This window comes from Rhodococcus sp. MS13, from assembly GCF_013277835.1.
GTDB lineage: Bacteria > Actinomycetota > Actinomycetes > Mycobacteriales > Mycobacteriaceae > Rhodococcus_F > Rhodococcus_F erythropolis.
This window is the reverse complement of record NZ_VBTL01000002.1, coordinates 287,936-403,278: the sequence shown is the minus strand read 5'-3', so window position 1 is coordinate 403,278 and position 115,343 is coordinate 287,936. Positions and strand designations below refer to the sequence as shown.

109 protein-coding genes and 1 pseudogene (2 of these 110 running past the window's edge) are annotated in these 115,343 nt (G+C 61.8%); 68 read left to right on the top strand and 42 right to left on the bottom strand.

Annotated features, from left to right (window positions below):
* Both FEZ59_RS04325 and FEZ59_RS04320 read left to right on the top strand, forming a co-directional pair.
* A protein-coding gene (locus FEZ59_RS04325) for an FCD domain-containing protein (protein ID WP_024487763.1) crosses the window boundary here: on the top strand, window positions 1-622 show its 3' portion. The gene continues 116 nt to the left of window position 1, outside the view; only the last 622 of its 738 coding nucleotides appear in the window; its start codon lies beyond the left edge, outside the window; it ends in the stop codon at window positions 620-622.
* Between the two features lie 67 nt (window positions 623-689).
* A complete protein-coding gene (locus FEZ59_RS04320) occupies window positions 690-845 on the top strand; it encodes a hypothetical protein (RefSeq protein ID WP_019746984.1) in 156 nt (51 codons plus the stop codon).
* A 55-nt stretch (window positions 846-900) separates the two neighbouring features.
* Here FEZ59_RS04320 and FEZ59_RS04315 read toward each other — a convergent pair whose 3' ends face one another.
* On the bottom strand, window positions 901-2,016 hold the full coding sequence (locus FEZ59_RS04315) for a nitronate monooxygenase (protein ID WP_003945863.1): 1,116 nt from the start codon (window positions 2,014-2,016) through the stop codon (window positions 901-903).
* Window positions 2,016-3,689 (bottom strand): acyl-CoA synthetase, encoded by a 1,674-nt coding sequence (locus FEZ59_RS04310; protein ID WP_060938398.1) that lies wholly within the window; start codon window positions 3,687-3,689, stop codon window positions 2,016-2,018. Before FEZ59_RS04310 ends, FEZ59_RS04315 begins: the two co-directional genes overlap by 1 nt.
* Before the next feature lie 79 nt (window positions 3,690-3,768).
* Between FEZ59_RS04310 and FEZ59_RS04305 the strand changes: the two genes are divergently transcribed.
* On the top strand, window positions 3,769-4,593 hold the full coding sequence (locus FEZ59_RS04305; RefSeq protein WP_070796348.1) for a crotonase/enoyl-CoA hydratase family protein: 825 nt from the start codon (window positions 3,769-3,771) through the stop codon (window positions 4,591-4,593).
* Window positions 4,594-4,719: 126 nt separating this feature from the next.
* Here the strand turns inward: FEZ59_RS04305 and FEZ59_RS04300 are convergent, their stop codons facing one another.
* Window positions 4,720-5,694, bottom strand: coding sequence for a hypothetical protein (locus FEZ59_RS04300; protein WP_134998402.1), 975 nt, complete (start codon window positions 5,692-5,694; stop codon window positions 4,720-4,722).
* 172 nt (window positions 5,695-5,866) lie between these two features.
* Window positions 5,867-6,904: an LLM class F420-dependent oxidoreductase gene (locus FEZ59_RS04295; protein ID WP_019746980.1), complete on the bottom strand. Its 1,038-nt coding sequence runs from the start codon at window positions 6,902-6,904 to the stop codon at window positions 5,867-5,869.
* Window positions 6,905-6,977: 73 nt separating this feature from the next.
* On the opposite strand from FEZ59_RS04295, the gene FEZ59_RS04290 reads away from it, so the two are divergent.
* The 6 genes from FEZ59_RS04290 to FEZ59_RS04265 all read left to right on the top strand — a co-directional run bounded on the left by FEZ59_RS04290 (window position 6,978) and on the right by FEZ59_RS04265 (window position 12,090).
* A complete protein-coding gene (locus tag FEZ59_RS04290; protein ID WP_019746979.1) occupies window positions 6,978-7,955 on the top strand; it encodes an OB-fold nucleic acid binding domain-containing protein in 978 nt (325 codons plus the stop codon).
* 10 nt (window positions 7,956-7,965) lie between these two features.
* Window positions 7,966-9,036 carry a thiolase domain-containing protein gene (locus tag FEZ59_RS04285; RefSeq protein ID WP_003945801.1) on the top strand — a complete coding sequence of 357 codons (1,071 nt, stop codon included), beginning with the start codon at window positions 7,966-7,968 and terminating at the stop codon, window positions 9,034-9,036.
* The gene (locus FEZ59_RS04280; RefSeq protein ID WP_003945946.1) at window positions 9,036-10,217 is read left to right on the top strand and encodes a thiolase domain-containing protein; all 1,182 of its coding nucleotides are present in this window, start codon (window positions 9,036-9,038) and stop codon (window positions 10,215-10,217) included. The genes FEZ59_RS04285 and FEZ59_RS04280 overlap by 1 nt, the downstream gene beginning before the upstream one ends.
* A 35-nt stretch (window positions 10,218-10,252) precedes the next feature.
* A complete protein-coding gene (locus FEZ59_RS04275; RefSeq protein WP_134998403.1) occupies window positions 10,253-11,116 on the top strand; it encodes a TIGR03619 family F420-dependent LLM class oxidoreductase in 864 nt (287 codons plus the stop codon).
* Window positions 11,117-11,125: 9 nt separating this feature from the next.
* Window positions 11,126-11,536 carry a nuclear transport factor 2 family protein gene (locus FEZ59_RS04270; RefSeq protein WP_019746977.1) on the top strand — a complete coding sequence of 137 codons (411 nt, stop codon included), beginning with the start codon at window positions 11,126-11,128 and terminating at the stop codon, window positions 11,534-11,536.
* Window positions 11,537-11,709: 173 nt separating this feature from the next.
* Window positions 11,710-12,090, top strand: a complete 381-nt coding sequence (locus tag FEZ59_RS04265; RefSeq protein WP_020906296.1) for a VOC family protein — start codon at window positions 11,710-11,712, stop codon at window positions 12,088-12,090.
* A 193-nt stretch (window positions 12,091-12,283) separates the two neighbouring features.
* On the opposite strand, the gene FEZ59_RS04260 is transcribed toward FEZ59_RS04265, so the two are convergent.
* A complete protein-coding gene (locus FEZ59_RS04260) occupies window positions 12,284-13,534 on the bottom strand; it encodes a cytochrome P450 (protein WP_003945573.1) in 1,251 nt (416 codons plus the stop codon).
* A gap of 174 nt (window positions 13,535-13,708) precedes the next feature.
* Between FEZ59_RS04260 and FEZ59_RS04255 the strand changes: the two genes are divergently transcribed.
* The 4 genes from FEZ59_RS04255 to FEZ59_RS04240 all read left to right on the top strand — a co-directional run bounded on the left by FEZ59_RS04255 (window position 13,709) and on the right by FEZ59_RS04240 (window position 16,599).
* The gene (locus FEZ59_RS04255) at window positions 13,709-14,872 is read left to right on the top strand and encodes a steroid 3-ketoacyl-CoA thiolase (RefSeq protein ID WP_019746975.1); all 1,164 of its coding nucleotides are present in this window, start codon (window positions 13,709-13,711) and stop codon (window positions 14,870-14,872) included.
* Between the two features lies 1 nt (window position 14,873).
* Window positions 14,874-15,362, top strand: a complete 489-nt coding sequence (locus FEZ59_RS04250) for a nitroreductase family deazaflavin-dependent oxidoreductase (RefSeq protein ID WP_029254509.1) — start codon at window positions 14,874-14,876, stop codon at window positions 15,360-15,362.
* Window positions 15,363-15,419: 57 nt separating this feature from the next.
* Entirely contained in the window at window positions 15,420-15,833 is a 414-nt protein-coding gene (locus FEZ59_RS04245; RefSeq protein ID WP_021342917.1) for a hypothetical protein, read from the top strand.
* Between the two features lie 94 nt (window positions 15,834-15,927).
* Window positions 15,928-16,599 (top strand): hypothetical protein, encoded by a 672-nt coding sequence (locus FEZ59_RS04240; protein WP_019746972.1) that lies wholly within the window; start codon window positions 15,928-15,930, stop codon window positions 16,597-16,599.
* Between the two features lie 67 nt (window positions 16,600-16,666).
* Here FEZ59_RS04240 and FEZ59_RS04235 read toward each other — a convergent pair whose 3' ends face one another.
* Entirely contained in the window at window positions 16,667-17,581 is a 915-nt protein-coding gene (locus FEZ59_RS04235; protein WP_020968488.1) for an SDR family oxidoreductase, read from the bottom strand.
* Window positions 17,582-17,683: 102 nt separating this feature from the next.
* Here FEZ59_RS04235 and echA20 point away from each other — a divergent pair, with 102 nt between their 5' ends.
* The 4 genes from echA20 to FEZ59_RS04215 are packed head-to-tail and all read left to right on the top strand — an operon-like array spanning window position 17,684 to window position 21,186.
* Window positions 17,684-18,460 carry a (7aS)-7a-methyl-1,5-dioxo-2,3,5,6,7,7a-hexahydro-1H-indene-carboxyl-CoA hydrolase gene (gene echA20, locus FEZ59_RS04230; protein ID WP_003945611.1) on the top strand — a complete coding sequence of 259 codons (777 nt, stop codon included), beginning with the start codon at window positions 17,684-17,686 and terminating at the stop codon, window positions 18,458-18,460.
* Window positions 18,461-18,467: 7 nt separating this feature from the next.
* A complete protein-coding gene (gene ipdA, locus FEZ59_RS04225; RefSeq protein ID WP_141487756.1) occupies window positions 18,468-19,376 on the top strand; it encodes a cholesterol ring-cleaving hydrolase subunit IpdA in 909 nt (302 codons plus the stop codon).
* Window positions 19,373-20,128, top strand: a complete 756-nt coding sequence (locus tag FEZ59_RS04220; RefSeq protein ID WP_172932280.1) for a CoA-transferase — start codon at window positions 19,373-19,375, stop codon at window positions 20,126-20,128. The genes ipdA and FEZ59_RS04220 overlap by 4 nt, the downstream gene beginning before the upstream one ends.
* The gene (locus FEZ59_RS04215; RefSeq protein ID WP_003945751.1) at window positions 20,125-21,186 is read left to right on the top strand and encodes a nitronate monooxygenase; all 1,062 of its coding nucleotides are present in this window, start codon (window positions 20,125-20,127) and stop codon (window positions 21,184-21,186) included. The genes FEZ59_RS04220 and FEZ59_RS04215 overlap by 4 nt, the downstream gene beginning before the upstream one ends.
* Before the next feature lie 77 nt (window positions 21,187-21,263).
* Here the strand turns inward: FEZ59_RS04215 and FEZ59_RS04210 are convergent, their stop codons facing one another.
* Window positions 21,264-21,944 carry a helix-turn-helix domain-containing protein gene (locus FEZ59_RS04210; protein ID WP_223257971.1) on the bottom strand — a complete coding sequence of 227 codons (681 nt, stop codon included), beginning with the start codon at window positions 21,942-21,944 and terminating at the stop codon, window positions 21,264-21,266.
* A 323-nt stretch (window positions 21,945-22,267) separates the two neighbouring features.
* On the opposite strand from FEZ59_RS04210, the gene FEZ59_RS04205 reads away from it, so the two are divergent.
* Entirely contained in the window at window positions 22,268-23,377 is a 1,110-nt protein-coding gene (locus tag FEZ59_RS04205; protein ID WP_051295962.1) for a Rieske 2Fe-2S domain-containing protein, read from the top strand.
* 222 nt (window positions 23,378-23,599) lie between these two features.
* On the opposite strand, the gene FEZ59_RS04200 is transcribed toward FEZ59_RS04205, so the two are convergent.
* Entirely contained in the window at window positions 23,600-24,835 is a 1,236-nt protein-coding gene (locus FEZ59_RS04200) for a crosslink repair DNA glycosylase YcaQ family protein (RefSeq protein ID WP_172932279.1), read from the bottom strand.
* A 51-nt stretch (window positions 24,836-24,886) separates the two neighbouring features.
* On the bottom strand, window positions 24,887-26,161 hold the full coding sequence (locus FEZ59_RS30375) for a TetR/AcrR family transcriptional regulator (RefSeq protein ID WP_172932278.1): 1,275 nt from the start codon (window positions 26,159-26,161) through the stop codon (window positions 24,887-24,889).
* A gap of 531 nt (window positions 26,162-26,692) precedes the next feature.
* Between FEZ59_RS30375 and FEZ59_RS04190 the strand changes: the two genes are divergently transcribed.
* From FEZ59_RS04190 to FEZ59_RS04140, 11 genes and pseudogenes are all read left to right on the top strand, one after another.
* Window positions 26,693-27,502, top strand: a complete 810-nt coding sequence (locus FEZ59_RS04190) for an ABC transporter permease (RefSeq protein ID WP_046377962.1) — start codon at window positions 26,693-26,695, stop codon at window positions 27,500-27,502.
* Window positions 27,502-28,359, top strand: coding sequence for an ABC transporter permease (locus tag FEZ59_RS04185; protein ID WP_003945491.1), 858 nt, complete (start codon window positions 27,502-27,504; stop codon window positions 28,357-28,359). Before FEZ59_RS04190 ends, FEZ59_RS04185 begins: the two co-directional genes overlap by 1 nt.
* Window positions 28,360-28,392: 33 nt before the next feature.
* Window positions 28,393-29,586, top strand: coding sequence for an MCE family protein (locus tag FEZ59_RS04180; protein WP_244891407.1), 1,194 nt, complete (start codon window positions 28,393-28,395; stop codon window positions 29,584-29,586).
* A complete protein-coding gene (locus FEZ59_RS04175) occupies window positions 29,583-30,614 on the top strand; it encodes an MCE family protein (protein ID WP_020968483.1) in 1,032 nt (343 codons plus the stop codon). The genes FEZ59_RS04180 and FEZ59_RS04175 overlap by 4 nt, the downstream gene beginning before the upstream one ends.
* The gene (locus tag FEZ59_RS04170) at window positions 30,614-31,669 is read left to right on the top strand and encodes an MCE family protein (RefSeq protein WP_134998507.1); all 1,056 of its coding nucleotides are present in this window, start codon (window positions 30,614-30,616) and stop codon (window positions 31,667-31,669) included. Before FEZ59_RS04175 ends, FEZ59_RS04170 begins: the two co-directional genes overlap by 1 nt.
* Entirely contained in the window at window positions 31,666-32,763 is a 1,098-nt protein-coding gene (locus tag FEZ59_RS04165) for an MCE family protein (protein WP_134998408.1), read from the top strand. The genes FEZ59_RS04170 and FEZ59_RS04165 overlap by 4 nt, the downstream gene beginning before the upstream one ends.
* A complete protein-coding gene (locus FEZ59_RS04160) occupies window positions 32,760-33,824 on the top strand; it encodes an MCE family protein (RefSeq protein ID WP_134998409.1) in 1,065 nt (354 codons plus the stop codon). Before FEZ59_RS04165 ends, FEZ59_RS04160 begins: the two co-directional genes overlap by 4 nt.
* The gene (locus FEZ59_RS04155; protein WP_172932277.1) at window positions 33,821-35,041 is read left to right on the top strand and encodes an MlaD family protein; all 1,221 of its coding nucleotides are present in this window, start codon (window positions 33,821-33,823) and stop codon (window positions 35,039-35,041) included. The genes FEZ59_RS04160 and FEZ59_RS04155 overlap by 4 nt, the downstream gene beginning before the upstream one ends.
* Window positions 35,028-35,585, top strand: a complete 558-nt coding sequence (locus FEZ59_RS04150) for a mce associated protein mas1a (RefSeq protein WP_080908947.1) — start codon at window positions 35,028-35,030, stop codon at window positions 35,583-35,585. Before FEZ59_RS04155 ends, FEZ59_RS04150 begins: the two co-directional genes overlap by 14 nt.
* A 24-nt stretch (window positions 35,586-35,609) precedes the next feature.
* Window positions 35,610-36,515 carry an oxygenase MpaB family protein gene (locus FEZ59_RS04145; protein ID WP_054825135.1) on the top strand — a complete coding sequence of 302 codons (906 nt, stop codon included), beginning with the start codon at window positions 35,610-35,612 and terminating at the stop codon, window positions 36,513-36,515.
* A 484-nt stretch (window positions 36,516-36,999) separates the two neighbouring features.
* Window positions 37,000-37,326: pseudogene (locus tag FEZ59_RS04140) on the top strand (transglycosylase family protein); the annotation flags it as partial.
* A 204-nt stretch (window positions 37,327-37,530) separates the two neighbouring features.
* Here the strand turns inward: FEZ59_RS04140 and FEZ59_RS29930 are convergent.
* Genes FEZ59_RS29930 through FEZ59_RS04125 form a run of 3 tightly spaced genes read right to left on the bottom strand, consistent with a single transcriptional unit; the run spans window position 37,531 to window position 39,764 of the window.
* Window positions 37,531-38,019: an NUDIX hydrolase gene (locus tag FEZ59_RS29930; protein WP_242459715.1), complete on the bottom strand. Its 489-nt coding sequence runs from the start codon at window positions 38,017-38,019 to the stop codon at window positions 37,531-37,533.
* A gap of 45 nt (window positions 38,020-38,064) precedes the next feature.
* The gene (locus tag FEZ59_RS04130) at window positions 38,065-39,486 is read right to left on the bottom strand and encodes an alpha/beta hydrolase (protein ID WP_029254493.1); all 1,422 of its coding nucleotides are present in this window, start codon (window positions 39,484-39,486) and stop codon (window positions 38,065-38,067) included.
* 5 nt (window positions 39,487-39,491) lie between these two features.
* On the bottom strand, window positions 39,492-39,764 hold the full coding sequence (locus tag FEZ59_RS04125) for a DUF2277 domain-containing protein (protein ID WP_003945457.1): 273 nt from the start codon (window positions 39,762-39,764) through the stop codon (window positions 39,492-39,494).
* 132 nt (window positions 39,765-39,896) lie between these two features.
* Here FEZ59_RS04125 and FEZ59_RS04120 point away from each other — a divergent pair, with 132 nt between their 5' ends.
* Together FEZ59_RS04120 and FEZ59_RS04115 are read left to right on the top strand one after the other, a co-directional pair.
* Entirely contained in the window at window positions 39,897-40,775 is an 879-nt protein-coding gene (locus tag FEZ59_RS04120; RefSeq protein WP_020906281.1) for a bile acid:sodium symporter family protein, read from the top strand.
* Between the two features lie 81 nt (window positions 40,776-40,856).
* Window positions 40,857-41,867 carry an ABC transporter substrate-binding protein gene (locus FEZ59_RS04115; RefSeq protein ID WP_172932276.1) on the top strand — a complete coding sequence of 337 codons (1,011 nt, stop codon included), beginning with the start codon at window positions 40,857-40,859 and terminating at the stop codon, window positions 41,865-41,867.
* A gap of 47 nt (window positions 41,868-41,914) precedes the next feature.
* Here FEZ59_RS04115 and FEZ59_RS04110 read toward each other — a convergent pair whose 3' ends face one another.
* Window positions 41,915-42,502: a TetR/AcrR family transcriptional regulator gene (locus FEZ59_RS04110; RefSeq protein WP_020906279.1), complete on the bottom strand. Its 588-nt coding sequence runs from the start codon at window positions 42,500-42,502 to the stop codon at window positions 41,915-41,917.
* Between the two features lie 95 nt (window positions 42,503-42,597).
* Between FEZ59_RS04110 and FEZ59_RS04105 the strand changes: the two genes are divergently transcribed.
* Both FEZ59_RS04105 and FEZ59_RS04100 read left to right on the top strand, forming a co-directional pair.
* Complete coding sequence (locus FEZ59_RS04105; protein ID WP_020906278.1) at window positions 42,598-43,998, top strand: cytochrome P450; 1,401 nt, start codon at window positions 42,598-42,600, stop codon at window positions 43,996-43,998.
* A gap of 97 nt (window positions 43,999-44,095) precedes the next feature.
* Window positions 44,096-44,413 (top strand): DUF4333 domain-containing protein, encoded by a 318-nt coding sequence (locus FEZ59_RS04100; RefSeq protein ID WP_020906277.1) that lies wholly within the window; start codon window positions 44,096-44,098, stop codon window positions 44,411-44,413.
* Window positions 44,414-44,467: 54 nt separating this feature from the next.
* Here FEZ59_RS04100 and FEZ59_RS04095 read toward each other — a convergent pair whose 3' ends face one another.
* The 4 genes from FEZ59_RS04095 to FEZ59_RS04080 all read right to left on the bottom strand — a co-directional run bounded on the left by FEZ59_RS04095 (window position 44,468) and on the right by FEZ59_RS04080 (window position 48,417).
* Complete coding sequence (locus FEZ59_RS04095; RefSeq protein WP_003945727.1) at window positions 44,468-45,616, bottom strand: acetyl-CoA C-acetyltransferase; 1,149 nt, start codon at window positions 45,614-45,616, stop codon at window positions 44,468-44,470.
* An 11-nt stretch (window positions 45,617-45,627) separates the two neighbouring features.
* The gene (locus FEZ59_RS04090; protein WP_020968472.1) at window positions 45,628-46,299 is read right to left on the bottom strand and encodes a TetR/AcrR family transcriptional regulator; all 672 of its coding nucleotides are present in this window, start codon (window positions 46,297-46,299) and stop codon (window positions 45,628-45,630) included.
* A gap of 76 nt (window positions 46,300-46,375) precedes the next feature.
* Window positions 46,376-47,188: an SDR family oxidoreductase gene (locus FEZ59_RS04085; protein WP_003945582.1), complete on the bottom strand. Its 813-nt coding sequence runs from the start codon at window positions 47,186-47,188 to the stop codon at window positions 46,376-46,378.
* Complete coding sequence (locus FEZ59_RS04080; protein WP_172932275.1) at window positions 47,188-48,417, bottom strand: acyl-CoA dehydrogenase family protein; 1,230 nt, start codon at window positions 48,415-48,417, stop codon at window positions 47,188-47,190. The genes FEZ59_RS04085 and FEZ59_RS04080 overlap by 1 nt, the downstream gene beginning before the upstream one ends.
* A gap of 55 nt (window positions 48,418-48,472) precedes the next feature.
* Here FEZ59_RS04080 and FEZ59_RS04075 point away from each other — a divergent pair, with 55 nt between their 5' ends.
* From FEZ59_RS04075 to FEZ59_RS04040, 8 genes are all read left to right on the top strand, one after another.
* Window positions 48,473-50,014: a FadD3 family acyl-CoA ligase gene (locus FEZ59_RS04075; RefSeq protein ID WP_019746946.1), complete on the top strand. Its 1,542-nt coding sequence runs from the start codon at window positions 48,473-48,475 to the stop codon at window positions 50,012-50,014.
* Window positions 50,011-50,883 (top strand): enoyl-CoA hydratase, encoded by an 873-nt coding sequence (locus FEZ59_RS04070; protein WP_172932274.1) that lies wholly within the window; start codon window positions 50,011-50,013, stop codon window positions 50,881-50,883. The genes FEZ59_RS04075 and FEZ59_RS04070 overlap by 4 nt, the downstream gene beginning before the upstream one ends.
* A complete protein-coding gene (locus tag FEZ59_RS04065) occupies window positions 50,883-52,043 on the top strand; it encodes an acyl-CoA dehydrogenase family protein (protein WP_007734181.1) in 1,161 nt (386 codons plus the stop codon). Before FEZ59_RS04070 ends, FEZ59_RS04065 begins: the two co-directional genes overlap by 1 nt.
* Complete coding sequence (locus tag FEZ59_RS04060) at window positions 52,040-53,005, top strand: acyl-CoA dehydrogenase (RefSeq protein ID WP_020906274.1); 966 nt, start codon at window positions 52,040-52,042, stop codon at window positions 53,003-53,005. The genes FEZ59_RS04065 and FEZ59_RS04060 overlap by 4 nt, the downstream gene beginning before the upstream one ends.
* Window positions 53,002-54,054, top strand: a complete 1,053-nt coding sequence (locus tag FEZ59_RS04055; protein WP_003945931.1) for an acyl-CoA dehydrogenase family protein — start codon at window positions 53,002-53,004, stop codon at window positions 54,052-54,054. Before FEZ59_RS04060 ends, FEZ59_RS04055 begins: the two co-directional genes overlap by 4 nt.
* 146 nt (window positions 54,055-54,200) lie before the next feature.
* Window positions 54,201-54,965 carry an SDR family NAD(P)-dependent oxidoreductase gene (locus FEZ59_RS04050; protein WP_003945543.1) on the top strand — a complete coding sequence of 255 codons (765 nt, stop codon included), beginning with the start codon at window positions 54,201-54,203 and terminating at the stop codon, window positions 54,963-54,965.
* A 122-nt stretch (window positions 54,966-55,087) separates the two neighbouring features.
* Entirely contained in the window at window positions 55,088-55,753 is a 666-nt protein-coding gene (locus FEZ59_RS04045; RefSeq protein ID WP_172932273.1) for a hypothetical protein, read from the top strand.
* 225 nt (window positions 55,754-55,978) lie between these two features.
* Window positions 55,979-56,866, top strand: a complete 888-nt coding sequence (locus FEZ59_RS04040; protein ID WP_003945464.1) for an alpha/beta fold hydrolase — start codon at window positions 55,979-55,981, stop codon at window positions 56,864-56,866.
* 1 nt (window position 56,867) lies between these two features.
* Here the strand turns inward: FEZ59_RS04040 and FEZ59_RS04035 are convergent, their stop codons facing one another.
* Both FEZ59_RS04035 and FEZ59_RS04030 read right to left on the bottom strand, forming a co-directional pair.
* A complete protein-coding gene (locus tag FEZ59_RS04035) occupies window positions 56,868-57,686 on the bottom strand; it encodes an HAD family hydrolase (protein WP_060938413.1) in 819 nt (272 codons plus the stop codon).
* A 62-nt stretch (window positions 57,687-57,748) separates the two neighbouring features.
* Window positions 57,749-58,219, bottom strand: a complete 471-nt coding sequence (locus tag FEZ59_RS04030; RefSeq protein WP_172932272.1) for a MarR family transcriptional regulator — start codon at window positions 58,217-58,219, stop codon at window positions 57,749-57,751.
* A gap of 111 nt (window positions 58,220-58,330) precedes the next feature.
* Here FEZ59_RS04030 and FEZ59_RS04025 point away from each other — a divergent pair, with 111 nt between their 5' ends.
* Genes FEZ59_RS04025 through FEZ59_RS04015 form a run of 3 tightly spaced genes read left to right on the top strand, consistent with a single transcriptional unit; the run spans window position 58,331 to window position 60,738 of the window.
* Window positions 58,331-58,846 (top strand): VOC family protein, encoded by a 516-nt coding sequence (locus FEZ59_RS04025; RefSeq protein WP_021342894.1) that lies wholly within the window; start codon window positions 58,331-58,333, stop codon window positions 58,844-58,846.
* Between the two features lie 37 nt (window positions 58,847-58,883).
* Window positions 58,884-59,672, top strand: coding sequence for a pirin-like bicupin family protein (locus tag FEZ59_RS04020; protein ID WP_020906267.1), 789 nt, complete (start codon window positions 58,884-58,886; stop codon window positions 59,670-59,672).
* 1 nt (window position 59,673) lies between these two features.
* Window positions 59,674-60,738 (top strand): maleylacetate reductase, encoded by a 1,065-nt coding sequence (locus FEZ59_RS04015; protein ID WP_172932271.1) that lies wholly within the window; start codon window positions 59,674-59,676, stop codon window positions 60,736-60,738.
* A 7-nt stretch (window positions 60,739-60,745) separates the two neighbouring features.
* Here the strand turns inward: FEZ59_RS04015 and FEZ59_RS04010 are convergent, their stop codons facing one another.
* A complete protein-coding gene (locus tag FEZ59_RS04010; protein ID WP_019746936.1) occupies window positions 60,746-61,267 on the bottom strand; it encodes an Lrp/AsnC family transcriptional regulator in 522 nt (173 codons plus the stop codon).
* 109 nt (window positions 61,268-61,376) lie between these two features.
* Between FEZ59_RS04010 and ald the strand changes: the two genes are divergently transcribed.
* Both ald and FEZ59_RS04000 read left to right on the top strand, forming a co-directional pair.
* A complete protein-coding gene (gene ald, locus FEZ59_RS04005; RefSeq protein WP_019746935.1) occupies window positions 61,377-62,477 on the top strand; it encodes an alanine dehydrogenase in 1,101 nt (366 codons plus the stop codon).
* Between the two features lie 53 nt (window positions 62,478-62,530).
* Window positions 62,531-63,406 (top strand): aldo/keto reductase, encoded by an 876-nt coding sequence (locus FEZ59_RS04000; protein ID WP_019746934.1) that lies wholly within the window; start codon window positions 62,531-62,533, stop codon window positions 63,404-63,406.
* On the opposite strand, the gene FEZ59_RS03995 is transcribed toward FEZ59_RS04000, so the two are convergent.
* From FEZ59_RS03995 to FEZ59_RS03985, 3 genes are all read right to left on the bottom strand, one after another.
* On the bottom strand, window positions 63,407-64,657 hold the full coding sequence (locus FEZ59_RS03995; RefSeq protein WP_172932270.1) for an NADH:flavin oxidoreductase/NADH oxidase family protein: 1,251 nt from the start codon (window positions 64,655-64,657) through the stop codon (window positions 63,407-63,409).
* A gap of 28 nt (window positions 64,658-64,685) precedes the next feature.
* A complete protein-coding gene (locus FEZ59_RS03990; RefSeq protein WP_030534740.1) occupies window positions 64,686-65,189 on the bottom strand; it encodes an SRPBCC family protein in 504 nt (167 codons plus the stop codon).
* 72 nt (window positions 65,190-65,261) lie between these two features.
* Window positions 65,262-65,837, bottom strand: coding sequence for a TetR/AcrR family transcriptional regulator (locus FEZ59_RS03985; protein ID WP_007734151.1), 576 nt, complete (start codon window positions 65,835-65,837; stop codon window positions 65,262-65,264).
* A gap of 85 nt (window positions 65,838-65,922) precedes the next feature.
* Between FEZ59_RS03985 and FEZ59_RS03980 the strand changes: the two genes are divergently transcribed.
* From FEZ59_RS03980 to FEZ59_RS03970, 3 genes are all read left to right on the top strand, one after another.
* Window positions 65,923-66,381, top strand: coding sequence for a PaaI family thioesterase (locus FEZ59_RS03980; protein WP_003945940.1), 459 nt, complete (start codon window positions 65,923-65,925; stop codon window positions 66,379-66,381).
* Window positions 66,382-66,609: 228 nt separating this feature from the next.
* Complete coding sequence (locus FEZ59_RS03975) at window positions 66,610-67,911, top strand: TrpB-like pyridoxal phosphate-dependent enzyme (RefSeq protein WP_003945451.1); 1,302 nt, start codon at window positions 66,610-66,612, stop codon at window positions 67,909-67,911.
* Between the two features lie 142 nt (window positions 67,912-68,053).
* Window positions 68,054-69,478 carry a PQQ-binding-like beta-propeller repeat protein gene (locus FEZ59_RS03970; RefSeq protein ID WP_172932269.1) on the top strand — a complete coding sequence of 475 codons (1,425 nt, stop codon included), beginning with the start codon at window positions 68,054-68,056 and terminating at the stop codon, window positions 69,476-69,478.
* Window positions 69,479-70,119: 641 nt separating this feature from the next.
* On the opposite strand, the gene FEZ59_RS30370 is transcribed toward FEZ59_RS03970, so the two are convergent.
* Entirely contained in the window at window positions 70,120-71,706 is a 1,587-nt protein-coding gene (locus tag FEZ59_RS30370) for a helix-turn-helix domain-containing protein (RefSeq protein WP_346343216.1), read from the bottom strand.
* Between the two features lie 50 nt (window positions 71,707-71,756).
* Between FEZ59_RS30370 and FEZ59_RS03960 the strand changes: the two genes are divergently transcribed.
* Together FEZ59_RS03960 and FEZ59_RS03955 are read left to right on the top strand one after the other, a co-directional pair.
* A complete protein-coding gene (locus FEZ59_RS03960) occupies window positions 71,757-73,097 on the top strand; it encodes an MFS transporter (protein WP_142006519.1) in 1,341 nt (446 codons plus the stop codon).
* Window positions 73,098-73,354: 257 nt separating this feature from the next.
* Window positions 73,355-74,665, top strand: coding sequence for an FAD-dependent oxidoreductase (locus FEZ59_RS03955; RefSeq protein WP_060938419.1), 1,311 nt, complete (start codon window positions 73,355-73,357; stop codon window positions 74,663-74,665).
* 163 nt (window positions 74,666-74,828) lie between these two features.
* On the opposite strand, the gene FEZ59_RS03950 is transcribed toward FEZ59_RS03955, so the two are convergent.
* Window positions 74,829-75,701: an alpha/beta hydrolase-fold protein gene (locus FEZ59_RS03950; protein WP_020968453.1), complete on the bottom strand. Its 873-nt coding sequence runs from the start codon at window positions 75,699-75,701 to the stop codon at window positions 74,829-74,831.
* A complete protein-coding gene (locus FEZ59_RS03945) occupies window positions 75,698-76,924 on the bottom strand; it encodes an amidohydrolase family protein (RefSeq protein ID WP_238076908.1) in 1,227 nt (408 codons plus the stop codon). The genes FEZ59_RS03950 and FEZ59_RS03945 overlap by 4 nt, the downstream gene beginning before the upstream one ends.
* Window positions 76,925-77,023: 99 nt before the next feature.
* Here FEZ59_RS03945 and FEZ59_RS03940 point away from each other — a divergent pair, with 99 nt between their 5' ends.
* Both FEZ59_RS03940 and FEZ59_RS03935 read left to right on the top strand, forming a co-directional pair.
* Window positions 77,024-77,587, top strand: coding sequence for a TetR/AcrR family transcriptional regulator (locus FEZ59_RS03940; protein ID WP_060938463.1), 564 nt, complete (start codon window positions 77,024-77,026; stop codon window positions 77,585-77,587).
* A gap of 245 nt (window positions 77,588-77,832) precedes the next feature.
* Complete coding sequence (locus FEZ59_RS03935) at window positions 77,833-78,201, top strand: cupin domain-containing protein (RefSeq protein ID WP_172932268.1); 369 nt, start codon at window positions 77,833-77,835, stop codon at window positions 78,199-78,201.
* 26 nt (window positions 78,202-78,227) lie between these two features.
* Here the strand turns inward: FEZ59_RS03935 and recD are convergent, their stop codons facing one another.
* The 3 genes from recD to recC are packed head-to-tail and all read right to left on the bottom strand — an operon-like array spanning window position 78,228 to window position 86,695.
* Window positions 78,228-80,096 (bottom strand): exodeoxyribonuclease V subunit alpha, encoded by a 1,869-nt coding sequence (recD, locus tag FEZ59_RS03930; protein WP_172932267.1) that lies wholly within the window; start codon window positions 80,094-80,096, stop codon window positions 78,228-78,230.
* Window positions 80,093-83,410 (bottom strand): UvrD-helicase domain-containing protein, encoded by a 3,318-nt coding sequence (locus FEZ59_RS03925; RefSeq protein WP_172932266.1) that lies wholly within the window; start codon window positions 83,408-83,410, stop codon window positions 80,093-80,095. Before FEZ59_RS03925 ends, recD begins: the two co-directional genes overlap by 4 nt.
* 3 nt (window positions 83,411-83,413) lie before the next feature.
* The gene (gene recC, locus FEZ59_RS03920) at window positions 83,414-86,695 is read right to left on the bottom strand and encodes an exodeoxyribonuclease V subunit gamma (RefSeq protein ID WP_172932265.1); all 3,282 of its coding nucleotides are present in this window, start codon (window positions 86,693-86,695) and stop codon (window positions 83,414-83,416) included.
* Between the two features lie 97 nt (window positions 86,696-86,792).
* Here recC and FEZ59_RS03915 point away from each other — a divergent pair, with 97 nt between their 5' ends.
* The 4 genes from FEZ59_RS03915 to FEZ59_RS03900 all read left to right on the top strand — a co-directional run bounded on the left by FEZ59_RS03915 (window position 86,793) and on the right by FEZ59_RS03900 (window position 90,408).
* Window positions 86,793-87,626: an ABC transporter ATP-binding protein gene (locus tag FEZ59_RS03915; RefSeq protein ID WP_020906250.1), complete on the top strand. Its 834-nt coding sequence runs from the start codon at window positions 86,793-86,795 to the stop codon at window positions 87,624-87,626.
* A complete protein-coding gene (locus FEZ59_RS03910) occupies window positions 87,623-88,453 on the top strand; it encodes an ABC transporter permease subunit (protein WP_003945560.1) in 831 nt (276 codons plus the stop codon). The genes FEZ59_RS03915 and FEZ59_RS03910 overlap by 4 nt, the downstream gene beginning before the upstream one ends.
* Window positions 88,450-89,247, top strand: a complete 798-nt coding sequence (locus tag FEZ59_RS03905) for an ABC transporter permease subunit (RefSeq protein ID WP_172932264.1) — start codon at window positions 88,450-88,452, stop codon at window positions 89,245-89,247. Before FEZ59_RS03910 ends, FEZ59_RS03905 begins: the two co-directional genes overlap by 4 nt.
* Window positions 89,248-89,325: 78 nt before the next feature.
* Entirely contained in the window at window positions 89,326-90,408 is a 1,083-nt protein-coding gene (locus tag FEZ59_RS03900; protein ID WP_070385860.1) for an ABC transporter substrate-binding protein, read from the top strand.
* A gap of 89 nt (window positions 90,409-90,497) precedes the next feature.
* On the opposite strand, the gene FEZ59_RS03895 is transcribed toward FEZ59_RS03900, so the two are convergent.
* Both FEZ59_RS03895 and FEZ59_RS03890 read right to left on the bottom strand, forming a co-directional pair.
* Window positions 90,498-91,511, bottom strand: a complete 1,014-nt coding sequence (locus FEZ59_RS03895; RefSeq protein WP_172932263.1) for a hemolysin family protein — start codon at window positions 91,509-91,511, stop codon at window positions 90,498-90,500.
* Window positions 91,508-92,893: a hemolysin family protein gene (locus FEZ59_RS03890; RefSeq protein ID WP_113682128.1), complete on the bottom strand. Its 1,386-nt coding sequence runs from the start codon at window positions 92,891-92,893 to the stop codon at window positions 91,508-91,510. Before FEZ59_RS03890 ends, FEZ59_RS03895 begins: the two co-directional genes overlap by 4 nt.
* A 466-nt stretch (window positions 92,894-93,359) precedes the next feature.
* On the opposite strand from FEZ59_RS03890, the gene FEZ59_RS03885 reads away from it, so the two are divergent.
* Complete coding sequence (locus tag FEZ59_RS03885) at window positions 93,360-94,694, top strand: lipase family protein (RefSeq protein WP_020968441.1); 1,335 nt, start codon at window positions 93,360-93,362, stop codon at window positions 94,692-94,694.
* Window positions 94,695-94,732: 38 nt separating this feature from the next.
* A complete protein-coding gene (locus FEZ59_RS03880) occupies window positions 94,733-95,956 on the top strand; it encodes a helix-turn-helix domain-containing protein (RefSeq protein WP_080908928.1) in 1,224 nt (407 codons plus the stop codon).
* A 313-nt stretch (window positions 95,957-96,269) separates the two neighbouring features.
* On the opposite strand, the gene FEZ59_RS03875 is transcribed toward FEZ59_RS03880, so the two are convergent.
* Window positions 96,270-96,626 carry a hypothetical protein gene (locus FEZ59_RS03875; RefSeq protein WP_030534753.1) on the bottom strand — a complete coding sequence of 119 codons (357 nt, stop codon included), beginning with the start codon at window positions 96,624-96,626 and terminating at the stop codon, window positions 96,270-96,272.
* A gap of 125 nt (window positions 96,627-96,751) precedes the next feature.
* On the opposite strand from FEZ59_RS03875, the gene FEZ59_RS03870 reads away from it, so the two are divergent.
* Entirely contained in the window at window positions 96,752-97,186 is a 435-nt protein-coding gene (locus tag FEZ59_RS03870) for a cupin (RefSeq protein WP_003945598.1), read from the top strand.
* Here FEZ59_RS03870 and FEZ59_RS03865 read toward each other — a convergent pair.
* Window positions 97,175-98,380 carry a cytochrome P450 gene (locus tag FEZ59_RS03865; protein WP_172932262.1) on the bottom strand — a complete coding sequence of 402 codons (1,206 nt, stop codon included), beginning with the start codon at window positions 98,378-98,380 and terminating at the stop codon, window positions 97,175-97,177. The genes FEZ59_RS03870 and FEZ59_RS03865 overlap by 12 nt on opposite strands.
* A 139-nt stretch (window positions 98,381-98,519) precedes the next feature.
* Here FEZ59_RS03865 and FEZ59_RS03860 point away from each other — a divergent pair, with 139 nt between their 5' ends.
* The 3 genes from FEZ59_RS03860 to FEZ59_RS03850 all read left to right on the top strand — a co-directional run bounded on the left by FEZ59_RS03860 (window position 98,520) and on the right by FEZ59_RS03850 (window position 102,255).
* Window positions 98,520-99,380 (top strand): SDR family oxidoreductase, encoded by an 861-nt coding sequence (locus tag FEZ59_RS03860; RefSeq protein ID WP_172932261.1) that lies wholly within the window; start codon window positions 98,520-98,522, stop codon window positions 99,378-99,380.
* Window positions 99,377-100,105 carry an acetoacetate decarboxylase family protein gene (locus FEZ59_RS03855; RefSeq protein ID WP_007734116.1) on the top strand — a complete coding sequence of 243 codons (729 nt, stop codon included), beginning with the start codon at window positions 99,377-99,379 and terminating at the stop codon, window positions 100,103-100,105. The genes FEZ59_RS03860 and FEZ59_RS03855 overlap by 4 nt, the downstream gene beginning before the upstream one ends.
* Before the next feature lie 95 nt (window positions 100,106-100,200).
* Complete coding sequence (locus FEZ59_RS03850; RefSeq protein ID WP_134998427.1) at window positions 100,201-102,255, top strand: neutral/alkaline ceramidase; 2,055 nt, start codon at window positions 100,201-100,203, stop codon at window positions 102,253-102,255.
* A gap of 81 nt (window positions 102,256-102,336) precedes the next feature.
* Here the strand turns inward: FEZ59_RS03850 and FEZ59_RS03845 are convergent, their stop codons facing one another.
* Complete coding sequence (locus FEZ59_RS03845; protein ID WP_134998428.1) at window positions 102,337-103,533, bottom strand: MFS transporter; 1,197 nt, start codon at window positions 103,531-103,533, stop codon at window positions 102,337-102,339.
* Window positions 103,534-103,676: 143 nt separating this feature from the next.
* Between FEZ59_RS03845 and FEZ59_RS03840 the strand changes: the two genes are divergently transcribed.
* On the top strand, window positions 103,677-104,123 hold the full coding sequence (locus tag FEZ59_RS03840; RefSeq protein WP_003945852.1) for a MarR family transcriptional regulator: 447 nt from the start codon (window positions 103,677-103,679) through the stop codon (window positions 104,121-104,123).
* Here the strand turns inward: FEZ59_RS03840 and thrS are convergent.
* On the bottom strand, window positions 104,120-105,340 hold the full coding sequence (thrS, locus tag FEZ59_RS03835; protein WP_134998429.1) for a threonine--tRNA ligase: 1,221 nt from the start codon (window positions 105,338-105,340) through the stop codon (window positions 104,120-104,122). The two genes, FEZ59_RS03840 and thrS, sit on opposite strands and share 4 nt — an antisense overlap.
* Before the next feature lie 330 nt (window positions 105,341-105,670).
* Here thrS and FEZ59_RS03830 point away from each other — a divergent pair, with 330 nt between their 5' ends.
* Together FEZ59_RS03830 and FEZ59_RS29920 are read left to right on the top strand one after the other, a co-directional pair.
* Window positions 105,671-106,945: a hypothetical protein gene (locus FEZ59_RS03830; protein WP_019746908.1), complete on the top strand. Its 1,275-nt coding sequence runs from the start codon at window positions 105,671-105,673 to the stop codon at window positions 106,943-106,945.
* A 14-nt stretch (window positions 106,946-106,959) separates the two neighbouring features.
* Window positions 106,960-107,784 carry an Abi-alpha family protein gene (locus FEZ59_RS29920; protein ID WP_019746907.1) on the top strand — a complete coding sequence of 275 codons (825 nt, stop codon included), beginning with the start codon at window positions 106,960-106,962 and terminating at the stop codon, window positions 107,782-107,784.
* A gap of 63 nt (window positions 107,785-107,847) precedes the next feature.
* On the opposite strand, the gene hsaB is transcribed toward FEZ59_RS29920, so the two are convergent.
* From hsaB to hsaA, 4 genes are read right to left on the bottom strand one after another with little or no spacing between them, the layout of a single operon-like run.
* A complete protein-coding gene (gene hsaB, locus FEZ59_RS03820; protein ID WP_003945677.1) occupies window positions 107,848-108,432 on the bottom strand; it encodes a 3-hydroxy-9,10-secoandrosta-1,3,5(10)-triene-9,17-dione monooxygenase reductase subunit in 585 nt (194 codons plus the stop codon).
* The gene (hsaC, locus tag FEZ59_RS03815; RefSeq protein ID WP_134998430.1) at window positions 108,429-109,331 is read right to left on the bottom strand and encodes an iron-dependent extradiol dioxygenase HsaC; all 903 of its coding nucleotides are present in this window, start codon (window positions 109,329-109,331) and stop codon (window positions 108,429-108,431) included. The genes hsaB and hsaC overlap by 4 nt, the downstream gene beginning before the upstream one ends.
* Window positions 109,331-110,209, bottom strand: coding sequence for a 4,5:9,10-diseco-3-hydroxy-5,9,17-trioxoandrosta-1(10),2-diene-4-oate hydrolase (gene hsaD / locus FEZ59_RS03810; RefSeq protein WP_019746906.1), 879 nt, complete (start codon window positions 110,207-110,209; stop codon window positions 109,331-109,333). The genes hsaC and hsaD overlap by 1 nt, the downstream gene beginning before the upstream one ends.
* 10 nt (window positions 110,210-110,219) lie before the next feature.
* Window positions 110,220-111,395 carry a 3-hydroxy-9,10-secoandrosta-1,3,5(10)-triene-9,17-dione monooxygenase oxygenase subunit gene (gene hsaA / locus FEZ59_RS03805; RefSeq protein WP_031332838.1) on the bottom strand — a complete coding sequence of 392 codons (1,176 nt, stop codon included), beginning with the start codon at window positions 111,393-111,395 and terminating at the stop codon, window positions 110,220-110,222.
* A gap of 195 nt (window positions 111,396-111,590) precedes the next feature.
* Here hsaA and FEZ59_RS03800 point away from each other — a divergent pair, with 195 nt between their 5' ends.
* Together FEZ59_RS03800 and FEZ59_RS03795 are read left to right on the top strand one after the other, a co-directional pair.
* A complete protein-coding gene (locus FEZ59_RS03800; RefSeq protein ID WP_003945847.1) occupies window positions 111,591-112,751 on the top strand; it encodes a Rieske 2Fe-2S domain-containing protein in 1,161 nt (386 codons plus the stop codon).
* Window positions 112,752-112,753: 2 nt separating this feature from the next.
* Window positions 112,754-113,125 carry a hypothetical protein gene (locus tag FEZ59_RS03795; RefSeq protein WP_007734099.1) on the top strand — a complete coding sequence of 124 codons (372 nt, stop codon included), beginning with the start codon at window positions 112,754-112,756 and terminating at the stop codon, window positions 113,123-113,125.
* 73 nt (window positions 113,126-113,198) lie between these two features.
* Here the strand turns inward: FEZ59_RS03795 and FEZ59_RS03790 are convergent, their stop codons facing one another.
* From FEZ59_RS03790 to FEZ59_RS03780, 3 genes are all read right to left on the bottom strand, one after another.
* Window positions 113,199-114,032 (bottom strand): hypothetical protein, encoded by an 834-nt coding sequence (locus tag FEZ59_RS03790; protein ID WP_031332836.1) that lies wholly within the window; start codon window positions 114,030-114,032, stop codon window positions 113,199-113,201.
* 194 nt (window positions 114,033-114,226) lie between these two features.
* Window positions 114,227-114,853: a TetR/AcrR family transcriptional regulator gene (locus FEZ59_RS03785; protein ID WP_134998431.1), complete on the bottom strand. Its 627-nt coding sequence runs from the start codon at window positions 114,851-114,853 to the stop codon at window positions 114,227-114,229.
* Window positions 114,854-114,927: 74 nt separating this feature from the next.
* Window positions 114,928-115,343 carry the final stretch of an FAD-dependent oxidoreductase gene (locus FEZ59_RS03780; RefSeq protein ID WP_134998432.1) on the bottom strand. It continues 841 nt past the right edge of the window, so only the last 416 of its 1,257 coding nucleotides appear in the window; its start codon lies beyond the right edge, outside the window — the gene reads right to left on this strand; it ends in the stop codon at window positions 114,928-114,930.

The following is a 115,343-nucleotide window of genomic DNA, read 5'->3' as shown; positions in this document are numbered from 1 at the left end:
GATGCCCACCGAGGCCGAACTGTCCGAAGAGTTGGGAATCGGCCGGAACACGCTCCGCGAGGCACTCAAGGTTCTGCAGGCCTTGGGCGTCGTCGAGATCCGTCACGGCTTCGGAATGTTCGTCGCCCCGAGCAACTTCGACGCTCTCGCCGACGGCTTGACCTTCCGTGGCCGGTTGTCGTTGCAGGGCACCGGGCACGAGGCGATGGAACTGGTCGATATTCGTCAGGCACTCGAGACCGGACTGATCGGTGCGGCGATGGCCGAGATGACGTCGGCCGACCACGCCGACCTCGACGAACTCGTCACCGGCATGGAGGTCCGTGCCGCCGCCGGGAAGAACTTCTCCGACATCGACGCGACCTTCCATTCCCGCCTGTACTCCCCGCTCGACAACCAGGTCCTCGCTCAGTTGATGGACGTCTTCTGGCAGGTGTACAGCGAGATCCAGCAGGCTATCGGGCATTCGGACACACCACTGATCGACATCGCGTCGAAGCATCGTGCGATTCTCGACGCGATCCGTACGGGTGATGCCGTCGAGGCGGCGCACACTCTCGATGTGCACTTCGGTGGCCTGCGCGAGCGGATCGCCGGCCTTCATGCTTCCGAAGCGCAGTAGTTTCGAAACGCGTGATTTTGCTCCGCTGTCTCACCATCGCGCCCGTTCTTCCGGCAAAATTACGGGTATGAAGAACCCGAACCTGACGCCTTCGCGCGTTCTCGCAGTTGTCCTCGCTGCCGCCCTGGTCATTTTCGTGATCGCACGTCGCCGCGACGACGGCGCCCTCAGCCGCGGAGAATGGTTGTCGGACAGCGTCGGACCGGACGACCTCGCCGGCTGAAACGACGTATGCCCTCGGCCGAAACTCGGCCGAGGGCATACGTACGTGTCATCTACTACTTCATCGAATCCAGTCGGGTTCGCGCGTCCTCGAACCCCGACACCAGCTCTGCCATGACCTCGGCGACCGGTCGGATCTCGTTCATCCGTCCCACGATCTGACCGACGGGCATTGCCACAACTTCCGGGTTCTCCGATGCAGCGATTCTCTGATGAGCGTCGCTGACCAGCAGGTTCTGCAGCGGCATCGGCAAGGGCGCCGGTGCTCCCGGGTTCGACCAGGCTTCCGTCCACTTGGTCTTGAGCAACCGAGCGGGCTTACCCGAGTAGATGCGCGAACGTACGGTGTCGGCCGACGTCGCGCCCAACAGTGCACGCTGAATAGCGGACGGGCCTTCGCCCGACGCACTGCCGAGTTTGTATTCGGACGTGGTGAGCCAGTACGAGCCCATCCACACTCCGGACGCACCGAGTGCAAGTGCAGCAGCCACCTGACGGCCGCTGCCGATACCGCCGGCAGCCAGTACGGCCGCCGAATCGCCCAGTGCATCAACGATTTCCGGAACGAGAACCATCGACGCAATTTCGCCGGTGTGACCGCCGGCCTCGTAACCCTGCGCGATCACGATGTCGACACCGTTCTCGACGTGACGACGTGCATGCTCGACGGCGCCGGCCAGTGCTGCTACCGGAACGCCTTTCTCGTGAGCTTGATCGATAACGTCCTTCGGCGGCGATCCCAGTGCATTCGCAATCAACGCGATCCGGTGTCCCAGAGCAACATCGACGTGAGACCGCGCCACCGAGTGAAGCCATCCCAGTACGCCGGTCGCATGCTCGACGTCGTCGGAAAGCGGCGGCACACCCAGTTCGTCGAGCGTTCGGTTGACGAAGGCGCGGTGCTCCTCCGGAATCAGCTTGTCGAGATCGACGGCGCCGCCCTCGGTCGGCACCTTTGCCGGCATGACGATGTCGACGCCGTACGGCTTACCGTCGGTGTTCTCGTCCATCCACGTCAGTGCGGCTTCGAGCTCTTCCGGATCGTTGAACCGGACGCAACCGAGCACGCCCAGACCGCCCGCGCGGCTGATCGCGGCCGCGACATGCTCGGAAGGAGTGAATCCGAAAATCGGGTATTCGATGCCGAACTTGTCGGCGAGATCCGAACGCATCAGGCTTCCACGCTTTCGTTTGCGGACGACACAGGAGCGCCGTTTCCGTTGTGATCATCGGCCTCGCGCGATTCCGTTTCGGCCTTCGCCCAGCGGTAGTCGGGCTTGCCGGCCGGATTGCGCTTGATCTGGTCGACGAACCACACACTGCGCGGAACCTTGTATCCGGCAATCTCTTTGCGCGCTGCGGTGGCGATGTCGTGCAACGTCGGCGACGTGCCTTCACGTACCTGAACCACTGCGGCAACCCGCTGACCGAAGCGCTCGTCGGGGATACCGACCACCAGCACGTCGAAGATGTCCGGGTGCGCCTTCAACGCGCCCTCGACCTCTTCCGGGTACACCTTCTCGCCGCCGCTGTTGATGGACACCGAACCGCGGCCGAGCATCGTGACCGTGCCGTCGGCTTCGACCTGAGCGTAGTCGCCGGGGATCGAGTAGCGAACGCCATTGATGGTGCGGAAGGTTTCGGCCGTCTTGACCTCGTCCTTGTAGTAGCCGAGCGGGATGTTGCCCTTGCGCGCGAGCATGCCGCGCTTGCCCGATCCGGGTTCGACCTCGTTGCCGTCGTCGTCGAGAACCGTTGTGGAGGCGTCGATCTTGACCGTCGGACCGCCAGTGTGCTTCTGACCCTTGCTCAGCACGGCCAGTCCGCCGAAGCCGGTCTCGGATGCTCCGATGGAGTCGGTCAGCAGGCGGTTGGGCAACAGTTCGAGGAACTGCTCCTGGATGCTCGGCGAGAAGAGCGCAGCACTGCTGGCCATCACGTAGAGCGTCGAAAGATCGTACGGCTCACCCGTCTTCGGATTGCCGGCGATCAGTGCGTCGAGCATCGGACGGCCCATCGCGTCACCCGTGATGAAGATCAGGTTGACCTTGTGCTTGTCGATGTTCTGCCACACCTCGTGGGCGTCGAATTCCGGGTGCATCAAACAGGTTCCGCCGCCGAAGAGGCTGTGGAACACCGCAGACTGCGAACCACCGTGAATCATCGGGGGAATCGGGTAGCGGATCATGCTCGGGTTGGCTGCGCCGACCTTCGCCATCTCGTACTCGTCCTCGACCGGAACTCCGGTGACGAAGTTGATGCCGCCGCCGAGAACACGCCACCAGTCCTCGTGACGCCACATGACGCCCTTGGGACTTCCGGTGGTGCCGCCGGTGTAGAGCATGAAGATGTCGTCGTTGCTGCGCTCTTCGAAATCACGCTCACCCGAACTCTGCGCGAGTGCGTCCTCGTAGCCGATGCCGAAAGCACTGAAGTCCAGATCGGTGCCGTCCTCGACCACGATGACGGACTTGACCTTGGGAGTGTTCGGCAGGACGTTCGCGACCTTGTCCGAGTAGCGGCGCTCGTGAATGAGCGCAACCATGTCGGAGTTGTCGAAGATGTACTGCAACTCGTTCTCGACGTACCGGTAGTTGATGTTGACCATCACGGCCCGGATTTTGAAAACGGCGACCATGGCCTCGATCGCCTCGATGACGTTCCGGCAGTAGATGCCGACCTTGTCACCCGGCTGAACGCCATGTTCACGCAGGTAGTGACCGAGGCGGTTTGCTCGGTCCTCCAACTGCGCATAAGTCATCTCGCGGTTGTCCGAGACCAGCGCAACGCGGTCCGGAACGAGGTCGATTGCGTGCTCTACGAAGTCTGCGATGTTAAGGGCCACGAGTTCAAAGTAGAACGTGTTACCGTTTCTGGCAAGACCCAATTTGAGAGCCAGCTCACAGACCCGCCAGGAGCCATCAGTGTCCACTTCGACGACCGAAAAATCAGACATTTCGGAAACCGCGCCGCATTGCCTCGTGGAGAAGCGTGGCCACGTTCTCATCGTGACCATGAATCGCCCCGAGCGTAAGAACGCCATCACCGGCGAAATGATGGCGATCATGGTCGACGCCTGGGATCAGGTCGACAACGACCCCGAAATCCGCGTCGCGATCCTCACCGGAGCTGGCGGCGACTTCTGCGCCGGCGCCGACCTCAAGAACATGTCCGCCAAGCCTCCGGGAGATTCCTTCGCGGGCGGCGGCGTCGACATGTCCAAGATCGAAGGTCTACTCAAGGGTCGCCGGTTGACCAAGCCGCTGATCGCTGCGGTCGAGGGTGCAGCCATCGCCGGCGGAACCGAAATCCTGCAGGGCACCGACATCCGCGTCGCGGGCGAGAGCGCCAAGTTCGGCGTCTCCGAAGCCAAGTGGGGGCTCTTCCCGCTCGGCGGTTCCGCGGTGCGTCTCGTTCGACAGATTCCGTACACGATCGCAGCCGACATCCTGCTCACCGGTCGTCACATCAAGGCTCCGGAGGCCAAGGAGATCGGGCTCATCGGCCACGTCGTCCCGGACGGTCAGGCCCTCGACAAGGCGCTGGAGCTCGCGGACCTGATCAGTGCAAACGGCCCCCTCGCCGTGCAGGCGATTCTCAAGACCATCCGCGACACCGAGGGCATGCACGAGGAAGAGGCCTTCCAGATCGACGCGCAGCTGGGCATGAAGGTGTTCATGAGCGCGGACGCCAAGGAGGGCCCGCGAGCCTTCGGTGAGAAGCGGGCGCCCCAGTTCAAGGGCATCTGAGTCAGGGTTGCCTGTCCCACCCCTGTCTGAGCCACCCCCTTTCCCGTCCGCTCTCGGTCCCACCCACCCCCCTTTTCGAGCGAACGTACCTTTCGGCGCCTTCAGTGCGCCGAAAGGCACTTTCGCTCAGCCGGTTTCGTCCAATTTGACCCACCTCGACCTCGCGAACACCTGTGGCCGGGGACGTGACTGCGCCAATCTGTAGTGCGCACGCAGGTCCTCGATCACACGATCAGGGTCCGTTCGCAGTGCACTGGGCACCGTCGGCAACACGATGATTCCCGCATTCTGCATACGCGTCCGACGTTCCACCGTGCGCTTGTAGTCCGTCGGCGCGGCATGCCATTCCAAGGAGTCGATGTCCCACGCGAAGGCAACCGAATCGATCCATCCGTCCGGAATTGCGATGAAGTCTCCGTCAGCATCCCGGATCTCATGGTTGAACAACATTTCCGGCAGCCCGCTCCGCTGCCACAGTTTTCGCGCGTGAACCTCCGGAACCGAGTGGACGTTCGCGTTCACTTCGCGCAACACGACCCGAGGTAGCGCGGAACCCCGACTGCTACCCGCCTCGAGTTCCTTCGCAAGTTCGCGCACCGAGACGTCGCCACGCTGAACGACCTCGGCAATGAGTGCCCGTGTGGGATCGAGGGCCTTGCACCGCCTCGCAGCGTCGAGTAATGCCCGCGGCAGCGGCGCACAGCGCAGTCCGTTGCGAATCTCCGGCTCAGGCAGTCGAACAGTGCGCTCTACCGTGACAAATCCAACTGATTGAACTCGACGGTCGATGGGGATGAGCACCTGCACATCCCCGGCGTGCGTCCGATATCCGTACTCCGACATGGCAGATCGCCCCGTCAGCAGAGACTCGTCACCGCTCAACATGAGCGCAGCGATCGATCGTTGACGTGGCGTCGGTTGACCATTTCGGAGCAGGATCACTCCTGGCAATATGCGCTGCCAGGGTCCGCCCGCTCGACACCGGGTGTGCACGGCGGAGTTGGAGACGCCCAATCGCGCCAACTCGGCCGTTCGGATCACTCCACTTCGACTGACGCGGTAGATCGCGTCCAGATCATCGCCCCACATTCCACGTCGCATGGTTGCAGCATGACTCGAGTAGCAGCGTGGGCCCCGGCGGCGACCTGGGGTTTTGGCGGCCCTGTGGATAACTTTCGGCGAGCGAAAGGCGCGTTGAGCGCCTCAGATGCGCTGAACGTGCCGTTCGCTCGAAAAAAAGGGGGGTCCCGCTCGAAAAAAGGGGGTGCCCCGCTCAACCACCCACCGCGGCCGCGAGCTCTCGCACATGGTCGGCGTCGCGGCAGGTCACCAGCAGCATCGTGACTCCGGCTTCCTCCCAACGCTTCACGTCCGCGCGCACCTCGTCGACGTTGCCGATGATCATGGTCTCGGTGACCATCTCGTCGGGGACGACGGCAGCAGCTTCGTCCTTGCGACCCGACATGAAGAGGCGACCGATCTCGTCGACCTCCTTCTCGTAGCCCATCCGCTTGTAGACCTGCGCGTGAAAGTTCAACTCCGGGGCGCCCATTCCGCCGACGTAGAGGGCGGTCATCGGCTTGAGAGCGGCGATGGCGGCGGCACGATCGTCGGTCACGATGACCTGGCACGTGGCGGCCACCTCGAAGTCTTCGCGGCTACGACGGGCCCCGGCGCGAGCGAAGCCTTCGTCGAGCCACTTGTTGTACATCGGGGCCAGGCGCGGGGTGTAGTAGATCGCCAGCCACCCGTCGGCGATTTCACCGGCGAGCGCGACGTTCTTCGGCCCTTCGGCGCCGAGCCAGATCGGGATGTCCGCACGCAGCGGGTGCGTAATGGGCTTGAGCGGCTTGCCAAGTCCCGAACTGCCCGGTCCCGCATACGGCAGAGGGTAGTGGGGGCCGGGGCTGGTGACGGGCGCTTCACGGGCGAGGACCTGGCGCACGATCGAGACGTATTCGCGGGTGCGCGCGAGCGGCTTCTCGAATGGCTGGCCGTACCAACCTTCGACGACCTGCGGTCCGGATACGCCGAGCCCGAGGATCGTTCGCCCACCGTTGAGGTGATCGAGAGTGAGCGCGTGCATGGCACAGCTGGTCGGTGTTCGCGCCGAAATCTGTACGACGGACGTGCCGAGACGGACGTTCTCGGTCCGAGATCCCCACCAGGCGAGCGGGGTGAATGCGTCCGAGCCCCACGACTCCGCCGCGAAGACCGCGTCGAATCCCGCGCCTTCCGCGGCCTCGATCAGTTCCGGGGCGTTTGCCGGCGGCTGTGCGCCCCAGTATCCGAGTTGCAACCCAAGCTTCATCGCAGGCCTCCACATTGCCGGTGATCAGAAGTGACTCTTGCCACAATCTCTAGAACCTGTTCTACTCGATCTTGTGACCATCGGAAAGAGCGGGGTGGCCGACAAGCCCCTGAGCGCACCATTGAATCTCCATTTCGACTACACCAGATCGACGGGACCGACCATCGGCGCGTTCGTGACTGCCCTGCGTGATCGCAAGGTGATCGGCGCACGTGGGTCGAACGGTCGTGTCTTCGTGCCGCCACCGGAATTCGATCCGGATACGGCCGAACCACTGACCGACTTCGTCGGAGTCTCCGACGGCGGAACGGTCGTGAGTTGGACGTGGATGCCCGAACCCATCGAGGGTCAACCCCTGACGAAGCCTTTCGCGTGGGCCCTGATCAAGCTCGACGGCGCGGACACGTCCATGCTCCACGCGGTCGACGTCGACTCCCCCGACGACATCAGCACCGGCCTGCGGGTTCGTGCTCGCTGGGCGTCGGAGCGGATCGGGCAGATCAAGGACATCGAGTGCTTCGAACCAGGTGAGAGCGAAAATGGAATCGCGACAGTCGATTCCAGCGCAGATCCTGTCACCATGATCACGACGCCTGTCGACCTGCACTTCATGCATTCCGCCTCAGCCGAGGAGAGCTTCTACCTCCGTGGTCTCGCAGAAGGCAAACTGATCGGTGGTCGCAGCGGACCCGAAGACAAGATCTACATCCCACCGCGCGGCGCGAATCCCACCAACGGGAAGCCGACGAGCGAGCAGATCGAACTGCCCGACAAGGGAATTGTCACCACCTTCTGCATCGTCAACGTCCCGTTCCTCGGGCAGCGAATCAAACCGCCCTACGTGGCCGCCTACGTGCTTCTCGACGGAGCCGACATTCCGTTCCTGCACTTGATCCTCGAATGTGATGCCGCGGACGTACGCATGGGCATGCGCGTCGAAGCCAAGTGGAAGCCTCGCGAAGAGTGGGGTTACACCCTCGAGAACATCGAATACTTCCGGCCGACAGGTGAACCCGACGCCGAGTACTCCACCTTCCAACACCACCTGTGAGGCTCCTGAAATGACTTCTGCAGACATCGCAGTCGTGGGCTTTGCTCAGGCACCCCACGTCCGCGAAACCAACGGCACCACCAACGGCGTCGAGATGCTCGTCCCGTGCTTCCAGCAGCTCTACAGCGATCTGGGAATCACCAAGTCCGACATCGGCTTCTGGTGCTCCGGATCTTCCGATTACCTGGCCGGACGAGCGTTTTCCTTCATCTCGGCCATCGACTCCATCGGAGCGGTCCCGCCGATCAACGAATCTCACGTCGAGATGGATGCTGCGTGGGCCTTCTACGAAGCGTGGATCAAGATCTTGACCGGCGAGGTCGAGACCGCGCTGGTGTACGGCTTCGGCAAATCCTCCGCCGGGCACCTGCGCAAGATCCTGTCCATGCAGCTCGATCCGTACCTCGTCACTCCGCTGTGGCCGGACTCCGTCTCGATCGCCGGACTTCAAGCCCGACTCGGACTCGACGCGGGTAAGTGGACGCAAGAGGACATGGCGGAGGTTGCCGCTCGTAGCCGTCGTCACGCGCTGAGTAATCCGAAGGCTCAGCTCGCAGGCGAGGTCGACATCGAGGCACTACTCGCCAGCCCGTTCCTCGCAGATCCGTTGCGCGCACACGATTGTGCGCCCATCACCGATGGTGCGGCAGCAATCGTCCTGGCCTCGGGTAACCGCGCCCGCGATCTCTGCGAGCGGCCGGCGTGGATCACCGGACTCGAACATCGCATCGACTCCCCCAACCTGGGTGCACGTGACCTGACCACGTCGCCGTCCACAACGTCGGCAGCCAAGGCGGCAACAGGCGGCGAGGTCGGCAACATCGACGTCGCCGAGCTGCACGCGCCGTTCACTCACCAGGAATTGATCTTGAAGGAAGCGATCGGCCTGACCGACGCCACCACGATCAACCCGTCCGGCGGTCCACTCAGCGGCAACCCACTGTTCGCCGGTGGTCTGGAACGAATCGGCCACGCCGCCAAGGCAATCTTCGACGGCCAGGCGAATCGCGCTCTGGCCCATGCAACAAGCGGCCCTGTGCTGCAGCAGAACCTGGTAGCAGTCTTGGAGGGACGGAACTGATGGCCGGAACGCCTCAACTCGCGGCCGTGCTCGGCACCGGCCAAACTCACTACGTCGCAAAGCGTCATGATGTCTCGATGGCGGGCTTGGTTCGTGAAGCCATCGACGCCGCGATGCTCGACGCCAACGTCGGCTGGGACGACATCGACGCCGTCGTCATCGGAAAGGCCCCCGACCTGTTCGAGGGTTCGATGATGCCCGAACTCGCCATGTCGGATGCCCTTGGCGCCAACGGAAAGCCGTTGCTGCGTGTTCACACTGCCGGCTCGGTGGGTGGTTCGACGGCTATCGTCGCCTCCAGCCTGGTCAAATCCGGTGTCCACAAGCGGGTTCTGACGGTTTCCTGGGAGAAGCAGTCCGAGTCGAACGCCATGTGGGCGCTGTCCACACCGGTACCGTTCAACATGCCTGTCGGCGCCGGCGCCGGTGGATACTTCGCCCCGCACGTCCGTTCGTACATTCGTCGATCGGGCGCACCGGAGCACATCGGCTACCTCGTCGCGGTGAAAGATCGGCTCAACGGCAGCCTCAATCCGTATGCGCACCTGCGGCAGCCGGACATCACCTTCGAATCGGTGCAGGCATCTCAGATGCTCTGGGATCCGATCCGCTACGACGAGACCTGCCCGTCCTCGGACGGCGCGTGCGCTCTGGTGATCGGCAACGAGGAAGCGGCCGCACAGGTCGAGGCCGAGGGTCGTTCGGTCGCGTGGATCCACGCGACGGCCATGCGCACCGAGCCGACCTTCTATGCCGGACGCGATCAGGTCAATCCGCAGGCCGGCCGTGACGCCGCGGCCGCGCTGTGGAAGTCCGCGGGAATCACCGATCCGCTCAACGAAATCGACTGCGCCGAAATCTATGTCCCGTTCTCGTGGTTCGAGCCGATGTGGCTCGAGAACCTCGGTTTCGCGGAGGAAGGCCAGGGCTGGAAGCTGACCGAGGCCGGCGAAACCGCGATCGGCGGCAAGCTCCCGGTCAATGCCTCGGGCGGTGTTCTCTCTTCCAACCCGATCGGCGCCTCGGGCATGATCCGTTTTGCCGAGTCGGCGATGCAGGTCATGCACCGCGCCGGCGATCACCAGGTGGCCGACGCGCGCAAGGCTCTCGGCCATGCCTACGGCGGTGGCTCGCAGTACTTCTCGATGTGGGTCGTCGGCTCCGAACGTCCCACCACGTAACAGCAGCACACACGCCGATCAGGAAGAGGCCGAAGATGAAGTACACCGTCGGGGTTGCCATGAACCCCTTGGACCAGTTAGCCGGTATCGCCAAAACGGCCGAGGAATGCGGCTTTTCGTCGATCGCTCTCCCCGATTCACTGTTCTTCATGGAAACGCAGGCGGCGGATTACCCGTACACCCCGGACGGGTCTCGGATGTGGAATGCCGAGACCCCCTGGGTCGATCCGCTGATCGCCGCAGCTGCAATGGGCGCGGTGACCGAGAAGATCGAGTTCTACACCCAGGTGCTCAAGCTGGGTAGCCGCAATCCGGTCCTGCTCGCGCGGCAGGTCGGATCTGTAGCGGCATTGACGAACAACCGTTTCGGCTTCGGCGTCGGAATCGGTTGGGCTCCCGAAGAGTTCGAGTGGTGCGGCGCTCCGTACAAGCGTCGCGGCGCCCGAGTGGACGAGATGATCGACGTTCTCAAACTTATTCTCGGCGGCGGGATGGTCGAGTATCACGGCGAGTTCTTCGATTTCGATCGCCTGCAGATGAGTCCAGCTCCCACCAAGCCGGTTCCGTTCTACGTCGGCGGCCACACCGAGGTGGCACTCCAGCGTGCTGCGCGAGTCGGCGACGGTTGGACCTCGGCGATGATCAAGTTCGACGACCTGGTGGGTGTGATCGCACGACTACGCGAACTGCGCGCCGAGTACGGCCGCGAGAACGAGCCGTTCGAAATCCAGACGGTGTGCATCGACCGTTTCGGCAAGGACGGTTACGCAGAACTCGAAGATGCCGGCGTCACGGACATCATCACCGTACCTTGGGTTTTCGACGGAATCGGCTTCGATGCCCCGCTGGAGGCAAAGCAGGATTCGATGCGTAAGTTCGCCGAGCAGTACATCAACTGAGGAGTCGCGATGACTGACGAACACCCCGCCCGCGTCGCGGGTAACGCTTCGCGCGCCGCAGCGAGTGGCAAGAACAAGGAAGCCTGGCTGGACCTCTTCGCCGAGGACGGTTGGGTGGAGGATCCGGTCGGGCCGTCGGGATTCGATCCCGAGGGCAAAGGCCATCACGGACGCGAAGCGATCTCCAAGTTCTACGACATGACGATCGCGACCGCGGACAAGCTCGAGTTTCTGATCGACGATTCACTGGTGTGCGGCAACGAGAACGTCAACATCGGCAAGATCCGGACCACCATCGGCGGCTCGATCATCGACGCCGAGGGCGTGTTCGTCTATCGCGTGAACGACGCAGGCAAGATCGCGTCGCTTCGAGCATTCTGGGAAGTGGACCGTGCGATGAAGACGGCACGCAAAGCCTGAGAACCCACAGTACGAGAGCGGCCCCGGTCATCGACCGGGGCCGCTCTCGTCGTATTCGAATCAGCCTGTCGTACTTGCACCGAGAACCCTGAAATGGTTTCCTGGTTGCCAACGTCGCGTGTCGATGACGGACTGCGTCAGGCATGGAGGCGTCGTACTGCAAGGGGTCACTCATGACCATTTCGTTCAACCACACCATCATCGCCGCAAAAGACCGACAAGAGTCTGCGTGGTTCTTCACTCACATGTTCGGTCTGCCAGGCCCGGTCGAAGCCGGCTACTTTCTCGGCGTCGAACTCGAGCACGGCGTGACACTGGACTTCGCACAGGTGGAAGAGGGCGCCGAGGTTGCGTCTCAGCACTACGCTTTCCTCGTCTCCGAAGATGACTTCGACGGCATCTACCAGCGGATACAGGCGTTGAAACTTGATCACTGGGCCGATCCGCGCCAGTCGAGTACCGGATTCAACACCAACGACGGTGGGCGTGGGGTCTACTTCCTCGACCCGTCGGGACATTTCCTGGAAGCGATCACCAAGCCATACGGCGGCTGAATTAGAGATTGAACTACAAACGGCGGCGCCTACGGGAGATGAGGGATCCCGCAGACGCCGCCGCAGTTCCAGGTTGCCAACTAGTGGCCCCCGGAACGTCTACTGTAGTTCTGCGTGTTCGAGAGTGCAGAGGCAACTCCCGAAAACCTACACAGAACCTACTCGCCGGTTACCAGGTCAGTATATGTCCGGATCAGTGTTTGACCGGGCAGCCCGATGTCTTGTAATCAACCTGAAACTCTTTGATGCCGTTGAGCCAGCCCGAGCGCAGGCGACGGGGATCGCCGAGCCTGGTGATGTCGGGTAGGTGATCGGCGATCGCGTTGAAGATCAGATCGATTTCGAGACGAGCCAAGTTGGCGCCGATGCAGAAGTGCGCACCCGTGCCGCCGAATCCGAGGTGCGGATTGGGGTCACGCATGATGTCGAACTTCGTGGGATTCTCGAAGACGTCTTCGTCGAAGTTGGCCGACGCGTACATCATCACGACGCGATCGCCCTTCTTGATCTTCTGCCCCCCGAGTTCGGTGTCTTCGAGCGCGGTCCGCTGGAAAGAGGTCACCGGGGTGGCCCAACGAACGATCTCGTCGGCCGCAGTCTTCGGGCGTTCCTTCTTGTACAGCTCCCACTGGTCGGGATTGTCGAGGAAGGCAACCATGCCGTGTGTGATGGCATTGCGAGTGGTCTCGTTACCCGCGACCGCAAGCAGAATCACGAAGAAGCCGAATTCCTCTGGGGAGAGCTCATTTCCGTCGATGTCAGCTTCGATGAGCTTGGTGACGATGTCATCGGCGGGACACTTCTTGCGCTGATCCGCCATCTGGTACGCGTATCCCAGAATCTCCATCGACGCCGCCTGCGGATCGATGTCGAACTCGGGGTCGTCGTAGGACGTCATCTGGTTGGACCAGTCGAAGAGCTTCATTCGATCTTCCTGCGGCACACCGAGAAGCTCGGCGATTGCCTGCAGCGGAAGTTCGGACGCGACCTGAACCACGAAGTCTCCGGCACCACCGGCAGCCGCAGTCTTGACGATCTTTTCGGCGCGCTCGGTCAGTTCTTCGCGCAGGCTGTTGATGGCTCGCGGGGTGAATCCACGCGAAACCAGCTTGCGAAGCTTGGTGTGCTCCGGAGCGTCCTTGTTGATGAGGATGAATCGCTGCATCTCGACGTTCTCGCGCGGGATGTCGTCGGCGAAGCGAGGAATCGCAGTGTTCTCGTGGGTCGAGAAGATGTCGCTTCGCTGCGAGACCTCCTTGACCTCTTCATGACGGGTGACCACCCAGAAGCCCTCGTCCTGGAATCCACCGATTTCCGGGGGCTGCGGATTCCACCACACGGGGGCCGTCTTCCGGAGTTCGGCGAACTCCTCGAACGGCATGCGTTCCGCGTAGATGTCGGGGTCCGTGAAGTCGATTCCCTCGGGGAATGCGGGCTGTGCCACTGATGTCTCCTGCCCTAAGCCTTTTCATCACAGGGGTGATGGGGATCCGTGATGTGTAACACGTTCTACTCTCATTGAAACACAAGCCTGCTTACTAGGAAAGGAAACGTCGACAGGTCTTGCTTCCCGCAGAGAACCTGTTCTACTTTTTCATTACAAGGAAAGGAGCCCGCTGTGGGCACACCAGTAATCGTCGAGGCTGTCCGTACACCGATCGGCAAGCGCGGAGGTTGGCTCGCCGGTCTGCACGCCGCCGAGATCCTCGGAGCGGCACAAAAGGGCGTTCTCGACCGGTCGGGAATCGACCCGTTGCTGATCGAGCAGGTGATCGGCGGCTGCGTCACCCAGGCCGGCGCTCAGTCCAACAACATCACGCGCACGGCTTGGCTGCACGCCGGACTTCCGTGGCAGACCGGCGCAACCACCGTGGACTGCCAGTGCGGTTCGGCCCAGCAGGCGAACCATCTGATCGCCGGTCTGATTGCCACCGGCGCCATCGACGCCGGCATCGCCTGCGGCATCGAAGCCATGAGCCAGGTTCCCCTCGGCGCAAACGTCGGCGATCAGGCCGGACCGCGTCGGCCGGCGACGTGGGACATCGACATGCCCAACCAGTTCGAAGCTGCAGAACGCATCGCTCGTCGTCGCGGACTGACCCGTGACGACATCGAAGCCCTCGGCGTCCGCTCGCAGGCGCTGGCCAAGCAGGCCTGGGAGGAAGGGCGTTTCGACCGCGAGGTTCTCGAACTTTCGGCGCCCCAGGTCGACAAGGAAGGAAACCTCACGGGCGAGACGAAGCTCGTCAATCGCGATCAGGGCCTGCGCGATACGACGGCCGAGTCCCTAGCCCGACTGAAGCCCGTCCTCGAAGGCGGGATTCACACGGCCGGAACGTCTTCCCAGATCTCCGACGGCGCGGCCGCAGTCCTGCTCATGGACGAGGACAAGGCTCGCGCACTCGGGTTGAAGCCGCGAGCCCGCATCATCGCCCAGGCACTGGTCGGCTCGGAACCGGAATTCCACCTCGACGGACCGGTGCAGGCAACCAGCCGTGTCCTGGAGAAGAGCGGAATGAAGATCGGCGACCTCGATCTGTTCGAGATCAACGAAGCATTCGCATCCGTCGCACTGTCGTGGGCTCAGGTTCACGAACCTGACTTCGACAACGTCAATGTCAACGGCGGCGCGCTCGCTCTCGGCCATCCGGTCGGCAGTACGGGCTCTCGACTGATCACCACCGCACTGCACGAATTGGAGCGTCGCAACGGCTCGACGGCTCTGATCACGATGTGCGCCGGCGGCGCGCTGGCCACCGGAACCATCATCGAGCGTATCTGAGATGACTACTCCCCCAGCTAAACCCAAGGGACTCGACGCTCCGGCGACGGTCAAGATCATCAAGTGGATGTCGAAGGCAAACGTCGCCATGTATCGCGCCACCGACGGGCGGCTGGGTAGCAAGTGGCGGGTCGGCAGCGCGTTCCCACGCGGGCTGCCGATCTGCCTGCTCACCACCACCGGTCGCAAATCCGGCGAGGAGCGGATCAGTCCGTTGCTGTTCCTCGAGGACGGCGAGAACGTGATTCTGGTGGCGTCGCAAGGTGGTCTTCCGAAGAACCCGATGTGGTACCTCAACATCAAGGCGGACCCGGTGGTGACGGTGCAGATCAAGTCCCGGATCCGATCGATGAAAGCCCGTGTCTCCACCGAGGACGAGCGCGCTCGGCTGTGGCCGATGTTGACGGCGATGTATCCGGATTTCGACAACTATCAGGCCTGGACCGACCGGATCATTCCCGTCATCGTGTGCGAGCCGCTGAAGAAATAAACGGACTGTTTACAACAAAACGTTTACACCGGCCCGGGTTCGTGCCAGCCTGGGTTCATGACCGATGACCAGTTCAGACCGATCGATTCCGGCCGCGAACGCGCACATCGCGAGTACGCCGGACTCTTTCGGATCAGCGAGCGCCACGGCGCGACCCAAAGCCAGCGCGCGCGGCAATCTCATCCGGAGATGCTCGAGCCCTACGGCGCGGTGCGCGTCGTGGCTCGTCTTGCCGGCGGCACCGACACACCGCAGCCGAACGAACCCGAGGTCGACGACGCCGATGTCATGGCTGCGTTGACTCTGATTCCCAAGGCCCGAGCCGAAATGGAACAGCTGGAAGCACTGTTCCTCGGAATTGCCCGCGAACGGGGCATGACCTGGCAAGATATTGCCTTCGGACTCGGGCTCGGCAGCACTCAAGCTGCCCGCCAGCGCTACGAACGGCTCGTTCGCCGCACCGGAGGCTGAACACGTGCCATAACGAGCGAGTTGGAGCACTATTGACTCGTACGGTCCGCACGGCGTTTCGACAGAGCCTCGAACACAGCAAGGAGTCGCATATATGACGACGCATATTCAAGATCAAATCCTGGACCGACGCGAGATCACCTCAGCCCTCGTGCGTGCGCTGGAGCGTCGCCACGAGGTGCTGGACGCAGTGGTCGACAGCAAGGACCACCAGGAGGCACTGACCACCGTCGCGGAACTCCTCGGCACGTCGGAAGCAAATGCCGAAGCAGTTCTGAGCCTCAAGTTCAGTGCACTCACCAAGGCTGCGCGCGACCGCATCCAGGGCGAGCTGGAGAATCTCGACGCCACTCTCGAATGGACGACGCTCGATCGTCCCGCGAGCAGCGGGCAGAACTTCACCTTGCGTCCGTTCAGCGACAGCGCAGAAGACAAGTCGCTGTTCACGATTCGTTCGGGCGAGCAGCTCGGCGAAGACGGCAAGCCGTGGAGCGAGGATCGGATCGAAGCTGAGCGCGTCGGTGGCCTCGGCCGGATCGACGACGAGACCGCTGCCTGGTTCGTCGCCGAGGACGTCTCCGGTGACGGCTCGAAGAGCGTCGGCCTGGTATTCGGCGAACTCGACGGCCAAGAGGTCAACGTGGCGATCTGGATCGCGCCGGAATCTCGCAAGAAGGGCTACGGCACAGCCTGCGTGAAGCATTCGCGGCGCGAGCTCGCCGCAGAGTTCCCCGGCACCGTGTTGGTGGTTCGGGCGCCTGCGTAGGCGGCACACCACCTGTGAGTGGTTAGGGAGTCCCTGCACTCCTTAACCACTCACGGGGCCGGAGGCCCTACGCCCCGTACACCGGCGTCGGAATCTCCGCCTTCTCCAACAGCGTTGCCACGACTGGCCCGATCTCCTTCGGGTCCCAACGGTCACCCTTGTCCTCGCTCGGGCCGTGACGCCAGCCCTCCGCGACGGTGATCTTTCCGCCCTCGACCTCGAACACCCGCCCCGTGACGTCCTTGGACTCGGCGCTACCGAGCCAGACGACCAGCGGCGAGATGTTCTCGGGCGCCATGGCATCGAAGCCCTCTTCGGGAGCTGCCATCGACTCGGCCATCGCCCCACCCGCGCCGACGGTCATGCGCGTGCGCGCAGCAGGCGCGATCGCGTTGACACTGACGCCGTAATTCTTGAGCTCGGCTGCGGCCTGGATGGTCATCTCGGCGATACCGGCCTTCGCGGCAGCGTAGTTACCCTGGCCGATCGAACCTTGCAGTCCTGCACCCGAACTGGTGTTGATGATGCGTGCGTCGACGGTCTTGCCCGCCTTGGACTCAGCGCGCCAGTAGGCAGCAGCGTGACGCAGCGGCGCGAAGTGCCCCTTGAGGTGCACGCGAATCACCGCGTCCCACTCGCCTTCGCTCATGCCGACCAGCATGCGGTCCCGCAGGAAGCCCGCGTTGTTCACGAGTACGTCCAGGCCACCGAAGGTGTCGATCGCGGTCTTGATCAGATTCTCGGCGCCCGCCCAGTCGGCGACGTCGTCTCCGTTGACCACTGCTTGGCCACCGGCGGCGATGATCTCCGCGACAACCTGCTCGGCCGGACTCTCACCGGTCTCGGAACCGTCGGCACCCGCACCGATGTCGTTGACGACGACCTTGGCGCCCTCGGCAGCAAACGCCAAGGCATGCGCACGTCCGATCCCGCGACCAGCCCCGGTGATGATGACTACGCGTCCGTCGACCAATCCACTCATATTTGTCTCCTAATGCACTCTGCTCGGGCTTGTCGGCTCCGCTTGTGTGCTAACTTACCAAGCAATCGCTTGGTTTGGTACACAGACGTAAGGAATCCCGATATGGGCATCAGCACCTCCTCCGACGGAACCGGCATCACCACGGTCACCATCGACTACGCGCCGGTCAATGCAATCCCGTCCAAGGGATGGTTCGAGCTTGCCGACGCCATCCTCGACGCGGGCAAGGATCTCAACACTCACGTGGTGATCCTGCGAGCCGAGGGACGCGGATTCAACGCCGGCGTCGACATCAAGGAGATGCAGGCGACCGAGGGATTCGACGCACTGGTCGCCGCCAACCGCGGTTGCGCCGCGGCCTTCGCAGCCGTCTACGACTGCGCTGTACCCGTCGTCGTGGCCGTCAACGGATTCTGTGTCGGCGGTGGCATCGGACTGGTCGGCAACGCGGACGTGATCGTCGCTTCCGACGACGCGATCTTCTCCCTCCCCGAGGTCGACCGCGGCGCACTCGGCGCTGCCACGCACCTCTCACGTCTGGTGCCGCAACACATGATGCGCACGCTCTACTACACCGCACAGAGCGTCGACGCCCACACACTCAAACAGTTCGGCAGCGTCTACGACGTGGTCCCGCGCGAGAAGCTCGACGAGTGCGCTCGCGAGATCGCCGCGAAGATCGCCGCGAAGGACACCCGCATCATCCGGTGCGCCAAGGAAGCCATCAACGGCATCGACCCGGTCGACGTCAAGGGCAGCTACCGCCTCGAGCAGGGCTACACCTTCGAACTCAACCTCCTCGGTGTGTCCGACGAACACCGCGACGAATTCGTCGCCACCGGCAAGCCGCGCGAGAACGCAACCCAGAAGGAAGGCTGAGACAAACATGGCTAGCAAGCGTGACAAGACGAAGTCGCTCGACGAGGTAGTCGGCGAGCTCCGCAGCGGAATGACGATCGGCTTGGGCGGCTGGGGATCTCGCCGCAAGCCGATGGCCTTCGTGCGTGCGATTCTGCGTTCGGACATCAAGGACCTGACCGTGGTCACTTACGGCGGACCGGATCTCGGGCTGCTGTGCTCGGCCGGCAAGGTCAAGAAGGCGTACTACGGTTTCGTGTCCCTGGACTCCGCACCGTTCTACGATCCGTGGTTTGCCAAGGCGCGCACCGCCGGTGAGATCGAAGTCCGCGAGATGGACGAGGGAATGGTCAAGTGCGGCCTCGAAGCCGCTGCCGCTCGCCTCCCTTTCCTCCCGATCCGCGCAGGCCTGGGTTCGGACGTTCGCAACTTCTGGGGCGACGAACTCAAGACCGTCACCTCCCCGTACCCCGAGGCCGACGGCCGCTCCGAGACCTTGATCGCGATGCCTGCACTCAACCTCGATGCGTCGTTCGTTCACCTCAATCTCGGTGACAAGCACGGCAATGCCGCGTACAACGGTGTCGACCCGTACTTCGACGACCTGTACTGCATGGCCGCCGAAAAGCGTTACGTCTCCGTCGAACGCATCGTCGAGACCGAGGAACTGGTCAAATCCGTTCCACTGCAGAATCTTCTGCTCAACCGCATGATGGTCGACGCCGTCGTCGAGGCCCCGAACGGTGCCCACTTCACGTTGGCCGGCGAAAGCTACGGCCGCGACGAGAAGTTCCAGCGTCACTACGCCGAGGCCGCCAAGACCCCCGAGTCGTGGCAGACGTTCATCGACACCTTCCTCTCCGGCAGCGAAGAGGACTACCAAGCCGCAGTAAAGAAGTTTGCCGATTCATCAAAGGCAGGGGAGCAGGCAAAATGAGCGAATCCACCGTCACCCGCGCAGAGTACGTTGTTCTCGCGTGCGCTGAAATCTTCTCCGGTGCAGGCGAAATCATGGCCAGCCCGATGTCGACGTCGTCCACCATCGGTGCTCGCCTGGCTCGGCTCACCACCGAACCCGACCTGCTGATCACCGATGGTGAAGCCCTCATCCTCGAGGACACTCCGGCCGTCGGAACGAAGGGCCCCATCGAAGGATGGATGCCTTTCCGCAAGGTGTTCGACGTCGTCGCTTCGGGCCGTCGCCACGTAGTCATGGGCGCCAATCAGCTCGATCGCCACGGCAACCAGAACCTCTCCGCCTTCGGCCCGCTTCAGCAGCCGACGCGTCAGATGTTCGGTGTGCGCGGCGCCCCGGGCAACACCATCAACCACGCGACGAGCTACTTCGTCCCCAAGCACTCCAAGCGAGTGTTCGTCGACAAGGTCGACGTGGTGTGCGGTGTCGGCTACGACCAGATCGATCCCGAGAACCCGGCATACAAGTTCCTGAACATCCCCCGCGTTGTCACCAACCTCGGTGTCTTCGACTTCGGTGGACCGGGAAACACCTTCCGCGCGTTGAGCCTCCATCCCGGCGTCACCGCCGAAGAGGTAGCCGAGAACACCTCGTTCGAGGTAGCCGGACTCGCTGAGGCCGGTATCACCCGTGACCCCACCGCCGAAGAACTCCACCTCATTCGCGAGACCCTCGATCCGCGCAACCTCCGGGACCGTGAGGTCTCGGCATGACCCCCACTCTGAAGACAGCACTGACCGAACTGGTCGGTGTCGAGTACCCGATCGTGCAGACGGGCATGGGCTGGGTTTCCGGGCCAGCGCTGACGTCGGCGACGGCCAACGCGGGCGGTCTCGGCATCCTGGCTTCGGCCACGATGACCTACGACGAGCTCGAGCACGCGATCAAGAAGACGAAGCAGCTCACGGACAAGCCGTTCGGCGTCAACATGCGTGCCGACGCCACCGACGCGCCGCAGCGCGCGGACCTGCTGATCCGTGAGGGCGTCAAGGTCGCGTCGTTTGCCTTGGCTCCCAAGAAGGAACTGATCACCAAGCTCAAGGACCACGGCATCGTCGTCGTACCGTCGATCGGTGCCGCGAAGCATGCGGTCAAGGTTGCATCTTGGGGCGCGGACGCCGTCATCGTCCAGGGCGGCGAAGGTGGTGGTCACACCGGCGGTGTGGCAACGACATTGCTTCTTCCCTCGGTTCTCGACGCGGTCGATATTCCGGTCATCGCCGGTGGCGGATTCTTCGACGGCCGCGGGCTGGCCGCAGCGTTGGCGTACGGCGCTGCCGGTGTCGCCATGGGGACGCGTTTCTTGCTCACCAGTGACTCTTCGGTGCCGGACTCCGTCAAGCAGGAATACCTCAAGCGAGGACTGACGGATACGACGGTCTCACGCAAGGTCGACGGCATGCCTCATCGTGTGCTCAACACCGACCTGGTCAACAGCCTCGAAGGTTCCAGCTATGCAACCGGTTTGATCGCTGCTGCCAAGAACGCCACCAAGTTCAAGGCAATGACAGGTATGAAGTGGTCGACGCTCGCCAAGGACGGCCTCGCGATGAAGCGCTCGGGTGACCGCACGCTGATGCAAATCATCATGGCGGCGAATACCCCGATGTTGCTCAAGGCCGGTCTGGTCGAGGGCAATACGGAAGCCGGCGTGCTTGCCTCGGGTCAGGTTGTCGGAATGATCAACGATCTGCCCAGCTGCAAGGAACTGATCGAGAACATCATGGAGGACGCGGCCAAGCGTATCGACGCGCTTGCGGCTCTTCGCTGACGCAGATTCATCCGAGTGCGTCTCCCCCACTGCGCTTTACGCGGAGTCGGAGGAGGCGCACTCTGCGCATTGCCGAGCTAACCGGTCTGCTGGTGACGACCACCCGGCACCTCGAAATACTGGGAGATTGCCACCGCGGCCATCTGTACCGGTGCAACGTGTCGATCGTCGATCTTGCCTCGAACGAGTGGGCCGCTGATCGACAGACCGACTTCCGCTTCGCCCAGCGCACCCACCCGCACACCGATGCAGCCGAGACCCGAAGTACACGTACCGAATACGACACCGTACCGATGGTTGGCTATTGCGGAATGTTGCGCGACCGTCGAACGGCGGCCCGCTGCCAAGAGTGCCTTGCCGATTGCCGAGGATCGCGCCGGGATGCGAGAGCCAACGCCTGTCTGGAGGTCAGGTATCGCCTGGCTGCCGATCTTCTGAAGGTATCGCACGTTGCTTCCCTCGAGGACCCCGAGATGTACGGCCTGATTGGTGACGAGGTGCAGGTTGTACAACAACGGCACCACCACCCTCTCGAACTTGTTTCGATACAACGAGATTGCCCCAAGATCGCCGAGTTTGTCGCCGATTTCGTACTCGAGGCCTTCTCTGCGGAGCCAATCCATCCTCACTAGCTTCAGAAGCATCCTGTGCACGGACGATCGCGGAATCCCGGTTCGACGGGCTACCTCGCCCAGCGTCAACCGCGGCGTGTCACGAAAGCAATCCACCACCATCGCCAACCTGTCGAGGGTTGACATAGGGATGGGCTCTTCTGTGATCGGTCCGACCGACATGGCATCTCCGTTTCGGTGATCCGCCCGTCGAGAGGACAGCGCTGGGCGTGCTCTGCTGACTGCAAATCTGGGCCTTCACCGGACGAACCGCCAGGGCATTTCCCACCGTGCGGGAGACAAACCTGCCTGGCCACTCCACCTGCAGCTATACCGATCACCGGTTACCCCCGTTGAACCTGGACCAACTCCTCACCACAGTGGCCAACACAGATCACTGAACAAAGGACGACGTGTTGACCACAGACGTGACGACCACAACGGACCTCGGCGAAGTCGACGAGATCCGCATGATCGACGAGGGCGCTGCGCCCGAACGTTTTGCCCGCGGATGGCACTGCCTCGGACTTGCAACGGATTTCCACGACGGGAACCCACATCCGATCGAGGCCTTCGGCACCAAGCTTGTCGTATTTGCCGACAGCCAGGGCGAATTGAAGGTCCTCGATGCCTACTGCCGTCACATGGGCGGCGACCTCAGTCAGGGCACGGTCAAGGGCGATTCAGTCGCCTGCCCCTTCCACGACTGGCGTTGGGGCGGCAACGGCAAATGCACCGCGATCCCCTATGCACGCCGCGTTCCACCGCTTGCCAAAACTCGCGCCTGGACCACCCTCGAACAAGACGGACTGCTCTTCGTCTGGCATGACCCCGAAGGCAATCCGCCTCCGGCCGAAGTCGCCATACCGGTAATCAAAACTCCGGACCACGAATGGACCGATTGGGTATGGAAGTCAATCGTCATCGACACCAACTGTCGAGAAATCGTCGACAACGTCGTGGACATGGCGCACTTCTTCTACGTGCACTTTTCGTTTCCCACTTACTTCAAGAACGTCTTCGAGGGGCATGTCGCCATCCAGGAGCAGAGCGGTATCAACCGCGACGACATCGTGACCTGGACGGATCCCGACGTGCCGAAGTTGGTCTCGAACTTCTCGGTGGCCGCCTATCACGGACCGTCGTTCATGATCGATGATCTGGTGTACCAGTACGAAACGTTCAAGGTGGATTCGGTTTTGATCAACTGCCACTATCCGGTCAGCCCGAACAAGTTTGTCCTGATGTACGGCATCACCGTCAAGAAGACCGAGGAACTTCCCGCCGGGATAGCGGACCAAACCGTTGACGCGATGATCGGTTACATCGGCGTCGGATTCGAGCAGGACATCGAGATCTGGAAGAACAAGACCCGCATCGACAACCCACTACTCTGCACCGAGGACGGTCCGGTCTACCAACTGAGGCGGTGGTACGAACAGTTCTACGTCGACGTCGCCGACGTCACGCCCGAGATGATCGATCGCTTCGAATTCGAGATGGATACAAGCAAACCCATCGAGGTGTGGAAACAGGAGGTTGCAGACAACCTCGCACGCCGTGCAGGAGCAGCGCAGTGACCATGGAACCAGTGGACTGCGAGAGGTGTGGAACATATGTCCTCGTCGAGAAGAACAGCTGGCAACATACCTCGACTCAATGGCGATCGGATCCGCACAACGTGTGTTCGGAGTATCGCGAAGACAAGGCGTCGCCGAAAATTCGCACCGGAACTTGTTCGGCATTAAGAGATTCCATCAACCGAGCTGCAGTCGACGGGAGACTCACCGTTCCAGATTGACCTAGCGCGCGCCCACCGCATCCACCTCGTCGCCGGCCATCACAGCGGCCAGCTCTGATGCCAATGTTCCATTGTTCTCCACGACTACGGTGTCGCAGCCTTGCCACATTGCGGTTCTACGAAGGAGCTCAGCCAGACGCGGTGCAGTGTCGGCATCGGCGGTGGGCTCGGCCCAAGCAGCGCGCACGAGTAGCCGACGGTTCTGTCGGTCGTTCTTGAGATCGACTCGCGCGCAGATATTGTCGTCGATCAACACGGGGAGCACATAGTAGCCGTGAACCCGCTTGTGTGCGGGAGTATAGATCTCGATCCGGTAGTGAAAGTCGAAGAGCCGCAACGCTCGATCGCGCGCCCACACTACCGGATCGAAGGGCGACAACAGAGCCTCGGTTCGGATCGACCTTGGACGCTTTGCCTGTGGATCAATCCATACCTCGCGAGGCTTGCCACGACGCTCCCATCCCTCGACGGAAACACTGCGTACATTGCCGGCGTCTTCGATCTCACACAAGGCAATTCGTGCCTCAGCGCTCGGCAGCCGAAAGTAGTCGGCGATATCGTCGAGCGTACCGAGTCCGTGGGCCTTCACACCACGCAGCACCAGCTCACGGATCGCGTCCGATCGATCGATCCTCGCATCGAGGATCTCGGGCGCGAGCATGTGTTCGGCAAGGCCGTATCGACGTTCGAATCCTGCGCGACCCGCGGATACCACTTCGCCCCACCGGAACAGAGTCTCCAGCCCGACTTTCACGTCCGACCACCCCCACCACGGGCCGCGGCGTGTATTCGCTTCGTGCTCGACTTCGCTCGCCGCCATCGGACCGTTTTCACGCAGTTCGTTGCGCAACCAGTCGAGGAAGTCGCGCCGATCAGACGCCCATCCGTTCTTGTCGCTCAACGCTTTGTCACGAAACTGGTCCATGCGCCAACGAAAGAGCGGCCACATGTCCACCGGCAGGAACGTCGCTTCGTGTCCCCAGTATTCGAGGTACCCCGACTCCGGGGAGAAGGTCAGCTGATCAAGCCTGGACTTGTCGTACGCGCCCAGTCGCGCATAAACGGGCAGGTAGTGACTGCGTTCGAAAACGTTGACCGAGTCGATCTGCAAGACCTGCAGCCGGTCCATCACGCTGACCAGATTGCGCCGCGTCACCGTTGCCGGGTGTGATTTGCCGAACCCTTGAGCGGCGAGCGCTGTTCGGCGGGCAGCTGCCAGAGACACGACTTCGCTCATAGCCGACCACACTACGCACGCCGTCCGATAAGTTTCAGGGCGGCGAGAAGTTCAGGGCGGCGGAGCCGGGCGGCCGAAGAGAACTGCTGACATGAACGTCTGAAGTGTGGAGGCGTTTTCTGCTGCAACATCGAACTTCATCAAGCGTCCGATGTCGGGGACGAGGTTCAAAGCAGCGTGAACCAGGAACTTCGCCTCTATCGCCGAAAGGTCCGGACGAATTTCGCGAAGTATCCGCGCCCACTCGACCACGTACAGCTTCTGACGATTCTTCAGATCGCTTCGATGTCCCGGCAGAAGGTTGTTCATCTCGGAAAAATAGACCGACATCAATTCATGTTGTGCAAACGACAACTCCACGTACATCGCCGACAGTGCGCGCAGCGCTTCCTCCGGCGACGTCGCAGACTCGAACACTGCTGCCGTCGCAAGGTCCAGACGGTCTGCCGCTCGATAGAACACCGCCCCGAGAAGTTCCGCTTTGCTCGGAAAGTAGCGGTACATCCCGGAAGCGTTCAAACCCGCAGCGGCTGCGATCTCTTCGATACTGACATCGTGGTAACCGCGAGAATCGAAGAGCCGCACGGCTTCCTGCAGCAGACGTTCACGCTTGTTCGTCGTCACCGGTCGCGTCGACACAGTTTGCTCCGACCGCCGCGATGTAATTGCACTCCCACCGTGTTCGATCGACAGACAAGCGTCGAGAAGAACTTGCTCCATCCGACGTTGGGGCAGTATCAGATTGTGAGCGGTGATGCTGCCGATCACGCTGAACATCGCTGAGGTGAGGATGGTTTCGGCACGAGCACTCGCCGGCGGTTCGGAGCGTGAAAGATGCAGTGCAACTCGGCGATTGACAGCAGCTGCCTGAGCTCGGACCGATTTCCGATCGGCAGCGTCGAGAAACCGACTCTCCCACCGGTAGATCCCGGCTGTGCGCCGATTACGCACCGTCGTTCGGATCACAGCGAGCAAATCCTCGCGTAGGCGCTCCCGGTCAGTTGCATCGGCGGCGACGGAGACCGCATCGAGTGCACTCTCGAGCGCGTCGGTCAATTCCAGTGCCGCGTGGCGGAACATCGCATACTTGTTCGGAAAATGCCGATAGAGTGCCGAACCCGAAATACCGACGGACGACGCAATATCCTCGACGCCTACGGCAGGATATCCCCGTTCGCTGAACGCAATTGCAGCCGCAGCGGCGATCTTCGCCTTGCGGTCCTTCGGACGTCGCTTGACCGACTCCGATCCCGCCGCTCGAAGGATTACACGCGAGGTCTGTTCGTCAACTGTCTGCGCATCGACAGACTGCTGTCTCGGGCTCACTCGTGCACCCCTCTCTCAGCCCCACCAGACATCAAACCAATACTTTTGCGAATGAGCATAATCATAATCGGTGCACGCCATCGGAAACTTTCGAGATTTCCACTGTATCAACGTTCCATATACGCTGCTAGCTGCCCTAACTCCAGGTTGCCATCAACTGCATCGCCCCGATCATCGATGCTGAAGCTCGAGAGAATTCTTGTTAACAAAGCCTTGCCCTGTGGTCGAAACCAGGGGTAGGGTCACCGCTCGAAGCGGCCCCTCCCTCCCCGATCGGGACATCGGACGATGGCTTCCGGAATTTCGATAAACTTAAGCCGAGGACGCCACCCGACAGAACTCATATTGGCACGTCAACGCACTCACCGTCGCTGTTACACCAAAAATTCCCTCGAGAATTTTCGTTCACATAATGCTTGCCACGTCACATATATGTGTGAGATGCTTCACAAGCAGTTCGCTCGACCGCCAGCGTCCGAACAGTTCGACTTTCGTGCTGAACCATGTTGATCTGCAAAGGAATTCAATTAGATGACGTACGAGCTACCAGCCCCGAAAGGCCCGGTACGAGACGTAGCGTTGCAGGGGGGCTATCTGATCGGATTCTCGGTGCAGGCACTGTTCGGCCTGTTCACGGCAATCCTCCGCAGGCGACTCTCGTTGCACGAGACGATCACTCAGACGCTCTTCATCGGTCGCGTCAGCACTGGTCCGTCGCTGCTCCTCATGATTCCGATCGGTGTCTTCATCGCGGTGTCGGTCGGCGAACTGGCCGGCCGCATCGGTGCCGGTGGCTACTCGGGCGCCGTCGTGGCATTCATCATCGTCGGACAGGCCGCAGCACTGGTGTGCGCGTTGATGATGGCCGGTGTTGCCGGGTCGGCGATCTGCACCGATCTTGGTTCGCGAAAGATTCGCGAAGAGATCGATGCCATGGAAGTGATGGGCATCGATGTGATCGAACGCCTGGTAGCTCCGAGATTGGTTGCGGCAGTGATCGTCTCCCTCGCACTGTGCTCGATGGTGACCTTCGGCGGAGTGATCGCGTGCTATCTGTACCACATCTACGTGCAGCATCTTCCGGCCGGAACGTTCATGGCAACGTTCAGCCAATACGGTCGATCGTCCGACTTCGTCATGGCTTTGGTGAAAGCCGCGATCTTCGGCCTCGCTTCGACTTTGGTGGCCACTTTCAAAGGTCTCCATGCAAAAGGCGGCCCCCGCGGCGTTGCCGACGCAGTCAACGAGGCCGTCGTAATTGCGTTCGCGCTCGTCTTCATCGTGAACACAGTGTTGTCCGCGTTGTACACCGTAATCGTCCCGGCAGTCGGTGAATTCTGATGTCGCTCGTCGATCTCCGTGTTCGAGCCCGTCAAGCGAGCAGACCCCTGCGAACCGCAGGTGACGGCCTCGTCTCCCTCGGTCAGCACGTCACTTTCTACGTCCGCACCATCGCATCGATCCCTTTTGCGCTCACCAAGTACCGCAAGCACGTACTCGGTCAGATCAGCGAGGTCAGCTTCGGCACGAACTCCTTGCTGTCCGGCGGCGGCACCATCGGGATCGTCTTCGCGATGTCGCTCGCCGCGGCAATGATGTTGGGCGTCGAGACTCACCGGGGCCTCGAACTCGTCGGGATGACCTCGCTCTCGGGCATGCTGTCTGCGGTCGCGAACACCCGTGAGCTTGCCCCTGTTGTCGTCGCTATCGCGTTGGCTGCCAAGGTCGGAACGGGTTTCACTGCCCAGATCGGGGCTATGCGCATCTCGGACGAGATCGACGCCCTCGACTCGATGGCGATCAGATCCATCCCCTTCCTCGCGGGTACGCGGGTGATCGCTGCCATGATCTGCGTCATCCCGATCTACATGATCGGGCTGCTCGCCAGTTACCTGTCGACCCGACTGGTCGTCGTGTTCTTCAACGGTGCATCGGCAGGTACTTACGACTACTTCTTCCATCTGGCGATCTCGCCGCAGGATCTCCTGTACTCAGGCCTCAAGGCCGTGGTGTTCGCCGCTGTTGTCGCGCTGGTTCACTGCGCATACGGCTACTATGCCTCCGGTGGTCCGGCCGGCGTCGGGCAGGCTGCCGGGCGCGCGCTCCGTACTGCGATCCTCGCGATCGGAATCCTCGACGTACTGATGACTTTCGCGCTGTGGGGCCTCGTGCCCCAGATCCCGGGAATGGGGGTCTGAGCCGTGGACAGACTCACTACACACACAAAGATCGTGTACGCCCTTCGCGGCGCGATCGCCGTAGTGGTAGCCGTCGCCGCCGCTGTGACAATGGTTCTACGCGGTTCGGGAAACCTCGAGCAGAGCACCGATATCTTCGTCGCTGTTCCAGCCACAGCCGGTCTCATCAGCGGTGAAGCTCCGGTTCGGTACCACGGCGTCAACGTCGGCCGAATCGGCGAAATCGAATCAGGCACGGCCGAATCCGTTGTGCAGTTGCAGATTCAGACCGATGACGCGTCGAAGATTCCCGCCGACGTGGTGGCCCGCGTCGTTCCGCGCACGTTCTTCGGCGACATCTACATGCAGCTCGTGGACAGTCCGAATGAGCAGGGCCAGACGACTCTGTCGGACGGAGACGAGATCCACATGGACGACGGTCCCGAAGCCGTTGCGCTCTACGACGTGTACACCAAATTGGTGGGAGTCCTCACGGCGATGCAGCCCGAGAAGTTGCAGACAGCCCTGACTGCGCTGGGCCAGGCACTCGACGGAAACGGAGCCGAGATCGGTACCACGATAGACAATCTCAGTGCCGCGTCCGGCGTACTGACACCCGCCGCACACCAATTCCTCGAATCGACACCCGAATTCAAGTCGGTCGTCGACGCGTTGGACCGCGCGACCCCCGACATTCTCGATACCTTGGCAGCCGCCACAACCGTCTCGAACAACATGGTCGCCAACAGAGCGAATCTCGAGTCCTCGATCGGCGCGGCCGCAGTCTTCGCCGCTACCGTCGACGATTTTGTCGTGGAGAACAACCGAAACATCATCACTGTGATCGATTCCGCCGGAAAGATACTCGCAACCACCGCGGCCAATCCCGGAGGACTGCGTTCCACCCTCGCCAATGCCAGTACGTTCGGCGCCGCGGGCGCGCGGGTCTTCGCCACCGGTAAGTTCGACATCACAGCAGTTGCCACGTTCGCCGAACCGCTCCCATACACGGGCGATGATTGCCCGCAGTACGGGGACTCGCGCGGCGCGCAGTGTTCAGGCTCCAACCTGACGCCTGCACAACCCGTCAGTGCCCCGGTCGTGGGCGGCGAAGCCGAAGCGGCCACGCTGCGCTACCTCGAAGATCAGCTACTGGGCGGATCGCCGGAACGCTCGGACACCCCAAATACGGCAACAACACTGATGTTGGGGCCGATGGTCAGAGGCAATGAGGTGACCGTCCCGTGAAGGTCCGTCCTGGCCAGGTAATTCGGTTGTCACTCTTCTGTCTCACCGGCGTCGCTTGTGCGTCGTTCGTGGCGAACACGTTGTCGGTCCCGGTTCGCGGAAGCACCGATTCGTATTCGTTCGAGTTCACCGATGTCGAAGGCCTCAACCCGGGTAACCCGGTCACGATGTCCGGTGTGCGTATCGGCCGCGTGGACTCGGTTGCGTTTGCCGACAACGGCGGCGGCACGAGCAAGGCGATCGTCGACGTCGAAATCGAGTCGCAATATTCCCTCGAGTCGGATGTCCGTGCCGCCGTGCGCTACGGCGACATGCTCGGTGCTCGATATCTGGCACTGACGCAGGACGACAGCGCGACAACGGTATCCGCACGACAGCTCGAACCAGGTGACACGATACCGCTGGCGCAGACAACACCGCCGATCAACTTGACGGCACTGATGAACGGGTTCAAACCGTTGTTCGCCGCGCTGCAGCCCGAGCAGGTGAACACGCTCACGCGAAGTTTTGTCGAAACCTTCAACGGCCAGGGCCAGGCGATGACCACCCTCCTCGACCAGATCGCGACCATGAGCTCCGGCCTTGTCGACCGTCAGGACGTCTTCGCACAACTACTCACGAACATGAACACTCTTCTCACCTCCGTCGACGAACGCCAACCCGAATTGGTCGGTCTGCTGGACGGTTTGAACGATCTGAGTACTTCCGTCGTCGGGCAGAACGATCAACTGGTCTCGCTCTTGGATCAGGGAAACCGAACTGTCTCGTCGTTGGCTCAGATCATGGCCGGGTCGAACGGCGCATTCGGTCAGACCGTGCAACAACTCGAAAGTGTCACCGGGAGTTGGATTGCGAGCACCGACGAGTTCAACAGACTTCTCGCCAACCTTCCCCAGTTCGCCGACGCCGCCAACCGGATCGGAAGTTACGGAAGTTTCATCAGCCTGTATCTGTGCAATTTCACTCTGAAGGCAGGCGACATGGAAGCCAACATCTTCGGTCCGACACATTCGCCGGTGTGCTCATGATGTTCCTGGTCAAGCTGATCGACGTGTTCGTCGGCATCATGCTCTTCCTGTTCAAAGGGGATCGCCGTCGCAGCGGTAGCGGCACCGCTCTCGCCCTGGGTAGTCTCGGAATCTTCGTTCTGGTGGTGGGACTCGGCGCCGCCTTGGGCATTCCGAAGCTCTGGTACAACGTACGCACGTCGGCATACACAGCGGAGTTGGCCAATGCCAGCGGGCTTTCCGACACCGATCCGGTTTACGTGGCCGGGGTTCCCGCGGGCCGAGTGGATTCGATCGACCTTGCCGGCGACCACGTCGTCGTCAACTTCCGCTTGGACAAGGACCAGCCTTTGGGAAACCAGAGCACGGCGACTGTCAGGCTCAAGACGGTCCTTGGCAAGCGCTACCTGGAGATCGTGCCGGCCGGAGTCGTCGACGACTCCGATGCGCGGGTCATCCCGCTCTCCCGCACAACCGTGCCGTACAGCCTCGACGACGTCAGCAGTGATGCCACCACTGCGGCCACCGGCGTCGACCTACAGGCGATGGAGTCCATGATGAACACCCTTTCGCAGGTGATTCCAACTGATTCCGATCAGGTGGGCCGGGCTCTGGCCGGAATCAGCGGCGCCTCGGCGGCTTTCGCGCAGAACAGTGCACAGATCGACCAGATTCTCATCATGTCCCGCGAGCTGTCGGACATGGCTGCGGCACAAACCGATTCGATAGTCGGTACTGCGGCCAATGCTCAGACGATCGTTCGTACTCTTGCGATGCGCAAGGACGCACTGACTCAGCTGGTCGACAACCTGACAATCATCATCTCGAAGCTCTCCACCACTTTCGTCGATCGTCAGGACGAGTTCGGAGCCATGACCGACAACCTCGTCGAGGTCACCACCACGCTGAAGAACAACGCAGATCAGATCGACCTGCTGTTGACTCGTCTTCCTTCCGCGCTGCGTTCGGTCACCGATTCCACCGGCACCGGCAATTGGACCGACGTCAACGCGCCGGCCGCCGTGATCCCGGACAATCTGCTCTGCGCGCTCGGCATCATGGAGGGCTGCAAGTGAATACACGAAAAGCCGTCACGGCCATGCTGGTCGTGACCCTGGCGATTGCACTCCCCGGTTGGTACATCTTCGGACGAACGGATCAGTCCAAGACCGTCTACGCCGATTTCAGCTACGTCGGCGGAATCTACGAGGGAAGCAAGGTCACCGTCCTCGGAGTCGGCGTCGGGACGGTCACGTCGGTGGAACCTCGCGGAACTTCTGTTCGAGTAGCGATGTCGATGCCCAACTCCGTGGACCTGCCCGCCGACGCCTCGGCCTATGTCCTCAATCCATCGGTGATCAGCGATCGCCACATCGAACTCGGCCCGGCTTACACCGGCGGAGAGACGCTGAAAGACGGCGACCAGATTCCGATCGAACGTGCCCACTCCCCCATAGATTTCGACGGCTTGATGGGAAGCGTCAGCACTTTGGCCGACGCATTTGCCGGGGATGGGGGCAATCTCGGCGATCTCGTGAGCCGCGGCGCTGCCGGATGGCAGGGTCAGGGCGATCAATTCAACACCGCAATTCGCAACCTCAGCACGGCAACCGGAGTTGTCGGCGCTCGGTCGGAAGACATCGGTGCCCTCGTCGACAATCTCAATACCTTGATGAATGCTCTGGACGCGAGGCAGGTCAGCCTCGACGAACTTGTCGGTGACCTCGGCACATTGGGCGATCAGTGGGCGAACCAGAACATGGACATCTCACAGCCTCTGCAGGATCTGCAGGTGGTCTTCGACCAGTTGAACAGTTTCATGACAACTCACGGCGATGATGTCGGTGCCATAACCGACAACGTGCGAGTTCTCGGTGACACTCTGGCTGCCAAACAACCCGGCCTCGCAGAGTTCATGGACCTTGTGCCGTTGATGATGCAGAACCTCTCCCAGACAATCGGTCCTGATCAGCGCGGGCGCATTCGGCTCAACGTCTCGACTGCATTGACTCAGTTCGCGGTTGCGAAACCGCTGTGCGACACCTACAAGTTGCCGATCTGTACCGGAGCCGGGTTCACGAATCCGATTTCCTTCCCCCTCAGCACTTCTGATCCGCTCGGAATCGCCTCCGCGATTTCCGGCGGAGCCGTCCCCGGAGGTGGCAATTGACGCGGCAATCGGTTCGAATAGTCGCCGGTATCGTGATCATCGGTGTGGGTTCTGTGGCCGTGTTCGCCTTCGGCGGCTGTAGCGCAGGCATTCAAGACCTACCCCTGGGTCGTTCGGCCGACGGTGATGCGTACAACGTGGCGCTGCAGCTGGCCGGCGCCGACGGCCTGGTGTTGGGGGCAGACGTCCGCAGCGGCCAGAAAGTCATCGGCCGAGTATCCGCGCTGTCCGCCGACGTCGTCGGAGCCGATGTGACGCTGAGTCTGGACGCCGCGACGCCGTTGCCGGACAACGTCGAAGCATCCGTCGAACTCCCGTCCGCACTGGGCAACCCGTTCATCAGACTATTGGTGCCGGAGGTTCCGTCCGGCTCGATGCTCAGCGACGGCGACACAATTCCGGAGTCTCGCACCGAGATCGGTCCGCAGGTCGAAAGTGCGCTTGCCACGCTCGGTACGGTTCTGACCGGAAGCGGCATCGATCAACTCGACACCGTGGTGCGCGAGCTGAACACCGCGTTTTCCGGGCGCTCCGGTGAAGTTCGTTCTCTGACCGACACCCTGACCTCGCTCATGGCAGAGGCAAGCAGTCACCGCAGCGAGTTCGACGAGGCCGTCGACCTCGCTGCCCGGGTCTCCTCCCAACTGGCCGGCCAACGCGACGTCGTCGACAACTACCTCGATTCCGTTCCACAGGTGGTGTCGATTCTCGTGGGACAGAAGGATCAGATTGCAAGCCTGTTGAACTCGACCGTTCAGCTCGCCACCAACGCAAACACCATCCTCGACTCGTCACCCGACGGCCTCGACGCGATGCTGCACGAGGCGTCGACCGTTGTCGGGACTCTGGATTCGTTCAACTCGGAGATCGGTCAGACACTGGCGAATATGAACGGATTGCTCGAGAACTTCACCAGTGCAGTCCAAGGTGACTACCTCGTTTTCGACGGCGCCCTGGATATTCCGGGAACGATCGACAAGCTCTGGAGCGGCGGGATGGCCGGTCAATCGATCGCACCGGCGGGAACTCTCACCGATCTACTTCAGGGAGGTCTGCGTTGAGTCGCCTTGCGCTTGTTCAACTTGTCCTGTTCGCTCTGATCGCTGCTGTGGTAATCCCTTTCGGAATCGTCTACGTGGTCGGCCCTCAGGGTTTCGGTGGCCAAATCCGGCTGCACGCCAACATGTCCGACGCCTTCGGGCTGACCAAGGGCACGGTCGTCACGTATCGCGGCGTACAGGTGGGGAAAGTGAGTGAAGTCGAACTCGACGCAGGCACCCGCTCGGCTCGGGTGGAACTCTCACTCAACGACAACACCGAGATACCTACCGACAGCGTCGCCAAGGTGACGATGGGGACCGCAGCCGGAATTCAGAATGTCGACATCTATCCCAACACAGACCACGGCCCGTATCTTCGGGACGGCGACGAAATCGCCATGCCCGCGGATCAGCAACCGGTCCAGATGAGCCAGTTGATGCTTCAGGCGTCCGGTGTCCTGGAAGGGATTGATCCGCAAGCGATCAGCGACATCGGGACCGAACTGGGAAATTCGTTCAACGGGCTCGGCCCGAGCTTGGCGACGATGATCGACAACGGTAGGACCATGTCCGCGCAGTTGAACGACCAGTCGGCCGAACTCGCCGCGCTGCTGTCGCGAACCTCCACGTTGGTGGACTCCATGGCGACACAATCGGATTCGTTCGTCCGAGGAATGGCAGCTGCCAAGAACTTCACCGAACAACTCGAATCCAACGCTCCGGTACTGATCTACCTCACCGATCATTCGCCCGCCGCCCTGAACAGCGCTCAACAGTTGTTCGACAAGTACCACAACACTTTCGGAGCGGTCCTGGCCAATCTCGTCACTGTCGCACCGATCATCTCCGACCGCACAGACGCCCTCGAAACCGGACTTGTCACGATTCCTGAAGGTCTCGCCAAACTGGCATCCATCGTCAAAGGCGATCGCGCCGACTTTGCCTTGGTTGCCACACAGGGGCCGGTCTGTACCTACGACACCCCTCGGCGTGAGGTCGGCGATCTGTCTCCCACCAGTCCAAGTCTGGCGATGTACTGTCCCCCCGCCGACGACCTCGTCCAACGCGGAGCACAGAATGCTCCCCGCCCGAACGACCTCGGATTGCAGAACTCGACGGTCCCCGGTACGCCGATCGGACCGCCCGTCGTCGCAGATCCGATTCTCGTCCCGACCGGAGTCGACGCCCTGAACTACTGGAGATTGATGTTGGAAGGACTGGGAAATGGCACACGGTGACAACGCACTACTCGACGAGGCTGAAGCCGAGGTGGCCGAACATCCGACTTCTCCGTCGCTACTTCGCCGCCTCAAGGAGCCACGCAACGCACTGATCTCACTCATAGCGGTAGCGCTGGTCGCAGCATTGGTGGTGCTCGGATTCCAGATGTACTCGGCGAATCAGGAAGACACGCTGCGGCAGGAGGCTTTGGACACCGCGCGGGATTACTCGACCGTCATGTCCTCCTTCGACTATCAGAACCTCGATGCCAACAAAGACAGCATCGCCTCGATGTCGACCGACGAGTTTGCCGGCACCTACCGAACGATGGTCGATTCACTGCGCGAAGTCGTCGCCGGGGGGCAAGGCCAGGCGAGCGCAACGGCGACAGACGTCGGCATCGAATCGCTGGACAATTCGTCGGCCAAGGTGCTCGTGTTCGTCGACCAACAAGCGAAGAATGTCGCAGCGCCAGAGGGAAACACACAGAAGTACCGCATGGTCGTGTCCCTGGTCCGCTCGGACGACCGGTGGCTCGTGAGCAACGTCGAGACCAAGTAACTCACCACGCGCGGAGGAAGATCCATGCCCACTCACTACCTGGATTCGGAAAAGTCCGAGTCGTCTCTTCGGACCGATCAGACACGCATCACCATCACGGCGGAGCGTAGGCGGTGGGCACGTAAACCCGCACACATCACCGACGCACTCGATTTCTGGTCGTTCGCCGGAGCCGCTGCCAACGTCATCCTGCAACTCGGTTGGCCCGAGGTGGCGTACGGCGTCATGGAGAGCAAGGTCGAATCTGGTGCTCTGACAGCGCATCCGTGGAAGCGCGCACGAACCACAACGCAGTACCTGACGGTCGCGATCCTGGGCAACGCGGAAGAGCGAAAGGCCTACCGCGAGGCCGTGAATTCGGTACACCGACATGTGAAGTCGGATGCGAACAGCCCGGTCAAGTACAACGCCTTCAATCGCGAACTCCAATTATGGGTTGCTGCTTGCCTGTTCATCGGTTTCGAAGACAGTCATCAGTTGCTGCACGGCAAGATGTCGGAAGAACAGGCGGAGTCGTTCTATCAGTCCGCATCGACTTTGGGAACGACACTGCAGGTCACCGAAGAGATGTGGCCGGCCACACGCGCAGACTTCGAGCGCTACTGGAACCTCGGTTGCGAACGCGTCGTGATCGACGAACGCACCAAGCAGTATCTGATCGACCTGGTCAATCTACAGATGATCGCTTGGCCGATACGCCTGGTATTCCGAAACTTGTTGCGGTTCCTGACGGTCGGATTCCTTCCACCGATCTACCGCGACCAACTCGACCTCGAGTGGACCGAAGACGACCGCCGCCGGTTCGAACACCTCTTCATTTTCGTGTCGTTCGTCAACAGGTTCATTCCACGCTCCGTTCGTCAGGCCGGCAACACCATTCAGATGCGCGACATCCGTCGTCGGATCAAGGCGAGCAAGAATCTCGTCTGAGCCAGCAGCGCGTAATTCGTTTTCAATTCTGCTGCCCCACAGGTAAATCGGGACGGTCGGTCGACAATAGATCGCGGTTCGACACAGCCTCCTGTGTGACCAGAACTGGGGCCGGAAAATCGACAAAACCGGCCGATCGAGCGCCACATTCGCCACATACCGACGCCATCAAGACGCATTTCCAGTGACTTGCATCACACTTTATCTCGATTATGTAACGCCGAGAGAGGTGGCATATCGCCACGCCACCTGGGAAAACACTCTTTGATGCATTTCTGTTGCACAAACATGCGTCGACACGCCGACCCGTGACCAATCCGTAATCATCTCTTATGGTTGGTGACAGCCCGATCAACCGGGCATTACCGAATCGCCACCGCCCGTCCCACCCCGCGGTTCGGACTCGACAACATTCCTAGTGGTGGGAGCGGAGCTGAGACGGTCACCGTCCTCCGTCGGCGGGACTCGAGAGGATTTACCAAAAATGACCAAGACCACCGTTACCCGTGCCCTTGCCTCTGTCGCCGCAGCCGGAGCCCTCGCAGCCGGAGCCCTCGGACTGAGCGCCGGCACCGCATCCGCAGCCACCCACGACTGGTCGGGTGTCGCAGAATGCGAATCTTCGGGCAACTGGGCCGCGAACACCGGAAACGGCTACTACGGCGGGCTCCAGTTCAGCCAGAGCACGTGGGAAGCCTACGGCGGAGCCGGCAGTGCCGCCAACGCCAGCCAGGCAGAACAGGTCCGCGTCGCGGAAAACGTCCTTGCCGGTCAGGGTGCCGGCGCGTGGCCGGTTTGCGGACAGTACCTCCGCTGAGCCCATCCCAAGTAGTGCGTCGCTGCCCGGTGTTCGTCGAGAATTCGACGGACCCCGGGCAGCGTCGTACTAGCGACCTTCATGCCCCGCCCGATCCAGCCCGTCCGCCGCTGCTGTTGAAAGACATTACGGCGGTACGTGATCCGTCGGGATGACGCGGTGCGAGCGAGGTGTACTGACTCGCCTTCCGATCACGCATCAGCCCTCGGAGAGCCATCCACAGTTTTTGGGCCGTCCTTGCCAACCGGTTGTGAGAACTGACCGGCGCAGCCGTAGACGCGTACGGGATGGGCTCCTTGCGCACGTAGTGCTCCATACCCCCAGCTTAGCCGTGTTTCGATGCCGAAATGCTCGAATACGGCGATGCCTCGCGGCCCTCATGGTGCCCGAACAAACTGTTCCAGCGAACTCGGTGATCCATCCTTGACCAGGCGTGCAAACCGGTCGGGTAAATCGCGTGGCCCGAACACTTCTCGACCATTGTGCGGCCGCTACCGGCACGAGGAAGTAGTCGTTGATCGCACCGTCCCAACCCGGCAATATCGTCGGATCATGGATCTCCTCATGCCACACATGGGTGGCGTCGCCGCAGTCACGCAAGCCGATCTCCTCGTCCAATTCGCGCGCGAGCGCCTCGGGCGGGGTTTCGTCTCCTTCCAAGCCTCCGCCCGGAGGACACCAGACCATCAGCCCGCCCCCGGGTGCGATGAATCGGTAGAGCAAGTCAGCAGGTCAGGCCACAACGGCCAACTCCGGCAGTCCGGCAACCACAACCGCGAGGTTGTAACCCGACATCCGCAGTTCTCCGTTGTCCCCGGTTCTCGCGTACTCCGCATGACCGAAAGCCCGCTCGTGTTTGACACCGTCCGGGGTGATCCCCTCGGCCGTGGACAATCGGTGGAACTCGGTGCGTGTCGGATCGCCACCGAAACGGCCGAACCCCGCGATACTGTCGCCTTCCGCTTTCATGACGTAGACGTGGCGGTCGGCGATACCGAGGTCCGACTCCACCTTGGCCCGCACGCCGGGTGAACCGTAGAACACCACGTCGTCGACCGCTGCGCTTGCCCCGCGTTGCAGCGCAAGAGAAGTCGCAAGCGATCCGTAGGAGTGACCCAACGCGGTGATATGGACTCGGTCGTTGACCGACGCAGCACGAAGACCGTGAAAGAAGCTACCCAATGCGTCGGCGGCTATGCCTGCCTTGGACGATCGACTTACGTCGAAGCTGGCCCGACCGATGTCGAACTTTCCCGGCCCGATCACCTGTGGCGCGTCGTATCCGATCCAGGCGATGGTGGCCACGCTCTCCTTTCGGCCGGCCAGTTCGAGTTGGCGCATCGCCTCGGCTCGTAATCGTGTTGCCTCGCCGACCATTCCGCGCATCGAGTCCTTGACGTTGGTGTTCAGTCCGGGAATCGTCACGGAGATGTGATCCGCTGTGTCCGGATCACCGATCGCGATTGCCGCGAAGCCGCGTTCACCCGAGCGCATGTCCATGAGCAGTAACCGTCGACAAGGTTCGGCGCGAAACAACTCGTCGAGCGCGTCCAGATCCTCGAGTTTGCGTTCGGCGTACCACTGGCCCGCCCCTGTGTTACTCAGCCTGCCGCCGAAGAACTCACGGTGGAGTTCTTGCGAGATTCGGACTGAATCATCTTGCAGCCGTGCTCGTTCCGATTGAATTCGATCGAGATTGGCCGGACTACGAACCGCAGAAGGAATTCCGTCGAGGTTGGCGATCAGGCCGGGTGCATGACGCAACATCTGACGCTGCCGATCAGGGCTGAACGCTCGCCACTCCTCCCCCACACGCACAGCTTTGTCACGGAGGTCGGTGCCGACCTGAGACCGCAGAGACAACGCATGATGAAGATCCGCGCTGACCAGCAGTGCCTCACCGATCAGTTCTCGCACCGCGACCTCGAGCAACTGGGCATGCACGTGGAGCGGGTGGCCGTCGGCGATGGGCGCAACGGCAGAGACCGTTCCGTCCTGACGAATATGCAAGTCGTCGGCGACGGCCTCTTTGCGCAGCGTATCCAGCCGTCGCCGGATGTCGCGGACACGATGAGCGACCAGAACGCCCTCCAGCCCAGCTGACAGCTGATCCAACGGTTCGACGTCCCATACGTCGATATCTGTGAGATCCACTCGGGTCAGGACGAACGAGCAGCGATCCGCGCCTGTACTTCCGGACGACGCAACGGCGGGACGGTCTGAGGTGGCTGTCTGCGAGGCGGCAATGCGCTGAGCAGGCGCGTCGTCGTTTCGGTCACCTCACGCACCGCCTGTTCGAAGGCGTCTCGGTTCGCGTCGGACACCTTGGCTATTCCACTCACCTTACGTACGTATTGGCGAGAGGCGGCCTCGATCTCCTCGGGCGTAGCAGCGGGCTCGAGTCCACGAAGTTCAGTGATGTTTCGGCACATAATTCGACGATAACCCTGCTCACCGACGCCGTCACGGTTCGATACACCAATGTATCCAAACTGCCACGCAGATCCGGGCATCACGGTAGTTTCAGTGAAATTCCCCCAGTGACTGGAAGTAGCCACTAACTCATGGACTCTGCACTCACCTCCGTCGGCCTACCCGCCGCACTCGCCATCATCATGTTCGGCCTCGGGCTTTCCCTGACGGTCGGAGATTTCGCCCGCGTGGCAAAAGCGCCGAAGGCCGTTTCGATCGCCCTGATCTGTCAGTTGTTGTTGCTCCCGGCCGCGGCCTTCGGATTGGTCACGTTGTTCGACCTCGACCCACTGCTCGCGGTCGGCATGATGCTCCTCGCCGCATCACCGGGCGGCACGACGGCAAACCTGTTCAGCCATCTGTTCCGCGGCGATGTTGCTCTCAATGTGACACTGACTGCGGTCAATTCGGTGATAGCGGTGGTCACTCTTCCCCTGATCACCAACTTCGCGTTGGGTTACTTCGAACCCGAGGACGCGGACGGCACTCTCGGGCTTCAGTTCACGAAGGTGCTTCAGGTCTTTGCCGTCGTATTGATTCCTGTCGCCCTCGGAATGTGGGTTCGGTTGCGCTCGAGCGCCTTTGCCGAGCGGATGGACAAGCCCGTCCGCATCGGATCCGCGGTGGTTCTGGCACTGGTGATCGTCGGAACGGTTGTTTCCGAGCGCGAGAACATCGCGGACTATCTCGTCGACATCGGCGTCGTCGCTGCCTTGTTCTGCCTGCTGAGTCTGTCGATCGGTTACATCGTTCCCCGGATATTCGGCATCGAGGATCGTCAGGCAATCGCCAGTTCCATGGAAATCGGCATCCACAACAGCACGTTGGCGATCACCATCGCCGTCAGTCTCCTCGGCAACGTGCAATTGGCAGTGCCGGCTGCGGTGTACGGCGTTCTCATGTTCCCGCTCGCCGCCGCCTTCGGCGCAACGATCACCCGCAAGTCACGAACAATGGCCGAAATCGACTAGTATCAGGCGGTTTTCGATATAGGTGATCTGGTATCGCCGACCCTACGATCGATACGGACTCAGACCGAAGGGTATCGAAAAATGCTGACCACCACACCTACCGTGCTGGACGAACGCGCCTGGCAAGAGCTAGCCGACGCACTGACCCGTCGCCAATTCGGCATCGGAGCCGGGATGGCAGCAGTAGCAACAATTCTGTCGTCCTGCAGTTCCAGTGACGGTTCGGGTACATCTGACGACACTCAAATGCGCACCGTCACCACACCGTTGGGACCTTACGACATACCGACCAACCCCAAGCGGGTCTTGGCCGTCGACGCCCGCACCGACCTCGAGCTCGCCATTGCCCTGGAACTACCGGTCTTCGGATACAACATCTCGCCCGCCACCGAGTGGGTTCCCGTCGACGGCTCGGCCGAATACCTCAGCGACAAGCCCAATCTGGAGCAGATCCTCGGACTCGCACCCGATCTCATCATCTGCGTCAACGCCGACAACGAGTACTGGCCCGCTGCAAAACTCCAAGCCATCGCTCCCGTCCTGACGACCGAATCGAGGCAGACGTGGCGAGAAAATCTCACCCGACTCTCCGATTGGTTGGGCCGAACACCCACCATGGATCGCCTGATCACCGACTATGACGCTCTGATCACCGACATCCGCTCTCGACACGCTTCGGCGATCGCGGGAAAGACCGTCGCGAGTTTGTCCTACAGTCCGGACAAGGCCACGATCTACATCGACAGCCTGCCTGTGTCGGAGGAAACCGGTAAGAAGAATCGCCAGCCCACCGACATGACGCTCGCCGACATCGGTGGAAGAACATTGAACACAACCGGTTTCGACAATCAGGGGCGACTGAGCATCGAGGAGATGGATCGCCTTCGCGATTGCGACGCGTTCATGGTTTCCGTCACCGACAGCAGCGACACCACCTTCGATCAGCTCTCGGACAACAAGTTGTGGCAACGACTTCCGGCTGTGCAGGCCGGGAACGTCACCGTTCTGCGCGGCAGTACGTACTACGGATCCATCTACACCAACATGTACGTAGCCAAGGGCTGGGACGATCTCTATTCGACGCTCGACTGATCAGACTTGTCCGTGGAAATGCCGGCCGCTCCCACGCGGTCGGCATTTCACGTTTCGAGGTCGATGCCCAACGCTCCGGAGAGGGTCCGCAGACAAATCACTCTCAACTCTTCCTGCGGTATGGAAGGTTGATCGAGCCAGTCGAGGCAGACAGCTCGGACGAATGCGATCCATCCCCGAACTGCGACGGCAGCGATCTGTCTTCTTTCACCCTCGAATTCCAGTGCGTCGAGGATTCGAATCTGCTGCTGTTCGAGTTCCCGTTCGACGATCGCTCGGATACCGGCCTCGGCGGAGAGCGTCCCCACGTTGATGGCGCGTACTCCCCTGCTGTGCGACTTCACGTACGCGAAGTAGGCGTCCAACCCGGCTGCCACCTGTTCGCGCACCGGTAGCGTCGCGTCCGGTGCGGTCACCTCGAGCAGGTGCTGCGATTCGCGCTCGACGATTGCGGCGAAGAAGTCTCGCTTGGTCGGAAAGTAGTGGTACATCAACCCGCGCGAGACGCCCGCAATCTCGGCGACCTCTTCGATCCAGACGTCCTCGTACGAACGATCGGCAAAAAGTTGCGCGCCGATGTCGAGCAACTGCGTGCGCCGCTGCTCTCGGTCCAGGCGTTTTCGTGGTGCGACCATAGACAAGTCAGATTACTACTTGACACCGATTCAGTAAGGCGTACTTTGCGTACTAGACACCAATTCAGTAAGCGATCTCACCCGGGGGACACACCATGAGCGTCGACACCACTCCAGAGGCGACGACCGATGCTCGGATTCCGCATCCGGCATGGCGCCTGCCAGTCCTCGGGGACGTCCTCGGGATCAATATCCGGACGCCGCTGCAGAACTCCGTGAGCATCGGGCGCGAACTCGGCCCGATCTTCGAGAGAAATGTCCTGGGAAATCGCTTCGTCTTCGCCTCGGGCGCGGACATGGTGGCAGAACTGTCCGACGAGTCCCGGTTCGCGAAGCACCTTGCGCCTGGAGTCAAAGCACTCCGCGGAATCGGCGGCGACGGACTGTTCACTGCGTACAACCACGAACCCAACTGGGGCAAGGCGCACAATCTCCTGGCCCCGGCGTTCAGCCAGACTGCGATGCGCTCGTACCACCGCACCATGCTCGACGTGGCCGGCGAGCTGGTCGACCATTGGGACAGTCGTGACAGCGACTCCCCCATCGACGTCTCGGCAGACATGACCAAGCTGACGTTGGAGACCATCGGACGCACTGGATTCAGCTACTCGTTCGACTCTTTCGAACGTGAAGAGCAGCACCCGTTCGTCAAGGCGATGGTCGGCGCTCTCTCCCATTCACAACGCACGACGTTCTTGAAGTCGACGGCCCTGGGGCGAGTCCTCGCACGTCGGGCCGATCAACGTGACGAGGTCCGCAAGGCGTACATGGCCGAGGTTGTGGACGAGGTGATCCGTGCCCGGCGGACAAGTACCGAACCGGGGCCGGAAGATCTTCTCGAACTGATGCTGCGGGCGGCACGCGAAAACGATCCCAACCGTATCGACGAACTGAACATCCGCCATCAGGTCGTGACCTTCCTCGTCGCGGGACACGAAACCACCTCCGGCGCGTTGTCGTTCGCGCTGTACTACCTGTCACGAAACCCTGACGTGCTGGCCAAGGCGCAAGCCGAGGTCGACAAGGTCTGGGAGGGCGAGGAGCCCGCCTTCGAGAAGATCGCGAAACTTCGATACGTACGACGCGTCCTCGACGAATCGCTGCGTCTGTGGCCGACCGCTCCCGCCTACGGCCGTGCGGCGCTCGAAGACACCACGCTCGTCGGCAAGTATCCGATGAAGAAGGGCGATTGGATGCTCGTGCTCATCCCGTCACTTCATCGCGATCCCGTGTGGGGCAACGATCCCGAGGCTTTCGATCCGGATCGCTTCCTACCTGCCAACATCAAGGCCAGGCCGGCGCACGTGTACAAGCCGTTCGGAACAGGTGAACGTGCCTGCATCGGAAGACAATTCGCCATTCACGAAGCGGTCCTCGTGTTGGGCACCATCTTGCAGAAATATACGATCGAAGCCGATCCGGACTACGAGTTGAAGGTGGCCGAACGGCTCACCCTGATGCCCGAAGGCTTCAACTTGACGGTCCGCCGACGCTGAGCTCGGCAAACGGCGTCGAGTAAGTCGGTTGAACAGTCCCGAATGCGGTAATCCCCGAGGTGGCAGCAGCGAGCACCGGCGCACCCTGGGAGTTCACATGACAAAGAGGCCTGCAGTTGGAATCGTCTTGCTCTCCGCGGCATTGGCCACGGGAGCGTGCTCGGCAAGCGTCGGGACGCCGCAAGTGGACAAGTCCGAAGTCGCAAGTCAGATCTCCACTCAACTCGCCGAGAAGATCGGCGAGCCACCTGACGACGTGACGTGTCCGGAGAACCTCGACGCAGAAGTCGGCGCATCGATCACGTGCATCCTGACCGAGCAGGGCACCGAATACGACGTCACAGCTACCGTGACCAGCGTTGACGGTGAAAGTGCGAACTTCGACATCAAGGTTGCGGATGTGCCGAACAACTAACTGCTGTGCGCCTTTATTAACCGCCGGCGGTTAATAAAGGCGCACAGCAAGGCGTCAGAGCCGCTCGATAATCGTCGCGTTTGCGGTGCCGCCACCTTCACAGATGGTCAGCAGGCCGTAACGACCGCCGGTGCGCTCGAGTTCGTTGAGCAGGGTCGCCATCAGCTTGGTGCCGGTGGCGCCGAGCGGGTGACCGAGTGCGATCGCGCCGCCGTTGACGTTGACCTTGGCCGGATCTGCGCCGATCTCCTTGATCCAGGCCAGGACGACCGGGGCAAAAGCTTCGTTGATCTCGACGATGTCGATGTCCTCGATGCTCAGACCGGCCTTCGCGAGAGCATGCTTCGTGGCCGGGATCGGCGCACTGAGCATGAAGATCGGGTCGTCGCCGCGGGCGCTGAGGTGATGAATCCGGGCGCGGGGCTTGAGGTTGTACTTCTCCACCGCTTCCGCCGACGCCAGCAGCAGCGCACTCGCACCGTCGGAGATCTGGCTGGCCACCGCTGCGGTCATGCGGCCGTCTTCGACGAGAACCTTGAGCGTCGCCATCTTTTCGAGGCTGGTCTCGCGGGGTCCTTCGTCGACGGTCGCGTCGCCCATGGCAACGATCTCGTTGTCGAAGCGACCCGCGGCGATTGCAGCCTTGGCGCGCTCATGGCTCTGCAGGGCCCACTTCTCGAGCTCTTCGCGGCTGATGTCCCACTTCTCGGCGATCATTTCGGCGCCCTTGAACTGCGAGACTTCCTGGTCACCGTAACGCTCGGTCCAACCGACCGAACCCGAAGTCGGCGTGTCGAATCCGTACTGCTGACCGACGATCATCGCTGCCGAGATCGGAATCTGGCTCATGTTCTGAACGCCGCCGGCAACGATCAGATCCGCGGTGCCCGACAGGATGGCCTGAGCGCCGAAGTGCACTGCCTGCTGGCTCGAACCACACTGACGGTCGACCGTCACACCGGGAACGTGCTCCGGGAATCCCGCTGCGAGCCACGACATACGGGCGATGTTGCCGGCCTGGCCGCCGATGGCGTCGACGCAACCGAAGATCACGTCGTCGACGTCACTGGGGTCGATACCGGTGCGCTCGACCAGTGCCTTGACGACGTGCGCACCGAGATCGATGGGGTGCACGCCGGACAGCGCGCCACCCCTCTTGCCGATCGGTGTGCGAATGGCGTCGACGATGTAAACCTCGGACATAGCGTTAGCTCCTAGTTTCGTTGTGCAGCAATAGTTCTTGAAGTTGATTCAGCAATAGCTTCTGAAGTTGTAGCCGGATCGGAGAGCCCGTCGAGCACGATCGCGAGATATTGAGCCGCGACGGCGTGAGCCGAGAGGGATCCACCCGGGCGGTACCAGCGAACCGCGACCCACACGGTGTCTCGCATGAATCGGAAGACCAACTCGACGTCGATGTCGGAACGGAAGGTCCCGTCCGCGACGCCGGCTTCGAGGACGCCGACCCACAGGTCCCGGAATTCGGTGTTGCGCTCGGCCAGGTAAGCGAAGCGCTCGTTCCCGACGAGGTGCTTGACCTCGTCCTGGTAGATCGCCACAGCCGAATGTGAGGCGTCGATGGCCTCGTAGGAGGTCACCACCAGCGCTTCGAGCGTCGCGCGACTGTCCAACCCCGCCGCGACGATCTCGCGGTATTTTCCGAAGAGTTCGTCGAGGAACTGGTGCAGGATCTCGTCGACCATCGACTCTTTGGAATCGAAATGGTGATACAGGCTGCCGGACAGGATCCCGGCGGCGTCGGCGATGTCGCGGACGGTCGTCGCGCGCACTCCGCGATCGGCGAACAGCCCCGCCGCGATCTCGAGCAGCTCGTCGCGGCGCCCGGACTTGCCGTTTGATTCGTCGGAATTTCGAGGTGGCGTCATGTATTCAATCCTATCCAGGGCCTTCCCCTGTGCGCGGTCAGCGAGTCCGGGGACTCTTTAACCGCGCACGGGGACGCTAGGCCCTCTGCGAAGAAACGGAGACGATCTCGCCGGTCATGTATGTGGAGTAATCGCTGGCGAGCATCGCGATGACCGTTGCGATCTCCCAGACCTCCGCGGCGCGGCCGTAGGCCTCACCGGAAGCCAACTGGTCGAGCAGTTCCTCACTGGTGACCTTCGCCAAAAACGCGTGACGCGCGATGGAGGGCGAGACCGCGTTGATACGGACCCCGTACTCCGCGGCTTCGATAGCGCTGCACCGAGTCAGTGCCATGACGCCCGCCTTGGCTGCGGCGTAGTGAGCCTGGGAATGCTGCGCCCGCCAACCGAGAACGGACGCGTTGTTCACCAGAACACCGCCATGCGGAACGCTCTTGAAGTACCGCAGCGCGGCACGCGTCGAACGGAAGGTGCTGTTGAGGGTGATGTCGAGAACGCGATCCCACTGATCGTCCGTCATGTCGACGACGGGTGTTTCGCCGCCCAGGCCCGCGTTGTTGACGACGATGTCGATACGTCCCAACTTCTCGGCCGCGCCGACGAACAACGCGTCGACCTGCTCGGTGCTGGAGACGTCACAGATGATGGACTCGACCTGCTGGCCGGGAAACTCTGCCTTCAGCTTCTCCACCGTCTCGCCGAGCCGACGCTCGTGGAAGTCGGAGACGAGAACGTCGCCGCCCTCGAGAAGCACCCGGCGCGCGGTAGAGAAGCCGATGCCGGTTCCGGCTGCGGCGGTGATGATCGCCTTCTTGCCCGCGAGCAGTCCGTGGCCCGGGGTTTCCTCGGGCGCAACGGAAAGCGGGGACGCGGCTTTGGTGTCAGACATTAACGAGCCTCTCGGGGAAGACCGAGCACGCGCTCGGAAATGATGTTGCGCTGAATTTCGTTGGAGCCGCCGTAAATCGTGTCGGCGCGGGTGAAGAGGAAGAGGCGCTGCCACTCGTCGAGTTCAAGATGCTCGGGGTCGGTGATGTCCGAGGCATTGCCTTCGGAATCCGCCCACGGTGCAACCAACGACGACGCACCCTGCACGTCCATCGCCAGCTGTCCCAGGTCACGATGCCAGTTGGCCCACAACAGTTTTGCGACGGACGCTTCGCCGCCACCGGTTCCGGCGTCGACCGCGTCGAGAGTACGCATCGCGTGGGCGCGCATCACGCGCAGTCCGACCCAGGCGCGAGCGATCTTTTCGCGAATGTGCGGATCCTGGTTACTGCCATTGGCCTTCGCCAGGTCGACGACGCCCTGGAGCTCGCGAGCGAATCCGATCTGCTGTCCGAGCGTCGATACCCCGCGCTCGAAGGTGAGCAGCCCCATCGCGATCTTCCAGCCCTCGCCAGGTTCCCCCACCACCAGATCGGCGTCGGTGACGGCGTCGTCGAAGAAGACCTCGTTGAACTCCGACGTACCGGTGAGCTGCTGGATGGGCCGAACTGTCACACCAGGCTGATCCAACGGGACCAACAGGAAGCTCAAGCCCTGATGACGCTTGGAGCCCACCTCGGTGCGGCAGACCACGAAGCACCACTGTGCGACGTGAGCCAGTGAGGTCCACACCTTCTGGCCGTTGATGATCCACTTGCCGTCTTCGAGGCGTGCGGTGGTGGAGACGTTCGCGAGGTCTGAACCGGCGCCGGGCTCGGAGTAGCCCTGCGACCACAGTTCGCTGACCGTGTTGATGCCAGGAAGGAATCGGCGCTTCTGCTCGTCGGTTCCGTACGCGATCAGCGTCGGGCCGAGCAACTCTTCACCGATGTGGCTGACGCGAGCGGGCGCACCGGCCTTCGCGTACTCCTGATGGAAGATGACCTGCTGAGAGATGCTTGCTCCCCGCCCGCCGAACTCCTTCGGCCACCCGAGGCACGTCCATCCTGCGGCTGCGAGGTGCTTGTCCCACTCGAGTCGTTGCTCGAAGAACTCGTGCTCACTGCCGGGGCCGCCCTTACCCTTGAGCTGGGCAAATTTGCCCGTCAAGTTCTCGGCCAACCACTGCGCGACCGTGGCCGCAAACTCGTCGTCCGTCATCTGCCCGTCCGGGCTCTCGCTCTGGTCCACATATGTAAGATAACCTACCAAGCACTTGCTAGGTAGCGTGTCAGGTAGGAGTCCAGTGACCGAACAACCGAGAACCATCCCATCAGCCCTCATCCGGGCCGCCGAGGAGTTCGGTGAGCGCGCGGCTATCGCCGATGGCGACACCCGACTGACCTTCGCACAGCTACATCAACGTGTCCGCGATTTCGCCGGCGCGCTGATCAACCGTGGGGTGAAGGCAGGCGATCGCGTCGTCATCTGGTCGCCCAACACGTACCACTGGGTGATCGCCCTGCTCGGCGCTCAATATGCCGGCGCGGCCATCATCCCGATCAACACTCGATACACCGGCACCGAAGCTCTCGACATCATCGAGCGCGTCGACGCCGCGGCCTTGGTGGTCGTCGGCACGTTCCTCAAGGCCGATCGGTATCAGCAGTTGCTCGACGCCAACCCGGACCTGTCGATCCCGACCGTCATCCAGGTACCGATCGACGGGGACGACGACCGTGACGGCGTCATCGAGTTCGAGGACTTCCTCGCGCTCGCCACCGACGCCGCCCGCACCGAAGCCGATGCGCGTGCTGCGAAGGTGCAGCCAGACGACGTCAGCGACATCCTCTTCACCTCCGGCACCACGGGACGCAGCAAGGGTGCGATCACCGCGCATCGTCAGTCCATCGCTGTCGCCAAGTCGTGGGGTGAATGCGCCGAGGTCACCGCCGACGACAACTTCCTCATCATCAGCCCGTTCTTCCACACCTTCGGGTACAAGGCCGGAATCCTGGTCTGCCTGCTGAACGGCGCGACGATCGTGCCGGTGTCCGTCTTCAACATCGACGACACTCTTGCCCTGGTCAACAGCGAAAAGATCAGCATCCTGCCTGGCGCCCCGACGATCTACCAGACCATTCTCGATCACCCCCGCCGCAGCGAATACGACCTGTCCTCGCTCCGCATCGCGATCACCGGCGCAGCACCCGTGCCGGTTGCTCTCGTCGAGCGCATGCAGGCAGAGCTTTTCGACGCCGTCCTCACGGCATACGGTCTGACCGAGGCAGTGGTCGCGACCATGTGCCGCACCGACGACGACCCGGTCACCGTCTCCACCAGTTCCGGCCGCGCGACAGCCGATTTCGAGGTCAAGATCGGCGACCAGGGTGAGATCCTGCTTCGTGGACCGAACGTCATGCTCGGATACCTCGACGACCCCGAATCCACCGCCAAGGCAATCGACGCCGACGGCTGGTTGCACACCGGAGACGTCGGAACCCTCGACGAGCGTGGCTATCTCGACATCACCGACCGCCTGAAAGACATGTACGTCAGCGGCGGATTCAACGTCTACCCCGCCGAGATCGAGGGCATGTTGGCTCGCCTGCCCGGCGTCCACGAGTCTGCTGCCATCGGCATCCCCGATCACCGGATGGGAGAGGTGGGCCGCGTCTACATCGCCCAGCTCGACGGTGCCGGCCTCACCGAAGAGTCGGTGATCGCTTTCCTCAAGGAGAAGATCGCAGGCTTCAAGGTGCCCCGCGAGGTGCGCTTCGTAGATCACCTGCCCCGTAACCCTTCGGGCAAGGTCCTCAAAACGGTTCTGCGCGAGGAACAATCATGACCGTTCCCTTCGAAGCCGACGTCGTGACCTACGAGGTTCGTGACTCGGTCGCCGTCGTGACCTTGAATCGACCCGACTACCGCAACGCCCAGAACTCGGTGGTCACGTACGCCCTCGACGCGGCATTCCAGCGCGCCGTCGAGGACGACGACGTGAAGGTGATCGTCCTGGCAGGCAACGGACCTCACTTCAGCGCCGGACACGACCTGGGAACTCCGGGACGCGACCATCACGTCGAGTACGAGAACAAGGCCACCATGTGGTGGGATCACGTCGACAAGCCAGGCGGTGACCAGCGTTTCGCCCGCGAGATGGAGGTCTACCTGGGCATGTGCCGCCGTTGGCGGGAGATCCCCAAGCCCACCATCGCGATGGTCCAAGGCGCCTGCATTGCCGGTGGGCTCATGCTCGCCTGGGTCTGCGACATGATCGTCGCGGCCGACGACGCCTTCTTCTCCGATCCCGTTGTCCGCATGGGCATCCCCGGCGTCGAATACTTCGCGCACCCGTGGATGGTCGGTTCACGTTTCGCGAAGGAAATGCTCTTCACCGGCGATCGATTCACCGCGCAACGCGCCTACGAAATCGGCATGGTCAATCGCGTCGTCGCCCGCAAGGATCTCGAGAAGGAGACGTTCGAGCTCGCCGGGCGTATCGCCGAGATGCCGCGCTTCGGACTGGCTTTGACCAAAAAGGCCGTCAACCAGTGCGAGGATCAGATGGGGATGCGTAACGGCATCGACTCCGTCTTCGGTCTGCATCACTTCGCTCACGCTCACAACGCCGAGGTCGGCAAAGACTCGCTTGGTGGTCTCGACGCCAAAGCCATGGCTGCCAGTGCTCGCGCACCGCAGGAAGGAACAAAATAGTGGATCTCGTATTCGACGACGCCACAACCGCATTCCGTGACGAGGTCCGCTCGTTCCTGGAGGCGAATGTGCCCGCCACTCCCCTGAAGTCGATGGATACCGCCGAAGGCTTCGAAGAGCACCGTCAGTGGGAGCACACTCTCGCCGACGCCGGCTACGCCGTCGTGTCCTGGCCCAAGGAACTCGGCGGACGCGATGCGTCCCTGCTCGAATGGGTCATCTTCGAGGAGGAGTATTACCGCTCGGGCGCGCCCGGGCGCGTAAGCCAGAACGGCATCTTCTTGTTGGCTCCCACACTGTTCGAGCATGCAAATGCCGAGCAGTTGGCTCGCATCATGCCGCGCATGGCTCGTGCCGACGACATCTGGGCCCAGGCCTGGTCCGAGCCCGAATCCGGTTCCGACCTCGCGAGCCTGCGTTCGAGTGCGAAGAAGGTCGACGGGGGCTGGCTGCTCAACGGTCAGAAGACGTGGAGCTCACGCGCAAGCTACGCCGACTGGGGCTTCGGCTTGTTCCGCTCCGATCCGGATGCGCAGCGCCACAAGGGAATCACGTATTTCATGTTCGACCTGCGCTCGAAGGGCGTCACCGTTCGCCCGATCGATCAACTCGACGGCGAGCCCGGCTTCGCCGAGATCTTCCTCGAAGACGTCTTCGTGCCGGACGACCCGGCCAACCCTGGTGAGTCGGGTGTGATCGGCAACGTCAACGAAGGTTGGCGCGTCGCGATGAGCACCGCGAGCAACGAGCGTGGTCTCTCGCTGCGCAGCCCCGGCCGCTTCCTCGCCACCGTCGACCGACTGCTCGAGCTGTACAAGTCCAGCGGACGAACCGACGACAGCGCTCTGCGTAACCAGGTTGCCGACGCCTGGATCGGCGCTCGCGCCTACCAGCTCAACACATTCGGTACCGTCACCCGTCTCGCCGACGGTGGACAACTCGGCGCCGAGTCCTCGATCAACAAGGTCTTCTGGTCCGAGTGGGATATCGCCACCCACGAGACTGCTCTCGAACTGCAGGGCCCTGAAGCCGAGCTGGCCGACAACTGGATGGACGGATACCTGTTCTCCCTGTCCGGACCGATCTACGCAGGCACCAACGAGATTCAGAAAAACGTCATCGCTGAGCGTCTGCTCGGCCTACCGAAGGCGGACCGATGAGATTCGCGCTCGACTCCTCCCACCAGGACTTCGCTGCAAGCATCGATGCACTGCTGACCAAGTCCGACATGCCCTCCGTCATCCGTTCGTGGAACGACGGTGACACCGAGCCGGGCAAGAAGCTCTGGCAGCGCCTTGCCGAGACCGGCGTCAACGGCCTCGTCATCTCCGAAGAACACGACGGACTCGGCGCCGACGCCGTGGACCTGGTCGTTGCACTCGAACAGCTCGGTCGGCACGCAGTACCCGGACCGGTCGTCGAGACCATCGCAGTAGCACCGACGCTCCTGGCTTCCGTTGCACCGGAACGTCTCTCTGCTCTCGCCGAGGGTTCGCTGGCAACCGTCGCCGCTCCCCCGCGCACACCGTTCGCACTCGACGCCAATGCGGTCGATCTGGTTCTACTCGCGCAGGACGGCACCGTCTCACTCGGCGTCCCTGGCGAAGCCAAGGCATCGGTGGATCTCTCCCGCAAGCTCTACGAGGTTTCCGCCGGCGAATCGCTGGGCTCCGCCGACTTCTCCGCAGCTTTCGACATGGGTGCCCTCGCTACCGCCGCACAGTTGCAAGGTCTCGGCCAGACGCTGCTCGAAGTCACCACCGAATACGCGAAGCAACGCAAGCAGTTCGGCAAGGTCATCGGACAGTTCCAGGCAATGAAGCACCACCTGGCAGAAGTTGCCGTTTCGCTCGAAATGGCTCGCCCCCTGCTCCACGGTGCCGCTCTGTCGGTTCGCGATCAGTCGGCCGACGCCTCGCGTGACATTTCTGCCGCCAAGGTCGCGTGCGGGGATGCTGCTTACAAGGCCGCCCGCGTCGGACTCCAGGTTCACGGCGCCATCGGCTACACGATGGAACACGATCTCTCACTGTGGCTCACCAAGGTACGAGCATTGCTCACCGCCTGGGGCACACCGTCCGAGCATCGTGCGCGCGTCGTCGAAGCGCTGGTTGCATCATGAGCATCGACACCGAAGACCAGGCAGCACTACGTGCGTCGGTACGCGATCTCCTGAGCAAGCATTCCGACTCCGCTGCCGTCCGCGCTGCCATCACCACAGAGATCGGCTACGACGCCGCGTTGTGGAGCAAGCTGTGCGAGCAGATCGGCGTCGCCGCGCTGGCGATTCCGGAGGAGTTCGACGGCGTCGGAGCAGGTTTGGGCGAGGTACATGTGGTCCAGGAGGAACTGGGCCGCACGCTGACCCCCTCACCGATGCTGGGTTCGGCGATTCTTGCCGCACAGGCACTGCTGCTTTCCGGTGACAACGACGCATGCTCGCGACTGCTGCCCGGTGTCGCGTCCGGCGAGAGCACGCTCGCCCTGTGCTGGGCAGGGGCTGCGGGTTGGAGCACCTTCGGCGTCGAGGCAACCGAGGATGCGTTGACCGGCACGGCGTCGTACGTCCTCGACGGACACGTCGCTGACACCCTGCTCGTTCTCACGGCCGACGGCTTCTACGAAGTGGATCCCGCGGCCGAGGGCGTCTCCCGCCGACGCGTCCCCACCATGGATCCGACGCGAACGCTGGCGGAGGTCACGTTCTCCGGTGTTCGTGGTCGGCCACTGGAGTGGTCCGAAGATCTGGTCGATCGCATCCGAACCGTCGTTCTGATCGCGTTGTCCGCTGAACAGGTCGGAGCGGCCGCAGCGATCGTCGAACAGACCGTGGAATACACCAAGTCGCGCAAGCAGTTCGGTCGCGCGATCGGTTCTTTCCAAGCCCTCAAGCACCGGATGGCCGACATGTACACGTTGGTCGAGACGGCGCGGTCGATGACGTACGCCGCCGTGGCGACGCAGTCGGCGGACGACGCGGCAGTGGCGAAGGTCTACTGCTCGGAAGCCTTGCAGCAGATCACCTCCGAAGCAGTTCAGTTGCACGGCGGAATCGCAATCACCTGGGAGCACGACGCTCAGCTGTACTTCAAGCGTGCACACGGCAGCGCTCAGCTCTTCGGACAGCCGAGCACCTACCTGCCGAGCCTCGCTCAGGCCGCGGGTCTCTAAGACACATCGGTGCTTGTTCGCTCGCAATCCCGGGCGAACAAGCACCGATGCTGCCCAGTCAGTGGAATGAACCGCAGATTTATGCGGCTGGATCACGCAGAATCGGTCACCAGACAGCTGTCCATCTCACAGACCGGAGTTTTCTCGTGAATCGATTCGACGACAAGCGCGTCCTCATCAGCGGCGCAGGGTCCGGAATCGGCCAGGCCACCGTTGCCCGCATCCTGGCAGAAGGAGGCACCGTCGTCGCCGCCGACATTTCCGAGACCGGCCTCGAACAGACGCTGAACGCCGCGAAGGACGCCGGCCACTCCGATCGCCTCACCACGGTGAAGGTCGACATCTCCAGCGAAGAGTCTGTTCGCGAACAGGTCGGCGCTGCGATCAAGGCTCTGGGCGGGCTCGACGTGCTGGTCAATGCGGCGGGCATTCTGCGCTCCGCGCACACCCACGAGATGACACTCGATTTCTGGAACACCGTCATCGGGGTCAACCTCACCGGAACATTCCTCATGACGAGGGAATCCCTCCCGGCACTGCTCGAAAGCGGAGCAGGTGTCGTGGTCAACTTCAGTTCCACTTCGGCGACCTTCGCCCACCCGTACATGACGGCATATGCGGCATCGAAGGGTGGAATCCAATCCTTTACGCACGCACTTGCACTCGAGTACAGCAAGCAGGGTCTTCGCGCCGTGGCCGTCGCACCCGGCAGCATCGCGTCGGGCATGACGTCCGATCCCGGTTTCCCGGCCGACATCGACTTCACGCTGCTCGGCAAGCTGGCCCCGGCAATCGGTGAGGGTTTCGCGCCCCCGTCCGCGGTCGCCGGTGTGATCGCGATGCTCGCTTCCGAGGACGGCTCGTTTGTCACCGGAACGGAAATCCGCATCGACGGCGGCACGCATATGTGATCCCCTGCTGTGCGCCTTTATTAACCCCCGGCGGTTAATAAAGGCGCACAGCAGCGAGGCGGCATACTTGTCTAGCCGCCCGGAACTCGTCCGACGGTACGACGTGCGGTGGGGAGCCAGCGGTGAGCGAATCAACAGGCAGTGCAAACCTCGAGCCCGTGCTGATCAGTCCTGTCGTCAGCGGAATGATTCGCACCTGGTCCGAGGACGAGACCCGCTTGTGGAGCGTCGACGATCCCGCCGCGCTCGGCGCACTGCTTGGACGCGGCCTCATAGCTCGTACTGCTCTGCCGGACAACAAGTTCCGAGAAGTTGCGTTTCTGGATACCCAGACCCAGGCCCTCACTGTGCAGCCGCGCTTCGCCACCCCGGACAGCACTGCCCTCGCCGCACCGTTCAAGCTCACCGAGGCGTCGGCCCCGACCGGCGACGCTTGGGAAGATCTCGAATCGGTACTCGCGTCCATCGCGATCTCCGCTGCTGGACGCGGCGAATTCTGGCTCGCGGAACTCGGCGGGTGGGATTCTCCGCACGAGCCGAACTGCCTCTTCACGACCGTCGACGAATCGGGCCTGGCCAACGCAGTCATGGAGGCAAACCCCGCACCCGTGGGCACAGGCGTCTGGCCGGAGGTTCCGAGCGACCAAACCGGCGTTTCGGTGTCGGCACCAGCCTCACAGGACACCATCGAGGCTGCCGGAATCTTCGCGGTTTCAGCGATCGAGACGTGGGGCGTCACACCGTGGGACATCAACCTCACCTTCGGCAAACTGGTCGATTTCACCTGATCAACGGCACCGACACGCGGCGGTGAGTTGTACGTCTCCCCTCAGCCGACGGCTCACGGTTCGTCACAACACGCCCGATGGCCACGACATCGACCCCCTCGATGGGCATACTGAGGGAACTGGGGTTACTCCCGGTCACAAATACCCGTGGATCCGCGTCGGGGCGGGTGCGGTCCGACAACACGCGAGCAGCCACAGACACTGGCGGCTCCGAAAGGTTCAATCATGGCAACCGACCAATTACAGACGGTTGTATTGCACGGCGACCAGCTCAAATACGTCGACCAAGGCAGTGGCCCCGTCGTGGTGCTCATTCACGGCCTGCTGGGCGCGCACTCCAACTGGGAACCGCAGATCGAGACGCTCTCGCGTCATTACCGCGTGATCGCCCCTGATCTCTTCGGACACGGTGCGTCGGACAAGCCTGCCGGCGACTATTCACTCAGTGCTCACGCCGCCACTGTGCGTGACCTCCTCGAAGCCCTCGACATTCCGTCGGCCACCCTGGTCGGCCACTCCCTCGGTGGTGGGATCGCGATGCAGACGCTGTATCTGTTCCCCGACCGGGTGGAGCGGCTGTGCCTGGTAGCCAGCGGTGGACTCGGCCCCGAGGTGAGCCCACTCCTACGCGCGGCGACACTGCCCGGCAGCGAACTGGTACTTCCCGTCCTCGCGTCGAGGACGCTGACCGACGTGACCGACAAAGCGCTCGGACTTTTCAACAAGATCGGCCTGTTCAAGCTCGGTGCCAGCGCGAGCGAGGCTCGTAAGAGCTTCGCTTCGGTATCGGACGCGTCGACACGTCAGGCATTTCTGGCGACGGCACGATCGGTCATCAATTACAACGGTCAAACCGTCAATGCCACTCCGCATTTCGCCAACTTCAAGAATCTGCAGGCACTACTGGTGTGGGGTGAGGAGGACACCATCATCCCCAACGCCCACACCGAGAACGCTCGCGCCGAACTACCGCTGGGGCGGGTGGAGATCTTCAAGCGCGCCGGACATTTCCCGCACCTTGACTACCCGGATCGCTTCGACCGCGTCTTCTCCGAATTCATGACGGACTGCGGAGTCGGTATCGGCACCGGACCCAAGGCCGTCAGCAGCTGAACTAGCGCCCCGCAACCAACTCTTCGAGGTAGCTCGCCACGCCGTCCTCGTCGTTCGTGGGCAAAATTCGGTCGGCGAGCTCAATGACCTCAGTTCTGGCGTTGGCCGGCACCAGAGCCGTTCCAGCCCAGGTCAGCATGGCAACATCGTTGAAGGCGTCACCGGCTGCGGCGACTTCCAACGCGTCGATGCCGTCGATCGCGCACAACTGCGCGAGAGCGCTGGCCTTCGAGACGCCCGCCGCGGCCATTTCCATGTACGGGGCGCCGGAGTGGGTCAACTCCACGCCCTCGATGCCCGCAGCGACCGCTGTTCGGTACAGGTCGGCGCTGGGAACTTCCGCATGCCGGGCCACGATCTTGACCATCGGCTCCACGTCCAGCGGCAGGGTATCGGCGAGCACCATCTCGTGCAGGTGCCGGTGATGGTCCGCGAATTCGCACAGAGCGGCATACTCCGGCTCGGCGAAGAACTGAGTGGGTCCGACGTTCGCGAACACGACGCCCGGAACCAGTGCGCGAACTTGCTCCATCGCCGTTGCAGCCAAGGACATTTCGATCGAGACGGTGTCGACGATCTCCGGAGTCCCGTCGGCGAGGTCGAGAATCACAGCTCCGTTGGCACACACAGCTTTACCGCGAAATCCGCACGAGTTCGCCAATGTGTGTACCGAATGCCGGGCGCGGGCCGTCGCCCACACAACTTCGATTCCGGCGAGCCGCGCGTTCTCCATGGCCTGCGCGGTGCGCGCCGAAATCGTTCGGTCGGAGCGCAGCAGGGTGCCGTCGAGGTCGGTTGCGAACATACGAATGCGGGTCACCGGACCATGATGGCAGTCCGTTCGCAGCCCTCACCAACTACGTGACGTGGACCGTTGCTCTGTCAATTACCTGGCTGGGCATCGAGAAGGTGCCGACGCATCTCGCCGAAGACCACACTCAGCCGCTCGACATCTCGCGGGCTCAGCAGATCGAACATGCTCTCCCGTACTGCGGCTACATGCGCCGGGCTTGCCGACGCCAATTTCTCGACACCCTGGTCGGTCAGCTCCGCATTAGCGCCCCTCTTGTCGTCGACACACTCGACCCTGCGCACCCAACCGGCACCGACCAGCCGATTGACGGCCCTGGTCACACCACTTCGGGTCGCCATCACAGCATCGGCGAGCTCACTCATGCGCAGTTGCCGCCCAGGCGCTTCGGATAGAGCAACCAACAGTTCGAAGTCCGTGAACGAAATGTCGGAGTCTCGCACCAACTGCTGATCGAGAACACGCTGGAGCAGTCGGGTCGAGTCCAGGTAAGCCCGCCAGGCCGTTTGCTCCGTGTCGCTCAACCACCGCGTCGATTCCATGACACCAGCATATCCGAAGTAGTTGACAACGAAATCAAATGATCTATTCTCAATGTAGTTGATCAGTCAACTACCTGTTCGAAGAGAAGGTTCAACCGAGAGGCGGGCGCCATGAGCGACAACAACGCAGTGCAGTTCGACAACGCAGTGCAGTTCGAGGAACGCCGGACCGAGATCAGGGATCGACATCTGATCCCCGCCGACAAACGACCCGCATCGACCGCACGCGGCCTGCACCATACGGCCCTGATCAGCAGTGACGTCGAACGAACCGTGAAGTTCTATCAGGATCTCCTCGGATTCCCACTCACCGAGTTGATCGAGAACCGTGACTACCCCGGGTCGTCGCACTTCTTCTTCGACATCGGCAATGGCAACCTGCTGGCCTTCTTCGACTTCCCGGGTCTCGACGTGGGCCCATATCAAGAGGTGCTCGGCGGTCTCCACCACATCGCGATCAGCGTCGAACCTGCCAAGTGGGCGAAGCTGCGCACCCAACTGACCGAGGCCGGCGTCGAACTGATCGAGCACAGCGAGGTTTCGTTGTACTTCCGCGATCCCGACGGCGCTCGACTCGAGCTGATCGCCGACCCGCTCGGCGAGATGTACGGCAATCACGTCCTCTGAAAACTTGCTCTCCCCCACACCATTCGGAAGGCACACCATGACCTCCACTCTGTCGCAGCCGAACCTCGATATCCGTCGATCCGGGGATCGCTTCAAGTCCAATGCCGGCTGGCTGGACTCGAAGCACTCGTTCTCGTTCAGCAATCACTACGACCCGAAGAACACTCACCACGGTCTTCTCCTGGTCAACAACGACGACATCGTCACGCCCGGAATGGGATTCGACACCCACCCGCACCAGGACATGGAGATCGTCACCTGGGTACTGAGAGGTTCTCTCGTACATCAGGATTCGATGGGGCATTCGGGCGTCATCTACCCCGGTCTCGCCCAGCGGATGAGCGCTGGAACGGGAATCCTGCATTCGGAGAAGAACGATTCGTGGCGACTCGGTGACGTGGCGGGTGCGCATTCCGACAAGCACAGCGATCCGGTTCACTTCATCCAGATGTGGGTCGTCCCCGACGAAGCCGGGATCACACCCGGTTACGAGCAGTTGGAGATCGACGCCGAATTGCTTGCCGGTGGGTTGGTTCCGGTCGCCTCGGGTATGGACGCGTACGCCGATCACTCGGCAATCCGGATCAAGAACAAGTACGCCGCGATGCACGTTGCGCGTCTGCAACCCGGACAACCTGTGACCCTGCCGGACGCACCGTTCCTGCATGTTTTTGTCGCCGACGGTCAGGCCGCCATGGAAGGCGTCGGAGTGCTCGAACAAGGTGACGCGGTACGAGTATCCGGCGGTGGAGGTCAGCAGCTCAGCTCCGATACCGGGGCAGAGGTCATCGTCTGGGAAATGCACGCCACCGTTTCGCAGGGGTGACATGAAGCCCTTCTCGTACGACGCTTCACGGTCTCGAATTGTCTTCGGCCAAGGGATGATCGATACGATCGCCGAAGAAGTGCGGCGGCTCGGCCGTAGCCGAGTGATGGTGCTGGCAAGTCGTCGACTCGACGCGGTTGCCGCCGCCGTGACCGAATCTCTCGGCGACATGGCGGTGGCCCGCTTCGACGGCGCTGTGATGCATACTCCGATCGAAGTCACGACAGCCGCGCTGAGACTTGCCGAGAACCATCACGTCGACACGGTCGTCGCGATCGGCGGCGGTTCGGCAACCGGGTTGTCCAAGGCACTGGCACTACGAGCGGGGTTCGATCAGATCGTCGTTCCGACAACGTACGCGGGATCAGAAGTCACTCCGGTGTTGGGTGAAACAGAGAACGGACGCAAGACAACTCGCTCCTCTCCCCACATCAGACCGGAAACCGTCATCTACGACGTCGACCTCACTCTCGATCTGCCGCTGGATACCACCGTCACCAGCGCCGTCAACGCGATGGCGCATGCGGTTGAAGCGTTGTACTCCATCGAGTCCAACCCGATCACGGACTTGATGGCGATCGAGGCGATCTCCGGGATCGCCCGTGCGCTGCCGAGCATTGTCGATGATCCGAAAAATCTGGAAGGTAGGGCCGAACTACTGCAAGCAGCCTGGTTGGCCGGAACTTGCTTGGGCACGGTCGGTATGGGGCTTCATCACAAGTTGTGCCACACCCTCGGTGGCAGCTTCAGTTTGCCGCATGCTCCCACCCACACCGTTGTCCTCCCCTACGCGATGGCATTCAACGCGCCTGCTGTCCCGGATGTGATGTCGCGAATAGCGACTGCTCTGGGCGCATCCGATGCCGCTACCGGCGTTTTCGACCTCGTCACCGCGTGCGGCGGACCGACCACTCTGCGAGAACTGGGAATGAGTCACGATCAAATCGAAAATGCAGTCGAACTCGCCACCTCCGCCGCGTATCCGAATCCGCGTGAGATCACCCCGCCGGGCCTGAGCGAACTCCTCGAGAACGCCTGGTCCGGGCGTCGACCCGCCATCAGGTGAGAACTAATCAGGCAGTACCGCCTCGAGGCCTGACGTGTTCGAAGATCAGAATCGTCTCGGTCGCAGCAACCGCTGGATGTGCCGAGAGATTGTTGACGACGAAGTCACGCAACTGCGCCGAATCCGTCGTTGCGACGTGCAGCATGTAGTCGTCGACACCGGCAACGAAGTACACGTTGAGCACCGAGTCCAGCTTGGCGAAATCGTCGCCGAGCCGGTTGAGGTGCGACCGTGCGTTGGCCTGCAGTCGAACTGCGATCATTGCCTGCAGATCCATTCCGAGAGCGGCGGGGTCGATGTCCGCGTGAAATCCCCTGATCACGCCGTTGTCCACCAAGGCGCGCACACGGCCGAGGCATGTCGACGGCGCAATTCCCGCGATCGCGGCCAGCGCATTGTTCGGAATCCTCGCGTCTTTCGCCAGCTCTTCGAGCAGAACCCGGTCGACCTCGTCCAACTTCACGGCAGCCCGAACATGCTTCGGCGAGGCGGCCGTCTGAATACCGATTTTTGAACTTTCGCGCACCATGAATACAGCCTAGAGAATTATCTTCACTTCTCTTCACTATCTGACGACGAAACTTCATGCTTGGCACCTGCCATTCGAAGAAACAACAGACTCAGTTCGGAGCCGTGTCATGAAGGTCGGAATCCCCCGCGAAATCAAAAACCACGAGTACCGCGTGGCTATCAGCCCCGCAGGCGTCCACGAACTGGTCGGCCGAGGGCACGAGGTCGTCATCGAAACGGGCGCAGGCGTCGGCTCCTCGTTCAGTGACGAGGATTTCAAGGCCGCGGGCGCGCAGATCCTCGGGTCCGCCGATCAGGTCTGGACAGACGCAGATCTGCTCCTGAAGGTCAAAGAACCTATTGCAGAAGAGTATTCGCGACTCCGTAAGGATCAGGTGCTCTTCACCTACCTGCACCTGGCGGCGTCGAAGGAATGCACCGACGCACTCCTGGCTTCGAAGACCACTTCCATCGCCTACGAAACCGTTGTCGGTTCCGACGGTTCACTGCCCCTTCTCGCACCGATGAGCGAAGTAGCCGGACGCCTTGCGCCGCAGGCCGGCGCCTACCACTTGATGCGTCACGGCGGCGGACGCGGAGTGCTGATGGGCGGCGTCCCCGGAGTGCGCCCCGCCAAGGTCGTGGTGATCGGTGCTGGCGTCTCCGGCAAGAACGCCATCGCCGTGGCCTACGGCATGCAGGCCGACGTCACCGTTCTCGATCTGTCGATCGCGCGCCTGCGGGAAATCGACGAGCTGTACCACGGCCAGGTCAAGACCATCACGTCCAACAGCCTCGAACTGGAACAGGCAGTACTCGACGCCGACCTCGTCATCGGCGCAGTGCTGGTCCCCGGGGCGAAGGCGCCGACTCTCGTCTCCAACAGCCTGGTGGCGCGCATGAAGCCGGGTTCTGTCCTGGTCGACATCGCCATCGACCAGGGCGGCTGCTTCGAGGATTCACACGCGACCACGCACGCCGACCCGACGTACCAGGTTCACGGTTCCGTCTTCTACTGCGTTGCGAACATGCCCGGAGCCGTCCCCCGGACGTCGACGTACGCGCTCACCAACGCGACGCTTCCGTACGTCGTCGCATTGGCAGACAAGGGGTGGAAGGACGCGGTCGCGACAGTTCCCGGCCTGGGGTCAGGACTGAGCACACACGACGGCCTGCTCCTGTCCGACAGTGTTGCAGCGGCGCATGGGTACTCGGCTACGACTCTCTGACCCAGGCGGCTCTGACCCCGGCAAGGAAAGCTCGAGATCGCTAGCCTTGATCCATGAGCAATCCTGACATCACGCTGAATTCCGGAACCACGATCCCGCAACTCGGCCTCGGAGTCTGGCAGGCCACCAACGACGAAACCGAGCATGCAGTGCGGTTCGCTCTCGACGACGCCGGCTACCGGCACATCGACACCGCTGCCGCATATGGGAACGAAGAGGGCGTCGGACGAGGTATCGCCAACTCGTCCGTCGCGCGAGAGGACATATTCCTCACCACGAAGCTGTGGAATGCAGATCAGGGCTACGAGCCGGCGTTGAAGGCTTTCGACAGCAGCATCGACAAGCTGGGCGTCGATTACGTCGATCTGTATCTGATCCACTGGCCACTGCAGGACAACGACCGACTCCTCCGCACTTGGGACGCGCTCGAAAAGATCGCGGAATCGGGCCGCGCCAAGGCAATCGGGGTGTGCAACTTCGAGCCGCATCATCTGCAGCTTCTCGTCGATCGCGGCGGATTGTTGCCGGCAGTCGATCAAGTGGAACTGCATCCGCACCTCACGCAGCACGCGATCCGCGACAAGGCCGCCGAGCACGGGATCAAGGTCGAATCGTGGAGCCCACTCGGCGGTACCAGCAACGCGGGTTGGGGTAAGGCATCGAAGCCCAACACGCTGCTCACCGATCCGATCATCACCCGAATCGGTGACCGCCACAGCAAAACTGCCGCGCAGGTCCTGATCCGCTGGCACCTTCAGAACGGCCTGATCGTCATCCCGAAATCTGTACACGATGCTCGGATCGCTCAGAACATCGACGTATTCGACTTCGAACTCACCGATCTCGATCTGAGCGAAATCGACACGCTCGACGACGGTACCCGCGTCGGAGCGCATCCCGATGAGCTCAACATCGGTGCACCGAACTGATCAAGCCGCTCGTTTGGTGGGGCGAAGCGCATCGATTCCGTTTCGCCTCACCATGGTCCCGAGGGTTTTCCACCACGGCCGAGCCGGATCCGGCTCGTTACCGTCGCCCATTCGATGCAACTGATCGGTGTGCCACTGCAGGTCGAGTGCACCGTCGAGCATCGAGATGTCGACAACCTTCCCCAACAACTTCCGCGCTCCGAACTCCACAGTCGGGACGATCAATCGTTCCCGATTCGATTCCAGGAGAACGGTTGCCGCGTCGGGAATCGTGATCGTCGGCCGGCCGAGACCGATCACGTCGCACGCGCCGGAAGCGAGTGCCTCGACCATCGCCGATCGCGAGCGGAAGCCGCCGGTGACCGCCAAGGGAATGTCGCCGGCAATCGCTCGAACCGTCTCGGCATACTCGAGGAAATATGCCTCTCGATCGCGAGTGCTCTGCTTCTGCGCTTTACCCATCATGGCCGGCGATTCATAACTGCCACCGCTGATCTCGATGAGGTCGACCGACTCTTCGGTCAACGCGCGTACTACTTCTCGCGACTCGTCTTCCGAGAATCCGCCGCGCTGGAAATCAGCCGAGTTGAGTTTGACCGACACCGCAAATCCCGGAGCAACGGTCGAGCGTATGCGCCGAACGATTTCGATCAGAAAGCGTCGTCGACGCTCGGGATCTCCACCCCACTCGTCCGTCCGCTGATTGGACAACGGCGAAAGGAACTGCGCAACAAGATAACCGTGCGCGGCATGTATCTGCACGCCTCCGAATCCGGAGGACTCGGCGACGCGAGCGGTTTCCGCGAACTTGTCGATGATCTCTTCGATCTCAGCAGTCGAGAGTTCTCGCGGCGTCGCCATTCCCGGAATCTTCAGCGCAATCGCGCTCGGTGCGACCGGTCGACCTCTGCTGGCGATCGGGTTGGATTGCCGCCCTGGGTGGTTCAGCTGCATCCAGATCTCGGCGCCGCCGTTCTTGGCAGTCTTGGCCCAGGCAGTCAGCGCTTCGGCATCACGATCGTCGTCGACGACGACGTTGCCCGGTTCGGCGATCTGCGATCGATCAACCATGACATTGCCGGTGATCAGCAAACCGAACCCGCCACTGCCCCAACGACCGTACAGCGTTTCCAAGCGGGTGGACGGTCCATGAGTCCGGTCACCCAGAGCCTCGCTGAGCGCAGCTTTCATCGTGCGATTCCGCAGTATCTGCCCACAGGGCAAAGTCAACGATTCTCCGAGTGTGGTCATGGATACCTCTCGCATGAAGGGAAGAAAGTCAATGGCGTGGCGCAGAACCGAAGTGCCGCTTGGTATCGCGCACGAAGCTCGAGAAGATCAGTGAGTTGACCGGTAGCCCGCCGCGCACCGCGAGCGACAGCTTCGGACGCGGCGAGAATGCAAAATCCCACTGCAATCTCGAACCCACTGCGAGCTCGTCGACGCGGTAGTCCTCCGCGAAGGATTGGAACAGCGGAACATTGGACTGTTCGACGTAAAACGAGTGCCGACGCGTTTCGTCATCCCAGGTGATGAACTTTTCGCGCATCTGCATCGCGCCACCGCCCACCTCCGCGATTCGGCGCGTGCCGACGCCGTAGGGGCGCGGCGAGGTGTAGTGCACTTTTGTGAGCAGTCGGCACCACGACAAAGGCTCGTCGGCGGTCAGACCGGCCCAGACGGCATCAGGTTCGGCGGCGAGGTCGATCGAGTACGTGAAGATATGCGGCGCCGTGTCGAAGAAATCGACACCGACCGGTTCGAGGTCGAACCAATGTGTCATCGCCTACTCCTGCCTAATTAGCCGTTACATGAAGTTACGGATACTTGGCGACCGAAGTCAACCCCCGAAGGCTCAGCGGGACCAAGCCTCAGAACGAGAGAGCCCCTGCAGTGAAGCGATGACCTGTTCGAGCGGCTCGATACTTCGAGTCGTCTGGCACACCGCCACTGCACCTTCGACCGACGTGATCGTCAAGTTTGCCATCGACTTTGCTTGCACTGCAGGATAACCCGCAGTTTCGAGTTGCGATTCGATCAACTTCTGCCATCCCAGCATGACCTCAGCCGATACTTCCGCGACTTCTGGCTCACTGGCGCGTGCCAACCCGCCGGCAATCACCGGGCAGCCGATCGCGAAGTCCGAGCGCGTGAGATTGAGTCGCCAGATGTCTCCGACCGCTTCGATCACGTCGGCAGTGGAACCGGTGGCCGCAGCCGAGCTGATTCGTCTGGTGATGATCGCACCAGCCGCGCGCACGGCTTCGACCATCAGCTCTGTCTTGCCGCCGGGGAAGTGATGGTAAATCGACCCACGGGGCGCGCCGCTGTGCTTGATGACGTCGCTGAAGGACGTCGCATCGACACCGTTGCGGCTGATCAGTTCGACCGCACTACGAATCATGCGATCACGTGAGCTCAGCTCTGCCATGTCACAGATCCTTCGGCCGTCGGTACACCTGTCGACTCATACGCTACGTTATGTATGACGACCTACATAGTGATGGGATGAAACAATGAGTGACGAGACAACCGCAACCGTCGATCCGGCGCAGATGACAGGCCTCGAACTTCTCCGCTGGATGGGAACGCAGGTCAACGACCGACCCAGCATCGGACGCCTCCTCGGCATGGAGATGCGCGAGGTCAACGAGGGATCGGTGAGCTTCGCCCTGACCCCGCGTGCCGATTTCAGCAACCCGCTCGGCACTGTGCACGGCGGCATCTGCGCAACGCTGCTCGACTCGGTCATGGGCTGCGCGGTACACACGATGCTTCCGGCCGGCGTCGGCTACACGACCCTCGAACTCAAGCTCAACTACATCCGCACGGTGCCTCTCGACGGTGACGAACTGACAGCCCACGGCAGCGTCATTCACGTGGGCGGGCGTACCGCGACGGCAGAGGGCAAGGTCTTGGACAAGAACGGCAAGTTGGTTGCGCATGGAACCACGACGTGCATGATTTTTCGCTAAGCCCGACGTGAGCAGGGTGCGAGTACCGATGTACGATCGGCTCGTGACCCTGCTCACTGCGCACCTCTGGTGGCCCGACCCCTGACGGTCAGCCGCAACTGCGTGCTGCCCGGACCGATATCGGGTGGTCCAGCAGGCTCCTCTCCAGGATCCCCGATCCGGCAAATGCCGTACGCGTCGTCGCTACGACCGCCAAGATCAGGTACCGAATCCACGAAGGAGAGTTAGTTGACCACCACCCCACTCAACCGTTCGCTCGAGCCTTTGGGCGTCTCCATCCCGTCGAAAGTGCCGACGCACTGGTACAACCTGGCGGCTGACCTCCCCGAGCCTGTTCCCCCGCACCTGCATCCGGGCACTCGTGAGCCGCTCGGCCCCGAGGACTTGGCGCCGCTGTTCCCGATGAACCTCATCGCGCAGGAAGTCGCAACCGAGCGCTACATCGAGATCCCGGAGACGGTTCGCGAGATCTACGGCATGTGGAGGCCCTCTCCCCTGTTCCGTGCGCACCGACTCGAGCGCGCTCTGGGCACACCTGCTCGCATCTACTACAAGTACGAAGGCGTGAGCCCGGTCGGTTCGCACAAGCCGAATACTGCTGTCGCGCAGGCGTACTACAACGCGATCGAAGGAACCACCAAGCTCACCACCGAAACCGGTGCAGGCCAGTGGGGTGCGTCGCTGTCGTTCGCGGGCGCACTGCTCGGACTCGACGTCGAGGTGTGGCAGGTTCGCTCCTCCTTCGATTCGAAGCCGTACCGACGCATCCAGATGGAGGCGTACGGCGGAATCTGTCACCCGTCGCCTTCCGACCTGACGGAAGCCGGACGCGCACTGTTGAAGTCGCATCCCGACACCACCGGCTCGCTTGGTATGGCGATCAGTGAGGCCGTCGAGGTCGCTGCGCAGGATCCGAACACGCACTACTCACTCGGTAGCGTGCTGAACCACGTCATGCTTCACCAGACCGTGATCGGTCAGGAAGCAATGGTCCAGCTCGAAGAAGCCGGCGACGCCGTCCCCGACACCGTGTTCGGTTGCGCCGGTGGCGGTTCCAACCTCGCCGGACTCACCTTCCCGTTCCTGGGACGAAACCTTCGCGAAGGCACCAAGACTCGTCTGGTCGCCTGCGAGCCTTCGGCATGCCCGTCCCTCACTCAGGGCGAGTACCGCTACGACTTCGGTGACGTCGCCGGGTTGACGCCGCTGCTCAAGATGCACACTCTGGGTAAGGACTTCGTTCCCCCGGCGATCCATGCCGGTGGCCTTCGCTACCACGGTATGTCGCCGATGGTCTCGCATGCGGTCAACCTCGGACTCATGGATGCGATTGCCGTCGATCAGGACGACGCGCTCCAGGCCGGTCTGATTTTCGCCCGCGCCGAAGGGATCATCCCGGCTCCGGAATCAACCCACGCGGTTGCCGGCGCCATCGCTCACGCTCGCGCCGTCACCGAACCCGAGGTGATTGTGATCGGACTGTCGGGCAACGGTCAGTTGGATCTCCCGGCGTACTCGCCTTACGTCTGACGCCGTCGGTGTGGTGGTCTCGTGTGTACGAGGCCACCACACTTCGTCACACCGAGCACGTGGGATCGATTTCGAGGTCGGCATCGAGCCGGCCGTCCGCGAAACGAACCGATCAGTTTGCTCGATCGGTTACGGTCTTTCGATGCAGCTTCGGTTGAAGGAACACTGGAAACTGGTCGCCCTCGGACTGGCGTTGATCGTGGCGATCGCGTTCATCGTCGTATCGGCACTCTCCGACTCCAGTGAGGCGGCCTCGCCGAAGCAGAAGACAGGCGGTCCGATCGTCGAGCAGGGCGTTGTCGACGTGGACCTCTCCGATCCTCCGCAACAAGCCTGGGAACTCGATGTTCGAACGCTCACGGATAACTCCGGCGACGTGCTGCTGTCGATGCCTTCCACGCTCGATAGCTACTACGGCTACGGCAACACGTACCAAGTCGGTGACGTGCTGGTGGCTGCGACTGCTTATCCCCTTCCCAAGACCGACGAGTCTTCGTCGAGTCAGGGAGTCGGTGCCGTCACACTGGTCGGTGTGAATCCCGACGACGGAAGTCCGCTGTGGAAAACGCGAATCGGCGGAGTCATCGGCCAGTGCAGCCAACAGAACGAATCCACGATCATCGCGTGCTGGGGCGATCGACGGATGATCTTTGTCGATACCGCGACCGGAACTCTGTTGTCCGACCTCGGAACCGACTTCGATCTCAATGGCGCCGTCATCACCGGAGACACCGTGTACACGTCCGGCGAAAGGATGGACGGAACGATTCGAACACGAATTCTCGCCAGCGGCAACACAACCAACTTAACGGCCAACTTCGTTCGCACCTTCGAACCAAGTGAGAAGTTCGGGGCCGTCTACACGGTCCCTCACACCGACACTGTCATTGCGATGGAACAGGGCGATGGCGGAGCCCCACAGTACCGCTATCGAATCTACGATCTGGATTCCGGCGCCGAACGATTCAGATTCGAGGGCGATTCGCTTGTCCCGGCCGGGAATGGATTGTTCCTCACCAGTGTCGGAGGCAGATCAGGCTATGTAGGAACCCAAAACCTCTTGGCTTCAAATGGATCCACGATTCGTGCGATACCGATTCCCTCGTACTCATCGTCGTCCTACCCAAGTAAGTCCTCGACGGGCCTGCCGATGTTTCTCGGCGACGGCGCCTACGACCCGAATTCCGGTGACGAACTTTGGCGCAGTTCACAAATCGTCAACACCGCGATGGCCGGGACGGGAAGCGCCATCGCCGCAGTGGTAGGAAAAACAATCCTGGTCACGTCGCCGGAGACGCGCACAATCTCGGGTCTCGACATCGAGAGTGGCCGACAGTTGTGGCAAACGCCCTGGCAAGACGCGTACTGGGTTCGCAGCGGGTTAACCGATGGCGACCACTTCGTCTTCAGCGACTACACCGGCATGCACGCGATCCGGGCTCGCGACGGAAAGATGATGTGGTCGGTTCCCCTTCCCCCAGAAGTTGATCCACGCGGAGTCGTCGTCTCGAATGCCGGCAAAAACGTGTCGTTCTCCTGGCAGAACCATTTCACCGTTTGGCGTTAGGCCGGCAACATCACCGATACCGTGTCGTACTGACCAGCCAGTTCAGCAGCAAGCAAATGGCTAGACGTGCAGCATCAATGGCCACAATCCAGTCTGGCGCGTTTGTTCAATTTCGGGGGAACGATCTCGAACAACTGCATATATCTCCGCGACTCCAATTTCGGAAAGATCAGACCAGACCTGCAGTCAAGGGGTGCGTAAAAAATCGCACCGACTCAGGTATCTGATCCAATCCAACCGTAAAGGGAGCCAACGGGATGGACGCGAAATCCCCTATTTGCAGTCGGCAACAAATTGTCCAGTTTGCGCGCAAACATCTGCGTACCGGGGGACCGAACTCAGACCAAATTCGTCGTCATTTCGGTTTGCAAAAACGCGCGTTCTTCACGCAGCTCGACACTCATCTGGACGATTCTGCACTTTCAATGCCCGAAAAAGTTGCACTCCGCCGCATCTGCCGACAGGAGGATAGAAGGTGCCCGATCAAACGTATGAACGTCTCAGCAGGTCAAGCCAACCCACCCCGGCCGATGTACGACGCGCTTCCTTTCCCACCCCAGAACCATCATGCTTGACGATCGAAAGCCCCGAACTACGTTGAGCCGCTGGATTCTTCCGCAGTCCCCTCTTCTCCGTTGGGATCATCGGAGATCTAACAACCGCGCGACTTTCAGACTTAAATGCAATGCCAACCGGTCGTCGCCGTTTGCCAAGTCTGCGCGTGTTATCTCCTGAATTCGCCGCAAACGATAGTACAAGCTCCCTCGATGCACACAGAGCGCCTCGGACGTTCGCTTTACGTCACCGGCATTGTCCAAAAAACTCTCCAGCGTCGCGAGAAGAGCCTCACTTTTTGAGTCCTCATGGCTGAGCAAGGACTGCAAACCTGAGGGAATACTGTTCTCGAGTCGATCCTCCGACAGTTCGGCCAGAAGTCCGTAGACGCCGAGATCCCGATAACGCACAACATTTCCGAGCACCTTGACGACCTGGGCTACATCTGCGGAGCGTCTGGACTCTTCGTAGGATTCGCGCACGTCTGCAACCGAGGTTCGCGGTTCACCGATACCAACCCAACATTCGATGTTCTGGCGCCCACTTTCAGACAAGACTCGCTCCCGGGCTGCCACGATCAACGAGTCCAGATGGGTTTGAGTCGAGCGTTCGGCCACCGATACGATCAACAGACTGTGGTCGGGGCGGTCGAGTTGGATTGCACTGTTCCGCGGGAGCCTCCGCCGAAGCTGATCGACGCCGACGGCAACACTCAGACGATCTCTTTCGGTCAATGTCGACCGGTGCACGGGACGAAGCAACATAGTGACCGCGACTGCTGGACCCGCAGCCATCAAGCCCTCATCAGCCAATCTGCTTGCCGCGTCCTCGCGCAGCGACCGCTCGCCAGACAGTACGTCTCGAGTAAGTTCCCGCTCCCGACTTCGGGACAACTCGTCCAGCAACTGTTCGCGATGAAGGATCATCGCCGCCGCATCAGCCGTGCGCCTCAAGACCTCGGCTTGATCCTCGTCAACTTCGCCCTCTGAAGTCAACAGCCAGACGAAGCCCAGCAGCGCATTGCGGTACCGGATCGGCATCCCGACCCGGCCAAGGGTCAGCCCTAGTTCTTCGTTGACGGGAACAGTGAAGAGATCGAGGGCTTCACGGCCTCCACTCGCGTAGATGAAGTCCACAATCTCGCGTGAAACATTCCGCTGTAGAACGGAATTCATTCTGACTGAATCGACGGCACTGTCATGCGAGTTGTACGCGAGTAGACGGATCTGTGCATCATCGATCGCAACGGAACGGTCCAGTCGGCGCCCGGTAGTATCCACCAAATGCTGTAGTTCTCCGGCCATGGTCGAACTGTACGAGCCACGCTCGCCGTTTTGCAACATATGACTAAATTCGTCCGCGACAATTTGAACGAATGACAGTGATGCAACTAACTTTCGCGCCATAAGCTCGCTACATGCCGAAGCACATGAGACCCGGAACGTGTTCGCTCGGCCCGCGACCAGGCATACCCAGCAACGACAGGTTGCACGACAGCGACGAGATTCGTTGCAGCCGTGAGATTTGCATTGTGGGCCGAAGCCAGCCGACACGCTCTCGCGTGAGAGAGCGTTGTCCCTGATCCGGAATCGATCGCAACCTCCGTTCGCCAGATCAACGTGGGTCCGGTCGGCCTCTTTCAATTTCGCATGCCTCCGAACGACATCGGCCACCGTGACGTCGCAAAACCGTTGCTATTCAGCATATCCCGAGAGGAATCATCATGACCGGCACAGCAAATGCTCCTGTAGAGCATCAAACCGAGACGTCACCCGGACGTCGATCGGCGCGCCGTAGGGCCCTGATTGCCGGCGCGACAGGCAACATCGTCGAATGGTTCGATTTCACGATCTACGGTTTCACTGCCGCAGTTCTCGCGACAGTGTTCTTCCCTCCGGAGTTCGGCAGTGGCGCACTGCTTGCCACCTTCGCTCTTTACGGAGTCGCATTCTTGGCCAGACCTGCCGGCGGCATATTCTTCGGAAGACTGGGTGACCGCCTCGGCCGACGGAGGTCACTGTCCCTGGCTATTACGCTCATGGGCTGCTCGACAGCGGCTATCGGCCTCCTACCGACCTACGCTTCGATCGGCGTTGCAGCACCGCTGTTGCTGCTGCTCTGTCGCTTGGTTCAAGGATTCTCGGCCGGCGGCGAATACACCGGAGCGGCAACCTTCGTCGTCGAACATGCGCCGTCTCACCGCCGAGGCTTGTACGCAGGGATTATCAGCTCTTCGTCGTTCGTCGGCAGTATCTTGGCCACGGTCACAGTCTTGTCATTCAGCTTGGTCGGCACTGAGTCCTTTGCCGACGGGGGATGGCGTTGGCCGTTCATCATCGGAGGCGTTGTCGCCATGGTGGGACTGTTCATGAGGCTTGCGGTCGAGGAAACTCCGGCTTTCAAGGAAATGAAAGAAAACGATTCCCTTCCAACCCGCCCTCTCACAGATCTGTTCCGCAATCACTGGCGGACTCTGCTCACGTCATTCGTGTATTTCGCCTCGCTCGGTGTCGTTACTCATATGCTGCTCGGCTACATGCCGACATTTCTGATTCTTTCAGCCGACGTTTCGAGCACGGTGGCACTGCTGATGACAACCGGCGCTTTGGTTCTCGCAGTCCCGCTGTTCATCTTCTTCGGCGCCACGGTCGACCGAATCGGCCGGAGACCTCTCGTCAGAATCGGCATGGTGATGTCAGTTTTCGTTTCGGTGCCCAGCTACATGCTCATCGGCACCGGAAACATTTTCGCGATTGCCATTGCACTGGCTGCTCTGGTCATCGCGCTTTCCCTACTCGCGTCCGCTTTGCTCGTAATCCTCGAAATGATGCCGACGCATGCTCGATTCACCGGCACGGCAATCCCCTACAACATCGCATATGCGCTCTTTGCAGGAACTGCGCCGCTGGTGTGCGCAGCACTGGTCAACGCCACTGGAAGCGATCTGTCGCCTGCCTTCTACGCGACCGCCATCGCTTTGATCGCACTTCCCATTCTGTGGCGAGGGATTCCGGAATCGAAAGACTGGTCTGCCACGCGGGACAGCTCGACGAAACATTTCTGACAACGGACGCGCCACGGCTGTGATTTTTTGAGCAGCTGTCGATAGCGTTCCGATGGCCGCCACGAGAGAGTTGAGGACGACGGACACCTCTGGACTTTCAGGTACCAAATCCATTAAGGCAGAGCCGAATCCGAGAAGTCGGGATGCGGGTCTCCAGAGGAAGTCGACGGCGTCGGAATTACCAGAACCCAAGCTCGCCCGATCGAATAGCTGCGCTTTCGATCCGGCGAAGCCATCAGTAGAAAGAGGGGCCGAAAGTGCCTACCGACAAGACCGATGCAGTTGTGGTCGGAGCTGGAGTGATCGGCAGCTCCATCGCCTACGAACTGGCCGCTCGAGGCTACGAAGTCCTGGTCATCGACAAGTCTGGTGGTCCGGGCTACGGCTCGACCAGTGCATCCAGTGCGGTCATCCGGTTCAACTACTCCACATTCGACGGTATGGCTGCGGCTTGGGAGTCGCTGCATTGCTGGCAAAACTGGAACGAGCATCTCAACGCGACAGTCGACGGCGCGCTTGCGAAGTTTCGGCAATGCGGGATGGCACTGCTCGATGTCGACGTCGCACCCCACGCGCGCACGATTGGACTGTTCGAGAAGATCGGAATCGACTACCAACTTTGGGACGCAACGACACTCGTCGAAAAGATTCCCGGTATCGACGCAGGTAAATACTATCCACCGAAGCCAGTCGACTCGGAGTCCTTCTTCGCAGATGCGGAAACCACGCTCGGCGCGCTGTACACACCGCAGGCGGGGTTCGTCGACGACCCGCAACTGGCAGCCGCGAATCTTGCTGCGGCAGCACGTTCGCACGGTGCGGTTTTCGCATACAACACGCGTGTGGTGGCAGTCGAGCAGTTGCCTGACGGCACCTGGCAGCTAGGGCTCGACGACGGGGAAAGTGTGAAATCCAAGATTGTCGTCAACGCCGCCGGCCCCTGGTCAGGAGCGTTCAACAAGCTGTCGAATGTCGGGTCCGACTTCAAGGTTTCGGTTCGGCCCTTGCGTCAGGAAGTCCATCACATCACCGCACCCACTGAGTACAACGACGACGAGATCCTCGGCCCGATGATCGCCGATTTGGATCTCGGAACCTACATGCGAGCCGAACCTGGAAACGGTTTCCTCGTCGGCGGAACCGAACCGGATTGCGATCCGCTCGAGTGGATCGACGATCCTGATACCGCAAACCCGAATCGCACTGTTGCCCGATTCGAAGCGCAGGTTTTCCGCGCCGCCAGGCGTTTCCCCACCCTGGAGGTCCCTTCACAACCGAAAGGTATTGCCGGCGTGTACGACGCAGCGTCTGACTGGACCCCGATCTACGACAAGACAGACAGACAAGGTTTCTACGTCGCCATGGGCACCAGCGGGAACCAATTCAAAAATGCGCCCATCGCTGGGCGCCTCATGTCCAGGATCATCGACGAAGTGGAAGCTGGACACGATCACGACGCTGATCCCCTGACCTATGTCGGGATGCACACCGGGCTCGAAATCGACCTCGGCGCATTCTCCCGCCTTCGGGCACCCAATGCCGAGTCGACCGGGACGGTCATGGGTTAGAAGTCTTGTCCGGCTTGGAGAATCGACAGCCGCGACAACTGAATAGACACGGCTGTGGGTGTCCACCACGTGGTGGACACCCACAGCCGACTTCTCCTTCAACGGCGTCTACGGAAAATCGCCCTAGAACGTGTCAGCGGCACATCGCCTCCGGGACGGAGAGCTAACGTGCATGGCAGGTCTTCAAGTAGCTCAGGAACGATGCCTGCAGCCCGGTTACGTGCGTCTCGTGCAACAACGCGGTCGAAACATCCTGCGACCGTCCCTTGCCATGCAACTGCTCCACGACGGCGAGAACGTTGCGTGACAGTCCGCGATAGATCGGAATGGGTCCAGTCAGTTCGGCTTCGTTCAGCGTGACGTGCAGCTGCGGAACAACTGAGCCCACGCCACGCTCGGGCAGTGCCTCGACCAGTGTGTGGATCTGGCTGTCGGCGTTCACAACTCCGGGACTACCCGCACCGAAGGTCGCGAATGGGGGCGCGTCGCGCAGCCATGCGTAGAGGGCGAAAAGGCCTCCGTACGAGTACCCGAAGAGTCCGTGCCCGGACTCGCTGACACGTAGCTCCGACGAGTACAGGCGAGGGTGGAGTTCGTTGGTCAGGAAGTCGAGGAAGACGTCCCCGTGGGTGTCTGCCAGCTCCTCGAGGTAGGCGTCCACGTACTCCTGGGTCATTGCACCCGAGTCGCGAGCAGCGGCAAGAGTAGCCATCATTTCTTCGCCTACCGGTTCCCCAGGCGGCACGAGATCGCGGTTGCGGAGCCGTGCCCAGTTGGCGGCCTCCTCACCGGCATATCCGACACTGACCTGAATGTACGGGGCGACCGTCAGGTACGGGTCTGCCTGCGTGACGATGAGCGGGGCGGTAAGACCTACAGCCCAGTTGCCGTCCATCACGTAGATCAGCGGTAAGGGATCCGTGGAGTCCGCGTAGCCGGGGGGTGTGGTCACCCAGACGCCGTAGCTGTGCCCCGACTTCGCCGTTATTTCGAAGTACTCCGTGTCTGCAAAACATCCGTGCAGCATTGCGCTCATCGAACGCCTCCCTTGACGATATTGCCGGACTTCACGACGAGAGCAGCCATGTCCGGATCGGCGAACACCTTTGCGTCTCGGAGTGGGTCTTGCTGCCAGGCAACCATGTCCGCCTGCATACCGACGCGGATAGTCCCGACGGTTTCCCCGATACCGAGAATGTCGGCATTGACGCTGGTGGCCGAAACGAGTGCATGCATCGGCGACTCCAACTCCGCGCGCAAGCGCAACTCCTCACCTCGGCGCTTTTGGTGCGGCCCGATGAGGTCCGAGCCCAGGCCGATCCTCAGGCCTGCTGCGCGAGAGGCCTCGAGCGCTCTGGCCATGCGTTGACGCACTCCGGCTGCACGCTCTCGTATTGCCGGGTCCAGGTCCATGCTTTCGGTGTCCGTCAACTGCTCCACCACGGCGAAGGTGGGGACCAGAGCCACGTCGTGCTCGCGCATCAACTGGGCAGTCTCCGCGTCGATGTCGGTGCCGTGTTCCACGCACCGCACTCCCGCCCGCACTGCGTTGCGAATGCCCGCATTGTTGTGCGCGTGGACCGTGACGTAGGTGCCGCGCGACGCTGCTTCTTCCACTGCCACGGAGATTTCCTCGACGGTGAACTGTGTGTCGGTGAGGCGGTCATGGCCTCCGACGACACCGCCGGTGACGCACAGTTTCAGAAATGTTGCGCCTCGGCGGAACGATTCGCGCACGTTGCGTCGTAGCTCGTCGGCATTACCCGACATCAAGGACAAGGCGCAGAGCCCTGGAATGTGGTGCATGTTCCACAGCTCGGTCGGCTCCCATGCGGCCCCGTAGTAGCCGTGTCCGCCGGTCTGGCACTGCACAGGACCACACGAGAGGACACGCGGACCACGCACCTTGCCGCTCGCAATAACGTCGACGACTCCGCCGTCGATGCCACCGACGTCTCGCACCGTGGTGAAGCCAGCGTCGAGGGCATCGCCCGCGGTGGCGAAGATGCCCGCAGCCAGTTCGGCTGCCGAGAGCTCAAACCCGAATTGCCTTCGGATCGGACTCGAAATACCCAGGTGGACATGAGCATCGATCAGCCCCGGAGTCACAAGCATGCCGTCCAAGTCAACTGTCGTCGAACCCGACGGCGCCTGTCCGATCGCGGTGACAATGCCGCCGCTCACGCACACGTCGACTTCGACCGGGTCGGTACCCGATCCATCCGCGACCATGCCGCCGGCAAACCATACGTCAGTCAAACGGACCTCCCGAGCATTAGAAAACCTCTTTCCTAAACACTGGTGAATTCGATATGCGGTACCGTACTCAACAGTGGTGAACCCGTCAATGGAGGTAGCGTGAGATCGCCGGTTGGGGAGGGTCGAGAGCGACTGTTACAGGCACTGTTCGACGAGTTCGGTGAAACCGGCCCAAGTCCGAAGCTGTCGATGCGCCAAGTAGCGGAGCGACTCGGAGTGCACCACACGCTTCTGACCTATCACTTCGGATCACGACCAGGTCTCCTCAGCGCCGTACTGTCGGAAGCGCGCCGCCGTGACAACCTCGTCATCGCCGCGATGGGCAAAGATCTCGGGTTCGCAGCCCTGTGCAGGGCGATCTGGAGCTTCTACTCGAACGCCGAGCATGAAGATCGAAGCCGCACCTTTTTTCACCTGGCCGGACTTGCGGTGTACGAGCACAAAGCATTTCAAGATTTCGCCGCCGACCTCGACGACTTGGCTCACCTCCTCGAAGTGGCAGCACTTCGCGAAGGATTCACAGTGGTGGATGCAAAGCAGCAGAGCATCATCGCAACCGCATGTCTGCGAGGACTGTTGCTGCAGAGGTTGCTCACCCCCGACGCCGAGGTCGACGCGGCAGCCGAGCGCTTCATCACCTCGTTGACAGCGTCCACCACGTAAGGCCGCACAACCGATCACCCTCGTTCGAAATCACCGACGCGGGGCCGTTTGCCATTGGCTCGGTCACGTTTCGGCGCGAGCCGGGTCTCTGAACCCCGGTTGAATGGTGGCCGATCGCACTTTCGACATCTGTACGAGCGAAGTGCCGAAAGATGCGACAAGTGAACCTATCCCGACCCAGCAGACACACGACATCATCGACAAGTCCGATGATTCACATGAGTTTCGAAAGTCAGGATTGAATTGTGACCATTACCTTCCGTGCCGCAGAGTTGAACAGCGCAAGTGGGATCTTCCAGCAAGCACTGCTCGGCCAACCCAGTGCAGAGCCACTCGGCGGAGACATCATCACTCGTGCAGATGTCGAGTTCACCAGTGACGACGGCCGCATTCAATCCGGAGTCTGGGAGAGCGAACCGGGAAAGTCGCGGTGGGAGTTCCTCACCCGCGGCGAGATCATCACTATCGTCTCCGGCGCCATGACCGTCGAGGAGGACGCCGGCGATCCCGTACATCTCGTTGCCGGTACGAGTGCAATCTTCCCAATCGGATGGAAGGGTACGTGGACGGTCACCGAGACCGTACGCAAGGTGTTCGTCGTACACAACGTATGACCAAGAGAATCCGCAACATCCGACTTTCACGGCCCGTCGTACGGACGGATCTCCCGACGCAGCCCACTTGCCCTGAGCACCTGTCGCTGAACTCCCGCCCTCACGGAATCCTCGGTGCCGATTACCCTCACATGGTTTCTGGCGCGAGTGATCGCCGTGTACAACAACTCCCGGGTGAGCAGTGACGACGCCTCGGCCGGCAGCATCACCGATACCGTGTCGTACTGGCTGCCCTGGCTCCGGTGAATCGTCATCGCGTAAACGGTCTGCACCGACGAGAGTTGGCTCGGGTGAATCAGAAACGCATCACTCCCCCGCTGGAATGCAGCAATAGGAACGCCATCCTCACGCTGCACGATCACCCCGGCATCCCCGTTGTAGATCTTGGCCTCGTAGTCGTTGGCCGTCACCAACAGGGGTTGGCCCGGATACCACCTCGTCGGGTCCAGGAATTGCCCTGATGCCGTGCCGACCCACTCCATCGCCTGCTGCGCCCACCGCCCGACACCGTACGGTCCGTCACGGTGCGCGCACAAAAGACGGTGCGATTCCAGTCCTTTCAGGGCGCCGATCGCATCACCCTCCTCGGCCGACCTCGTCACCACCTCTGAACTCACAACGATATCGGCGCGCAATGCGTCAACATCCTCGGGAGAGTGGAAGGAGACGGCGGGATCGCCACTACGCAGGATACGCAGAACCTCAGCGGAATCTCCCGCTCGCACTGCCCTGGCCAACGACGCGATGGTTCCGTCGAAGCGGCGCCCGCGTGAGAGTTGAATAATCCCGCCCCGCAGACGATCCTGCTCGTCCACACTCAGGGACTCTTCGGAACCGGTGGCCGTGAGGTCGTCACCCACCAACTGTGTCAGCGCCGGATTTCCACTGACTTCTACCGGGCGGGCGACAAGATCAGCAAGAACAGCGCCGGCGTCGACTGAGGTCAACTGATCGGGATCGCCGACGAGCAGTAGCCGGGCATCGGGGCGAACCGCTTCGAGCAGGCGCGCCATCAAGGTGAGGGAGACCATCGACGTCTCGTCGACGACGACCACGTCGTATGGAAGTCTGTTGGTCGCATTGTATTTGAAACGGCTCGAACTCCCCCGCTGCCAACCGAGCAGCCGGTGCAGGGTCATGGCCGCGAGTTCTTCGGGAAGGCCAAGGCTCGCGGTCTGCTCACGTACGGACTCTTGCAGACGTGCTGCGGCTTTGCCCGTCGGTGCGGCCAGCCCGATGCGAGCATTCAAACCCAGCTCCTCCGACAGGAGAGCGAGAATACGTGCGACCGTATGGGTTTTGCCGGTTCCGGGCCCACCGGCGATGACCGTCGTCCACTGTGTCGCGGCAAGAGCAGCGGCTATCCGTTGACGATCAGGGCTGGTGGTCGGCCCGTTCTCGTCGACGAACAGCGAATCCAGGCGCGTTCGGACCGCTTTCAGGTCGGCGGGCGGCCACGTGGACGCACGCTCGTCGAGCACTCGCCGAATCGTCTGCTCCTGCAGAAAGTACCGATCGAGGTAGAGAAGCTCACCGTCGTCTGTGTCGACCAACCGGAGGGGCCTGAGCGGTCCGGCGTTGCCGCCGATCACCAGAGGGCTCAGGCGAAGGGCGGCAACGATCTCCGACGGTTCGGGCCACGGCAACGACGTAAGTTCGTCTTCCGTCGCATTGTCGACGCTCACATCGCGCATCCGTCGTAGATCGAGGCACACCGAACCTGATCGCACGGCCCGAACTGCCAACGCCGCGGCCAGCATCACTTCTTCGGAAGTTTCACCGCCCAGGCTGCACACTCTCGTCGCGACATGAACGTCGGCGGCAACCAGAACCCCGGCTTCGTTGAAGATTCGCACGATCCCTTTGGCGCGCTGCGCCAATTGCGCCTCGGTCATCGAATCTTCTCCCCTACTGTGTGGGACGCATCAAGACCGGCCAGCAGATCCGATAGTTCAACCGTCAGCTGAGCAGGCGGTTTCCATTCGAATACACCACATTCCGGCGGACTGTCCGGGCCGAGCATCCCCCGCACGAATTGATACTGCGCGCCTCCGAGATGGTGATGCGGATCGTAGTCGGGCAGTCGCCACCGCAGATATCGATGCAGCGCAACCGAATACAGCAGTGCCTGCAAGGGATAGTGCGAGCGCATCATCTCCGTCGCCATGAGTTCGCGCGTGTAGTTGGCAGCCGTCAGATCGCCGCGGCCCAGCCGATTTGTCTTGTAGTCGACGATCACGAACGACGGGCCCGGGATCCGCAAGACGGCGTCGATACTGCCCGTCAGGAACCCGCGCATCGGTGACGTCTCGACACGGTCAAGATGGTCGGCGTACGACGCCAGAATGTCGTCCGGGGGAAGGTGGCGCCTCAACAGTTCCGACACTCCGCGAAGTGTGACACTCATCGACACCGGATCGTCGCCACCGGCCAGTGGGAGTTCGAAATCGAGTTCGGGAAGACGATCTTTCGGCGCGATCGTGGCCAAGGTTCCGAATCCCAGTGGAGTCTGCATCACCAGCAACAATGCATCCGCGAGTGCTTCGGAGTCGACCTCGGCCGCCCGAACCGAGACCGCCTCGGCGCAGCGTATACGGAGTTCCGCTCTCAGGTCTGAAGCAGCCGTATCCACCACCTCGAGCACTTCATGCACCAGCGTGCCGAATGCGGCGCCCGCCGGAAGACCGTTCATCGGTGAAGGCAACGCCTCCAGCGGCGAGGGGGTGACGGTCCCGACGTCTACGGAATCCTCCGGCTCGTCGTCCTTTTCGGGATCCTCTACCTCACTGTCGGTGCTCGTGACCGCGTGGTGAGCTCCGGCGGTCAGTGCCGAGTACGACGTACGACGCCAGAGAGTGTCCAGGTCTCGATCGAAACGCGCCGCGGCCAGTTCGGTCACGTTCGCGGCTGCACCGGACCACTGGACGGGCGAGGGTGGATGTGGACCAACAGGTTCCACCGAGATCACATCGGAAGCTGCTGCCGGCCACGTCGCGAGTCGTGCTGCGGTTGTACCGTCGTCGAGCACCTTCACTACCCGAGCAGGTTCGGCGATGCCGGGTGTACGTCCGAGCATCAAGCGGTGCAGTGGCGAGCGGGAGGTCCCGTAGCTTGGCGCCCACCAGAGCACTAGTTGGCACTGCGCCCGGGTCAGCGCCACGTACAGCAGCCGCAGTTCTTCGCCTGCTTCTTCAGCCTCCGCAACAGTCTTTCTGGCGTTGTGCCCCGGGCCTTCCTGCCCGCCGACGTCGAGGATGCGGCGCCCATCCGGATCGTGCAACAACTGCGTCGGAGAGTTGAAGCCGCCTACGCTCTCCCAACTGAACGGGACGTAGACGATCGGGAATTCGAGCCCTTTGGTGGCGTGCACGGTTGCGATTTGTACAGCGGCAGCATCGCTGTCGAGGCGACGGCTTCTGTCGGTTGCGCTCCCGGACGTCGGGTCCTTGATCCGATCGGAGAGCCAGCGAACCAATGCGCTCAACCCGAACGCTTCCTCGGTGGCGACGCGGCCGAGAAGTTGTGCGACGTGCCGCAGATCGGTGAAATCTCGTTCGCCGGACGGGGCCGCGAGTACACGCTTCTCCAGATTCGTTTCGGCGGAGATCCTTTCGAACACGGCTGCGAACCCGACGCGTGCGAACAACCCGGAGTATGAGCGCAGTTGACCCGCGAGTTCCGCGACGACGTTGTCGCCGTCGAGGTCCAATTCTTCGGCGGTGCGCCCGAAAATCGGAGAGAGGGCGGTCAACCGGACGCGATCAGACCGGTGCGGCTGCTCGATCGCCTGCAGCAGCCATAGCCACTGTGTTGCGCTGGGTGTCGCGAAAACACTGGAACCGCCGGTCAACACGGACGGTACACCTACGGCATCGAGGGCATCGCGAATCATCGCCACCTGCTTGTGGGTGCGCACCAATACCGCGACGTCTCCCGGCTCGACCGGGCGCGGATCACCGTCGACTGCCAAGCGGGCATCGCTGCCCAGCAGTCCGACCACGTCTGCTGCGACGTCGTCGGCGACGCGACTGCGAAGTCTGCCTACGGCCGGAAATCCCGAACGATTGAGCGGTCCGGCTCCGGTACGCGCCAGATGGCGTACACGCATCGGCACCGGGCCGGACAACCGAGACTTCTTGTGCGAAGCCTCTACTGGATGCGCGACGATGCCCTCGTTACCCAGTGCGGCGCCGCCGTAGAGGTGTTCGAGTGCCGCCAACAACCCTGGATCGCTGCGCCAATTGGTGGTCAACTCCTGGTGCGCATCCGCCTGATTGACCGCATCGAGATAACTCAGGACTTCTGCCCCGCGGAACGCATAGATGGCTTGTTTGGGATCACCGACCAGGACCAGGGTGGTGTGACCGTGGAAGGCCAACCGCAGAATGTCCCACTGCAACGGATCGGTGTCCTGGAACTCGTCGATCAGCACGACCTTGAACTTCTCGCGCACCCGACGGCACGCGACGGGGCCGTATTCCGGATCCGTCAACACGCCGTGCAGCAGCGTCAGGAGATCGTTGAAGTCGCGAATTCCTTTGGTCCGCTTACGTCGTTCAACCTCGAGACGAGCAGCCGCCGCGAACAGGACTCGCTGACCGGGAGCGGTCTCCTCCTCGCCGTCGGGTTCGAGAATTGCCTGGCCATCGCCGACTGCGCTTCGGGCAATGGCCAGCGCGTCCTTCGTGGAAAACGGTGGAGACGAGTCCGTCCGGCTGTAGCGGCTGAGGTACAAATCCGAGACGACCTCACTGATCAGGTCGTCGACCGACTCCACAAAAGTTGTGTCGGGTTCGCGTTCCCCGGCGATGCCGAGTCCGTCGAGCATCCTCTGACAGAATCTGTGGGTGGTCGTGATGGTGCCGGCGTCGAACTCCGCGAGAGCGCGCAGGAGTCGACGACGCCGCACGCCGATCTCCTCGTCGTCAGCTGTCGCGAGGTACGCCACCAGATCATCATCCGACCGCCTCGCCGCCTCCGGGTCGACCAGAGCGGCGGACACTCCGGCAAACCTCTCCCTGGCACGCTCACGAAGTTCCTGAGTGGCGGCCCGGCTGAATGTCACCAGCAGAACTTGCGAAATGTCAGCGAGACCTTCGGCAACACAACGGGTTGCGAGTCCGACGATCGCGTAGGTCTTGCCAGTTCCGGCGCTCGCTTCCAACACCGTGGTGCCGGTCGGTAGTGGCCCCAAAAGGTCGAAGTCCACGGGTTACTCCGCTCTTTCGTTGGTCAGCAACGGATCCCACAGTCGTCGGGCGAGAACTCCGAATCGAGTCGGTTCCTCGGCCCAGACGAATTCGTCGTCCGACGGCGGATCCGCAGCCAACTCCGCCAGTGTTCGAGCTTCTCCGAAAACGTAAGCGTTGCTCGGATCGATCATCTCGCCGTACTGCCCGGTCCACTGGGTGTCCGCACCGTTTGTCGCATCGTCGACCGACTCGCCACCAAAGCGTCGGCGCGCGTATTCGGCTGAAGTAGCGGCCCACATCGGCAACGGACGCTGCAGCCCCCGCTCGCGTAGGTCCACCAGTTGCTGCAGGATCTCGGCCGCATTGCCTGGCGCATCGAGCACCGACCGTGCCGCTGCTATCTTTCCCCGGCCCCGTCCGATGGAGACTGCATCGAGCGCACCGGGCCGTCCGTGTGCTTTCAAGGCGAGCAGGTTGATCCAGGCCGTCATCCGATGTTTAGGCGCCAGTGAGGAATACGACGCCCGCACTACTGAATTGCCGTGCACACCGGTTACCGTTCCGGTGAGACGATGCCCGTCACCGAGGTCGATGTCGACGTCGACAGCCTCGGAGTCGCCCTCGAGGTGTGGCAATGCAAGACCGGCAAGTTGGTCTACCACCCACTCGACGTTGCCCAGAACCGAGGCGCCCAGGTTGTAGGGCGGCAAAGTACCGCGGCGCCACTCGGCTGCACGGAAATCCGCCGAGCTGCGTCCAGCCAAGCGCGAGAGAAGCATCCGGTCACCCAGAGCCCAGGTGGACAGTGGATCGAGCTCGGTTGCCAGCGAATCCGCGATGTCGTCGTCGAGTTCCGGTACCCGGACGCCGAGGCGTTGGCGCAGAAAACCACGGGCGGGGTGTACGAGGAAGTTCACCAGGTCGGCAAGGTTCACTTCCTTCGGATGCACCTCGAGTAGCTTGGCCGACAAGACTGTCGGCAATTCGATCGGCGTTCCGGCAGCAGCCCTGGCACCGGCCAGCGCTGCCGTGTCGAAGCTGAACGGCTGATCCGGCGAGAAGTTTCGATTGTCGAACGACTGCAACGGGTGTCGAGTCAGCACCCCGTTGATCGCTTCCGGGCCCACAGTCGCACTGAGTACGTCGAGGAGGCCACTGAGGGGGATCGCCGGCGGTCTGACGACACCGGTGACCGGATCGGCACCGGTATACAACAGAATCAGATGCTCACCCGCAGACATCACGGCATCGAGAAGCAGTTGCCGGTCTTCACTGCGCAGATCACGCTCCCCCACAACGGGATCACGGGACAAGATGTCGTCGCCGTCGACTCCACCGGTTCGAGGGAACACCTCGTCGTCGAGTCCGATCAGCACGACCACGCGATGCGGTACCGAACGCATCGGAACCATCGTGCACACCGTCAGTTCGCCGGTTCGGAAGTTGGCACGCGTAGGTCTGCCCGCGAGGCTGCGCGAGAGCATCGCGCGAACATCGGCCAGACGTAACACCGTCTCTCCGCCGAATTCGACAGCAGCTACCAGTTCGCGGTGGGCCCCCGCGCTCTGCCAGGAATCGGCGGGCGCAGTGTCGGTCAGTAGATCCAGGGCCCGCATCAGCACACGAAGCCATTCGGCCGGCGAATGTGGGCCGGCAAGATCGCGAAGCGAGACGGCCAGGCGATCGACGAACTCTGCGAAACGTCCAGTCAGGTCGATGTCTGTGCCGTCCACGTCATCGAGTGGTAGCGCGAGATCCAGCCAGGCATTTTCCGATTCGTCCGCGCTGACCCCCAACAAGATTCGGTCCATGGCGGTGTTGAAGGTGTTCTGCGGAAATGCGTCGAGACCGAACGTGGCACGCTGCCGACTACCGATTCCCCAGCGAGCACCCGCTTCCGTCGTCCATTCCCGCAGTCTTTCCAATTCGTCGTCGCCCCACGAAAAACGTGTGCGGACAGGATCAGCCGCTGCCAGGTCGAGAACCTCACTGGCTGTGGCCCGGCCGTCGGCCAAGTCGAGGAGAGAGCCGAGAACGGCCAGGACAGGGTTAGTCTGACGTAATCCGCGGTCTGCCAGCCTTACTCGAAGAAGGTGCCCCGGGTGGCCATGGACGCCTTGCCCGAATGCAGCACGAACCAAGGGTGCGTACGTTTCGACGTCCGGGCACATCACGAGTACGTCGCGCGGCTGCAATGTCGGGTCGTCCTCGAACAATCGGAGCAGACATTCGCGGAGCACCTCGACCTGCCGTGCCGGCCCGTGGCAAGCGTGGACCTGAACTGTCCCATCCGGTTCCGCTGCAACGCTGGGAGCACGATCTGCGATGACATCGGCCTTGACTGTCGCCAGGAGGGATTTCGGGCCGGCTGGTTCGGGAAGATGCACCGACTCGAACTCGGCGGCACCGAGGCTGATCTGAAGTTCACGAACGTCGCGAGCAAGACTCGACAGCAACGGATTGGCGGATATCAGCGCTGACCCGTCTTCCGAACGTCGGATCGTGCTCTCACTTCGAGGCTGCATGCGCGAGCTCATCTTGGTCCACAGCGCGGGGCTGGGATGCGGGAGCCAGATGTGCACGTCTCGATTCGCACTGAGTGCGCTCAAGATCATTCGCTGATCGACCGGCAGCCGGGTCGGTCCGAAGACCGACAGGCGTTCCGGTAGGTCGACCAAGGCCGGGTCCTCGACCAGCGCGCGGCTCACTTGCCCCAGTCGCTCTGCGGGCCCCGGAACGTCGATCTTGTCCGCGACGATGCACCACAGACGTGCCTGCCATTCGAAATCCTCCGACAGCGCCAATCCGTGTCCGTCGGTCAACCGCCCGGCGGCCCAGTCGATCAGCATCTGCGGGCGTTGCGCGGCATAACTGCGGAAGAGTTCGGTGACATGTGTGGCGGAGGCAAACCGTCGACCTTCACGATGGCCTTCGAGATGTTTCGCCAGGACTCCGCACCAGGGCTCGCCGAGGGACTCGTCGATCACGTCGAGAACCGTCCACACCAATCGCGTCGGCGACCATGGGTCGTCGTCAGCCGTGATTCCACTGACCGCGGCCACGGACTCCGCGACCAGGCGCGCGGGTGAAGGAAACGCGATGTTCGCAGAAATTCCGTCCACTGCTGACGGTCCGGACGTGCCTAGCTGGGAGGACAGCCGCTGATTGAGCCAACGCTCGACGCCCTTGGCCGGCACCGCAACAGTTTCCCGGGCGAATGGATCCGACAGCGGTGTACGGAGGAGCGTGGCCAACGCCGAGACCAAGGTGTCCGAACGCTCGGCCCGGTACAACTTCAGCAATCTTCGCTCCCCTCACTCCGTCCAGACGTCCATCTCACCACGGCGCTGTGACAGGAGACGCCGAACCAGCCTCACGCAGCGGTGACGCGCAGGCAACATGACCGCAACCGGACGTTCGTACTGTGCGGGAATGACCAGTCCCGTCACCACACCTCGCCCCGCTGGAACCGGTCTCGACATCTCCGGCCTCGGCAAGACCTTCGAGATGGGTCGTCGGTCGGTGACCGCGCTGACCGACGTGTCCCTTCAAACCAGCGAAGGCTCCTTTCTGTCTCTGCTCGGGCCGTCCGGATGCGGGAAGTCCACCGTTCTCCGCATCCTTGCGGGCCTCGACACTCCGACGTCGGGAACAGCACTTGTCAACGGACAGTCGCCCGCCGAGTTACGCAAGCGCCGCGAACTCGGAATCGCCTTCCAGGATTCGGCTTTGCTGCCGTGGCGGACGGTGACCTCCAACATCAAACTGCCGCTTCAGGTTGCCGGCATCGATCCCGACCCCGACCAGATCGCCGACCTGATCGCTCTCGTCGGCCTCGAAGGATTCGAGAAGGCCAAGCCCGCTCAATTGTCCGGCGGTATGCGTCAGCGTGTGTCGATCGCACGATCGCTCGTGGTCAAGCCGAGTGTCCTCCTACTCGACGAACCCTTCGGCGCGCTGGACGACATGACCCGACAACGACTTAATATCGAATTGCTCAGGATCTGGACCGAGAAACCGGCGACCACGTTGATGGTGACTCACGGAATCGCCGAAGCCGTGTTCCTCTCCGACGTCGTCGCCGTCATGACGCCGAGGCCCGGACGCGTCCTCGAAGTCGTGCCGATCGACCTGCCGCGCCCGCGCACTCCCGAGATGATGCGTACACCCGAGTTCCACGAGATCCACGACTACCTCTCCGGACTGCTCTTCGGAAAAGCAGGCGTCGCATGACAATTACCGATATCGAGAACGTCGCGACCGCGGCCGCGCAGCCATCTGTACCGCGCCGGATCCGATTGAAGCGTCCAACGTGGTTCGGCGGTGCAGTTGGCATCTGCGGACTGATCGCTCTCTGGTGGATTCTGGCGGCGGCCGGTGTTGCGGGAGGTACGATTCCGACGCCGTGGGTGGTTGTTTCGACGATGTTCGACGACGGTTGGTCGCTCTACGGACCCAATTTCACCGTCACGGCTTCCGGTGCGCTGCAGGGCTTTCTCTGGGGAAATCTGCTGGCGATCACGCTTGCCGTGCTTGTCGTCCTCATTCCGCCCATCGAGGGATTGGCCACACAATTGGCGATCCTGAGCTACTGCACACCGCTGTTGGCGCTTGGCCCAATCATCCTGGTCGTCTTCGGCGGCCGGACCCCCACGATCTTTCTCGCCGCGATGTACTGCTTCTTCACCACGATGGTCGGCACACTCGCAGGCCTGAGATCGGCAGACAAGACGAGCCTCGATCTCGTTGCCGCCTACGGCGGTGGGCGTTGGCAGAAGTTCACCAAAGTTCAACTGGTGAGCGCACTTCCGAGCACCTTTGCCGCCCTCAAGATTGCTGCGCCCTCGGCTGTACTCGGAGCCATCCTCGGAGAGTATCTCGGCGGGGTGGACAGCGGGATCGGCGTCGCACTCACGGCCGCTCAGACGTCGTACAACGTCCCGCGAACGTGGGGAATGGCCATCGCCGCCGCATTGCTCGCCGGCCTGGGATACGCCGTCGTCGCAGCGATCGCCCGGCTCGTCACCCCGTGGACGAGCGCTCCGGGAGCACAGAAATGACCGCGGTACGAGGAACATTGAGATTCCTCGCTCCGATTGCCATCGCCTCGGCACTGTTGCTTGTCATCTGGGTGGTCTTCCTCAACGCCTTCCCCCAGGTCGGCCCGCGTGTGGGAAAGACGCCGGCCGACGTCTGGGAGTACCTGTTCTCCGGCCCAAAATCCGCCGACGCTCGTTCGGGCATCATCGACAACCTGTTCATCACTCTGCGCGACGCCGGTGTCGGCTTTGCCGTCGGAATGACTGCCGCGCTCGTGGTGGCATCGATCTTCGTCGTTTCCCGCACTGTCGAACAGACTTTCATGCCCGTTGCAATGCTTCTACGATCTGTTCCTCTCGTTGCGATGACCCCGATCATCGTCCTGATATTCGGCCGCGGAATCGTGGGTGTGACGGTCATGGTTGCGATAGTGGTGTTCTTCCCAGCCCTCGTCATGATCATGGTCGGTCTACGTGCCGCTCCGGCTCAGGCACAAGACCTCATAGCTGCGTACGGTGGGAGTCGTTGGACCGCATTGCGAATGGTGTCCGTACCGTCCGCACTTCCGGCGGTGTTCGCCGCCGCTAGGGTGTCAGTGCCCGGCGCTTTGATCGGAGCACTGATCGGCGAATGGCTCGGTAGCGGTCAAGGCTTGGGTTCGAGCATGATCAAAGCCATTCCGCGCTACCAGTACAACGAATTGTGGGCATCTATCGTGGTGATCACCGTGGTGTCGATCGTCCTCTACGCCGTGGTCGGGGTCTTCGAAAGCATCGCTCTGTCTCGCTTCGGTCCTTCGGCGGGCAAGTCGTGACATCTGTTAACACGACCTCAACAAACTCTCTCTCCCAAGCAAACTGAACGAAACCGACTGGCCCTAGTGTTCCGATTCATGACGCCATTCAAGCCCGTCCGCCAGCTGGACCGCAGGGCCTTCTTCCGCTACTCCGCGCTGACCGGCATCGCAGTCGCCGGTAGTGCGTCATTGCTCGCGTGTAGCAGTGACTCCAGCAGTTCGAGTGGCGGAACCACGGACGACGGTTCCGAATTCGGAACAGTTGCAGTGCAGTTGTCCTGGATCAAGAACATCGAGTTCGCCGGTGAGTACTTCGCTCTCGACAAGGGCTACTACAAGGATGCAGGGTTCGGGAATGTAGACCTGGTGGCAGGTGGCGCAGCCGGTACCGGCGTCGAAGCCGGCTTGGACACCGGCAAGGTGTGGATCGGAATGTCCGCACCGCAGCTCACAGCCCCCGCTGTGCTCGATGGACTGGAGGCAAGGATCGTCGGGGCGACGTTCCAGAAGAATCCGTTTGCGATTGTCAGTTCCGCTGCGGCACCGATCAACTCACCGCAGGACATGATCGGCAAGAAGATCGGCGTCCAGGATTCCAATCAGCTCGTCTTCGGAGCTCTCCTGGCAGCAAACGGCCTGACCGAAAGCCAGATGACGATCGTGCCCGCGCAGTTCGATCCGAGCCCCCTGGCAAACGGCGAGGTGGACGGCTGGGTCTCCTACGTGACCAACGAGCCGATCACACTGGCCGCCAAAGGTTTCCCCAACGCCCACTTCCTCTTCGCGGACTACAACTTGCCGTTGGTCGCCGAATCGTTCACGGTTCTCCAGTCCACCATCGACAACGAGAGGGACAAGCTCAAGGCATTCCTGAAGGCCGAGATCCAGGGATGGAAGGATGCGGTCGCTGATCCGGCAGAGTCGGCACGGCTTGCCGTCGAGGTCTACGGCAAGGACCAGAACCTGGAACTCGAAGAGCAGATCAAGGAAGCCACCGCACAGAACGATCTTGTGGTGTCGGCAGATACCAAAGCAAACGGGTTGTTCACGATGACACCCCAACTGATCGAACAGAACATCGCGGCACTGTCGAAAGCGGGGCTGGAGATTACGGCGGACCAACTGTTCGACATGTCGATCCTCGAAGAGGTGTACGCCGAGAATCCGGAGTTGATCTGAACACCGGTCGTTGGGCACGACGATCTGGTCGTTCCTTTCGAGCATCGCTTCGAGCAACCTGAGATCTGATCGTCGTGCCCAAGCCCGAGTCAGATTGCTGGTTCGGACCGCGGGAACAATCGCGAGAGAACATCGGAGAGAGTGATGATGCCGACCGTTGTTCGTTCGTCTGTGACTACGGCGAGGTGATTTCGGCTCTCCCTCATCGAGGCGAGTGCGAGGTGGACGGGGGTATCGGACGCAAGGGTGAACGCCGGTCGCATGATGTCCTCGGCGCGGGTGTGGTCGGGTTGGAGCAGGGTGTCGCGAACGTGCACGATCCCGAGAGGAACACCGTTGTCGCGAACGAGGATTCGTAGGTGCCCTGATTGTTTCGATACCGATCGAACGTGGTTCATGGTCGCGGATGTGGTGACGGAGGTCGGAGCTTTGTTGCTCGGAAGCAGATCGCGGACGGTCAGGGTCTGCATGTCGAGGGCGCCGGAGAGTTGCGCGGAGTATCCGGCGTCGAGGGCTCCGACGTTGGTGGAGTGCTCGACCAGGTGCCGCAAGGCGTCGGGGTCCTGGCCGCTGCCGACGTGATCGACCGGTTGCACACCGACTTTGACCAGAAGCCAGTTGGCCATCGAGTTCAGCGATTGCAGTAGAGGCCGGGTGATCCACATGAATCCGCGCATCGGGATGGCGAGCAGTGTGGCGGATTTCTCGGGGTGGGCGATCGCCCAGGATTTCGGTGCCATTTCACCGACGACCAGATGCAGGAAAGTCACGATGATCAGCGCGAGAACGAAACCGGCGACGTCGGCGATCCACAGCGGCATACCCCAATTCGAGAAGGCAGGGGTGAGCCAGTGGTGGACGGCGGGTTTGGTGATCGCGCCGAGTGCGAGGGTGCAGACGGTGATGCCGAGTTGGGAGCCGGCGAGGAGCACGGTCAGCTCGGAGGCGCTGCGCAGAGCGGCTCGGGCGGAGCGGCTGTTGGGGGCGGCGTCTTCGAGGCGGTGCCGTTTGGCGGAAATGAGGGCGAATTCGACGGCGACGAAGAAGGCGCTCAATGCGATGAGGCCGACGGTGATCGCAATGACGATCCAGGGATTGCTCATCGGTTCTCCTCCGCGGCTTCAGTCCCGGCCATCTCGGTGGGGTCGAGGCGTAGTCGTAGTGATGCCGGGACGTGCCGCTCGACGGACAGGACATCGATGACCAGTGAATGTCGGGGTTGTTCGCCGTCGGAAATCAGGTCGGCGGGATCAGGTGGCAATTCGACGCGGATTCGGGTCCCTTCGGCCGGAAGTTCGCCATGATGAGCGATGGTGAAGCCGGCGATCGTCTCGTAGTCACCGCTCGGGAGGTCGTGTCCGATGGTGCGTTCGATCTCGTCGAGGTGCACGCCACCGTCGACGGTCCACGATCCGTCCTCGCTGGGTAGTTCGAGTGGCAGATCGGGGTCGTGTTCGTCGGTGATTTCGCCGACGAGTTCTTCGGCGATGTCCTCGAGGGTGATAATTCCGGCGAATCCACCGTATTCGTCGATGACGCAAGCGAGTTGGTTCTTGCTGTCGGTGAGTTCGGCCAGGGCCTTCGGCAGGGGAAGTGTGGTCGGGAAGATCAGGGCGGAGCGGGTGAGTGCGCGCACGGTCAGATCAGTGGTCGGTGTCAGGCCGAGAACATCCTGGAGGTGGATGACGCCGACGATGTCCTCGGAATCTGCTCCCACGACGGGATATCTGGAGTGCCCTCGCCCCATGAGAGTGATGACGTGGTCGAGGGAGTCGTCAGCGCGGACGGTGTCGACATGGGTGCGCGGGATCATCGCGTGCTCCACCGGACGAGTGGGGAAATCGAGAATACGATCGAGCATCGTCGACAACTCGGGCGGCAGAGTCCCAGTTTCGCGGGATTCGGCGACGATGTGCTCGAGGTCGCGGGCGGAGGCGGAGTGTTCGACGTCGTGCACCGGCTCGATCTTCAGGGCACGAAGTAGCAGGTTCGACGCTTGGTCGAAGATCCAGATCAGCCAGCCGAACAGTTTCAGATAGAGGGTGGTCGAGCGAGCTAGCCACCGGGCCACCGGTTCGGGACGGGCGATGGCCAGGTTCTTCGGAAAGAGCTCACCGAAGAGCATCTGGACCAGAGTGGAGAACAGCAAAGCCAGCACGGCACCGATCGCGAGCCCGACGGCGGTGGGAATGCCGATGCCACCGAAGATCGTTCCCAGCGATTCACCGATGAGAGGTTCGGCGACGTAACCGACGAGCAGACCGGTGACGGTGATGCCCAGCTGGGCGCCGGAAAGCATGAACGAGGTGCGTCGCGTCACCGCCAGAGCCCGCTGCGCCCCCAAATCGCCGGCCTGGGCGAGTGAATTGAGCCGGGATCGGTCCACGGCCATGTAGGCGAACTCTTGGGCAACGAAGTAGCCGGTCACTGCGGTGATCAGCAGAACGACCAGCACACCGAGCAGCAGTGTCAGGGCGATCATCATGAGCCGGACACCTCGCCATCACATGCGTTCACGTAGTGCGGTGTGTCCGGCCTGGGTCTGTGGCTGTCCATGGGTCTCTCTGTCGATGCGAAAGAAGCCTTGTTCTTTACTCTACGTTTACCCTGCCGGGAAAGTTCCCACCGGCATACGTTTTCACCGAAAGTATTCGCTGCGAAGAGGGAAACGATGTGGCTACGAATAGAACATCGGTTCCCAGCATTTCCCCCCAGGGGACCGTAGATTGCCCTACTCGATACCGGGGCCTACGCGCATCGCGTCCTTCCTGGAGCGTCCCGCCAGCAATTCCTGTCCAGTCAGATGAAGCGCAGCCGATTCGATTGTGCACATGCACTAATAATTGCAATCACCGCTGGGATCGTGCCGAAGATTTCACACCGCGTCATGCGGTGTTCTTGTTCCAGACGCCTGGAGGCTTTCACCTCATGGCGATGACGCTGGAGGCTAAATGAGTAAGACGTGGTTGCGACACTCGACTGTGGCAATGATATCCGCGGTAGCTGTGCTGGTCGGTGCGAATACTGCGGCGGGTGATCCCACCGATATCGTATTTCCTCCGGACCAGAACCAGCTCCCACAACTGCCGTCCGAACCGCAACTCTACGATCAGCTGCCGATTCCGACCCCCTCGGAAGACCCCTGGTACAACGATCCGGAGGACCTCGCGTCCTATGCACCTGGTCAGATTGTGCGCACTCGGGAGGTGCAGACCCGGTTGGTCGGTATTCCGGTTCCCGTCTACACCAAGCAACTACTCTTCCGATCCAACGATGTCCACGACAATCCGATCGTGACAGCCACGACGGTCATCGTGCCAGGCATTCCGTGGCAGGGAAGTACCCGGCCGGTGGTCTCGTTCCAGGAGGCCATCGACTCCACCGATTCGTCCTGCAATCCGTCGCACACCTTGCAGGTCGGCACGATGAAGGAGTCCCCGCTCGTGGCCGGTTGGCTGGCGCAGGGCTTCGCCATCAACGTCCCCGACTTCGACGGCAAGTTCAACACGTTCAACACCTATGCCGAGGGCAAGATGGTGCTGGACAGCCTGCGCGCGGTGAAGAACGATGAGGGGCTGGGCCTGGCCGATCCCGGCATCGCGTTGTACGGATACTCCGGTGGCGGCTCGGGATCGATGCGCGCTGCCGAACTGCGTGCGACCTACGCGCCCGACGTACGGCTGCTGGGCACGGCCGCGGGCGCCACCCCAGGCAGCCTCACCGGCATCGCACGATATGCAGTGCAGCCGCACCCCGGACTCGCGGGAGCCGGAAATTTCACCATGTGGCTCGGGTTCGTAGCCTTGGCACGGGAATACCCGGACGTGTTCCGGCCTGAGGAATTGCTCACCGAGGAAGGCCAGCAATTGCTGCGCGATTTCCAATCTCGCTGTGTCATCACCATCGCGCCCTCAGGGGCTTACCGCCCACTCAGCGCATATTTCAAGCCAGGTAAATCGTTGGACACCGAACCTGCGGTCATGCAAGTGCTCGAAGAAAACAGTCTCGGCAAGCACATCCCGGACAGCCCGATCCTGTGGTGGCACGGCATCTGGGACGAGATCGTGCCACCCTCGACAGTGCTGCCGACAGTGAACAAGTACTGGGACAGCGGTGCCGACATGCGGTTCATCACCGTACCGTTGCCCGAGCACGGACTCAATGCCGTCACCGGTTGGGCTCCGGCGGTAGCGTGGACCAGCGCCGTACTGCGCGGCTTGTCCCCAGGTCCGAAGTTCAATCTCGGGTCCCCCGCCCCTCTGCCCGCAGGCTTCCCAGGAGCTTGAGCGAATTGGTCGTGGGTACCAGTGACTGAGGAGGCAATATGGCGCATTCCCCCGAACCCGGGCCCGCGCACGACGAGCAATGGCAGCACGTGATCGCCCGGGCGCACGCCCGGGCGGCCGGCTTGGCCACCACTCTAAAGACCGACGACCTGCTGCCGCACTCCATGCTGGACGCAGACTTCGTGCCCAGCGTGCAGCTCAACATCGCATTGTTCTTCCGGTCACTCGTCATGGAACACGAACTGACCAGGGAAGACACCCGCCCGATCGTCGAACGAGCGTTGCGACTGATCCGTGACGGCATGTCCCTCGAGGAGATTCTGACCAACTACCGGGTCGGCACCGCATTCCTATGGAGCGAGTCCATCCTGGCCCTCGAACCAGATGAGTACCCGCTATTGCCCAAACTCGGGCTGTGCCTGACCAACTACCTCAATCTGGTGGTCACACACATCGCCACCACCCTGATCGAGGACAGCCGGCAGCCACGCTGGGACATCCTGGAACGCCAAGGCGAGATCGCCGCCGACCTGCTCGCTGGACGCGAGGTCAGCGGATGGACGGGCGCACCCGAGATCCCCATCGCGGAATCGTTCATCGTTGCCGCGGTACGACTCGGTCAACCGGCGCCCGGCACCCTCACCGCCCTCCGCGACCGGCTCGGGCTGCTCCCGGGCACCTTCCTCTACCGCGACAACGGCGGTTGGATCGCGCTCGTCCCCCTGCGCCCGGGCGACGAACGCGATCCGGCGTCGGCGTTAGCCAGCCGAATCGTACTGTCCAACAGTGCCATTCAGTCTGAATTCTGGATTGGGGTCGCGACCGCACTTACGCGGGCGGACATCCCCGGGGCCTATGCCGAAGCACGGACCGTCGCCGAGACCGCCCGCGCCCTCGGCCGGGCTGAAACGGTCTGCACCCGAAATCGCATGATATTCGAGTATTCCGTGGCTGCGGGCGGACCCACGCTGACGGCTCTGGCAGCGTTACTCGATCCCCTTGCCGATCATCCTGCGCTGCTGGAGACGCTCGATGCGTTCATCGACAGCGAGTTCAACCACAACGTCTCCGCCCAGGCACTGTTCATCCATCGCAACACAGTTACCTACCGGCTCTCCCGCATCGCCGAACTCACCGGCTATGACCCGCTACTGCCCAGCGGCGTCTCCACTCTCATGGCCGCACGGGTCGGCCAGCGCATCGTTACTTACTCTGCTCACACCGCGAATCCTCACCGGCGCCGCTCCGATCCTGCGGTCTGAGTTTTCAGAAGCTATTGGAGCCGAAGCAACTACTTTGGCGGGCTTCGGAGACTCGCCCGAAGCCCACCAAAGTGGCGGCGCACGTCCCGCCAATCTTCGCTGCATCTCGACAGGCCATCGGTGCTGAAGTTCTTTGCCCCGGATACCACCGAAAGAAATGCCGATTCGAGCGGCCACTTGCCGAGAGGCGCAAGACGAGCACCGACGCTGTGAAGCCGCTGGACACCTTTTCGGTGCCGGCGGCTTTGTCCATGCCGTATCGCAATTGCAGGTAGGCGGGACGGGCGCCCACAGAGTTCCCGCTTTTGGCGAACTATTGGCCGAAGTTGAACCTGAGATTCGCATTTATCAAGGTGTTGAGCCGCTTTCGCATCCGCACGACCTCCGCCTCGGACGGTATCGGATCTTCGAGGAAAAGCGTCCAACGCAGCATCGTGCTGTTTCCGACCGCCTCGATGTCGAATCGGATGACGGCGTCGGGGCGGTCCGGCCAGATCGACGACCAGATCACCAGCCCCGGTTCTTCAGCCCTGACGATCTCCGGTGCGATCTCGCTCTCGAGAAGTTCCAGCCAGTGCCGGGCGGGCTGGCGGTACGGATCGATCAATGCCTCGAACATGAAGCGCGCAGGCGGCGGCTGGCTCCGGCGCCTCGTCGCGACTTGCTGCATGGCACGAGCGTAACCGCCTCTCAAGGGCATACCTCTGCCTTCGCAGTGCTGGATCCACGAAAACTGGGATAAACCGGGCATCGACGGAGGACACTCAGGAGCACATCCGTCTGGGAGGGCCGCTCATGCGTAAACGCCATCAGGTTCTGCTTGCAGTGTCCGCAGCGATCGGGCTGTCTCTGACGCCGATCAATGCGTCGGCAACACCGAGCACGGGAGTACACGGTGAAATTCTCGGGCAGGTGACTTTCGACGGCAAGGACTACATCCTGCGTCAGATCACCATCGACCCCGGCGGTTCCACCGGTTGGCACTTCCACGACGGGACGCTCTACGCACTGATCGCGCAGGGCACGTTGAGCCACTACCGATCCGATTGCTCCGTCGACGGGATCTACAGCGCCGGAAATACTTTGATCGAACCGAGCGGTTCAGATCATGTGCACATCGGAAACAACTCGCAGACAACACCATTGGTACTCGAGGTCGTCTACGTCAATCCGGCGGGCAGCCCCCTCTCCGAAGATGCTGCGCCTCCCAACTGCCAACTACCCGGCTGACGGCGCCGAAGCGGTAAACCGCACCGGCATCGATTCGAGACCGGACACGAAGTTGGCGGCACGCCGCTGCAACGGCGCGTCGGTGGCAAGTGCCATTCCCGGCAGCCTGGCGAAGAGTTGCTCGAACATGATCCGTCCCTCGAGCCTGGCCAGCTGATTACCCAGACAGAAATGCGTTCCGAAGCCGAAGGCCACGTGTGGATTCGGTGTGCGGCCGGTATCGAACCGTTCGGCGTTCAGGAACACGGACTCGTCGAAATTCGCCGATTCGAAGAGCAGCAGCATCTTCTCACCTGCCTTCAACTGCGCACCGAAGAAATCGGTATCACGGGTCAGAGTTCGAGCCATGTTCTTGATCGGCGAGGACCACCGCAACATCTCCTCCATTGCCAAGGGAATGGCATCGGGATCGTCGGCCAGCGCTCGATGCTGGTCCGGATGGCGCAGCAGCTGCTCCATGCCGCCGCTCAGGACGTGCCGTGTGGTCTCGTCACCGCCGATGAGTATCAGTAGGGACTCGTTGACGATTTCCTGATCGGAGAGGGCCTCGCCGTCGACCGCACTGTGAATCAATGTGCTCACCAAATCGTCGGCCGGCTCGCTCCTCCGCTCGGCAATGGTTCGCATCATGTACGCGGTGAAGTCGACATACGCAGCCATCATGGCCTGCAGTTGCTCCTGGGAAGCGTTGCTTCCCAATGCCTTCACCAGATCATCCGACCACCGCAGAAACAACGCGCGTTCCTCGGGACGGACACCCAACATGTCGCCGATGACGGCCATGGGAAGTGGTGCGGCCAGGTCTGCGACGAAGTCGGCTTCTCCTTTCTCACAGACGGCGTCGATCAGTTGATCGCAGATCTCCCGGATACGGCCGGCCTTGGCTTCGACCTTCTTACGTGTGAAACCCGCGTTGACCAAGCGTCGACGCGTGAGGTGCTGCGGGTCGTCCATGTCGATCATCTGCGGCAACGGACCCGTTTCGGGGCGGATGCCGCCGGCGTTGGAGAACAGTTCGGGATCCCGCTCGGCTGCGACGACGGCGTCGTAGCTCGCGGCCGCGGTGATTCCGTTGGCGTCGTCTCGGTACACGGGCTCGTGATCACGCATCCAGGCGTATGCGTCGCGCACATTCCCGAGGTCTCCGCTGTAGAAGCGTCCGTCGATCAAATCGAAGGTCGGTCTGGTAGCCATCACTCCACCTCTCGCACAACCCTTGCCTCAATAAGTAGAACCTGTTCCTATATAGCGTGGGGCGTTTTCACCGAAGCCGAACCGGAAAACCTCCAGAATCTGCACGCGAGCCCGCCGGAGCAACGACCAGGAGACACGCATGGACGACGACACCGCCTCAGCGGGCATACCCACTTTCGCCGGCACATCGATACTGGTGACCGGCGGCGGTAGTGGCATCGGCCTGGGCATCGCTCGTTCGCTGGTTGCGTCTGGCGCTCACGTCACGATCTGCGGACGCAACAAGGAGAAACTCGAAGCTTCCGCCGAATCGATCCGTCAGTCGAGTCAGGAAGGATCGGTCAGCGTCTCCCCTACCGATGTCACAATCGAAGCAGACGTCGTCGCCACTGTCGCCGCGGCGGTCTCCGTCACCGGAAAGCTCGACGGAGTGGTGGCCTGCGCCGGCGGGAACGAAACCATCGCCCCGGTCACGCAACTCGACATCGACGCGTGGCGCCGCACCGTCGACCTCAACGTCACGGGGACCATGCTGACGATCAAGCACGGCGCTCGGGCGCTGGTGGCAGGCGGCGGTGGATCCATCGTCGCGATCTCGTCGATCGCCAGCAGCAACACACATCGCTGGTTCGGCGCGTACGGTGTCTCGAAGTCCGGCGTCGACCACCTGGTGCAATTGGCGGCAGACGAACTGGGCGCCAGCAACATTCGTGTCAATGCGATCCGGCCGGGTCTGACCCGAACGGATCTGGTCGCGCTCATCACCGACGGTGGCCCCATCCTGGACGATTACCTGGCCAACACTCCGCTCGAACGCGTCGGCGAGGTCGAGGACGTCGCCGGACTCGCTTCCTTCCTCCTCGGACCGCAGTCCACCTGGATCACCGGGCAGATCATCAACGTTGACGGAGGCCAAATGCTGCGCCGCGGACCGGATTTCCGCTCGATGCTCGAACCCGTCTACGGATCCGACGGGCTCCGCGGGGTGGTCGCGCCATGAGCTACACGATTCTGGGCAAGAAGGTCGAGATGCCCGTCGAAGTTCGCACCGCGTCTGCCTTCATGGCGTTGTACTCGGTACCCAGCGCAACCGCGCAGTCGATCATCGATTACACCGGCTTGACCGTGCTCCAGTACCGTCCCGGCCGGGCGCTGTGCGGCCTGGTTTTTGTCGACTACATCGACGGGGATCTGGGGCCGTACAACGAATTCGGAGTGACGTACATGGTACGCAGCCACACTGCGCCTCCCGAAACCTCGGTGCTGGGAGATCTACGTTCGCTCGCTGCCGGAACTGCAGGGGCACTCATTCACGAGTTGCCGGTGGACGGAGAGTTCACCAAGGCCGCCGGCCGGGAAATCTGGGGATTCCCGAAGGTGCTCGCCGAGTTCGACACCGAGCACGTCGGCTCGGTCAAGCGCGGATCCGTCTCGCGCGACGGCAAACTCATCACACAGTTGAGTGTGAAGTCCGGCGTCAGCGTGCCTGGCGGCGGAGCCAACATGTCGTTGGCCGCGTACTCGCATCTCGACGGCGCAACCAGGTGCACGTCGTGGGACATGGCGCCGACCGGCGTCAAATCGCGCCCTGGTGGAGCAGAGGTTCAGCTGGGTAGTCACCCGATGGCGGCGGAGCTTCGGAAACTGGGACTCCCCCGCCGGGCCCTGATGACCACGACCATCAAAAACCTGGCGATGACGTTCGGGGAGGCGACAACGATCTGAGTGTCGGCCGACGGCACCCCTTTCGGTCACGTGTGACTCGGGCTACACTCCTGGACGGTTGACCAACTCACGTCAGACCGCCCGAAAGGACACTCGTGCAGATCACCCGACGCACCGTACTGGCAGGCGCTGCCGCCGCACCTGCGCTCGCCGCTCTGTCGACGAACCACGCCGTCGCAGCTTCGCCGGCACGCACCGTTTCACCCGCACGTACCGACAAGTCGTCGTCGTTGCAGGTGGGCGTCGGGATCTCCGATGTGACCGGACCGGTCGCCGAGGTCGGCATGATGGGCTACTCGAGCTTCGACCAACGCGCCGAAGGACTGCACCAGCGAATGCGCGCACGCGCCTTCATCTTCGAGTCCGGCGGGTCACGGGTCGCCTACGTGTGCGTCGACAACTGCATGATCTTCCAGTCCGTTCACGACGAGGTCCTACGCCGGCTGGCTGGGAAATTCGGCGACATCTACACCGAACGCAACGTCATGTTGACGGCCATCCATTCACACGCGGCATGTGGCGGGGCCTCGCACAACTACGCGTACAACCTCGCAGTTCTCGGCTTCGAACTGCAGGTGTTCGAAGCCGAGGTCAACGGCATGGTCGAGGCGATCAGCGCTGCCCACGAGAACCTGGCGCCGGGCTCCGTCCGTTTCGGGCGGTCCGATCTCACCGATGCCAGCGTCAACCGATCACGAGTGGCGTTCGACCTCAACCCCGAAGAGGACAAGGCCTACTACCCCGGTGGCAACGATCACCACATGCGTGTCATGCGGATCAGTCGGGGCAGCAAGGACATCGGGGCGATCAACTGGTTCGCCACCCACTGCGCCTCGCTCACGAACGAGAACCATCTCATCTCCGGGGACAACAAGGGCGCCGCGGCGTACTTCTGGGAGCACGACGACCGGGGTGTGCGCTACCTCGACGGCGACACCAGCTTCATTGCCGCTTTTCCGCAGACCAACAGCGGCGACATGTCACCGAACCTCTTCCTCGAGCCCGGACGCGGACCGACCGAGGACGAATTCGAGAATGCACGCATCATCGGGCTGCGCCAGGTTGCGGCGGCTCAAACTGCCTTCGATTCGGCCTCCGAAACCGTCACTGGTGGTGTCGACAGTCGGATCATGTACCTGGACATGGCAAATCAGGTGGTGAGCGGAAGATTCACCCCGGACGGGCGCGAGCACCGCACTGCTCCGGCAGCGATCGGTGCGGCAATGAGCGCCGGAAGCGTCGAGGACGGGCCGGCAATTCCGATCTTCCCCGAAGGCACCCGAAACCCCATGATCGACGCCTTGGGCGGCATGGATGCTCCTGTGCCTCAATGGCTTCAAGATGCACAGGCACCCAAGCTCGTAGTCGTTCCGGTCGGCCTGTTGCCACCGGGCGGATGGGTGCCGAACGTACTGAAGATCCAGATCCTGCGGATCGGCCAGTTCTACATCGTCGGTGGCCCTGCGGAATTCACCATCGTCTCCGGATTACGAGTGCGTCGAACCGTCGCCGAGGAGCTTGGAGTTCCCCTCGAGAACGTCATCTTCCAGGGCTACGCGAACTCGTACTCGAGCTACTGCACCACGCCACAGGAATACGATTCGCAGCAGTACGAGGGCGGCTCGACGATGTTCGGCCGTTACACACTGCCGGCCTATCAACAGGGGTACGCCGCTCTCGCAGCCGCGATGCGCGACGGCACCGAACCTCCTCGCGGCCCCGCGCCGGCCGACCTGTCCGGGTTCCAACCCAGCTTCGGACCTGGCGTCGACTTCGACGAGCCCTTGCCGGGAACACAATTCGGCGATGCGACCGTCCAGCCCGGCGACGGCTCACCGGGTGCACAGGTTGCCGTCGAGTTCGTCACCGGCCACCCCAAGAACGACACTCACCGAAACGGGACCTTCTACGAGATCCAGCGAAATACCGGCGGATCCTGGACACGGGTCGCCGACGACAACGACTGGTCCACCAAACTGCACTGGCGCCGGGTCGGGAGCAACGGTTCGGTCGTTCGCATCACGTGGGATGTTCCGGCCGATACTCCGGCGGGTACGTATCGAGTCCAACACTTCGGTGCGTCGAAGGCTCGGGGTAGCGGCGCGATTTCGCCGTTCTCCGGGGTGACCGCCGAATTCCGCCTCACCTGACCCGCGTGAACGTATCGCTCCCCTTGTTGGACAAGGGGAGCGATACGTTCACGCGATGGGATCAGAGCGCAATGGCCACGTTCAGGCGGCGGTCGGGTGCAGCGAGATGCTCGACGTCGACTGCTCTGACGCTGCCGGGCGGTCGATCTTCGCCGCGACGATCAGGACCAGCAGACCGGCGACGGTGACCGCCGCCCCCATCCAGATCGGGGAGGTGAAGCCGAGTCCCGCGGCGATGGTGATTCCGCCCAGCCATGCCCCGAGCGCGTTGCCGACGTTGAAGGCGGCAATATTTGCACCCGACGCCATGGTCGGTGCGGCCGACGCGTAGTTCATGATCCGCATCTGCAACCCGGGTACCGTCGCAAAACCGAAGGCGCCCATGAAGAACAGTGAGATCACGGTCATGACCTTGCTCTCGGCGGTGGCGGCGAACACGATCAGAACGACGGTCAGGATCGCGAGAATCCAGACCAGCGACTTCGTCAGCGAGCGGTCGGCCGCTTTGGCTCCGAGGAAGTTACCGACGAACAGGCCCGAGCCGAAGAGGATGAGCAGCCACGGAACGCTGGACGTCGCGAAGCCGGTGACCTCGGTGAGGGTGAAGGCGATGTAGGTGAAGGCTCCGAACATTCCGCCGTAGCCGAGGATGGTGATGGCGATCGAGAGCCATACCTGCTTGTTGCGGAATGCCCCCAACTCTCCGCGCAATCCGCCGCCGGTCGTGCTGGCGGGCGTCGTCGGGACGAGTGCTGCAATTCCGATGAGCGCGATGACGCCGATGACGGTGATGGCCCAGAACGTCGAGCGCCATCCGAGTTGCTGGCCCAGCAGAGTGCCGAACGGAACGCCGAGAACGTTGGCGATGGTCAGGCCCGCGAACATCATCGCGATGGCGCCGGCACGCTTGTTGGGCGCCACCATGTCGGCGGCAACCACCGAACCGATCCCGAAGAACGCACCGTGGCACAGTGCCGCGACGATGCGTCCGCCCATCATGACCTCGTAGGAGGGCGCGAGCGCGGACATCAGGTTGCCGATGATGAACAGCAATATGAGCGAGAGAAGGACCTTCTTGCGCTCGAAGCGGGTGACGGCAGCGGTCAGGAGGATCGCGCCGATCGCCACCGACAGTGCGTAGCCCGAGATCAGGTAGCCCGCGACGGACTCGGTGACCTCGAAATCAGCCGAGACCTCGGGCAGGAGGCCCATGATGACAAATTCGGTGAGGCCGATCCCGAACCCGCCCATAGCGAGGGCAATGAGACCCAATGGCATCTCGATGTTCCTTTCACAGATTTACGCGTAAGCCGTTAGCGGGCGTGTGCAGTAGTTGCAGGCGCGCTATAAATAGTTGCACGCGCGCGCTACATGCGCAAGCTGGTAACCTGGAGTCGCAGGAAATGGACAAGGAGAATCACATGGGGATCGCCGACGACGCAGTCGAAATCCGTTCGCAAGGGTGGCGCACGCTCGCAGCACTGCACGGCGCCCTCGACACCGAACTGGAACGCGCGCTCCAGCGTGAGCACAAACTGTCCGTCGTCGAATACACCGTGCTCGACGCACTGAGCCGCCAGGATGGCTGGCACATGCGTATGGCCCAACTGGCTCGCGCTGCCGCACTGAGCAGCAGCGCCACGACGCGCTTGGTCAATCGGCTCGAAGATCGAGGACTACTGACGCGCATCCTGTGCGCCGACGACCGTCGAGGCATCTACACCGAACTGACGCCGGCCGGCCGCGAACTTCTCGAAAGCGCACGGCCGACGCACGACGCCACCCTCGAGGCCGCACTCGACGAGGCATGCAAAACGCCCGAACTCGCGCCACTGGTGCGCGCGCTCCACGAACTACCCGTCGGCTAGAAGCCTGCCGGAAGCAGGGCACGCTCTTCGATGCCCGAGACCACCTGAGCGACAAACACACTCGCATCGACGACCGCCCGCCCACCACGCGCGGGGACCAGAACGTCGACGGTGCCGCCGTGCACCTCGTTGTCCCCGATCACCGCGATGTACGGGTCACGGTGAGTGCGTGCCTCGCGGATGCGACGTCCCAACGATCCGTCAGGCGCGATCGCCACTCGAACATCGCGAGCCTCGAGATCGGCCCGCAAACGCTCGGCCTCAACCTGGTGCCGGTCGCCGACGGGCAGAATCGAGACTTGGTTGGGTGCCAGCCACGGCGGCATCCGCCCTTCGAACCTTTCGATCAAAAGCGCAGTCATGCGTTCCATCGACCCGAGCAAGCCCCGATGGATCATGACGGGGCGAGCCTTGGATCCGTCCTCAGCGGTGTACTCGAGGTCGAACCGCTCCGGTTGATTGAAGTCGAGTTGCACGGTCGAGAGTGTTTCCTCGCGGCCGTGCGCGTCTCGCACCTGGACGTCGATCTTGGGACCGTAGAACGCTGCCTCCCCCTTCGCTTCCACGTACTCGATCGAGCGTGCATTCAGCGCCTCGCGAAGGTGATCCTCGGCGTCCGCCCAGTGCTCGTCGGTGCCGAGGTACTGCCCCTCTCCCCCTCTGATCGAGAGGCGGTACTCCCGTTCGGCAATCCCCAGAGTCGAGTAGCAGCGCTCGATCGCGTCGAGCGCGACGATCACTTCCGCTTGCACTTGTTCACGACTACAGAAGACATGTGCGTCGTCGAGATTGATCTGTCGGACTCGACTCAATCCGCTGAGAACTCCGGAGAGTTCGCTACGGAACATCGAGCCGAGTTCACGAACGCGGAAAGGTAGCTCGCGATAACTACGACCGCGAGCGGCGAATACCTGAGCGTGATGAGGACAGTTAGCCGGACGAAGGAGAAATGACTCTCCGCCTATCTTCATTTCGGGGAACATGTCTTCCGAGAACTTGGACCAATGACCAGATCTCTCGTACAACTCTTTCTTCGCCATAACCGGGGTATAGACACCCTGACAACCGGAGCGCGCTGCTTGTTCGGCGGCGAACTTTTCGAGTTCGTTCCTGATGACGGCGCCGTCCGGTAACCAGAGCGGAAGGCCGGCTCCGACTATGGGGGTGGTGGCGAAAAACTCCAGTTCGCGCCCGAGTTCGCGGTGGTCAACGCTCATGAGAGCTCTCCAAATCGTTCAAGGGGAGACGCACACGGAGCGACGAAACAGGAAAGCCCCGGGGCGATAACTCCCGGGGCTGAAAGGGTTCGGTCAGCAGTTGCTAAACGATGCGCCGGAAGAGAACCGGCGTCGTCGTGTTGTGCGCAATACTGACCATGTACGTGAGGTTACATCAACTTCCTACCCACCTACAGCCCGAATTGTCGGGCCTCTATGCTGACGCAACTGGGAAGGCGCAGCAGTAGCCAACGAAACACCCACGAAGAGCGAAGTTTCGGCAATCATGTCCGAACGTGAGGTTCTCGGATATGAGGAGGATGTGCGACGGTGCCGGACCACTTGCTCGAACAGTTGATCACCATTCCTTTGTTCACCGGAATCATCGGGTACATCACCAATTGGTCGGGCGTCCTGATGCTGTTTGCGCCGATCAACTTCCACGGGATCAAAGTGCCCGGCCTCAAACTGCTCTTCCCGTTCCTCCCCCGACGCGTCCAGGTGATCCCCGCGATCACCAGCGACGGCAGATTCGGTTGGCAAGGCATCGTCCCCTCGCGGGCGGAGAAGATGGCGTCGATCGCCGTCGACAAATCCCTCGCGAAAGTCGGCAGCATCGCCGATTTCTATCGCGTCCTGGACCCGGACAGCATCGCCGAGCACTTGGTGAACATCTCCCGCAGTGAAGTGCGCGGCGTGGTCACCAGAATCATGACGGCCGAGAATCCTCAGCTGTGGCACAACCTTCCGACGTCGGTGAAGGAAGCCGTCTTCCGCAAGGTGGAGGACGATCTGCCGGCCAGCGTGCGCATGATCACCGACCGCATCGAAGAGGACATCGACGAGTTCATCGACGCGAAGCTGATGGTGATCCGCTACCTCTCCTCGCATCCCAAACTGCTCAACGACATCTTCCGCACGATGGGCAACAAAGAGCTCAGGTTCATGCAGAACTTCGGCTTCTACTTCGGGTTCCCGATGGGCTTCGTGCTCGTTGGAATCCTCCATCTGGTTCCGCAGTGGTGGGTGCTTCCCATCGGTGGTGTGATCATCGGATACATCGTGAACTACCTCGGCATCACGATGATCTTCGAGCCGATCACCCCCAGCCGTTGGGTGCCGTGGCGGCAGGGACTTTTCCTGAAACGCCGCACCGAGATCATCGCCGGGTACGCAAAAACCCTGGCCGATCACGTCGTGACGCTCGAGAACATCGGCACCGAACTCCTCGAAGGTCCCCGCTCGGACCGAACGCGGCGGATGCTCGATCAGGTACTGCGCGAATCCGTCGACGACGCCGCCGGCTGGGCAAAGTCGGTGGTCAAGATGACCGTCGGTTCGCAGAGCTACAAGCGTCTGCCCGGCCTGGCCACCACCGAAGTGCTCGATCTGTACCCAAGGGTCTTCGAGGACGCGGAGTTCGCCGAGAGCCAGTCGGAGAAGATTCGTGTCTTCGTCACCGAACGCATGAGCATCCTTTCACCGGAAGATTTCAGTGAACTACTACGCTCAGCCGTCAAACAGGACGAGTGGCTGTTGTTCGTACACGGGGCCGTGCTGGGCTCGTTTGCCGGTTTCCTGCACCTCGCAATATTCGGAGTATGAGTCGGAGTATGAGTATGAGTGAGCACGACCATCGCCTGATCGTCGAAGCGGAATCGTACGACTGGGCTGCGGACATCGCGCCGGTCGAATCCGTCGAAAAGCGTCTGATCCGCAGCCTTGTCGGGCTGACTGCCACGACAACGCTCACGTCGATCAAGCTGACGGGTTGGGCTTTCGGAACGGCGAAGGAGGCGACGCGGCAGATCGTTCAGGCTGCCGCCGAAGCCGCGGCAGAGGCCGCTGAATCGGCCAATGTTCAATCCGAACGTCGGGCCGAGAACTCCAACGGAGACGGCTCGCGGACCGAGAACCTACGGGCAGCAATGGCAACTCGTACCAATCGCAAACAGAGCGTCGAGGCCACTCTCGCGGCGCTGCGGGCACGCGGCGACAGGTTGCTGGACCGTTCCGCGGACGTGACCGATCGCGACGATCTGCACCCGGCCTACGACCGGATCCTCGACGAGATCGCGCCGGACGAAGCTCGAATTCTTCGGTTGCTGGCCACTTCAGGTGCGCAACCGAGCGTGGACGTACGTACGGCGCGGCCGTTCGGCGTCGGCTCGGAGATGATCGACGAGGGGCTGTCGATGATCGGAGAACTGGCGGGATGTCGCCATCTGGACCGCATCAGCGCGTACCTGAACAACCTGCATCGGCTCGGTTTGGTGGCGTTCTCACGAGAGCCCGTCGAGGCCGACCGGTACCAGGTGGTCGAGGTCCAGCCGTCGGTAATCGAGGCGGTCAAGCGAGCCGGACGATCCAACAAGATAGTGCGTCGTAGCATCCTGCTGACGCCGTTCGGTGACGACTTCTGTCATACCTGTTTTTCTCTGTAGGGCCTCCGGCCCCGTGAGTGGTTAAGGAGCCCCTGGACTCCTTAACCACTCACGGGGTTGCCCCTACAGCCAGGTATCTTCTGTCGTGGTCGTCAGGAACGCTTCCAGATCGTCACGCCAGGTAGCCGGAACAGTCTTGTCCGGCTCGATGCCCGTGTACTGCCCGCGATAGAAGAGCAGCGGGCGTTCGGTCTTGATCTCACTCATCGACGACACACGGCCGAAGACGACGTAGTGATCGCCGCCGTCGTGGACGGTTTCCACCGTGCAGTCGATGTGCGCGAGCGACTTGTCGATGATCGGTGACCCCAACGGTGATGGCGTCCAATCGATGCCCGCGAACTTGTCCGGCTCACGCGACCCGAAACGAGCACACACCGCCTGCTGTTCCTCCGCCAACACGTTGACGGCGAACTTCCCGGTCCGCTCGATTGCCGCCCACGACCGAGAACCCTTGGTGGGGCAGAACAACACCAAAGGTGGGTCGAGTGACAGGGCAGCGAAAGACTGACACGCGAACCCGACCGGCTCACCGTCGTCGACTGTCGTGATGATGGTGATACCCGTGCAGAATTGCCCGAGAACCGTGCGGAACTGGCGTGGATCGATCGCCTGCTCCGCACTCACCGACGCGTCGGGCGAACTCACGGCTTCATTCCCACCGTGAAGTCGTGACCCCACAGGCTCACGGCCGTGCTTTCCCTCGCGATCCAGTTTTCGTCCTCGACCTCTAGCCCCTCACAACCGAATTCGATGTCGAACCCGCCTGGAGTCTTCATGTAGAACGAGAGCATCTCGTCGTTGACGTGGCGACCGAGAGTCGCCGACATCTTGACCTTCTTGCGCAGTGCCCGGTCGAGGCACAGTCCGACGTCGTCGGAGTTCTCCACCTCGAGCATCAAATGCACGATGCCCGTCGGGTTGGGCAACGGCAGGAACGCCAAGCTGTGGTGACGCGGGTTGCAGCCGAGGAACCTCAGCCACGCCGGGTCGGCGTCCGCGGGCCGGCCGACCATCTGCGGAGGCAGACGCATCGAATCGCGAAGCTTGAATCCGAGTACGTCGCGGTAGAACCGCAGCGAAGCATCGTCGTCGTCGGTGGTGAGCACGACGTGGCCGAGGCCCTGCTCGCCCGTCACGAACCTGTGCCCGTACGGGCTCACGATCCGGCGGTGTTCGAGAGCAGCGCCGTGGAACACCTCGAGGGAGTTGCCCGAGGTGTCCTCGAACGCGATCATCTCGACGACGCGACGGTCCTTGAGCTGCTCCGCCGTGCCTTCCTTGAACGGAACACCGGCTGCCGACAACCTGTCACGGATATCCTGCAGCTCAGCGGCATTCGCGGTTTCCCAACCCGAGACGAGCAGACGGTCCGTGTCGTTCGGAACGATGACAAGACGCGCCGGGAAGTCGTCCATACGCAGATACAGCGATTCCGCGTCGACGCCCTTGCCCTCGATCATTCCGAGGATCTTGAGTCCGTATTCGCGCCACGCAGCCATGTCTGTGGCCCCGATGCGCATGTACGCCAGAGATCGAATACCCATCATTTACCTCCGTCGAGCAGGAAGTCGGTTGCGAGCCGGTTGAATTCGTCGAACTTCTCGAGCTGCGCCCAGTGACCGCAACCGCCGAAGACGTGGAGTTGCGCGCGCGGGATCATCTTGAGCGCAACCAGTGCGCCGTCGAGGGGGTTGACCCGATCCTCACGGCCCCAGATCAGCAACACACGCTGACGGAGCTTGTACGCCTCGCGCCAGAGCATGCCGAGCTCGAAGTCACCGCTGGAGAAGGACTTACCCATCGCCTTGGCCGCAGCCAGCGACTCGGGAGTGCTGGCGGCAGCAAAGCGTTCGTCGACGAGTTCCGGCGTGATCAGCTTCTGATCGAAGACCATGATCCGCAAGAACGCTTCGAGGTTCTCCCGCGTGGGCTGGTAGCTGAACTTCCCGAGGTTCTTGACGCCCTCGGTGGGGTCCGGCGCAAACAGGTTGACACTCAGACCGCCGGGGCCCATCAGAACGAGTCGACCCGCACGGTCCGGGTAGTCGAGTGCAAAACGAACAGCAGCGCCACCACCGAGCGAATTACCCAGCAGATCAACGCGACCGGTGATCTCGAGCGTATCCAGAAGATCATTGAGCGCCGACGCACTGTGCACGAAGTACTGCGGATGCTCCGTCGGCTTGTCGGACTGCCCGTAACCGGGCTGATCGACGGCGATGACGTGAAAGTTCTTCGCCAACACCGGAATGTTGCGGGCGAAGTTCGACCACGACGACGCGCCTGGGCCACCGCCGTGCAGCAGCACGATGGTCTTGTCGTTTCCGACGCCTGCCTCGTGGAAGTGCAGTTTCAGATCGGGGCGCACTTGCGCGAACCGCGAAGTGGACTCGTAGGTGAGAGCTTCTTCGGTGGTTGTCACTGAGCCTCCTCTAGACCATCGTGTCGGTGATCGGCAGACCGAATTCGCCGGTTCCGAACATGACGTATGCGCGTTCGGGATCGTTCGCGGCGTGGACGCGACCAGCGTGAGCGTCACGCCAGAAACGCTGAATCGGAGTGCCGTTCTGCAGTGCGGTGGCACCAGAGTTCTCGAAAAGCTTGTCGATCGAGGCGATCGCGCGGCCCGTGGCGCGCACCTGGTCGCGTCGAGCGCGCAGCCGCAGTTCCATCGGAACCTCTTCGCCTGCAAGGATCAACGCGTACTCGTCGGCGACGTTGCCGGAGAGCTGACGCCACGCGGCGTCGATGTCACTGGACGCCTCGGCGATACGCACCTTGGCGAACGGATCGTCCTTCGACTTCTCGCCGGCGAACGCAGCGCGAACACGCTTGCCTTGATGCTCGACGTGCGCTTCGTAAGCGCCGTAAGCCATTCCGACGATCGGCGCCGAGATCGTTGTGGGGTGAATGGTTCCCCACGGCATCTTGTAGACCGGTGCGGTGTTCTTCTCGAGGCCCGGGGCGGTCAATTCGCTCATCGCCCGGAAGCTCAGAACGCGATGCTTGGGAACAAAAACATCCTTGACCACAACCGTATTGGAGCCGGTTCCACGCAGGCCGACCACATTCCACACGTCGTCGATCTGGTAGTCCTCGCGAGGAATCAGGTAGCTCACGAAATCGACTGCGCGGCCGTCCTTGAACACCGGACCACCGAGAACGGCCCAGCTGGCATGGTCACAACCCGAGGACCACGCCCACGCACCGTTGACCTTGTATCCGCCCTCGACTACTTCACCCATACCCATCGGAGCGTAAGAGGACGAGATGCGCACGTCAGTGTCGTTGCCCCACACGTCTTCCTGCGCCTGCTGAGAGAAGAGGGCGAGGTGCCAGTTGTGTACGCCGATGATCGAGGAGACCCACCCGGTGGAACCGCACGCGCTGGCGATCTTCTTGACTGCGGAGTAGAACAACACCGGATCGGCTTCGTACCCGCCCCACTGCTTCGGCTGCAGCAAGCGGAAGAAGCCCGTTTCCTGGAGCCCCTTGATGGACTCGTCGGGGATACGACGCAGATCCTCGGTCTCCTGTGCGCGCTCGCGCAGTGCCGGTAGTAGTGCGTCGAGCCTCTGCATCACCTCGTGGCTGTCATGGTTACCCACTTCGACGCTCCCGTCTTCCTCGATCGGTTGGTTCACTTACACTTGAGACTAGAACACGTTCTCTTTTCTGTCGAGACGCTGACGAAGGTCCCGTTTGTGGCCGCAATGCTGTAACAAGTGCCCCCAAAATCTGGCGGAACCGGATCGAGTTCTATAACGTGTTCTACTAACAGCTAGAAGGGATGTGAGGTCACAATGGCGCAGATTCGCGAGATCGACGTCGGAACGGTGCAAACGCGTTTCGCCCGCGGTTGGCACTGCCTGGGTCTACTGAAGACCTTCAAGGACGGCAAACCGCACGCGATCGAGGCTTTCGGTACGAAGCTCGTGGTGTTCGCCGACAGCAAGGGCGACATCAAAGTTCTCGACGGATACTGCCGTCACATGGGTGGTGACCTCACACAAGGCGAGGTCAAGGGTGATTCCATCGCCTGCCCCTTCCACGACTGGCGCTGGGGCGGCAACGGAAAGTGCACCGGCATTCCTTATGCCCGCCGCGTGCCCCCGCTCGCACGTACCCGCGCGTGGACGACCCTCGAGCAGAACGGTCAGCTCTTCGTCTGGAACGACCCCGAGGGCAATCCGCCGCCCGAAGAGATCGTGATTCCTCGTATCGAGGGTGCGTACAGCGACGAATGGACCGACTGGACCTGGAACTCCATGGTCATCGAGGGATCCAACTGCCGCGAGATCATCGACAACGTGGTCGACATGGCGCACTTCTACTACATCCACTACGCCTTCCCGACGTACTTCAAGAACGTCTTCGAAGGTGAGATCGCCACTCAGTACCTCAACACCACCGGCCGTCCCGACATCGGAATGGCCTCCCAGTACGGCGGCGACACGCTTCTTCGCTCCGAAGCTGCGTATTACGGACCGTCGTACATGGTCAATCCCCTGTGGAACAGCTACAGCGGATACGAGGTCGAGAGTGTTCTGATCAACTGCCACTACCCGATCAGCCCGGACTCGTTCGTGCTGCAGTGGGGCGTGACAGTCAAGAAGCCGACGGGTGTCTCCGACGAGATGGCCGACAAGTTGGCCGGCAAGTTCACCGAGGGCATCAGCGAGGGGTTCCTACAGGACGTCGCGATCTGGAAGAACAAGACCAAGATCGAGAATCCCCTCCTCTGCGAAGAAGACGGCCCCGTCTACCAGCTACGACGCTGGTACGAGCAGTTCTACGTGGACAAGGCAGACGTCACCGAGAAGATGACGCAGCGCTTCGAGTTCGAGGTGGACACCACCAAGGCAAACGAGGCCTGGCACGCCGAGGTCGAGGAAAACCTCGCACGCCAGAAGGCCGAGAAGGAAGCTGCAGCAGAAGCGGCAAAGAAAGAAGCAGAGGTCTAATCGTGAGCGCCTCGATCGGAACCGACGCACGGTGGGCTCGTTGGGCCAAGGCACCGGACTTTGCCGGGCAGACGGAACGACTCGAGGCGATCGCTGCCCAGACGATCGAGGACAAGCACGAATACCTCGACTCGGGTCTGCAGGAAGTCGACTGCAAGGCATGCGGTGCCTGCGTACTTGTTCGCAAGAACACGTACAAGCACACCAGTGTTCAGTGGACTTCCGACCCGGCGCTGCGTTGTCACACCTTCAAAGAGGCCATTGCTTCCGGGCAGTCGACGGCATTGAAGGACGGTTGCCCGAAACTGCACGACAGCATCGCCGACGCAGTAAGGGACGGCACCATCACGGTGCGTGATCCCGAGGTCAGCTGACCTGATTGTGTAGAACGAGGGCCGACCCACCACGGGTCGGCCCTCGTTTTACTTTCCAGCGACTGCGCGTCCGTCAGGCAGGCGGTCGCACCTTTCGTGCGGCCACCGCGTAGACGTCGCTCGACGTGGTGAGAGAGTTCTTTCCGCTGGCCGCCGGCACTCCCCCGCGTAGATTCACCGCCCAGTTGAGCGCACCGAGCGGTCCACATCCGCTGGCTCCCGGCGCCGCAAACACAGCATCCGAATGTGGGACTGCCGGGAACACTGCACCGGGGAACTCACCGATAGGTTCCGACGGAGGGTTTCCGGTTGTGGTCAGGTGAAGGTTGATCGGATTCGAAACCGAACCGATGTAGCAATCGTCACCGAGCAACGGATTAGACAGTTTCAATCGAACAGGCATGGTGAGTTCCTGCTCGAGAACCTTCAGATCCGGGACTCCCACCGATTCCACCGTCGCGCTGATCTGAGTCAGTCCCAGCGGAGTATCGATCCCGAGAGCACCTCCGGGTACCGAAATTGGATTGGAATAGACCCCGTTGGACCCGTCCTGCTTGGCGACGAACGTCTCGATGAAACTGTTGTCCGGCTGGGTCGCGTATTTCACGCCGCCCGCAACCTTGAGACTTCCGTCCGGGATCGGCACCGAAAGCGCGCCCAATTTCATGGTCCCTCCGCGAACTACGACGCTGGCGCACGTCGTCACCTCGAGATCCTCGATCGGGCACGTGCCCCAACCGTCGAAGGTCAACGGATCAACCTCTGCCGCACCGGAGGAACCGAGCGATCCGCTGCCGGAAGACCCTGACGATGATTCGTCGGCGATTGCCACACCTGCACCGGCCATGACAAATGTTGCAACTAGCGCAACTGTCGACATCACTCGAGACTTATTGCGACTCTTCATCTTCGAAACCCTCCACCGTTGACGGAATCTGACGAGAGCCGCCCACGGGCTGCACCTCGACGCACGTCCGGCACGCTACCGAGAAGCGGGACTTGGATTCACACATATCGGCGAAACTTCCCACCAAAGAACTACGGCGATCAGTCTCGATCGAACTTCCGTCCTAGCTCGGAAACCGTATCGATCCTGTCGGCTCAGTTCGGTTCGACTGTGCCCGAACCGATGACCTGATCGAGGAACGGCCCGAACATCTCCCCCAGGTTCTCGGCGATCTGATCTGGAGTACCGAAGGACAACGTCACGTGACTGATCGCCAGACGCACTATCGTGCTGCCGAACATCTCGGCATGGATGCGGTCGACGTTCGCCCAACTGGTCATGAAGATCTCGGCCAACCTCGCGCTCGCATGTTCGAGCAGCGGAGTCCCGTCGGTGGTGACCAGGCTCAGCAGGTCATGTTGCGGACGAGGACCGACAATACTGACCACCATCGGATCCCGGGCACCGGCGTCGAAGAAGGCACGGAAGGCCGCCGAGACCGCACCCCGGGGGTCCGAATGGTGCAGCGCTACTTCGCGTTCCACCTCTTCGAGGAACTCGTCGACGAAACGGATGAGGTATCCGGACGCCAATCCTTGGCGAGACGTGAACTCCTTGTACAACGTCTGCCGGCTCATACCCGCAGCTTCCGCGATATGCGCCATCGTGATGTCGCTCCACGATTTCTCGGTCAAGAGTTCGCGTGTGGCGTCGAGCGCTGACGCACGGAGAAGTTGACGAGCTGCCTCGTGGTACGGGACACGGGCACGAGCGGTGGACATATCGGGAAGATTTCCATCGCCCGTGCTCGGTGTCAAAACGGTGGACACGCAAGCCACAGAAGTCACGAGCCCACTCAACGCACAGGTGCGGGGAGAAGGCCCGCTGCAAGTTCGGTCAGATCACTGTTCGAATCGGCGAGTACGTCGACACTGAAGTCCGCGGAGCGTTCAATCAGGGTTCGAACGGCGCGAATGTCCTTCGGCCGCCCCACGCTCACAGCACCGACGATACCTCCGTCGCGCATGCAGATCGCAGTGAAGTCGTAGGAGTTCACGTCTCCTCGCACAATCACGGTGTCGTCCGCGCCTGGCCAACCTGCTACCTGAATGTTTCGGCCGAATTGGTTCGACCAACTCCATGGGACAGATTCGAAGGGTTCTTCCTTCCCGACGATGGTCTTGGCAACTGCGACGGCGTGGTCCTGCGCGGTGTTCCAGTGCTCACCGCGGTGCATGCCGCCGAGGAAACCGTTGGGCACGTTGGCCACAT

Coding starts and splice junctions, on each gene's coding strand:
- FEZ59_RS04285 (WP_003945801.1), top strand. CDS start 7,966: ATGACTTCTGCAGACATCGCAGTCGTGGGCTTTGCTCAGGCACCCCAC.
- FEZ59_RS04020 (WP_020906267.1), top strand. CDS start 58,884: ATGACCTCCACTCTGTCGCAGCCGAACCTCGATATCCGTCGATCCGGG.
- FEZ59_RS29930 (WP_242459715.1), bottom strand. CDS start 38,019: ATGGTCTGGTGTCCTCCGGGCGGAGGCTTGGAAGGAGACGAAACCCCG.
- FEZ59_RS03785 (WP_134998431.1), bottom strand. CDS start 114,853: ATGTCCACCGCTCGTGCCCGTGTCCCGTACCACGAGGCAGCTCGTCAA.
- FEZ59_RS03875 (WP_030534753.1), bottom strand. CDS start 96,626: ATGCAGCAAGTCGCGACGAGGCGCCGGAGCCAGCCGCCGCCTGCGCGC.
- FEZ59_RS03840 (WP_003945852.1), top strand. CDS start 103,677: ATGGGGATCGCCGACGACGCAGTCGAAATCCGTTCGCAAGGGTGGCGC.
- FEZ59_RS03915 (WP_020906250.1), top strand. CDS start 86,793: ATGACCGCAACCGGACGTTCGTACTGTGCGGGAATGACCAGTCCCGTC.
- FEZ59_RS29920 (WP_019746907.1), top strand. CDS start 106,960: ATGAGTGAGCACGACCATCGCCTGATCGTCGAAGCGGAATCGTACGAC.
- FEZ59_RS04060 (WP_020906274.1), top strand. CDS start 52,040: ATGAGATTCGCGCTCGACTCCTCCCACCAGGACTTCGCTGCAAGCATC.
- FEZ59_RS04280 (WP_003945946.1), top strand. CDS start 9,036: ATGGCCGGAACGCCTCAACTCGCGGCCGTGCTCGGCACCGGCCAAACT.
- FEZ59_RS03845 (WP_134998428.1), bottom strand. CDS start 103,533: ATGCCATTGGGTCTCATTGCCCTCGCTATGGGCGGGTTCGGGATCGGC.
- FEZ59_RS03855 (WP_007734116.1), top strand. CDS start 99,377: ATGAGCTACACGATTCTGGGCAAGAAGGTCGAGATGCCCGTCGAAGTT.
- FEZ59_RS04250 (WP_029254509.1), top strand. CDS start 14,874: ATGACTACTCCCCCAGCTAAACCCAAGGGACTCGACGCTCCGGCGACG.
- FEZ59_RS03860 (WP_172932261.1), top strand. CDS start 98,520: ATGGACGACGACACCGCCTCAGCGGGCATACCCACTTTCGCCGGCACA.
- FEZ59_RS03990 (WP_030534740.1), bottom strand. CDS start 65,189: ATGACACATTGGTTCGACCTCGAACCGGTCGGTGTCGATTTCTTCGAC.
- FEZ59_RS04245 (WP_021342917.1), top strand. CDS start 15,420: ATGACCGATGACCAGTTCAGACCGATCGATTCCGGCCGCGAACGCGCA.
- FEZ59_RS04100 (WP_020906277.1), top strand. CDS start 44,096: ATGACAAAGAGGCCTGCAGTTGGAATCGTCTTGCTCTCCGCGGCATTG.
- FEZ59_RS04095 (WP_003945727.1), bottom strand. CDS start 45,616: ATGTCCGAGGTTTACATCGTCGACGCCATTCGCACACCGATCGGCAAG.
- echA20 (WP_003945611.1), top strand. CDS start 17,684: ATGGGCATCAGCACCTCCTCCGACGGAACCGGCATCACCACGGTCACC.
- thrS (WP_134998429.1), bottom strand. CDS start 105,340: ATGAGCGTTGACCACCGCGAACTCGGGCGCGAACTGGAGTTTTTCGCC.
- FEZ59_RS04000 (WP_019746934.1), top strand. CDS start 62,531: ATGAGCAATCCTGACATCACGCTGAATTCCGGAACCACGATCCCGCAA.
- FEZ59_RS04040 (WP_003945464.1), top strand. CDS start 55,979: ATGGCAACCGACCAATTACAGACGGTTGTATTGCACGGCGACCAGCTC.
- FEZ59_RS03790 (WP_031332836.1), bottom strand. CDS start 114,032: ATGAAGAGTCGCAATAAGTCTCGAGTGATGTCGACAGTTGCGCTAGTT.
- FEZ59_RS04200 (WP_172932279.1), bottom strand. CDS start 24,835: ATGAGCGAAGTCGTGTCTCTGGCAGCTGCCCGCCGAACAGCGCTCGCC.
- FEZ59_RS04185 (WP_003945491.1), top strand. CDS start 27,502: ATGTCGCTCGTCGATCTCCGTGTTCGAGCCCGTCAAGCGAGCAGACCC.
- FEZ59_RS04120 (WP_020906281.1), top strand. CDS start 39,897: ATGGACTCTGCACTCACCTCCGTCGGCCTACCCGCCGCACTCGCCATC.
- ald (WP_019746935.1), top strand. CDS start 61,377: ATGAAGGTCGGAATCCCCCGCGAAATCAAAAACCACGAGTACCGCGTG.
- FEZ59_RS04220 (WP_172932280.1), top strand. CDS start 19,373: ATGAGCGAATCCACCGTCACCCGCGCAGAGTACGTTGTTCTCGCGTGC.
- FEZ59_RS03890 (WP_113682128.1), bottom strand. CDS start 92,893: ATGATGATCGCCCTGACACTGCTGCTCGGTGTGCTGGTCGTTCTGCTG.
- FEZ59_RS04085 (WP_003945582.1), bottom strand. CDS start 47,188: ATGTCTGACACCAAAGCCGCGTCCCCGCTTTCCGTTGCGCCCGAGGAA.
- FEZ59_RS04235 (WP_020968488.1), bottom strand. CDS start 17,581: ATGAGTGGATTGGTCGACGGACGCGTAGTCATCATCACCGGGGCTGGT.
- ipdA (WP_141487756.1), top strand. CDS start 18,468: ATGGCTAGCAAGCGTGACAAGACGAAGTCGCTCGACGAGGTAGTCGGC.
- FEZ59_RS03995 (WP_172932270.1), bottom strand. CDS start 64,657: ATGACCACACTCGGAGAATCGTTGACTTTGCCCTGTGGGCAGATACTG.
- FEZ59_RS04210 (WP_223257971.1), bottom strand. CDS start 21,944: ATGTCAACCCTCGACAGGTTGGCGATGGTGGTGGATTGCTTTCGTGAC.
- FEZ59_RS04315 (WP_003945863.1), bottom strand. CDS start 2,016: ATGCGTTCGGATCTCGCCGACAAGTTCGGCATCGAATACCCGATTTTC.
- FEZ59_RS04015 (WP_172932271.1), top strand. CDS start 59,674: ATGAAGCCCTTCTCGTACGACGCTTCACGGTCTCGAATTGTCTTCGGC.
- FEZ59_RS04115 (WP_172932276.1), top strand. CDS start 40,857: ATGCTGACCACCACACCTACCGTGCTGGACGAACGCGCCTGGCAAGAG.
- FEZ59_RS04265 (WP_020906296.1), top strand. CDS start 11,710: ATGACCATTTCGTTCAACCACACCATCATCGCCGCAAAAGACCGACAA.
- FEZ59_RS04030 (WP_172932272.1), bottom strand. CDS start 58,219: ATGGAATCGACGCGGTGGTTGAGCGACACGGAGCAAACGGCCTGGCGG.
- FEZ59_RS04300 (WP_134998402.1), bottom strand. CDS start 5,694: ATGCGACGTGGAATGTGGGGCGATGATCTGGACGCGATCTACCGCGTC.
- FEZ59_RS03985 (WP_007734151.1), bottom strand. CDS start 65,837: ATGGCAGAGCTGAGCTCACGTGATCGCATGATTCGTAGTGCGGTCGAA.
- FEZ59_RS03865 (WP_172932262.1), bottom strand. CDS start 98,380: ATGGCTACCAGACCGACCTTCGATTTGATCGACGGACGCTTCTACAGC.
- FEZ59_RS04010 (WP_019746936.1), bottom strand. CDS start 61,267: ATGGTGCGCGAAAGTTCAAAAATCGGTATTCAGACGGCCGCCTCGCCG.
- FEZ59_RS04240 (WP_019746972.1), top strand. CDS start 15,928: ATGACGACGCATATTCAAGATCAAATCCTGGACCGACGCGAGATCACC.
- FEZ59_RS03905 (WP_172932264.1), top strand. CDS start 88,450: ATGACCGCGGTACGAGGAACATTGAGATTCCTCGCTCCGATTGCCATC.
- FEZ59_RS04125 (WP_003945457.1), bottom strand. CDS start 39,764: ATGTGCCGAAACATCACTGAACTTCGTGGACTCGAGCCCGCTGCTACG.
- FEZ59_RS04295 (WP_019746980.1), bottom strand. CDS start 6,904: ATGAAGCTTGGGTTGCAACTCGGATACTGGGGCGCACAGCCGCCGGCA.
- FEZ59_RS04320 (WP_019746984.1), top strand. CDS start 690: ATGAAGAACCCGAACCTGACGCCTTCGCGCGTTCTCGCAGTTGTCCTC.
- FEZ59_RS03800 (WP_003945847.1), top strand. CDS start 111,591: ATGGCGCAGATTCGCGAGATCGACGTCGGAACGGTGCAAACGCGTTTC.
- FEZ59_RS04025 (WP_021342894.1), top strand. CDS start 58,331: ATGAGCGACAACAACGCAGTGCAGTTCGACAACGCAGTGCAGTTCGAG.
- FEZ59_RS04090 (WP_020968472.1), bottom strand. CDS start 46,299: ATGACGCCACCTCGAAATTCCGACGAATCAAACGGCAAGTCCGGGCGC.
- FEZ59_RS03900 (WP_070385860.1), top strand. CDS start 89,326: ATGACGCCATTCAAGCCCGTCCGCCAGCTGGACCGCAGGGCCTTCTTC.
- FEZ59_RS04270 (WP_019746977.1), top strand. CDS start 11,126: ATGACTGACGAACACCCCGCCCGCGTCGCGGGTAACGCTTCGCGCGCC.
- FEZ59_RS04110 (WP_020906279.1), bottom strand. CDS start 42,502: ATGGTCGCACCACGAAAACGCCTGGACCGAGAGCAGCGGCGCACGCAG.
- FEZ59_RS03910 (WP_003945560.1), top strand. CDS start 87,623: ATGACAATTACCGATATCGAGAACGTCGCGACCGCGGCCGCGCAGCCA.
- FEZ59_RS03980 (WP_003945940.1), top strand. CDS start 65,923: ATGAGTGACGAGACAACCGCAACCGTCGATCCGGCGCAGATGACAGGC.
- FEZ59_RS03895 (WP_172932263.1), bottom strand. CDS start 91,511: ATGAGCAATCCCTGGATCGTCATTGCGATCACCGTCGGCCTCATCGCA.
- FEZ59_RS04070 (WP_172932274.1), top strand. CDS start 50,011: ATGACCGTTCCCTTCGAAGCCGACGTCGTGACCTACGAGGTTCGTGAC.
- FEZ59_RS04105 (WP_020906278.1), top strand. CDS start 42,598: ATGAGCGTCGACACCACTCCAGAGGCGACGACCGATGCTCGGATTCCG.
- FEZ59_RS04170 (WP_134998507.1), top strand. CDS start 30,614: ATGTTCCTGGTCAAGCTGATCGACGTGTTCGTCGGCATCATGCTCTTC.
- FEZ59_RS04150 (WP_080908947.1), top strand. CDS start 35,028: ATGGCACACGGTGACAACGCACTACTCGACGAGGCTGAAGCCGAGGTG.
- FEZ59_RS04215 (WP_003945751.1), top strand. CDS start 20,125: ATGACCCCCACTCTGAAGACAGCACTGACCGAACTGGTCGGTGTCGAG.
- FEZ59_RS03950 (WP_020968453.1), bottom strand. CDS start 75,701: ATGAGCGCAATGCTGCACGGATGTTTTGCAGACACGGAGTACTTCGAA.
- FEZ59_RS03960 (WP_142006519.1), top strand. CDS start 71,757: ATGACCGGCACAGCAAATGCTCCTGTAGAGCATCAAACCGAGACGTCA.
- FEZ59_RS03885 (WP_020968441.1), top strand. CDS start 93,360: ATGAGTAAGACGTGGTTGCGACACTCGACTGTGGCAATGATATCCGCG.
- FEZ59_RS04190 (WP_046377962.1), top strand. CDS start 26,693: ATGACGTACGAGCTACCAGCCCCGAAAGGCCCGGTACGAGACGTAGCG.
- FEZ59_RS04145 (WP_054825135.1), top strand. CDS start 35,610: ATGCCCACTCACTACCTGGATTCGGAAAAGTCCGAGTCGTCTCTTCGG.
- FEZ59_RS04055 (WP_003945931.1), top strand. CDS start 53,002: ATGAGCATCGACACCGAAGACCAGGCAGCACTACGTGCGTCGGTACGC.
- FEZ59_RS03970 (WP_172932269.1), top strand. CDS start 68,054: ATGCAGCTTCGGTTGAAGGAACACTGGAAACTGGTCGCCCTCGGACTG.
- FEZ59_RS04205 (WP_051295962.1), top strand. CDS start 22,268: ATGATCGACGAGGGCGCTGCGCCCGAACGTTTTGCCCGCGGATGGCAC.
- FEZ59_RS03880 (WP_080908928.1), top strand. CDS start 94,733: ATGGCGCATTCCCCCGAACCCGGGCCCGCGCACGACGAGCAATGGCAG.
- hsaC (WP_134998430.1), bottom strand. CDS start 109,331: ATGGGTATTCGATCTCTGGCGTACATGCGCATCGGGGCCACAGACATG.
- recD (WP_172932267.1), bottom strand. CDS start 80,096: ATGACCGAGGCGCAATTGGCGCAGCGCGCCAAAGGGATCGTGCGAATC.
- FEZ59_RS04275 (WP_134998403.1), top strand. CDS start 10,253: ATGAAGTACACCGTCGGGGTTGCCATGAACCCCTTGGACCAGTTAGCC.
- FEZ59_RS03870 (WP_003945598.1), top strand. CDS start 96,752: ATGCGTAAACGCCATCAGGTTCTGCTTGCAGTGTCCGCAGCGATCGGG.